111 protein-coding genes, 1 tRNA gene, 1 other RNA gene, 2 pseudogenes and 1 riboswitch (2 of these 116 running past the window's edge) are annotated in these 114,139 nt (G+C 62.5%); of the genes and pseudogenes, 60 read left to right on the top strand and 55 right to left on the bottom strand.

Going from position 1 to position 114,139, the window contains the following annotated elements:
• On the top strand, positions 1–829 hold the 3' portion of the coding sequence (locus ABH924_RS00845) for an ABC transporter permease (RefSeq protein WP_234748120.1). It extends 41 nt beyond the left edge of the window; only the last 829 of its 870 coding nucleotides appear in the window; its start codon lies beyond the left edge, outside the window; it ends in the stop codon at positions 827–829.
• Position 830: 1 nt separating this feature from the next.
• Complete coding sequence (locus ABH924_RS00840) at positions 831–1,592, top strand: ABC transporter ATP-binding protein (RefSeq protein WP_404496186.1); 762 nt, start codon at positions 831–833, stop codon at positions 1,590–1,592.
• A 75-nt stretch (positions 1,593–1,667) separates the two neighbouring features.
• On the opposite strand, the gene ABH924_RS00835 is transcribed toward ABH924_RS00840, so the two are convergent.
• The 8 genes from ABH924_RS00835 to ABH924_RS00800 all read right to left on the bottom strand — a co-directional run bounded on the left by ABH924_RS00835 (position 1,668) and on the right by ABH924_RS00800 (position 9,441).
• On the bottom strand, positions 1,668–3,590 hold the full coding sequence (locus tag ABH924_RS00835; protein ID WP_404496184.1) for a DUF6541 family protein: 1,923 nt from the start codon (positions 3,588–3,590) through the stop codon (positions 1,668–1,670).
• A 51-nt stretch (positions 3,591–3,641) separates the two neighbouring features.
• Positions 3,642–4,505, bottom strand: a complete 864-nt coding sequence (gene rfbA, locus ABH924_RS00830; protein WP_234748114.1) for a glucose-1-phosphate thymidylyltransferase RfbA — start codon at positions 4,503–4,505, stop codon at positions 3,642–3,644.
• A 71-nt stretch (positions 4,506–4,576) separates the two neighbouring features.
• Entirely contained in the window at positions 4,577–5,491 is a 915-nt protein-coding gene (locus ABH924_RS00825; RefSeq protein ID WP_404496182.1) for a glycosyltransferase, read from the bottom strand.
• A gap of 10 nt (positions 5,492–5,501) precedes the next feature.
• The gene (locus ABH924_RS00820) at positions 5,502–6,389 is read right to left on the bottom strand and encodes a glycosyltransferase (protein WP_234748110.1); all 888 of its coding nucleotides are present in this window, start codon (positions 6,387–6,389) and stop codon (positions 5,502–5,504) included.
• Between the two features lie 8 nt (positions 6,390–6,397).
• Complete coding sequence (locus ABH924_RS00815) at positions 6,398–6,781, bottom strand: DUF2304 domain-containing protein (RefSeq protein ID WP_234748108.1); 384 nt, start codon at positions 6,779–6,781, stop codon at positions 6,398–6,400.
• Positions 6,781–7,536 carry a glycosyltransferase family 2 protein gene (locus ABH924_RS00810; RefSeq protein WP_404496180.1) on the bottom strand — a complete coding sequence of 252 codons (756 nt, stop codon included), beginning with the start codon at positions 7,534–7,536 and terminating at the stop codon, positions 6,781–6,783. The genes ABH924_RS00815 and ABH924_RS00810 overlap by 1 nt, the downstream gene beginning before the upstream one ends.
• 14 nt (positions 7,537–7,550) lie before the next feature.
• Positions 7,551–8,483 carry a glycosyltransferase gene (locus tag ABH924_RS00805; RefSeq protein ID WP_234748105.1) on the bottom strand — a complete coding sequence of 311 codons (933 nt, stop codon included), beginning with the start codon at positions 8,481–8,483 and terminating at the stop codon, positions 7,551–7,553.
• A 10-nt stretch (positions 8,484–8,493) separates the two neighbouring features.
• Complete coding sequence (locus ABH924_RS00800; protein ID WP_404496179.1) at positions 8,494–9,441, bottom strand: polysaccharide biosynthesis protein; 948 nt, start codon at positions 9,439–9,441, stop codon at positions 8,494–8,496.
• 387 nt (positions 9,442–9,828) lie between these two features.
• On the opposite strand from ABH924_RS00800, the gene ABH924_RS00795 reads away from it, so the two are divergent.
• The 3 genes from ABH924_RS00795 to ABH924_RS00785 are packed head-to-tail and all read left to right on the top strand — an operon-like array spanning position 9,829 to position 13,030.
• Positions 9,829–10,584: a glycosyltransferase gene (locus ABH924_RS00795; protein ID WP_234748101.1), complete on the top strand. Its 756-nt coding sequence runs from the start codon at positions 9,829–9,831 to the stop codon at positions 10,582–10,584.
• Positions 10,585–10,618: 34 nt separating this feature from the next.
• The gene (gene rfbB / locus ABH924_RS00790; RefSeq protein ID WP_404496176.1) at positions 10,619–11,617 is read left to right on the top strand and encodes a dTDP-glucose 4,6-dehydratase; all 999 of its coding nucleotides are present in this window, start codon (positions 10,619–10,621) and stop codon (positions 11,615–11,617) included.
• Positions 11,618–11,620: 3 nt separating this feature from the next.
• Positions 11,621–13,030: a sugar nucleotide-binding protein gene (locus ABH924_RS00785; protein ID WP_404496174.1), complete on the top strand. Its 1,410-nt coding sequence runs from the start codon at positions 11,621–11,623 to the stop codon at positions 13,028–13,030.
• Between the two features lie 92 nt (positions 13,031–13,122).
• On the opposite strand, the gene ABH924_RS00780 is transcribed toward ABH924_RS00785, so the two are convergent.
• The 3 genes from ABH924_RS00780 to ABH924_RS00770 all read right to left on the bottom strand — a co-directional run bounded on the left by ABH924_RS00780 (position 13,123) and on the right by ABH924_RS00770 (position 18,148).
• Positions 13,123–14,850 (bottom strand): DUF2142 domain-containing protein, encoded by a 1,728-nt coding sequence (locus ABH924_RS00780; protein ID WP_404496172.1) that lies wholly within the window; start codon positions 14,848–14,850, stop codon positions 13,123–13,125.
• On the bottom strand, positions 14,847–15,911 hold the full coding sequence (locus ABH924_RS00775) for a substrate-binding domain-containing protein (RefSeq protein ID WP_404496170.1): 1,065 nt from the start codon (positions 15,909–15,911) through the stop codon (positions 14,847–14,849). Before ABH924_RS00775 ends, ABH924_RS00780 begins: the two co-directional genes overlap by 4 nt.
• 140 nt (positions 15,912–16,051) lie before the next feature.
• A complete protein-coding gene (locus ABH924_RS00770; RefSeq protein ID WP_404496168.1) occupies positions 16,052–18,148 on the bottom strand; it encodes a lysozyme in 2,097 nt (698 codons plus the stop codon).
• A 67-nt stretch (positions 18,149–18,215) separates the two neighbouring features.
• On the opposite strand from ABH924_RS00770, the gene ABH924_RS00765 reads away from it, so the two are divergent.
• The gene (locus ABH924_RS00765; protein WP_404496166.1) at positions 18,216–18,422 is read left to right on the top strand and encodes a hypothetical protein; all 207 of its coding nucleotides are present in this window, start codon (positions 18,216–18,218) and stop codon (positions 18,420–18,422) included.
• A 341-nt stretch (positions 18,423–18,763) separates the two neighbouring features.
• Here ABH924_RS00765 and ABH924_RS00760 read toward each other — a convergent pair whose 3' ends face one another.
• Entirely contained in the window at positions 18,764–21,193 is a 2,430-nt protein-coding gene (locus ABH924_RS00760) for a polysaccharide deacetylase family protein (RefSeq protein WP_404496164.1), read from the bottom strand.
• Between the two features lie 485 nt (positions 21,194–21,678).
• On the opposite strand from ABH924_RS00760, the pseudogene ABH924_RS00755 reads away from it, so the two are divergent.
• From ABH924_RS00755 to ABH924_RS00700, 12 genes and pseudogenes are all read left to right on the top strand, one after another.
• A pseudogene (locus ABH924_RS00755) lies at positions 21,679–22,674 on the top strand (CpaF family protein); the annotation flags it as partial.
• 85 nt (positions 22,675–22,759) lie between these two features.
• Positions 22,760–24,100, top strand: coding sequence for a recombinase family protein (locus tag ABH924_RS00750; protein ID WP_404496162.1), 1,341 nt, complete (start codon positions 22,760–22,762; stop codon positions 24,098–24,100).
• Positions 24,097–24,660, top strand: a complete 564-nt coding sequence (locus ABH924_RS00745; RefSeq protein ID WP_404496160.1) for a hypothetical protein — start codon at positions 24,097–24,099, stop codon at positions 24,658–24,660. Before ABH924_RS00750 ends, ABH924_RS00745 begins: the two co-directional genes overlap by 4 nt.
• A 194-nt stretch (positions 24,661–24,854) precedes the next feature.
• Entirely contained in the window at positions 24,855–25,073 is a 219-nt protein-coding gene (locus ABH924_RS00740) for a hypothetical protein (RefSeq protein ID WP_404496158.1), read from the top strand.
• Entirely contained in the window at positions 25,070–25,351 is a 282-nt protein-coding gene (locus tag ABH924_RS00735; RefSeq protein ID WP_404496156.1) for a hypothetical protein, read from the top strand. Before ABH924_RS00740 ends, ABH924_RS00735 begins: the two co-directional genes overlap by 4 nt.
• Positions 25,344–26,174 carry a hypothetical protein gene (locus ABH924_RS00730; RefSeq protein WP_404496154.1) on the top strand — a complete coding sequence of 277 codons (831 nt, stop codon included), beginning with the start codon at positions 25,344–25,346 and terminating at the stop codon, positions 26,172–26,174. The genes ABH924_RS00735 and ABH924_RS00730 overlap by 8 nt, the downstream gene beginning before the upstream one ends.
• Positions 26,171–27,475: a replicative DNA helicase gene (locus ABH924_RS00725; protein WP_404496152.1), complete on the top strand. Its 1,305-nt coding sequence runs from the start codon at positions 26,171–26,173 to the stop codon at positions 27,473–27,475. The genes ABH924_RS00730 and ABH924_RS00725 overlap by 4 nt, the downstream gene beginning before the upstream one ends.
• 158 nt (positions 27,476–27,633) lie before the next feature.
• Complete coding sequence (locus ABH924_RS00720; RefSeq protein ID WP_404496150.1) at positions 27,634–28,077, top strand: hypothetical protein; 444 nt, start codon at positions 27,634–27,636, stop codon at positions 28,075–28,077.
• Positions 28,078–28,318: 241 nt separating this feature from the next.
• Positions 28,319–29,269, top strand: coding sequence for a tail fiber domain-containing protein (locus ABH924_RS00715; protein ID WP_404496148.1), 951 nt, complete (start codon positions 28,319–28,321; stop codon positions 29,267–29,269).
• A gap of 13 nt (positions 29,270–29,282) precedes the next feature.
• Positions 29,283–29,570 carry a hypothetical protein gene (locus tag ABH924_RS00710; RefSeq protein ID WP_404496146.1) on the top strand — a complete coding sequence of 96 codons (288 nt, stop codon included), beginning with the start codon at positions 29,283–29,285 and terminating at the stop codon, positions 29,568–29,570.
• A 50-nt stretch (positions 29,571–29,620) separates the two neighbouring features.
• Complete coding sequence (locus ABH924_RS00705) at positions 29,621–29,809, top strand: hypothetical protein (protein WP_404496144.1); 189 nt, start codon at positions 29,621–29,623, stop codon at positions 29,807–29,809.
• Between the two features lie 108 nt (positions 29,810–29,917).
• Positions 29,918–30,592: a recombinase family protein gene (locus tag ABH924_RS00700; protein WP_404496142.1), complete on the top strand. Its 675-nt coding sequence runs from the start codon at positions 29,918–29,920 to the stop codon at positions 30,590–30,592.
• Between the two features lie 170 nt (positions 30,593–30,762).
• On the opposite strand, the gene ABH924_RS00695 is transcribed toward ABH924_RS00700, so the two are convergent.
• From ABH924_RS00695 to ABH924_RS00680, 4 genes are all read right to left on the bottom strand, one after another.
• Complete coding sequence (locus tag ABH924_RS00695) at positions 30,763–31,035, bottom strand: hypothetical protein (RefSeq protein ID WP_404496140.1); 273 nt, start codon at positions 31,033–31,035, stop codon at positions 30,763–30,765.
• Positions 31,036–31,202: 167 nt separating this feature from the next.
• Positions 31,203–31,520, bottom strand: a complete 318-nt coding sequence (locus tag ABH924_RS00690; protein ID WP_404496139.1) for a hypothetical protein — start codon at positions 31,518–31,520, stop codon at positions 31,203–31,205.
• 56 nt (positions 31,521–31,576) lie between these two features.
• Positions 31,577–31,951 carry a hypothetical protein gene (locus ABH924_RS00685; RefSeq protein WP_404496137.1) on the bottom strand — a complete coding sequence of 125 codons (375 nt, stop codon included), beginning with the start codon at positions 31,949–31,951 and terminating at the stop codon, positions 31,577–31,579.
• 301 nt (positions 31,952–32,252) lie between these two features.
• Entirely contained in the window at positions 32,253–32,861 is a 609-nt protein-coding gene (locus tag ABH924_RS00680) for a helix-turn-helix domain-containing protein (protein WP_404496135.1), read from the bottom strand.
• A gap of 107 nt (positions 32,862–32,968) precedes the next feature.
• Between ABH924_RS00680 and ABH924_RS00675 the strand changes: the two genes are divergently transcribed.
• The 5 genes from ABH924_RS00675 (at position 32,969) to ABH924_RS00655 (ending at position 36,555) form a co-directional block, all read left to right on the top strand.
• The gene (locus ABH924_RS00675) at positions 32,969–33,184 is read left to right on the top strand and encodes a helix-turn-helix transcriptional regulator (protein WP_404496133.1); all 216 of its coding nucleotides are present in this window, start codon (positions 32,969–32,971) and stop codon (positions 33,182–33,184) included.
• A gap of 41 nt (positions 33,185–33,225) precedes the next feature.
• Positions 33,226–33,453: a hypothetical protein gene (locus tag ABH924_RS00670; protein ID WP_404496131.1), complete on the top strand. Its 228-nt coding sequence runs from the start codon at positions 33,226–33,228 to the stop codon at positions 33,451–33,453.
• On the top strand, positions 33,450–34,952 hold the full coding sequence (locus tag ABH924_RS00665) for a GDSL-type esterase/lipase family protein (protein ID WP_404496129.1): 1,503 nt from the start codon (positions 33,450–33,452) through the stop codon (positions 34,950–34,952). Before ABH924_RS00670 ends, ABH924_RS00665 begins: the two co-directional genes overlap by 4 nt.
• Before the next feature lie 452 nt (positions 34,953–35,404).
• Positions 35,405–35,713, top strand: coding sequence for a hypothetical protein (locus tag ABH924_RS00660; protein WP_404496128.1), 309 nt, complete (start codon positions 35,405–35,407; stop codon positions 35,711–35,713).
• 416 nt (positions 35,714–36,129) lie between these two features.
• A complete protein-coding gene (locus tag ABH924_RS00655) occupies positions 36,130–36,555 on the top strand; it encodes an SHOCT domain-containing protein (RefSeq protein WP_404496126.1) in 426 nt (141 codons plus the stop codon).
• Between the two features lie 547 nt (positions 36,556–37,102).
• Here the strand turns inward: ABH924_RS00655 and ABH924_RS00650 are convergent.
• The 5 genes from ABH924_RS00650 to ABH924_RS00630 all read right to left on the bottom strand — a co-directional run bounded on the left by ABH924_RS00650 (position 37,103) and on the right by ABH924_RS00630 (position 39,649).
• The gene (locus ABH924_RS00650; RefSeq protein WP_404496124.1) at positions 37,103–37,975 is read right to left on the bottom strand and encodes a hypothetical protein; all 873 of its coding nucleotides are present in this window, start codon (positions 37,973–37,975) and stop codon (positions 37,103–37,105) included.
• A 285-nt stretch (positions 37,976–38,260) separates the two neighbouring features.
• Positions 38,261–38,506: a hypothetical protein gene (locus ABH924_RS00645; protein ID WP_404496122.1), complete on the bottom strand. Its 246-nt coding sequence runs from the start codon at positions 38,504–38,506 to the stop codon at positions 38,261–38,263.
• 315 nt (positions 38,507–38,821) lie between these two features.
• On the bottom strand, positions 38,822–38,986 hold the full coding sequence (locus ABH924_RS00640; protein ID WP_404496120.1) for a hypothetical protein: 165 nt from the start codon (positions 38,984–38,986) through the stop codon (positions 38,822–38,824).
• Entirely contained in the window at positions 38,983–39,372 is a 390-nt protein-coding gene (locus ABH924_RS00635) for a hypothetical protein (protein WP_404496118.1), read from the bottom strand. The genes ABH924_RS00640 and ABH924_RS00635 overlap by 4 nt, the downstream gene beginning before the upstream one ends.
• An 82-nt stretch (positions 39,373–39,454) precedes the next feature.
• Positions 39,455–39,649: a hypothetical protein gene (locus ABH924_RS00630; protein WP_404496116.1), complete on the bottom strand. Its 195-nt coding sequence runs from the start codon at positions 39,647–39,649 to the stop codon at positions 39,455–39,457.
• Here ABH924_RS00630 and ABH924_RS00625 point away from each other — a divergent pair.
• The 13 genes and pseudogenes from ABH924_RS00625 to ssrA all read left to right on the top strand — a co-directional run.
• A pseudogene (locus tag ABH924_RS00625) lies at positions 39,634–39,951 on the top strand (CpaF family protein); the annotation flags it as partial. The gene ABH924_RS00630 and the pseudogene ABH924_RS00625 sit on opposite strands and share 16 nt — an antisense overlap.
• Positions 39,951–40,805, top strand: a complete 855-nt coding sequence (locus ABH924_RS00620; RefSeq protein ID WP_404496114.1) for a type II secretion system F family protein — start codon at positions 39,951–39,953, stop codon at positions 40,803–40,805. The pseudogene ABH924_RS00625 and the gene ABH924_RS00620, both read left to right, overlap by 1 nt.
• A complete protein-coding gene (locus tag ABH924_RS00615) occupies positions 40,802–41,740 on the top strand; it encodes a type II secretion system F family protein (protein WP_404496112.1) in 939 nt (312 codons plus the stop codon). The genes ABH924_RS00620 and ABH924_RS00615 overlap by 4 nt, the downstream gene beginning before the upstream one ends.
• A 123-nt stretch (positions 41,741–41,863) precedes the next feature.
• Positions 41,864–42,127 carry a hypothetical protein gene (locus tag ABH924_RS00610; protein ID WP_404496110.1) on the top strand — a complete coding sequence of 88 codons (264 nt, stop codon included), beginning with the start codon at positions 41,864–41,866 and terminating at the stop codon, positions 42,125–42,127.
• A gap of 4 nt (positions 42,128–42,131) precedes the next feature.
• Positions 42,132–42,554 carry a TadE family protein gene (locus tag ABH924_RS00605; RefSeq protein ID WP_404496108.1) on the top strand — a complete coding sequence of 141 codons (423 nt, stop codon included), beginning with the start codon at positions 42,132–42,134 and terminating at the stop codon, positions 42,552–42,554.
• 106 nt (positions 42,555–42,660) lie between these two features.
• Positions 42,661–43,053 carry a hypothetical protein gene (locus tag ABH924_RS00600; RefSeq protein ID WP_404496106.1) on the top strand — a complete coding sequence of 131 codons (393 nt, stop codon included), beginning with the start codon at positions 42,661–42,663 and terminating at the stop codon, positions 43,051–43,053.
• A gap of 23 nt (positions 43,054–43,076) precedes the next feature.
• The gene (locus tag ABH924_RS00595; RefSeq protein ID WP_404496104.1) at positions 43,077–43,529 is read left to right on the top strand and encodes a pilus assembly protein TadG-related protein; all 453 of its coding nucleotides are present in this window, start codon (positions 43,077–43,079) and stop codon (positions 43,527–43,529) included.
• Positions 43,530–43,597: 68 nt separating this feature from the next.
• The gene (gene prfB, locus ABH924_RS00590) at positions 43,598–44,713 is read left to right on the top strand and encodes a peptide chain release factor 2 (protein ID WP_404496102.1); all 1,116 of its coding nucleotides are present in this window, start codon (positions 43,598–43,600) and stop codon (positions 44,711–44,713) included.
• Positions 44,714–44,884: 171 nt separating this feature from the next.
• Positions 44,885–45,649: a cell division ATP-binding protein FtsE gene (gene ftsE, locus ABH924_RS00585; RefSeq protein WP_059387583.1), complete on the top strand. Its 765-nt coding sequence runs from the start codon at positions 44,885–44,887 to the stop codon at positions 45,647–45,649.
• Positions 45,646–46,560: a permease-like cell division protein FtsX gene (gene ftsX / locus ABH924_RS00580; RefSeq protein ID WP_234748074.1), complete on the top strand. Its 915-nt coding sequence runs from the start codon at positions 45,646–45,648 to the stop codon at positions 46,558–46,560. The genes ftsE and ftsX overlap by 4 nt, the downstream gene beginning before the upstream one ends.
• A gap of 38 nt (positions 46,561–46,598) precedes the next feature.
• Positions 46,599–47,990 (top strand): M23 family metallopeptidase, encoded by a 1,392-nt coding sequence (locus ABH924_RS00575; RefSeq protein ID WP_234748073.1) that lies wholly within the window; start codon positions 46,599–46,601, stop codon positions 47,988–47,990.
• A 64-nt stretch (positions 47,991–48,054) separates the two neighbouring features.
• Entirely contained in the window at positions 48,055–48,525 is a 471-nt protein-coding gene (smpB, locus tag ABH924_RS00570) for an SsrA-binding protein SmpB (protein ID WP_028264808.1), read from the top strand.
• Between the two features lie 153 nt (positions 48,526–48,678).
• Positions 48,679–49,047: a transfer-messenger RNA gene (ssrA, locus tag ABH924_RS00565) on the top strand.
• Positions 49,048–49,180: 133 nt separating this feature from the next.
• Here ssrA and ABH924_RS00560 read toward each other — a convergent pair.
• Genes ABH924_RS00560 through ABH924_RS00550 form a run of 3 tightly spaced genes read right to left on the bottom strand, consistent with a single transcriptional unit; the run spans position 49,181 to position 52,239 of the window.
• Positions 49,181–50,434: a hypothetical protein gene (locus tag ABH924_RS00560; protein ID WP_404496099.1), complete on the bottom strand. Its 1,254-nt coding sequence runs from the start codon at positions 50,432–50,434 to the stop codon at positions 49,181–49,183.
• Positions 50,424–51,179, bottom strand: a complete 756-nt coding sequence (locus tag ABH924_RS00555) for a TIGR03943 family putative permease subunit (RefSeq protein WP_234747983.1) — start codon at positions 51,177–51,179, stop codon at positions 50,424–50,426. The genes ABH924_RS00560 and ABH924_RS00555 overlap by 11 nt, the downstream gene beginning before the upstream one ends.
• 7 nt (positions 51,180–51,186) lie before the next feature.
• Positions 51,187–52,239, bottom strand: coding sequence for a permease (locus ABH924_RS00550; protein ID WP_404496547.1), 1,053 nt, complete (start codon positions 52,237–52,239; stop codon positions 51,187–51,189).
• 495 nt (positions 52,240–52,734) lie between these two features.
• On the opposite strand from ABH924_RS00550, the gene ABH924_RS00545 reads away from it, so the two are divergent.
• Complete coding sequence (locus ABH924_RS00545; protein ID WP_404496097.1) at positions 52,735–55,125, top strand: polysaccharide deacetylase family protein; 2,391 nt, start codon at positions 52,735–52,737, stop codon at positions 55,123–55,125.
• Between the two features lie 790 nt (positions 55,126–55,915).
• Here the strand turns inward: ABH924_RS00545 and menE are convergent.
• From menE to ABH924_RS00515, 6 genes are read right to left on the bottom strand one after another with little or no spacing between them, the layout of a single operon-like run.
• Entirely contained in the window at positions 55,916–57,475 is a 1,560-nt protein-coding gene (gene menE, locus ABH924_RS00540) for an o-succinylbenzoate--CoA ligase (protein WP_404496095.1), read from the bottom strand.
• A 40-nt stretch (positions 57,476–57,515) separates the two neighbouring features.
• Entirely contained in the window at positions 57,516–58,883 is a 1,368-nt protein-coding gene (locus tag ABH924_RS00535; RefSeq protein ID WP_404496094.1) for an MFS transporter, read from the bottom strand.
• 44 nt (positions 58,884–58,927) lie between these two features.
• Entirely contained in the window at positions 58,928–59,383 is a 456-nt protein-coding gene (locus tag ABH924_RS00530) for a MaoC family dehydratase (protein ID WP_234747973.1), read from the bottom strand.
• Between the two features lie 42 nt (positions 59,384–59,425).
• Positions 59,426–60,652: an acyl-CoA dehydrogenase family protein gene (locus tag ABH924_RS00525; RefSeq protein WP_404496092.1), complete on the bottom strand. Its 1,227-nt coding sequence runs from the start codon at positions 60,650–60,652 to the stop codon at positions 59,426–59,428.
• Position 60,653: 1 nt separating this feature from the next.
• Positions 60,654–61,550: an amidohydrolase family protein gene (locus ABH924_RS00520; protein WP_404496090.1), complete on the bottom strand. Its 897-nt coding sequence runs from the start codon at positions 61,548–61,550 to the stop codon at positions 60,654–60,656.
• Position 61,551: 1 nt separating this feature from the next.
• Positions 61,552–62,493, bottom strand: coding sequence for an SDR family NAD(P)-dependent oxidoreductase (locus tag ABH924_RS00515; protein WP_404496088.1), 942 nt, complete (start codon positions 62,491–62,493; stop codon positions 61,552–61,554).
• 122 nt (positions 62,494–62,615) lie between these two features.
• On the opposite strand from ABH924_RS00515, the gene ABH924_RS00510 reads away from it, so the two are divergent.
• Together ABH924_RS00510 and ABH924_RS00505 are read left to right on the top strand one after the other, a co-directional pair.
• On the top strand, positions 62,616–63,086 hold the full coding sequence (locus ABH924_RS00510; RefSeq protein ID WP_404496086.1) for a MarR family winged helix-turn-helix transcriptional regulator: 471 nt from the start codon (positions 62,616–62,618) through the stop codon (positions 63,084–63,086).
• Between the two features lie 126 nt (positions 63,087–63,212).
• A complete protein-coding gene (locus tag ABH924_RS00505) occupies positions 63,213–64,211 on the top strand; it encodes a S1C family serine protease (protein ID WP_234747961.1) in 999 nt (332 codons plus the stop codon).
• A 64-nt stretch (positions 64,212–64,275) separates the two neighbouring features.
• Here the strand turns inward: ABH924_RS00505 and ABH924_RS00500 are convergent, their stop codons facing one another.
• Together ABH924_RS00500 and ABH924_RS00495 are read right to left on the bottom strand one after the other, a co-directional pair.
• Entirely contained in the window at positions 64,276–64,416 is a 141-nt protein-coding gene (locus tag ABH924_RS00500) for a hypothetical protein (protein ID WP_234747959.1), read from the bottom strand.
• A gap of 114 nt (positions 64,417–64,530) precedes the next feature.
• A complete protein-coding gene (locus ABH924_RS00495) occupies positions 64,531–64,905 on the bottom strand; it encodes a hypothetical protein (protein ID WP_234747956.1) in 375 nt (124 codons plus the stop codon).
• Between the two features lie 74 nt (positions 64,906–64,979).
• Here ABH924_RS00495 and ABH924_RS00490 point away from each other — a divergent pair, with 74 nt between their 5' ends.
• Entirely contained in the window at positions 64,980–66,431 is a 1,452-nt protein-coding gene (locus ABH924_RS00490; protein WP_404496083.1) for an MFS transporter, read from the top strand.
• 41 nt (positions 66,432–66,472) lie between these two features.
• Here the strand turns inward: ABH924_RS00490 and ABH924_RS00485 are convergent, their stop codons facing one another.
• From ABH924_RS00485 to ABH924_RS00455, 7 genes are all read right to left on the bottom strand, one after another.
• Positions 66,473–67,186: a metal-dependent transcriptional regulator gene (locus tag ABH924_RS00485; protein WP_404496081.1), complete on the bottom strand. Its 714-nt coding sequence runs from the start codon at positions 67,184–67,186 to the stop codon at positions 66,473–66,475.
• Positions 67,187–67,215: 29 nt separating this feature from the next.
• Positions 67,216–67,992, bottom strand: coding sequence for a class I SAM-dependent methyltransferase (locus ABH924_RS00480; RefSeq protein WP_404496079.1), 777 nt, complete (start codon positions 67,990–67,992; stop codon positions 67,216–67,218).
• Between the two features lie 50 nt (positions 67,993–68,042).
• Positions 68,043–69,467, bottom strand: a complete 1,425-nt coding sequence (locus ABH924_RS00475) for an aminotransferase class V-fold PLP-dependent enzyme (RefSeq protein WP_404496077.1) — start codon at positions 69,465–69,467, stop codon at positions 68,043–68,045.
• 35 nt (positions 69,468–69,502) lie between these two features.
• Positions 69,503–69,615: riboswitch (SAM riboswitch) on the bottom strand.
• A 161-nt stretch (positions 69,616–69,776) separates the two neighbouring features.
• Positions 69,777–70,589: a histidinol-phosphatase gene (gene hisN, locus ABH924_RS00470; RefSeq protein WP_234747948.1), complete on the bottom strand. Its 813-nt coding sequence runs from the start codon at positions 70,587–70,589 to the stop codon at positions 69,777–69,779.
• A 91-nt stretch (positions 70,590–70,680) separates the two neighbouring features.
• Positions 70,681–71,796: a ribosome small subunit-dependent GTPase A gene (gene rsgA / locus ABH924_RS00465; RefSeq protein WP_404496075.1), complete on the bottom strand. Its 1,116-nt coding sequence runs from the start codon at positions 71,794–71,796 to the stop codon at positions 70,681–70,683.
• Positions 71,797–71,798: 2 nt separating this feature from the next.
• On the bottom strand, positions 71,799–73,193 hold the full coding sequence (aroA, locus tag ABH924_RS00460; RefSeq protein ID WP_234747944.1) for a 3-phosphoshikimate 1-carboxyvinyltransferase: 1,395 nt from the start codon (positions 73,191–73,193) through the stop codon (positions 71,799–71,801).
• A gap of 6 nt (positions 73,194–73,199) precedes the next feature.
• Complete coding sequence (locus ABH924_RS00455; protein WP_234747942.1) at positions 73,200–73,715, bottom strand: DoxX family protein; 516 nt, start codon at positions 73,713–73,715, stop codon at positions 73,200–73,202.
• Positions 73,716–73,930: 215 nt separating this feature from the next.
• Between ABH924_RS00455 and ABH924_RS00450 the strand changes: the two genes are divergently transcribed.
• Complete coding sequence (locus tag ABH924_RS00450) at positions 73,931–74,770, top strand: sigma-70 family RNA polymerase sigma factor (protein ID WP_404496072.1); 840 nt, start codon at positions 73,931–73,933, stop codon at positions 74,768–74,770.
• Entirely contained in the window at positions 74,767–75,024 is a 258-nt protein-coding gene (gene rsrA / locus ABH924_RS00445) for a mycothiol system anti-sigma-R factor (protein WP_028264789.1), read from the top strand. The genes ABH924_RS00450 and rsrA overlap by 4 nt, the downstream gene beginning before the upstream one ends.
• A gap of 79 nt (positions 75,025–75,103) precedes the next feature.
• Here the strand turns inward: rsrA and ABH924_RS00440 are convergent, their stop codons facing one another.
• From ABH924_RS00440 to ABH924_RS00420, 5 genes are all read right to left on the bottom strand, one after another.
• A complete protein-coding gene (locus ABH924_RS00440; protein ID WP_369299106.1) occupies positions 75,104–75,178 on the bottom strand; it encodes a 50S ribosomal protein bL37 in 75 nt (24 codons plus the stop codon).
• Between the two features lie 108 nt (positions 75,179–75,286).
• A complete protein-coding gene (locus ABH924_RS00435; protein ID WP_234747938.1) occupies positions 75,287–75,901 on the bottom strand; it encodes a PadR family transcriptional regulator in 615 nt (204 codons plus the stop codon).
• Positions 75,901–76,749 (bottom strand): DUF4097 family beta strand repeat-containing protein, encoded by an 849-nt coding sequence (locus tag ABH924_RS00430; RefSeq protein WP_404496070.1) that lies wholly within the window; start codon positions 76,747–76,749, stop codon positions 75,901–75,903. Before ABH924_RS00430 ends, ABH924_RS00435 begins: the two co-directional genes overlap by 1 nt.
• Before the next feature lie 118 nt (positions 76,750–76,867).
• Positions 76,868–77,467, bottom strand: a complete 600-nt coding sequence (locus ABH924_RS00425) for a GDSL-type esterase/lipase family protein (RefSeq protein ID WP_404496068.1) — start codon at positions 77,465–77,467, stop codon at positions 76,868–76,870.
• Positions 77,468–77,602: 135 nt separating this feature from the next.
• Positions 77,603–81,421, bottom strand: a complete 3,819-nt coding sequence (locus ABH924_RS00420; protein ID WP_404496066.1) for a multifunctional oxoglutarate decarboxylase/oxoglutarate dehydrogenase thiamine pyrophosphate-binding subunit/dihydrolipoyllysine-residue succinyltransferase subunit — start codon at positions 81,419–81,421, stop codon at positions 77,603–77,605.
• A 542-nt stretch (positions 81,422–81,963) separates the two neighbouring features.
• Here ABH924_RS00420 and ABH924_RS00415 point away from each other — a divergent pair.
• The 5 genes from ABH924_RS00415 to ABH924_RS00395 all read left to right on the top strand — a co-directional run bounded on the left by ABH924_RS00415 (position 81,964) and on the right by ABH924_RS00395 (position 87,431).
• Positions 81,964–83,430, top strand: coding sequence for a hemolysin family protein (locus ABH924_RS00415; protein ID WP_234747929.1), 1,467 nt, complete (start codon positions 81,964–81,966; stop codon positions 83,428–83,430).
• Positions 83,427–84,497, top strand: a complete 1,071-nt coding sequence (locus ABH924_RS00410) for a hemolysin family protein (RefSeq protein WP_234747927.1) — start codon at positions 83,427–83,429, stop codon at positions 84,495–84,497. Before ABH924_RS00415 ends, ABH924_RS00410 begins: the two co-directional genes overlap by 4 nt.
• A gap of 122 nt (positions 84,498–84,619) precedes the next feature.
• The gene (locus ABH924_RS00405) at positions 84,620–85,564 is read left to right on the top strand and encodes a metal ABC transporter solute-binding protein, Zn/Mn family (RefSeq protein ID WP_404496064.1); all 945 of its coding nucleotides are present in this window, start codon (positions 84,620–84,622) and stop codon (positions 85,562–85,564) included.
• Positions 85,565–85,682: 118 nt separating this feature from the next.
• Positions 85,683–86,516, top strand: coding sequence for a metal ABC transporter ATP-binding protein (locus tag ABH924_RS00400; RefSeq protein ID WP_404496062.1), 834 nt, complete (start codon positions 85,683–85,685; stop codon positions 86,514–86,516).
• Positions 86,517–87,431 carry a metal ABC transporter permease gene (locus tag ABH924_RS00395; RefSeq protein WP_404496060.1) on the top strand — a complete coding sequence of 305 codons (915 nt, stop codon included), beginning with the start codon at positions 86,517–86,519 and terminating at the stop codon, positions 87,429–87,431.
• Here the strand turns inward: ABH924_RS00395 and ABH924_RS00390 are convergent.
• Positions 87,428–87,910, bottom strand: a complete 483-nt coding sequence (locus ABH924_RS00390; protein WP_234747918.1) for a Fur family transcriptional regulator — start codon at positions 87,908–87,910, stop codon at positions 87,428–87,430. The genes ABH924_RS00395 and ABH924_RS00390 overlap by 4 nt on opposite strands.
• Before the next feature lie 109 nt (positions 87,911–88,019).
• Between ABH924_RS00390 and ABH924_RS00385 the strand changes: the two genes are divergently transcribed.
• On the top strand, positions 88,020–88,676 hold the full coding sequence (locus tag ABH924_RS00385) for an MBL fold metallo-hydrolase (protein ID WP_404496057.1): 657 nt from the start codon (positions 88,020–88,022) through the stop codon (positions 88,674–88,676).
• Between the two features lie 18 nt (positions 88,677–88,694).
• Here ABH924_RS00385 and ABH924_RS00380 read toward each other — a convergent pair whose 3' ends face one another.
• The gene (locus ABH924_RS00380) at positions 88,695–89,783 is read right to left on the bottom strand and encodes a PLP-dependent cysteine synthase family protein (RefSeq protein WP_404496055.1); all 1,089 of its coding nucleotides are present in this window, start codon (positions 89,781–89,783) and stop codon (positions 88,695–88,697) included.
• A 114-nt stretch (positions 89,784–89,897) separates the two neighbouring features.
• Here ABH924_RS00380 and ABH924_RS00375 point away from each other — a divergent pair, with 114 nt between their 5' ends.
• The 3 genes from ABH924_RS00375 (at position 89,898) to ABH924_RS00365 (ending at position 92,433) form a co-directional block, all read left to right on the top strand.
• Positions 89,898–90,752 carry a sulfurtransferase gene (locus tag ABH924_RS00375; protein ID WP_404496053.1) on the top strand — a complete coding sequence of 285 codons (855 nt, stop codon included), beginning with the start codon at positions 89,898–89,900 and terminating at the stop codon, positions 90,750–90,752.
• Between the two features lie 77 nt (positions 90,753–90,829).
• On the top strand, positions 90,830–92,008 hold the full coding sequence (locus ABH924_RS00370) for an NAD(P)-dependent alcohol dehydrogenase (protein WP_404496051.1): 1,179 nt from the start codon (positions 90,830–90,832) through the stop codon (positions 92,006–92,008).
• Complete coding sequence (locus tag ABH924_RS00365) at positions 92,005–92,433, top strand: HIT family protein (RefSeq protein WP_234747911.1); 429 nt, start codon at positions 92,005–92,007, stop codon at positions 92,431–92,433. The genes ABH924_RS00370 and ABH924_RS00365 overlap by 4 nt, the downstream gene beginning before the upstream one ends.
• 108 nt (positions 92,434–92,541) lie before the next feature.
• On the opposite strand, the gene hrpA is transcribed toward ABH924_RS00365, so the two are convergent.
• From hrpA to ABH924_RS00350, 3 genes are all read right to left on the bottom strand, one after another.
• A complete protein-coding gene (gene hrpA, locus ABH924_RS00360) occupies positions 92,542–96,531 on the bottom strand; it encodes an ATP-dependent RNA helicase HrpA (RefSeq protein WP_404496049.1) in 3,990 nt (1,329 codons plus the stop codon).
• A 13-nt stretch (positions 96,532–96,544) separates the two neighbouring features.
• Positions 96,545–97,531, bottom strand: a complete 987-nt coding sequence (locus ABH924_RS00355) for a YafY family protein (protein WP_234747908.1) — start codon at positions 97,529–97,531, stop codon at positions 96,545–96,547.
• A 61-nt stretch (positions 97,532–97,592) separates the two neighbouring features.
• Positions 97,593–97,760, bottom strand: coding sequence for a hypothetical protein (locus ABH924_RS00350; protein ID WP_404496047.1), 168 nt, complete (start codon positions 97,758–97,760; stop codon positions 97,593–97,595).
• Between the two features lie 81 nt (positions 97,761–97,841).
• On the opposite strand from ABH924_RS00350, the gene ABH924_RS00345 reads away from it, so the two are divergent.
• Positions 97,842–98,810, top strand: coding sequence for a GlxA family transcriptional regulator (locus ABH924_RS00345; protein WP_404496045.1), 969 nt, complete (start codon positions 97,842–97,844; stop codon positions 98,808–98,810).
• On the opposite strand, the gene ABH924_RS00340 is transcribed toward ABH924_RS00345, so the two are convergent.
• From ABH924_RS00340 to ABH924_RS00315, 6 genes are all read right to left on the bottom strand, one after another.
• Positions 98,807–99,130, bottom strand: a complete 324-nt coding sequence (locus ABH924_RS00340) for a protealysin inhibitor emfourin (protein WP_404496043.1) — start codon at positions 99,128–99,130, stop codon at positions 98,807–98,809. The genes ABH924_RS00345 and ABH924_RS00340 overlap by 4 nt on opposite strands.
• A gap of 33 nt (positions 99,131–99,163) precedes the next feature.
• Positions 99,164–100,180, bottom strand: a complete 1,017-nt coding sequence (locus ABH924_RS00335; RefSeq protein ID WP_404496041.1) for a M4 family metallopeptidase — start codon at positions 100,178–100,180, stop codon at positions 99,164–99,166.
• Between the two features lie 306 nt (positions 100,181–100,486).
• Positions 100,487–100,559: transfer RNA gene (locus ABH924_RS00330), tRNA-Arg, on the bottom strand.
• Between the two features lie 87 nt (positions 100,560–100,646).
• Entirely contained in the window at positions 100,647–102,170 is a 1,524-nt protein-coding gene (locus ABH924_RS00325) for an FAD-dependent oxidoreductase (RefSeq protein WP_404496039.1), read from the bottom strand.
• Positions 102,167–103,039, bottom strand: a complete 873-nt coding sequence (locus ABH924_RS00320) for an FAD:protein FMN transferase (RefSeq protein ID WP_404496037.1) — start codon at positions 103,037–103,039, stop codon at positions 102,167–102,169. Before ABH924_RS00320 ends, ABH924_RS00325 begins: the two co-directional genes overlap by 4 nt.
• Positions 103,040–103,043: 4 nt before the next feature.
• Positions 103,044–103,463: an FMN-binding protein gene (locus ABH924_RS00315; RefSeq protein ID WP_284984702.1), complete on the bottom strand. Its 420-nt coding sequence runs from the start codon at positions 103,461–103,463 to the stop codon at positions 103,044–103,046.
• Between the two features lie 220 nt (positions 103,464–103,683).
• Here ABH924_RS00315 and argS point away from each other — a divergent pair, with 220 nt between their 5' ends.
• From argS to prmC, 8 genes are all read left to right on the top strand, one after another.
• Complete coding sequence (gene argS, locus ABH924_RS00310) at positions 103,684–105,333, top strand: arginine--tRNA ligase (protein ID WP_404496035.1); 1,650 nt, start codon at positions 103,684–103,686, stop codon at positions 105,331–105,333.
• A 5-nt stretch (positions 105,334–105,338) separates the two neighbouring features.
• Positions 105,339–106,817, top strand: a complete 1,479-nt coding sequence (gene lysA, locus ABH924_RS00305) for a diaminopimelate decarboxylase (RefSeq protein WP_404496034.1) — start codon at positions 105,339–105,341, stop codon at positions 106,815–106,817.
• Positions 106,810–108,126, top strand: coding sequence for a homoserine dehydrogenase (locus tag ABH924_RS00300; RefSeq protein ID WP_234747891.1), 1,317 nt, complete (start codon positions 106,810–106,812; stop codon positions 108,124–108,126). Before lysA ends, ABH924_RS00300 begins: the two co-directional genes overlap by 8 nt.
• Positions 108,127–109,233 (top strand): threonine synthase, encoded by a 1,107-nt coding sequence (gene thrC / locus ABH924_RS00295; RefSeq protein WP_234747889.1) that lies wholly within the window; start codon positions 108,127–108,129, stop codon positions 109,231–109,233. It abuts the gene before it with no gap.
• Positions 109,234–109,235: 2 nt separating this feature from the next.
• A complete protein-coding gene (thrB, locus tag ABH924_RS00290; protein ID WP_404496031.1) occupies positions 109,236–110,210 on the top strand; it encodes a homoserine kinase in 975 nt (324 codons plus the stop codon).
• 301 nt (positions 110,211–110,511) lie between these two features.
• Positions 110,512–112,665 (top strand): transcription termination factor Rho, encoded by a 2,154-nt coding sequence (gene rho / locus ABH924_RS00285; protein WP_404496029.1) that lies wholly within the window; start codon positions 110,512–110,514, stop codon positions 112,663–112,665.
• Between the two features lie 177 nt (positions 112,666–112,842).
• Complete coding sequence (gene prfA, locus ABH924_RS00280; RefSeq protein WP_234747883.1) at positions 112,843–113,916, top strand: peptide chain release factor 1; 1,074 nt, start codon at positions 112,843–112,845, stop codon at positions 113,914–113,916.
• Positions 113,917–113,934: 18 nt separating this feature from the next.
• On the top strand, positions 113,935–114,139 hold the 5' portion of the coding sequence (prmC, locus tag ABH924_RS00275; protein ID WP_404496026.1) for a peptide chain release factor N(5)-glutamine methyltransferase. 668 nt of this gene lie beyond the right edge of the window; only the first 205 of its 873 coding nucleotides appear in the window; its start codon is at positions 113,935–113,937; the stop codon falls past the right edge of the window.

Below are 114,139 nucleotides of genomic sequence, written 5' to 3'. Positions count from 1 at the left end.
CCGCGGCATCGTCGACGTCTACAAACACAAGTTCCTGCTGCAGTTACTGGTACGCAAGGAGATCAAGATCCGCTATCGCGGCTCCGTCTTGGGACTCCTCTGGTCCTATGTGAAGCCGCTGATGCAGTTCTTGATCTACTTCGTGGCTCTCGGAGTCTTCCTCGACATGCAGCGCGGAACCCCCAACTACGCGATTTATCTCTTCGCGGGAATCGTGCTGGTCAATTTCTTCACGGAGTCGCTGGGCAACGCGACGCGCTCCATAGTGGACAACAGGGACCTTATCCGTAAGATCTACTTGCCCCGGGAGCTGTTCCCCGTCTCTACCGTGTGGGTTTCCGCAGCCCATTTGCTTCCCCAGGTAGTGGTCCTGCTCGGAGCCTGCCTGTTGACCGGATGGAGTCCCTCGATCTGGCAACTGCTGGCCGTCGTCGGAGCGTTTGTGCTGACAGCGATTCTTTCCACCGGCCTCGGCCTGCTTTTCGGTGCGGCCAACGTCTACTTCCGCGACTCCGAGAACATCGTGGACATGATCCTCATGATCGTCACGTGGGCCTCACCGGTACTTTACGTGTGGCCGATGGTGCAACGCGTCATGGGTCCCTGGTTCTTCTTGTACCAGCTGAATCCGGTGACAGTCGCCGTCGAAATCTTCCACTGGGCATTTTGGTCCCCGACACTGAGCGCTGCGCAATCCGGATCGATTTCCATGCCGCCGGACCTGATCACCGTCTGGTTCCCCTCTGCCTTTGGCGTCGCTGTACTCGTCCTCGTGATTGGCCAGCTCGTCTTCATGAAGTTGTCTGTCCACTTTGCCCAGGAGCTCTGAAATGACTGTACCTGCGGGAGTGTCCGACAGGGTGGCCATCACCTGCCGGAATTTGCGGAAGAAGTTTGTGCTCCGGCACACCCGCAGTATGAAGGAAGCCATTGTCTGGTTGCTGACCGGGCGCAAAGGGGACCTTTCCAAGAAGTTCGATGCGCTGAAGGACGTTTCGCTGGATGTCGAGCAAGGCGAAACCGTGGCGCTGCTTGGGCTTAACGGCTCAGGCAAGTCAACCCTCTTGAAGCTCATCTCAGGCGTGCTCCAGCCGGACGAGGGTACCGTGCATACACGAGGACGAGTGGCCGGCCTGATCGAAGTCGGAGCCGGTTTCCACCACGACCTCAGCGGGCGCGACAACGTGTACCTCAATGGGGCCATCCTTGGGATGAGCCAAAACCAGATCGATGAAATGTTCGACTCGATTGTGGAGTTCTCCGAAATCGGAGAATTCATCGACACCGAGGTCAAGTTCTATTCCTCGGGCATGTACCTGAAGTTGGCTTTCTCGATCGCGGTCCACACGGACCCTGAGGTCTTCCTCATCGACGAGATTTTGGCTGTGGGCGACGAACCGTTCCAACGCAAATGCATCACCAAGATCAACGAATTGGCCGCGGCCGGCAAGACACTGTTCGTCGTGAGCCACGACCTGGATCTGGTCGCGTCTGTGTGCAAGCGTGGTGTCCTCTTGGAACACGGCGAGATCATCATGGACGGCGAAGTTCATGACGTCGTTCGGGAACTCCGGCGGAGGTCTGCAGACTAGCCACAGGGGGAGGTCGGCCGACTGGCTACGGCCCGGCCTGGACCAGCTGCGGACGTCCGCCGGCAGTGCGCCTTATCAGCCGGCTCCGCAGGCCGTTATTTTGTAGACCTTTGCATTTCCCTGGCTGTCTACGAGTTGAACTCCCGGGTTTTGGTCCAGGTGAGTGAGACCAGCCGGAGTGTGGTTGCCTCCATGGACTTCCAGCAATCCGAAGTCAAGGACGTAATAGGAATGCTGGCTCCTAACAGCCCTGCACACGGCGGGATCCTTTGAGACAGTGTCCAAGTGGTCGTATATCTCTTGGAGATCAGGGGAAACATAGCTGAGGATATGGAGCTGCGCGGACTTGCGATCACCGAGGGCATATGAAAGAGCCGCTCCGGTGTAGGGGTTCCCGATCAAGATCGCATCTTGGGGGACGTCGTTGTGCAATCTTTGGAAGATTGCCAGCTCGTCGCTCGAGACCAAAGGGGAGTCCGCTGACAAGGTGTACTTTGATGCGGCTTGCTCAACTTCCTTGTTCACTCCGCCCACTTGCCCGACGAGGACGGCTAGGACGACGAGAACGGCAGCCACGGCGCATTGAAGTGCATTCCGCAGACCGGACCGGTGGATCCCAAGGCCGCTTCCACGGAAAACCCGCTTGAACAGTTGCGATAGGTACGGATTATTGCAGATCCACTCGACGCCCACGGCAGAAAGCAAGACGGCGACAAGGGGCAACAGAGCTGCAATACGGTAGCTGTCGTTGTACCAGACCCCTGTCAAAACACTCCGTACCCTGGAAATGGGGAAACCGGAAACAACCACAAACAGCACCGTGAAAATCAGGAAGACTCCTGCGAGCCACTTGTACCGAATCCTCCCCACTGCAGTCCAAAGGCCCAGCAGCGCCACCGGTGCCACTAGCCAAGCGGCAGGCAAGTCCAACGGAGAGAAAACAATGGCTTCGCCGAGGGCCTGCGGGACCGTATGGTACGGGCCCCAGAATGAAGCGTCCGAAGGTGGCCTGAGGACGACCCAAAGAATAAGGAAAACCAGGCAATAGCTGACCAGGGGGACCATAAACCTGGCCCTCCCGACACGGAGCAAACCCCGTCTCCGGAGCTTGAAGGCCTTCCACGCAAGGACACCGACCATCGGGGCCGTCCATGTCAGCCAGGCCATGAAGGTGGTTGGATGCGCCACAACGAGCCCCGCAAGGCTCAACAAGAGTGCCAGGATCGCCGATAGGTCCCGCGGAACCCAGGCCGGGGAAACCCTGGAAATTGCCGCGGCAAGGGCGATCGAACCCGGCAGGATGCTGATCGACAGCAGATTGGGGTACAGGACGCCGAAGTCCATCATCAGGAGCGGGAATGCGCCAAGCGAGGCGGATGCTACGCCGGCTGCCAGGGCAACCGCGGACGAACGGCCAATGGTCCATCTGGCCGCCAAGAGGCAGCCCAGAGGCCAAAACACTGCCGCGAGGACTATGCTCGTGAGGTTCACGGCGACCGGTACGTCCAGCGCGAAGGTGGAGGCGACCAACGTCGCCACCGCGTTCCAGCCCGCGGGATAGAAGCCGCCGCCGGTCATGTCGCCGATCGTCAGGGACGAGGCATTCCCGGTATCAAGGGCGTACTTGACGGAGTTGAGATGAAAAACGGCGTCGTAGGTCTGCGAAAAATGCTCGGGCCCGCCGATGGCTTGCATGACCCTGGCGCCGATCACCACTAGTGCGAGAACACCGGCCACAAATGGTGCTGACCGCCGCCAAAGTCCCGGACTCGGCGTTTCCCCACGGCGGGGACGGGATCGGGAAACGAACCATGCCACCGCGCCGAGCGCGACGGCCACAATAGCGACCGGAAGCAGGGTGAACCGCACATGCAAAAAGGGGCTCAGCGTCGAAGCTATGACAATCACCCCTACCGACAGGGCAGGGGACAGCGCTAGCGCGTCAAATCCTCGATAGCGCAATCCCAGTGCCACAAGCAGTCCGGGTGAAATCAGCACTAAGGCAGCACCGACTAACTGCGGAAGGACAGACCACCACACGGGCGGCGACTAGTCTTCCAGCAGGCCGTGGAGGTACGCTCCGTAACCACTCTTGATCAGCGGCTCGGCACGTGCGCGCAGCTCGTCGTCCGAAAGAAAACCTTGGCGCCAGGCGATTTCCTCGGGAGCCCCGATCTTCAGGCCTTGGCGGTTCTCTACCGTGCGAATGAAATTCGACGCGTCGTTGAGGTCGTTGAAGGTACCGGTGTCGAGCCATGCCGTGCCCCGCGGAAGGATCTCGACATGGAGCTTTTCGTTCTGAAGATATGTCCTGTTGATGTCCGTGATTTCGAGCTCGCCACGGGGTGAAGGCTTGAGGTTCTTCGCGATCTCCACGACATCGTTGTCATAGAAATACAGGCCGGGAACGGCATAGTGAGATTTGGGGTGCTCCGGCTTTTCCTCCAAGGAAATGGCTTTGCCATCTTCGTTGAATTCGACCACGCCGTAGGCTTTGGGATCCTTCACCCAGTAACCAAAGACGGCACCGCCGTCGATGTTTGCATGTTTCCGAAGCTGCGTTCCCATGCCCTGTCCGTAGAAGATATTGTCTCCCAGGACGAGGGCAACAGTTTCATTTCCGATATGTTCCTCACCCAGGATAAATGCTTGGGCGAGTCCATCGGGCGACGGCTGCTGGACATAGGAAATGTTCACGCCGAATTGGGAACCGTCGCCAAGCAGCCGTTGGAACTGTTCGGCGTCGTGGGGAGTGGTGATGACGAGAATGTCGCGAATGCCCGCCAAAATGAGCGTCGAGAGGGGGTAGTAGATCATCGGCTTGTCATAAACCGGGACCAGCTGCTTGCTGATGCCGTGAGTAATCGGATGGAGACGAGATCCGGTGCCACCGGCAAGAATGATTCCACGCATGGTCCCCATCATCCCTTACCTTCGAGTCCGCGGCAAAACCAGCGACTGGCCAATGGCCCCCGGCTCAGCTCCTAGCCGCGGTGCGCTCTTCCGCTCCGGCCACGGATACCGTCGATGGTTCCCCTCAATGCGGACCGGAGCCGGGCAGCGCGGCCGGGTGCCAATACCGTCACGAAAAGGAGGTGCCTCATGTCGAGCAACAAGCCGCCGGCAACCCATCCTGGATGTACCTTCGCGTATCGCCGGCCAACGAGAATCCGGTTTCGGAAGATGTAGTAATAGCGCCAGGAAGCAGCAATGCGGATTTTCAATGGACGATCCTGAAGTTTGATGTCCCTGCCCAGAATATTCGCATCTACCAAGGTTCCCAGCGAATGGTCGAATTCTGCGTCCGCAAGTACGGTCGGAAGTCCGGCATCAAGGGCGCGGAAGTAGTATTCCGTGTCCACGAGGTCGATGAACAGGCCATCCCAGAAGTTGCCGATCGCGTCCAGGGTGGAAACCGGAATCAGCAGCCCGGATTGAATCGGTTCCCGTCCCAGCTGGATTCCGGATTTCGAACCGGCCTTCTTCACGGGATTGCCGTGGATGCGGGCCGGGGAAACGAGGCCCGGGGTTATACCTGCGGCCTCGGCGGACTTGGCAGCCTCCAGTAACCGGTGGACGTATTCGGCGGTCAGGAGTGAATCCTGGTCGACGGTGATGATGTAGTCAACCGGCGTGGTACGCGCCAAATCTATCCCCGCGTTCAGCGCGGATGCGATTCCGGAGTTTTCTTCGAGCCGCAGCACCATGGCGCCGGCCTTCGCCGCGTCCTCGAAGATCTGATCGAAACCGGGCCCGCCGCCGTCGTCGACTACTACTACGGTGGTCAGTTGCCGTAGCAAAGAGGTGACGTTGCGGACCAGGTGCGACGTCGGACGATAGGCGGTGACGACCGCGGCTACGTGGTTTAGCCGCTTCGACGGTTCAATCTCAGGTGGCACGTCGAATTTCCTAGTTTCCAAGAGTATGCCTAAGGAGGGACCCGACAGCTGCGGGGCTGCCATGCAACGCCGCGTTGGGCAGGAGCAAGAAAGCATGGGCCCGGGACGTCAGACGCAATGCCGCTGCCCTTGACGCATTTCGCCACCCCTTCTTCCTGCAGAGCTCGGCCGCAAGTTCGAAATAGCCGCGTTCCCCGGCAAAACGGGAGCCGTCCAGCAATTTGCTCGAAGAGGCACTGGCCGTGTGCCTGCGGTATGCGAAACATACCTCCGGCTCGATGAGCAGCTCAGCTCCTGCCAGGACCATGTCGATGATCAACCCAAGATCCTGGATGACGTGGAGGCCATCGCGAAAATCGAAGTTCTCGATCTTGTCCCGACGGAAAATCAGGGACGGCCAGTAGAGCCAGTCACCATGGAGCAGGCTGACTGCCAGTTTCTCGCCGCTGACCGCCCTGGGCCCGGATCCGCGAGGCTTGACCAGGTGTTGCTTGACAAGGTCCGCAATGGGCCGTGCGCTCTCCCCGGCCTCATTGATCACTTCCACGCCCGGCTGGATGATCCAGGCTTCTGGAAAATCCCGGTGCGCGCGAAGTGCGACATCAACGAAGTTCGGCAGGAGAATGTCGTCGCAACCCATGACCACAAGCGTGTCCTGCGTTGCGCGGGAGACACATGTGCGGAAGTTCGCCGTAATTCCTTCGTTGATTTCCTTGCGGACATAGGTAATGCGGGGATCGTTGATTTCTTCCAAGTATCGGCGGACCTCATCGCCTGGATAGGCGTCGTCCACTACGGTCAGGAGCCAATCGTCCGAATTCTGTGCCAGTACGCTGTCGACTGCCTGCCGCATGTAGTCAGGATCCCCCCAATAGGGGATGAAGATGTCAAGGGCCATTCGGTTCCTTACTTTGGGCCGGAAGGAGTGGATGCGTCGTCTTCCGGGGTCTCGGCAGCTTGGAGGCGCTCAAGGAGGGTGCGCATGATCGCAACTTCCTCGGCCAGTGTCCTGGTCTCATCCTCAACGACCGAGATTTCCCAGGAAAGGTGCAAACAGACTCCCAGTAGCAACAGGATGCTGATAATGAAAAGCAAGTTCGACGGAAGCTGCACGCCAACGAGTTCGGCAACGATTGTCAGCAAGCTCGGGAACGCGGCAAGGACCAAGGTTCCAATGCCTACCACGAGCCAAAGTGCCGCGTACTTCTCACGGAGCTTCTTGCGCCGCAGCATTTCGAACACGATCCCCACGATCGCCAAAGCGAGGAGGAAGGCCGCCAGATTTCCCATTAGGATGCCTCCTGGGCCCATGTTGTTGATGCGGATGGAATATCGGATCTCTTACGGGTAAGCGCGAAAAGGAGCGCGAAAGTGGAACGGCCGAGATAGATCGCTGCCTTGGCAGGATTGTGGCTCGGAGTTCCGCCCTGGCGCGGGCGCATCGCCACGGGGATCTGGGTTACTTTGCAACCGGAACGTATCGCCACGACAAGGGAGTCAATGGTGTCACCGAGGTACTCCGCGGGATAGTGGTCAAGATACTGGCTGATGGCGCGGTCATTGGCAGCACGAAATCCTGACGTCACATCCGTGAGACGCGTCTTTGCGAGGCCGGAGATGACTTTCGCGAGGAACTGCATTGCCCATTTCCGGGGGCCGCTCACCTTGTATTCGCCTTTGTCCGCGAATCGGGCGCCGATTGAGATGTCGGCGTGCTCCAGCCCGGCGAGCACCTCGCCGATGTTCCGTGGATCATGCTGCCCATCGGCGTCGACCTGGATCACACGGCCGTAGCCGAGGCGCTTCGCGTATTTGAAGCCGGCGCGCATAGCGCCACCGACGCCCAGGTTGAAGGGCAGGTTCAAGACTGTTGCTCCGGCTTCGGCTGCAACTTCCGCGGTGGCGTCGGTGGAGCCATCGTTGACGACCAGCACGTCGTAAGGGCATCCGACACCGAGGACTTCGCGGACGGTGTCGCCTACCGACTCGGCTTCATTCCACGCCGGCATGATGACCAGGACCCGCGTTGAGTCATGATTTTCCATCGTTCTCCTATAAGTCATCGTGGCTGGATGCGGTTGAGGAGGTCCTGGCTGATGCGACCCTGCCGTCCGCGGCATGAATCGATGAGCCCCTCCCAAGCGGCGATAGCCAGGTACCGTCGACCCGGGCTGAAGGCGAAGCGGAGAAGCTGTGCTTTCGCGTCTTCCAGCAGGCGCCGAATCACCCAAACCGGGTTCCGGCGCCAGTACCTGCGGGCGAGAGTAGTACCGTTTCGCATGATGTAGTACATCCGGAAAGGCGAGTAGTAGTTGAAAGACAAATCGTTGCCGCGGAGCCGTAATGGCCGCCCAAGCACCTTCGCAGGGAGGCGCGCTCCGAGCCTGTGCCCGACTTCGCAGCCTGCCCCGATGAGGATGCTGTAGCCGGCTGCCCGGACTCGCGCGGTGAACTCGGAATCCACGCAATCGATGAAAAAGCCCGACTCGAAGTTGCCGACGTCGGCCAAGGTGGTCATCGGGATGAAGAAACCCGATTGCATGGGATCGAATGCTTCTGAAAATCCGCGGGACATTCCGAGGACCGGTACCTGATGCCCGCTGAACGTCTCAGCGCTCACGAAGCCCACTTTCTGTCCTTCGGCCGTGGCGCTGTCATAAGTGGCCAGCGCATGTGAGACGTAATCCGGGACCGGCAGTGAGTCTTGGTCGAAAGTCAGCACGAAATCCGGGCGGCTGGTCGATTCCAGCTCTTCGAGTCCGCGGTTCAGGGCGGCCGCGATCCCGGAGTTGTTGTCCAGGCGCAGTATCTTCGTTCCGTTCCCGGCAAGGCGGTCGAAGATCAGCCCCGACGCCGGAGACGTACTGCAGTCATCGACAACAATGAGCTCGTCAACTTGCGTTGCGATGGCTTCAGCGTTGGTGAGCAGCTCGTCGTCGGGGTTGAAAGCGGCGATCACCGCTGCGGTTCGTCTTTGTGGACTTTCAATCACGGAGATGATCCTACCCGTCCACACTTACGGGGAGCGCCTTGGCAGGCAGCAGCCTTGACGCGGGGAGGAGAAGGCCGATGAAGAGCAACGCTTCGCTGATGGCCATTCCTAGTGCCACACCCGGAACATTTGAGCTTAAGCCGGCCACCACCATGAACGCGACTCCTGCAGCTGCCGAGAGTCCCGTCCACAGAAGGACAGTTCGTTGGCGTCCGGCCGGAATGAGGAGGTTCCTGATGAGGGGCGTTGAAGCCGAGAGGAAGAAAAAGGAAATCCCATAGAAGACGGACGTCGCGGTGTCGGCTTTGTTCGCCTCGCTGAACAAGATGGCAGAAGCCCATGGACCCAGCAGGCCCAGGCCAAGCGCGCCGGCGGCTCCGAGCGCAAGGTGCGTCATCAGCGCAACTGTGTGGCGCCGTCGGGAGTCCTCCGGGTTTCCTTCAAGCGTCCAGCTTTGAAAAGTGTTGCCGACGGCCACCACACTGAAAAGGCCAAAGCGGTAGATGCTGTCCGCGGAGGCAAATCCGGCTGTGGCCGTGGCCAATGGCACTGTCGCTGTGGCTATTGGGACCGGGGATGAGGCGTAGGCGCTTCCGGCAAAATTGATTGCCGCGGTTCCTGTTTCGGGAACGATCTCGCGGATGGCATTCCCCGGGCGCCTGGGGAACCACGTCCCGCCTTCTCCGAATCGAAGCTGGAATGCTATCGAGGCCACAACGGTGGCAAGGAGTGCGAGGACGCCGTAGATCCAAATCTGGCCGGTCGCAATAATGAATGGCACACTGAGCAGTGCCGCGCAAAAACGGGGAAGAGTGTCATAGACGGCCAAAATCCGCGGTTGTCCTGTGCCGATACCGAACCAGGCCGGGGAAAAGCCGGTGAGGGCAGTGGCCCACGCCATGGTGATCGCGTCAAGGCGGTAACCGTCGTGCGCTACGAGGGCCACGATGATGCTCATGAGCGGAAAGACAACAAGCGCAATGATGATGCGCGTTCGGATGCTTCTTGAATAAAGCGACGCGCGAGCCTGTGGTGAGGGGCTCCGGGCAATGGCCACAGGGCCTGAAATATTCCAACTCCACAGAATGATCGTGGCACCAAAAACTCCGATGGCCTGGCCGGATGTGATGCTTGACCAACCAGCCGGCCCTGCGACACGGGCAATGACAGGCAGCAGGAGGAAAGGCAGTACCAGTGCGAGAAGCGGAAGCAGCGTGAATCCAGCGAGTCGAAGCAACACGGGTTTCATTACTGGTAGGTCCTATTGCTCGACGGCGTGACCTTACGATGATACGCGATGATGCCTGCCCGCTAACGTTCCGGTACCTCGCCTAGAGTGGAGGTCATGAACGATTCGACGACGCCGGACGGACAGGCGATCCGGGTGAGTGTCTGCCTTGCGGCCTACAAGGGATCCCGCTTCATTGAGGAACAGATTGACTCGATTCTTCGGGATCTTGGTCCCGACGATGAACTGGTGGTCGTGGACGACGCGTCGCCCGATGACACCGCCGAGATCGTCAGGGGCATTCGGGACCCACGGATCCGCTTTGTGGGCGCATCAGTCAACAAGGGCTATGTCAGGACGTTTGAACACGCCGTGGGAATGAGCCGGGGCGAATTCATCATGCTTTCCGATCAGGATGACGTATGGATTCCCGGGCGAGTGGAAATCATGCTGGATGCGCTGGCCGACCACAAGATCGTCGCCGGAAACTTTGACGTCCTCGGAGGTGGACCGAGACCTTGGATTCCAAGGCTCCGTTCTTCCGACTCGGGGAGGCACCTGGCCAATCTGTTCGCGATTCTGATCGGGTACCGCGCCTACTACGGATGCGCCATGGGCATTCGCCGGGATGCGCTCAATTACTTCGTGCCGATTCCGTCTTATGTCAACGAATCGCATGACCTTTGGCTGGCCATTTGCGGAAATGTCGCACGGTCCATCCGCCATCTTGACGAATCGACTGTGCTCCGACGTCTGCACGACGACAACCAGACACCCGCCGGGTGGCGTTCGCTCGTGAAAATCATCAAAGCACGGTTGATGATCGCCCGCCTGATGTTCGAAGCGGTGCGCCGGGTGCGTCCGGGGTCTTGACGGCCCTGACGTTGGGGTTCGGTAGGCTGTTCCCATGCAGAAACTTCTGGTTACCGGCGGTGCCGGCTTCATCGGTTCGAATTTTGTCCACTACGTCCTGGAGCACACTGAGGACAGTGTCACCGTTCTCGACAAACTAACGTACGCCGGCAACTTGGACTCCTTGAAGGGGCTGCCGGATGAACGGTTCCAGTTCGTCCAGGGTGACATTTCGGACGCGGAGCTTGTGGATCGGCTGGTTGAAGACTGCGACGTCGTGGTCCACTATGCCGCCGAATCCCACAATGACAACTCGCTGCATGACCCGCGCCCGTTCCTGAATACAAACATCATCGGGACGTACACGCTCATTGAGGCTGCCCGGAAGCACGGCAAGCGGTTCCACCACATCTCCACCGATGAGGTGTACGGCGACCTGGAGTTGGACGACCCCGAGCGGTTCACGGAGGCGACGCCGTATAACCCGTCCAGCCCCTACTCTTCGACCAAAGCCGGATCCGACCTGTTGGTGCGTGCCTGGGTGCGATCGTTCGGGCTGCAGGCGACGATCAGCAACTGCTCCAACAACTACGGGCCGTACCAGCATGTGGAGAAGTTCATTCCACGCCAGATCACCAACGTGATCGACGGCATACGCCCCAAGCTCTACGGCAAGGGTGAAAACGTCCGCGACTGGATCCACGCGAACGACCACTCCTCCGCCGTGCTCGCCATCATCGAAAAGGGCCGGATCGGCGAAACCTACCTGATTGGTGCCGATGGCGAGAAGAACAACAAAGACGTTGTTGAGCTCATCCTCAAGCACATGGGTCAGTCGCACGATGCTTACGACCACGTCGTTGACCGGCCGGGCCACGACCTCCGGTACGCGATCGATTCCAGCAAGCTCCGCGATGAGCTCGGCTGGCAGCCGCAATACTCCAATTTCGACGCCGGAATCGAAGCCACCATCGATTGGTACCGGGACAACGAGTCCTGGTGGCGTCCGCAGAAGGCAGCCACTGAAGCCAAATACAAGGAACAGGGCCAGTAGACCATGACGATCGAGTTTTCGAAGCCGCTCGCGGCCCGCGAAACGCCGATTCCCGGCGTCGTTCTTTATGAGCTGCCGGTTCACGGCGACAACCGCGGCTGGTTCAAGGAGAACTGGCAGCGGGAGAAAATGGTCGCCCTTGGACTGCCGGACTTCCGTCCTGTCCAGAACAACATCTCGTTCAACGAGAAGGCCGGCACAACGCGCGGCATTCACGCAGAGCCTTGGGATAAGTTCATTTCGGTAGCGACGGGCCGGATTTTCGGGGCCTGGGTCGACCTGCGTGAGGGTCCTTCTTTCGGGGCGGTCTTCACCGCGGAGCTTGATCCGAGCCAGGCCATCTTCATTCCGCGTGGAGTGGGCAACGCCTTCCAGACCCTCGAGGACAATACGGCCTACACGTACCTTGTCAACGATCACTGGTCGGCGGACGCACAGAGCCAGTACACCTTCCTGAACCTGGCCGACGAGACGGCCGCCATCGACTGGCCCGTGCCGTTGGACCAGGCTGAGCTGTCCGACAAGGACAAAGCACACCCGCGCCTCGCCGAGGTCGAGCCGATGCCGTCCCGCAAGACCCTCGTGGTGGGTGCCGACGGCCAGCTCGGCAAGGCATTGCGTGGACTGTACGACGGCGACCCTTCGATTGAGTTCGCGGCAAGAGCCGACTTTGACTTGTCAAAGGAAAAGTCGTTCGACGGACGGAACTGGAAGAACTATTCCACGATCATTAATGCGGCCGCCTACACCGCGGTTGACGCAGCCGAGAGCCCCGAAGGCAGGGAAGCCGCCTGGCAGGTAAATGTCTCAGCCGTTGCACGCCTCGCCCGGACCGCGATCGAACACGACCTGACGCTCGTTCACGTCTCGTCCGACTATGTCTTCGACGGGTCGCGGGAATCGCACGACGAAAACGAGCCGTTCACCCCGCTTGGTGTATACGGTCAAACCAAAGCCGCCGGTGACGCCGTCGTCAGCGTGGTCCCGCGCCACTATATCGTGCGCACCAGTTGGGTGATTGGCGAAGGCAGCAACTTCGTCCGGACCATGGCTTCGCTCGCCGATCGCGGAATCAAGCCGAGCGTCGTCAACGACCAGATCGGGCGGCTCAGCTTCACGGAAGACATTGCTGCCGGGATCAGGCACCTGTTGGAGTCTCACGCGCCGTACGGCGCGTACAACCTCAGCAACGACGGTGAACCGCAGTCGTGGGCGGACATTGCAGGAGACGTCTACGAGCTCCGCGGTGCCTCGGGAGACGATGTCACCGGCGTGAGCACCGAGGAGTATTTTGCAGGCAAGGCCGCAGCCCCGCGGCCGCCGAAGAGCATCCTTGACTTGAGCAAGATCAAGGGCGCAGGGTTTGTTCCAGCGAGCAGTGGCGAGAGGCTGACGGCCTACCTTCGGGGCTAGCACTCGGAAGCGCAGCTCGTCAACGCAAAAGGTCTGGCCAGGCAATGCCTGGCCAGACCTTTTGCGTTGGGTTTTGCTACCGGGAGTTGTCTTTACTCGACGCGCTGGCGTTCCGCAGATTCCCGGGTTGCTTGCCGGCCTGGCTGCCCGGCGGCGGCCGTCGCCGGGCGGCGAGCCGCCCAACTCAGCGCGCGGATCACCGGGACCGGGAGGAACGGCAGACCGGGGTAGAGGAAACGGTACAGCTGGGCGGCCGCAACGACCAATGCACCGGCGAAGAGCAGTGTGAGGACTTCCCAGGAAAGCGGCGGCTGCCAATCCGGCTTGGTGAACATCACCAGCCAGTTCGCGAAGTCCGGTATTCCCACGACGTACCGTCGCAGGATATACACGAAGCCGTACACATGGGCAGCGCAGGTTGCCCAAAGAAGAATCTTGGTGACCCTGCGGCCGATGAGATTCGCGGGGAACTTGCGGAACCGGAGCGCCAACCCGGCCGAAATGACAGCGATCGCGAACAACGGGAGGCTGTACCGTCCTTGCCAGATAAAACCGCTGCTGGTGACCAGTGCAGCCTGGACCAGGGCGGGAACGACCGCAAGCATTCCGATGGCTGCCCAAAAGCCCAATTGCAATCGAGCCGGACGCATCAGGAAGACCATCAGCAGCAGGGCAATGAGAAGCATGTTCCAGAACATCAGGACGGCTTGCGGCACCGGAGCATCAAGCCAGCCCGCGACGCCGATGTACTGGTTGACGAAGTCGAACGACCTGTCCAGCATGGTGGCGAAGGCATTGGAGGGGCGGAGGCCTTCAACCGCATTGGAAATTCCGGCGGGTGCCTCGCCTGCCGAAGGAGGCGCCGTCAACATGATGAAGTTCCAAATGACACCCAGTGCCACTCCGATTGCGGACAATCCGGCGACAATGAGCAATAACCGATTGCGGAAGATTGCAACGATGTCGGCGCCCCGGAAGAAGAGGCAGGCCACAATCGCTCCGCAAAGGAGCCACAACAATGACACATTCCTGGTATTGGCCAAGGTCGCTGCCGATACTCCGACTGCCAGGATTCCCGGGCGGGCAAGATGAAGCTGGCTTGAGTTCTCAAGTACGGAGACCAGGCCGCAGAAGGCCGCCATCGACGCCGCGACTTCCAAGGAGTTCGGATTGACTCCGGTGGCCAGGAAGAAAACCATGGGCGTTGTTGCGACGGCGGCGGCAACCATGGGCCACTTGGGATGCCGCAGCCTGGATAATGCGGTGAATCCGGCCGCGTAGAAGGCGGCCGACATGAGACCGCTGACAATACGCATGGCAAAGATTGCGGGGGCCCCGGACATGAACAGGCTAGGGAGCCCGACGAACCAATAGTAGAAGGGGTTGTACAAGCCCGCCGAGGTCACGCCGATGGTGGTGTACGTGTCGCCAAGGGGGATATCAGGCGCACAGCCCGCGGGCATTTCTTTGAGGAAGGCAAAACACCGCTGGGAATCGACGTTGGCGATGTAGGAGGGAACCTGCACGTGGATCCCGTTGCCATAGGACTCGCCGGGACCCGGGAAGAACTGCCCCCTCGCCACGGCTGCTGCCTTGATCGTGTGGGCAGGCTCATCGGGATACGCCATCAGGGGCGTGGCCAGGATCCAGAGCGTGATCAGCACTGAGAGCAACGCGAAAACGCGGATGAAGAAACCGAATCCGGCCTTGGTGGCGGGCGACACATTGCGGGCCCGGGACCGCAGCCGTCCTGCCGGAGGGAGAGCCTGCCTTCGAACGTCGGGACGAGCAGGCCCTTGAGCAGCTGGTTGGTCGATCACTGGTCGCTCCCGATCTTCTTAATCAGGCGTGAAGCATCCTGCAGGGACTGTTCACTCGGGGAGGCCACCCCGGCGAAATAGGTCGATGCGACCTGCCCATCGGAACCGACCACGAAGTCTGCCCAGGATTTCACGAGGGACGCAACCTCCCCGTTCTTATAGCTCGTACAAAATGCCTGGTAGTTCACGTTCCCCAATGCGTAGCCGTGGTCGGTTTTGCCCGGAAGGTGAAACTCGACTCCCGTGGCCACCGTTGTTGTGGTGCCATCCTGGACGGCCGCTGCCACTGAGTCCTTGGACATTCTGACGAAGCTGCCGCCGAACGACAGCAACGCCGTGTCAAACCTGGACCCGATGGACGCTGAGTCCATGAAAGCTATTGCGCCGGCGGTGCCGTCGACTTTCTTGGCGATGTCGCTGAAGTTCTTTACCTCTTGGCCGCCAGGTACCTTGGGCCATTTGTTGGTTACCCCGGAGGACCAACTGGGGGAGGACGCCAGGTAGCCCGTACTGGCCGAGGTCAGTGCTGAAGTTGTGCTCGCTGTTACGGGGACGATTGGCGCGTCCGGGAGCGTGGTTCCCGGATTGATCGCTGCGATCGCCTTGTCATCCCAACGTTTGATATCTCCGGTGAAGATCCCAGCGAGCACGTCTGGCGTGAGCTTGAGGCTCCGGATGCTTGGCATGTTAAAGACGACGCCGATAGAGGTCACCGAGGTCGGGACGCTGAAAGCCCCGCCGGGACCGCACTCGGCCTTGGTCGCGTCTTGTTGTGGAGCCGTCAAGGGGGCGTCGAGGGCCGCATAATAGGCTTGGCCCGTGGCCAAGGCTGTCAGCCCGACGTCAGAGCCGTCCGGGGAGTAGCTCAATGACGTGGCCGTGAAGGTCTTTTTCCAAGCGCTGGACCAGGCTCCGATCGGATCGCTCTGAATGGGACTTCCAATCGCAGTGAGCGCGCCGCGGATGTTTTGCTGTTTGGCTGGGGGACTGGCACAGGCGGCCAAGCTGATACCGAGAAGCAGGAGGCATCCTGCCGCTCGGTGAATCGACCGATGATGCACCGGGGGTCCTTTCGATTACGGGTATAGCTGAGACTTGCGTCTTGATAACCCTAACCGTTCAACCTGAGCGCCGTAGCCCGTTTCGGCTCGACGCCCGCTGGTTGAGGCGCGGTACACAGGTCCTGCTCCTTGCAGGAGACTTAGTAATTCAGGGATTGGCAGCCTGCGAGCGAGTTGCCTGAGCTGTACTGTGCTATCCCGATGCCATAAGTACAAACTGTGTATCTGCCCCTTTGGGTGATGGGGACCAGGGTCGAGTAGCCGTGGTTTCCGGTAATGCCGAAAGCGTTGTTCACATCAGCCCTCGAAAGGTTCGCCGTGAAGGCGTACCCTTGGCGGGTCCCGTCAGGATACGTAATGTAGACGTGCACAGGATTGGACGAGCCCGGGACCGCCGGGTCGTATGTCCACCCCGTCGCCCTGATATTGGCCTGTCCTGACACCGATGCAACTCCGACGGAGTCGAGATAGCCGGCCGGGACTGGCGTACTGCCTACCTGAATGGACATGCATCCAAGCGCCGTGTTCCCGGTCGCGAGCGGGGCAACTGCGATGGCATAAGCGCAGGCGGTGTAGGTGCCGGTGCCCTTTGTCGCGAGCGAGGCGCTGAAGCCGTGGTTACCGCTTATGCCGAAGGCGTTGTTCAGATCGGGACGGGATTGATTTGCCGTGAACGCAGTGCCGACATTGCTTCCATCCGGTGCCTGGACGTAGACATGCACGGGGATGCTGGCCGCGGTGTTGGTGGGGTCGAACGCCCAGCCCGTCACAACGATGTTGGCCGCGCCAGGTGCCTGCGAGATTCGAATGGAGTCGTAATATCCCTTCGGCGGCGGGTTGGATCCGACAGTGATGTCTTTGCAGCCCAGCGCGGTGTTGTAGTACTGCCCAATGGCGTAGGTACATACGTGATAGGTGCCGGCTTTACTAAGGCTGATCGACTTGTCGAAGCCATGGTTCGAACCGTAGCCAGTAGCGCTTCCCACATCCGGCCTGGATGTGTTGGCCGTGATGCGGTAGCCCGTGGTCTGTCCGCTGGGGTCTGTGACGTATGCGTCGGCGAACGAGGCAGTTTGAGGGTTGGCGCGGTCTACGGCCCAGCCCGTCAGGCGAAGGGAAACGTCGTCCGGAGCACGAACCTGTCCGAGGGTGTCGAACGACCCGACGGGAGGTTCAACTCCATTTGCCTGAAAACTCTTGCAGCCAAGGTCAACATTGCCGTTGACGCTGACGGCGCTCGCGCAAACCTTGTATGTACCCGATGCGGTGATCTGGATGTTGTTGTCAAAACCGTGTGCCGGGCCATAACCGAAGGCTTGATCCACGTCTGGCCGATATGCGTTCGCCAGGAACGAGTACCCGGTGGTCACGTTGCCCGGATCGGTGACCGAAATATTGACGGGAGTCGATACCCAGGGTCTGGAAAGGTCTACGGACCAGCCCGTGACCCTCAGGTATGCCGAGGTGGTGTCCCGAACGAGGGACAGTGAATCGAATGAACCCCTGGCTGGACTTCCGGCGAACCTTTGGAGGGAAGCATAGTCGCCGTTCCAGACGTCCGAGTCGCCGCTGAAGGGACCGGTACTGCTGTACTGCCACATGCTGTAGTTAGCCCAACTGGACGGAAGAATTCCAGCGTCGTTCGACGGGCCGCCTGGGTATGCGGCGACCCAGAGGGGGTAGTCCCCGAATCCGGCAGGATCTCCGGTGCACTGCTTCCACCAACTCGTGTTGGTGTAGATCATCGGGAGCCGGCCGGTCAGGGAACGCATGGTGTTGCCGAAATTCTGTACCCACGACGTGAGTTGGGCGGGTGACATGTCGTAGCAGGTATTGCCCATGTAGACGCCGTTGATGGTCTGCCCTGCATACGGATTGAACTCAATGTCCAGGACGGGTGGCAAGGTTGCGCCGTCCGAACTCCATCCGCCGCCGTTTTGCACGAAGTAGTTGGCCTGGTCCGCGCCTGAGGACCAGTTGGGAATCGCGAAGTGGTAGGCGCCGCGAATCATTCCGACCGCCCGTGAACCTTGGTACTGCGAACTATAGGAGGGGCTGGTGTAATAGTTACCCTCGCTGGCCTTAACGTAGGCGAATCGCGCTCCCATGTTCCACTGCTGCTGCCAATCGACACCAGCCTGGTAGTAGCTGACATCAAGACCCTGAATGCCGAAGGTGGGCGTCCAGCTGCCCTGGGCAGTTAGCGCGCCCTGCACTCGTGGGGAGCGTTGGCCCATTTGCGCGCCCCCTGGTCCCGCAGCTGCGCGCATTCCGGCTTGGCGATCTGCGCTGCTTTGGGTCGTCGTGGTTGGCGACGGCGTTGCCGCCTGGCTTTTTGCCGCTGGCGGCGTTGGTGAAGGCGTGGAGCTTGCGGTCGGCAGCGGTGTCGGCGTCGTTTGGGGTGAAACCGCGGGAGACGACGTCGGGGAAGGAACCGGTGCGGCAACCGCCGTCGTTGCCGAGAGAAGCAAGACCGCCGCGCCGCACAAAGCTGTTAGCGCAAGGTCATGAACGCGGCGCACCCGGAAAGTGGAGGCAGGGGCTTTAAATTGAATGGTCTTCATTTCTTGGCTCCACACGAGATTGCCGGTTCCCGATGGAGCGGCACCCTGATTCATCCCACCGTTTCAAATCTGCGGCGGCAATTGGCTGTTGGCACTTCTAATTCGAAGGCAACCATAACACTGATGTGCAAGGTGGTGCTAATGTGGTCAATGGGATTTGAGTGAGTGGTTCAGTGCGGTTCAGATACTTCCTACCCGGCCGCAACTCTGCAAACACCGCCGCCCCGGCCTGCGTATTGCAGGCCGGGGCGGCGGTGTTTTCTACTTCGGTGCTGTGTATTCAGGAGTTCATGGCAGGAAGTACCCGGAGACGTCCGCGATGAGTTGTGCCGTGCCCGAGGATTGGCTGTAAAGCGTGACCTTTCCATCGGCACCCACCGGGACCGTGACCAGGTTGGGGACAATTTGATTAGTGGCGTAGTTCAAATTGGATGTGTTCGGCCGTGCGGTTCCGGAAGCGTATGCGGTGGCGAATCCGAACGACGTCGGATTGGCTACCGTGAGGTTGAAGGTGACTGCCGAGACCGTTGCGGGGATGCCGCTGACACCGCCGACCTGGAAGGACACTGTTCCGTTCGGTGCCACCGGTGTGCTGTTGCGGGTGTCGAGGAACCTGTTTGGTGCGATGGGTTGGAACGTTCCCGATGCCGTTGCGGTGCCGGCCAGGTAGTACCCGGAGACGTCCGCGATGAGTTGGGTGGTTCCCGATGACTGGTTGTAGAGGGTGACTTTTCCGTCCGACCCCACGGGAACCGTGACCAGATTAGGGACGATCTGTCCGGTGGCGTAGTTCAGGTTCGAGGCGTTCGGCCGTGCTGTTCCGGACGCGTACGCCGTGACGAATCCGAACGACGTCGGGTTGGCCACGGTGAGGTTGAAGGTCACCGCCGAGACCGTCGCCGGGATGCCATTGACCCCGCCGACCTGGAAGGAGACCGTGCCGCCCGGTGCCGCCGGTGTGCTGTTGCGGGTGTCAAGGAACCTGCTTGGCGCCAGCGCTTGGAAGTCCCCGGGCGCCGATGCGGCAGCCGGGAGGTAGTACCCGGAGACGTCCGCGATGAGTTGCGCGGTTCCCGATGACTGGTTGTAAAGGGTGACCTTCCCGTCCGACCCCACGGGAACCGTGACCAGGTTGGGGACGATTTGACCGGTGGCGTAGTTCACGTTGGAGGCATTCGGACGGGCGGTTCCCGATGGGTAGGCCGTGACGAATCCGAACGACGTCGGGTTGGCCACCGTGAGGTTGAAGGTCACCGCCGAGACCGTTGCCGGGATGCCGTTGACGCCGCCGACTTGGAAGGAGACAGTGCCCCCGGGCGGCACCGGGGTGCTGTTGCGGGTGTCGAGCAGCCTGCTCGGGGTGATCGACTTGAACACACTGGCCACCGCAACCGAGTCGTACAGCGCGTAGTCATCCGTTATCAGGGTTCCATTGCTCAGCAGATTCAAGCCCATGCTGATTGCGCTCGCACCTGCCGGAACCGGCGGTGAGGTCCAGGTGGCCTGGGTCCAGGCTGTTGCGGCGACAAAATTCGGACTTGCGGTCCAATAAGTCCACGTGCCCAGGCCCGTTCGGTAGTACAGCTCGAATTGGGTCGGCGCCGTCGCCGTATACCAAGCGGACATTTGATAGGAGTGACCGGGCGTAGCGCTCGGCGCACATTGGCCCAAGTCCAAAGTCGGCAGGAGCTTGGCATCGCCGTCAACGTAGCCGGAAATTACCATCTGTTCTGCGACGATTCCCGTGTGACCCGGGGACACGCTGGTAAAGGTGTGGGTGTTGGTGCCGAATGAGCCAATTGCCCAGCAATACGGGAGGCCAGTGGCCACCGGACCGGCCGTTTCCAAACTCGGGTTCTGGATCAGGTTTCCGACCGTGATGGGTGGCGGGGCAGCCGGTCCATTGACGAGTGGCTTATCCACATCGAGCGCCGGATTTGCCGGGTCCGGAAATTGGGCGGCCATCACCTGACGCACCGTCTTGACGACGATCCTGCCTGCCGTTTGTTCCGTCGCGAGCCAATTCACGTAGGCCTGGAAATTGGCTGTCGTGACGGTCAACGGATCGGAGGTGGAGTCGAAGTGATGGAAAGTCAACTGGACCCATCCGCCACCAGCCTCCGCTTGGGTCACGACGGCCTGCAGGTCAGTCAGGGCCCAAGTGTTGTCCACTTCGTCAGGCGCTTTGGTGAAGTAAAGGTCCGCGGTAGGAACCGGCAACGGTTCGGCCACTTCGGTCAACGTTGGAGCAGCTTTGCTCTTCAGGTCGCCGAGGCCGCGGGCGCTGTTGTAGCCGCAGGATGCGACTGTTTGTTCCACGGCTGGAGTAGCGGATGCAAAGGGGTAGGCGAAATTCGTGACCCGGAAGCCCATGTTGGTCAGGTTGACGCGGTCATTGCATACCTGGCGTGCCACCTCGTTCGCATCCATCTGGGCAAGATCGGGGTGCGTGACCGTATGCCCGGCAATTTCATTGCCTGCCGATTGGAGGGCGAGTGCCTGGGCGGTTGTCAGGTAAGTCGGCGCATTCAGATAGCCGGAGGGAAGGAAGAATGTTCCGAACATTCCTTTCGAGTTCAGATAAGCCGCAGCAGCCACCTGATCGGCATTTGCATCGTCAAACGTCAAAGTGACCGTAAGAGGACCAGCAGCCTGGGCTGGCTGGGTCAGAAGGGCCGCATTGAAGAGCGTCGCTAAAAGAAGCGCGGCAGCCGCCATGGCAAACGCTTTTCGGTGGTTTTTTTGAGCTTTAAAGGAGGGCCTCCGCCCAATGCGGGAAGCCACCATGCACCCGTCTTGCATCTCAAGTCCGTTCGTCGCGCCTGCAACATGACTGGTGCGACCTTCCGTGCAGTTTTCCCGCTAGCACAATTCGGGCGTTGCCAGTACTCATCGTGGGCATTCATTTGTTATTAACCCGGTGGCGCGTCGATGGCGTAACAGCAATAGGCGCTTGGCCCTTTTGGCCAATGGCGCGCGCCTGATTACTCGACGCTACGAGCGGCCAATCAGGGTGTCAACACTCGTATTTAGTCACCGTCAACACTCGAGTAGTGGCCAAGCTCCGTCCCGATTTCGTGCATCCTGTTGATGGTTATCCACAACCGCCCCGAATTGACTTGGCAGGGTGCTGCAACCTCCCCTAGCCTTAACCCTGTTGAAGGTTTCCGCAGCGCCTGGGCGCATGCTGCATTGGGGGGAACATGGAGGCTTTGCGCATCGTCGAGGACGAGGTCCGGGAGCTGATTCGTCGGCGCGGACTGGATCCTTTGAGCCAGGCAGCCGAAGTGCACCGCCTCGTCGAGGCCGCCGTGAATGACTACGATGAGCGGGCGCTTCTGGGCCCCTTGCCTCCTTTGGGGCATTTGGACACAGCGCGCAAGTACGTGTTCGACGCCGTTGCTGGCTTCGGGCAGCTCCAGCCGCTTCTGGACGACCCCACCATCGAAGAGGTCTGGCTCAACGCGCCCAACGAGGTCTACGTTGCCCGGAATGGCGAATCCGAACTTACCTCGATCAGCCTCACCGAGCAGCAGGTTCGCGACCTCGTTGAGCGGATGCTCAAGAGTTCCGGGCGCAGGCTGGACCTCTCCTCACCCTTTGTGGACGCCGCCCTGTCCGATGGCTCTCGGCTCCATGTCGTCATTCCCGACGTCACCCGCCGCCATTGGGCCGTGAATATCCGCAAATTCGTGGTCAAGGCGACCCGGCTCGAGCATCTAGTGGAGCTGGGGACGCTGACGGCCGGGTCGGCCGGATTCCTGGGAGCTGCGGTGGCCAGTGGATTGAACATTCTCGTCTCAGGAGCCACCCAGGCAGGAAAGACCACAATGCTCAACTGCCTGGCGGCCAACATCGGCTCCCGGGAGCGGGTCATCACCGTCGAAGAGATCTTTGAACTCCATTTCCCGCTGCGTGACGTCGTTGGCCTCCAGTGCCGCCAGCCAAACCTCGAGGGTCAAGGCGAAATTCCCTTACGCCGGCTCGTCAAAGAGGCTCTTCGCATGCGGCCGGATCGTCTCGTGGTGGGCGAAGTCCGGGAAGCCGAAAGCCTGGACATGCTTATTGCGTTGAATTCGGGGTTGCCGGGCATGTGTACCGTCCATGCGAACTCTGCCCATGATGCCGTGACCAAGATTTGCACCCTGCCGCTGCTGGCCGGCGGGAACATCTCAAGCGCGTTCTATGTCAATACACTACGGATGCACTATGGTTTGGAGTATGAAGCAACACATCCGCGCAGCAATCTACTGCCGCATCTCGAAAGACCGCGAAGGCGCGGGCTTGGGCGTTCAGCGCCAAGAACAGGACTGCCGCGAAATTGCGCACAAGCTCGGGTGGGAAGTTGCCCACGTATTTGTCGACAACGACATCAGCGCCTACGGCGGCAAGGTTCGGCCGCGGTACCGGGAAATGCTGGAAGCAATGAAGGCCGGCACGGTTCAAGGCGTCGTTGCGTGGCACACCGACCGTTTGCACCGATCTCCGCGTGAGCTGGAGGAATACATCGACGTATCGGAGGCCCAGGGGATCACCACGCAAACAGTCAAGGCCGGTGAAATTGACCTGAGCACACCCTCGGGCCGGGCCGTTGCCCGAACGCTCGGAGCGTGGGCGCGGTACGAATCTGAACACAAATCTGAGCGCATAACCCGCAAGAAGCTACAACTAGCCCAGACGGGGGCGTTCACGGGCGGTCCTGTGCCCTTCGGATGGAAGATGCCGGACGGCACGCCGCTCATCATCGAGGATGACGCAGCGGAAATCCGGCAAGCCATCTCTGCGACAATCAGCGGAGCCAGCATCGGATCCATAGTGAAGGACTTGAATGCACGCGGGATCGCAACGAGGCGGGGCCAGCAATGGACGTCAACGAGCGTGCGAAACCTCTTGCTCAGGCCCACCAATGCCGGCCTGTCGGCCTATCGAGGGGAGATCGTGGGGAAGTCTACGTTTCCTCCCATCATCACTGAGGACGAATGGCGTACGGTCTCTGCCATCATTTCCAACCCGGCGCGCCGCACCCAGACTGACTCGAGGGTTCGGCACCTGCTCGCTGGGTTGCTGCAATGCGGAACGTGCGGGGGCGCCATGAAAACGTCATCCCGGGCAGGCGGCGATTCCCGCACGAAGTTCTACTACAAGTGCCCAACAAAAGGCGTTGGCCACGCCTTCCAAACAGCGGAGCCAGTGGAACATCTGGTCACTGAGACCGTACTGCTGCGATTGGATCAGCCGGGGGTCATTGCCCGCCTCGCCGGACCTCAGGACCAAGGGCGACAACACCGACTGCAGAGCGAAGCGCTCACTCTGCGTGCACGCATGGACGAAGCCGCTGACAGTTTCGCGGACGGCCTGATTACCGGGAAGCAGTTGGAGGCCATTACTACCCGTGTACAGGCCAAGCTCGACACGATTGACAAGGACATCGCTGCAGCAGCTCGGTCAGCGGTGGTGCCCGCGTCTGCGGCCCAAAATGTAAGGGCATGGTGGGAGTCGGCAGGCATCGAGCGGCAGCGCGCCGTCATTGACGCTCTTCTAGTGCCTATCGTTGATCCAATAGGGAAGAGTGCGCCGAGGACGTTCGACCCAAACAGGATCCGCATCGAATGGAGGACGGTATGACTGGCGTGGAGGCTACGGACGCAAAAGGATCTGCTGCAATTGATTGGAATGCTCTGCCGCACGTCCAACCCCACCCCTATTACCCGTCAGACTCACCCGTCGACAAACATGGCCGAGCTTTGCACGAGGAGTGGGACAGGATTGCAAAAGAGGTAATCAACCTCGCTCCACTCCAACAGTGGGTGGCAGAGGCCCGCAGACATGCTCGGAACCCGAGGATGGTTGGGGTGCCGGTTCGGATGCCTTGGGTGACGTTCACCTGTCCCAAGAAGCGCCACGCAATCGCACGGGTCAGAGGCTTGCTCCGGATCCAGGTCGGCCCTGATGGAAATGAGATTGTGCGGCTCGAGCTTGACCGTCGAGACATGTCCGCCGAGTATCTCGAGGCTATGCCGGTAGAACCCGGCAGTTGGATCAAGCTGAACCCGAGAATTCCAGACTGCGGTAAGTGCGAGTGGAAGGGTGGGGGAATGCGTTTCACCACCATGGGGAAGCGGTATCTGGAAACGGTGTTCAGCGGGCGGGACAAGTGCAGCATCGAGGGTGGGATTGCGAAGTAACAGCCGCAGCGGACGATACTGCGTTGCGGAAGCCCATGCGCATGTGTATGATCGAGCTAGGCGAATCTAAGCGTTGTAATTACACCAACGAGATTCGGTGCCGCCCCGGGAGGAAAGCGGCAAATACCACCTCCCGTACGCGCTAAGCGCCCTGATCCGTTTCGGACTGGAACTCTACTTGGAGTCCGTCCGAAATGAAGTCTGTTACCCACTACAACGCCCGTGTTGGCGCTCTGTCCCGCTCCCGTTGCGAAGACGATTCCGAATTGCTGGCGGCGCGACGCGACCTGCGCGCCGCCAAGCTCGCGGCCTACGTCTCTAAGGTTGTCGCGGAAGCTCCGCCCCTCACAAATGAACAGATAGACCGCATCGCGGTTCTGCTCCGCCCGAATTCACGCGGGGCCGCCGCGTGATCATCTCTCAAGTCATCCTCATTGACCTCTACGAGTACCGTTCCGGCCGGTTTTACGATGCGGCCCAATTAGATCGCTACGCAGACGAGAAGCTCGGCCGTGCCCGGCCGGGGGATGTCATCCGGCTCCTAGTCCGTGACCTGGCTCCCGCGCCTGTTCCCGAGTCGCTTAGTTGGGCCCGTCCGGACTTGTGCTTCATGGTCGAGGCGGACACTATCGCGAACGGACTTGCCTGGGAGGCTGCCCTCGAAGAGGCCGAGGTGGTCAATCATGGCTGATAAACGACTCTGGGCAAAGGTGGATCGGAACTACTTTTCCAACCCGAAGACCGGCGAGGTACTCCTCGAATCTCCCGCGGCCGTCCTGCTGCACCTCTGGTCGATCCTCTACTCGGCCCAAATGCTCACAGACGGAGTTGTCCCCGAGCGAGTCGGGCTCCACGCGGTTAATGCCGGTAGGGAAGATGCCGACATGCTCGTCGCGGCGGACATGTGGCACCGTGCTGGACATGATTGCCCGGACTGCCCGGAAGTGCCCGAGGGCAAGGCCTACGTGCACGACTACCTCGAGCATCAGGATCCTGCACAAGTGATAGCTGAACGGTCCCGGCGGATGTCGGCGGGTGGGGCGAAGGGTGGCAAGCGTGCAGCCGAAGCCAAGGCTCAAGCCAAGGCTGTAGCCCACCCTGTAGCTACCCCTAAAGCCCAGGCTAAAGCCACCCCTCAAGGCCAGGATCAAGCCTCTTCCAAGCCCTCGGCAAGCCTTGTTCAAGCAGAGAGAGAGATAGAGCGAGAGAATACTTCTTCATCAAATTCTTCGACGGAGTTTGATGCTTTCTGGTCCAGCTACCCGCGCAGGGTCGGAAAGGTGGCTGCGCAAAAGGCCTTCGTCAAGGCGCTGAAGTCTGCCGATGTCGAAACGATCATGTCCGGCGTTGAATCACTTCGAATTGAGGTGGCCGGGAAGGATCCCAAGTTCACGCCTCACCCGGCAACCTGGCTGAACGAGGGTCGCTGGGAAGACGAGCCTTCGGGACAGTTGCAGATCCCGACAGGTAGCCCTTGGGACCCGAGCTTCCACCGGACGCAGGGTGCAGCATGAGCGAGGCAACAACGCCGCCACAGGACATCGAGGCGGAACGATCTATTCTCGGGGCGATGATGCTGTCCCGGGATGCTGTTCAGGACGTCACAGAGATCATCAATGGCCCGGACTTCTACAGGCCCGCGCACGAAACCATCTTCCGGACGATCGTGGCAATGCTTGGCCGCGGAGAACCCGTGGACGTCGTTACCGTTAGCGATGCGTTGACTCGTGAAGGCGAGGTAACGAAGGTCGGCGGCTATGCCTACCTGCACGAGCTAGCAGGGAACGTGCCTACCGCGGCGAACGCAGGGTATTACGCGGAGATCGTAGCGAAGCAGGCCATCCGCCGCCGTCTCGCCACCGCAGGGCAGCAGATCGCGTCCATGGCACATCAACCGGGCGACGAGTCCGAACTTGTGGAACTAGCCCGGAAAGCGGTTGATTCGACATCGACGGCCACTACATCGACCGTGCAGCACTTCGGGGAAACCATCGATGCCATGCTCGGGCAACTGGACGAGAAGCCGAACTATGCGCCAACGCCCTGGTCTGCCCTAAACGACATCATCGGTGGTCTACGTCCAGGCGGCTTGTATGTGGTGGGGGCGCGGCCATCGGTCGGTAAATCCGTGATTGCCCTGCAGCTTGCCAAGGCGCTGACAGCAAAAGGCTCAGTGGCCTTTTCCTCGCTTGAAATGTCGGAGTCAGATGTGCAGATGCGGGCCGTATCCGCGGACCTGCGCATCGACCTGCGGCGACTCATCGAACGGGACCTCACCCCGGGCGACTGGGAGAAGATCCGGACCCGACGTGCCGCATGGCAGAACGTCCCCCTCTTTGTCGATGACAACTCGGGGGTGTCAATCACGGACATCAAGCGCTTTGCCCGCTCCGTAAACCGACGCCAGCCGCTCGCCGGGCTCGTCGTGGATTATCTGCAGCTCATGTCCCAACCGGCCGGCGATAAACGGCCCCGGCATGAATTCGTCGCGGACATGTCGCGGCAACTCAAAATCCTCGCTATGGACATGGAGATCCCAGTAGTTGCCCTCTCCCAGCTCAACCGAGGATCCACGCAACGGGATGACCAAATGCCGAAAATCTCCGACCTCCGCGAATCCGGCGCGGTGGAGCAAGACGCAGACGTAGTGATCCTGCTCCACCGGGAAATCATGGGCGAAAAACGAGGCGACCTCGCCATGCTCGTGGCGAAGAACCGCAACGGCTCCACCAACGTCGCACAGCTTGACTTCTTGGGCCACTACTCAATGGCGCTCGACAAAGGCACCCCACCCACGCCGAGGACCGCCGCATGAATGACGCAGACGAATACACCCGACCTATGGAAGCCCCGAAAGAAGCCCGACCTATGAAATCGAAGTGTTCCGCTCACCGTTCAAGTGGTGGGCCATGCCAGCGCTCGCCGATTGCGGGTGGCACTGTTTGCGCGACACATGGCGGATCCGCTGGCCACGTGAAGGCCGCAGCGGCCCGCAGGCTGGAGGTGGCAGCGGTAGAAGCGGACGTCCGTGCGGTGATTGCCTCCGAGGGTTTGGAAGCCGTCACAAACCCGCTGGAGGCCTTAGCGCTACTGGCCACCGAGTCACTTGCGATGAAGGCTGCGTTGGCTGCAAGGGTGAACGCGCTGCAGGAGATCTCCACGACGTCGAAGCTCGGAGTTGAATCCTTGAAGGTCGAAGTCGGCCTGTACGAACGGGCGCTTGAGAGGACTGCGAAGTTCCTGGATCTCCTGGCCAAGTCGAACTTTGAGGAACGTAGGTTACGGATCGACGAGCAGACGGCGGGGATGTTCGTCGCTGTCATGAAGAACGTCCTGAACCGGCTGGACCTGACACCGGCGCAACAGATACTCGTTGGCACCGTCGTACCGGAAGAACTGCGAGCGCTCGATGCCTGAGCCGCTGAACGCCCCTGAATCGCTCGCACTTGGCTATACCGCACTGAGTGCCACCACTCCCGCCAAAGGCCGGGGTACGCCCCGCGGGGCGTACCCCACCCCGCCGAGAAAGTGCGAGCTTTGCGTCCCGGTTGTCCGGATCGTAGAGGACAGCTACTACCTAAACATCTCCGAAGCCAGCCATGAGGCCGGCTGCCCCAATCATCCTCGCAACACCCAATCAGCAAAGGAACTCTAAAACATGGTCAATGCGGTTCTAGGCGATCAGTACTACCTCGTAAATCGCCTCAACGAGATTGAGCGGGTGCTCCGGGACCTGTCCACTCAACCGATCCTTTTGAACGCCTCCACGGGGCAGGGCGGCGGTGTCCCCGGCATCACGATCGATGCCAAAGGCGTGCACGCCTTCGACGCCAACAGCAAGAATATCGTCGGGATGCTCACCAATGACGGGTCGATCACCGCCTACGACACGGCAGGGAATCCGGTAGCCAGGTTCGGGCCGCTTACCAATTCAAGTCCCGGCAACTACGGCATCGAAGTGAAATACAACGGCATGTGGGCTCAGGTCGGTTCCGGGAATGTTGACTGGCCAAACATCACCAACAAACCGGCCACCTACGCCCCGTCAGCACACACGCACGCCGGTGGCGACATCACAAGCCGCGTAGCTTCGGCAACGGACGCTATCGGCTCACAATCCGGGTGGACCAACAACGTCGGCGGAACGTCCTTCTACCAAGTCTGGGTAGGGAACGACGCCAACTACTCATTCGGCCGCAACGTCTCGAGCATCCGGTACAAGGAAAACGTACGGAGCCACTACACCGACCCCGCAAACGTCCTCGCGCTCACGCCGGTCCTGTACGACAAGATCCCCAAAGCCCCGGCCACGGCGCCGACAAACGAATACGGACTCATTGCCGAACAGGTTGCTCAATACTGCCCCGAACTCGTCCAGTGGTTTGAAGGCCAGATCGACTCTGTCCGGTACGACCTGCTCAGCGTCGCGCTTCTGTCAGTCGTCAAACACCAGGACGCGCAGATCACAGCCCTGAACAACGCGATGGCAACCCTTATCCCATCCTTCACACCCCCGGCGGCGTCCCCGGTTGCAGCGAACGTCCCTGCATCCGCGGCCCCGTCACCGCAGCCGGCGCCGCTGGCATACACCATCCAGCCTCAGCAATAGGAGACCCGACGACATGTCGAACATAGAGAACCCGAGCCTCAATGATGTGATGCCCGCGAACGAGCAGGTAGCGGTATGGAATGCCGCGATCGTCGCGCATTTTGAAACGCAGTGGGCCGAGCTGCAGGCCATCATCGCTGAACTAAAGGAACGGCCTGATCTCGTCACCCCGGAGCATGTCATCCTTGTGACGGAAGCCATTCAAGGACTCATGAAGTGGCTGCGCGCCCATGGCATCGACGCGCACTTCGACGTCACCGAGGCGAATGGGCTCGACGTCCACGCGGGTGATCACCTGTGAACGGGAGCGAAAACACCTTGAATACACCGGAGAAGCTGGAGAATTGGACCATGAGCACCAACCTCGACCCGGAAGGCGCGGCCGAGCAGCTTCCCGCCGAGATTGCGGGCAAGTCGGCCGGACAGATCGAAGGCATCCTTGAGCTCATTGACTCGGGGGCCCTCGAGGCCACCAAAGCGCAAAGGGCATACCTCGCCGGCGCTGCCTTCGCCCTAAGGCAGGCCCAGATTCAAGGCTGACACCACCCAAACGAAAAGACGCCGCTTCCCTTCGCCGGGAGCGGCGTCTTTTCTGTTTCACGCATGGACTATTTACACCAATGGAACCTTTGGTGTAAATTCAGGGACATGGCAACGAAGAAATCCATCCGCATCAAGCCTCTCGCCCTCGCGTACGTCAGGGTGAGTACGTCTGATCAGGTGGAACACGGCGCATCGCTTGACGCGCAGCGGGTAACGCTTCTCGCGGAAGCGGAACGCCGCGGCTGGGATGTCGAGATCGTTGCGGACGAAGGTCTTTCCGCCAAGAACATGAAGCGCCCGGGCCTCACGTCGGCTCTGGATCGTTTGGACGCAGGAGATGCCAACTTCCTGTTGGCTGTGCGTCTCGACCGCGTCAGCCGCTCTGTGGCCGACTTTGCCGGCATGCAGGACCGTGCCGCCCGTAAGGGATGGGGCATAGTCGTTCCAGGCTCGAACATTGACACGTCGGATCCGGCAAGCCGCTTTACCGGCAACATCCTGGCGGCGGCCGCACAGTATGAGCGGGAGTTGATCGGCGCCCGTACCCGCGAAGGCATGGCAGAAAAGAAGCGCCAGGCCATGGACAGCGGCATTCCGACGAACTTTGGCCGCCCCCGCACGATGTCCGCAGATGTCGTGCGCGAGATCAAGACTGCTCACGCATCCGGCCGGTCGATGCTGGCCATTGCCAACAGCCTCACAGAACGCCAAGTTCCGACGGCTCAGGGTGGCGCCCGCTGGTACGCCTCCACCATCAAGAAGGTGCTCCAAAGCGCATAAACCGGGTCAACGGTGACTGACCCACCTCCCGATCACCAAAGAGCCCTGCCCCGTGGTTGCTAATCACGATGGCGGGGCTCTTTTGTTAGGTCTTGCAAATCAATGCGATCACATGAGGTGACGCCTGACCGTCGAACCCTCAGGACTCTCAGTAGCGGGGGGCGATTCAACTACCTGCGCCACTCCTGCTCAACAGCCCTCGGCACGGGCACACGTAGTGCGTCAATCTTCACGAGCGCTCGGTACGCAGCCACCACCAGTTGAATGAACCCCAGAAGTACCAAGCCAAGGGCACAAAACGCCAAGATCACAAATAGCTGGGGGTCGGAATTGCGCGTAACCGCCACGCCAGCAATAAATCCGAAGAACCAGGAAAGAGCGGAACCCCCAACGATAAAAATGATGCCGGAAAGAAACACACTAGCCGACTTGCTGAACTCCACGATGCCCCCATGGTTTCGATTGGACCGCTGCGGCAATACTAAGGCTTAGGTCGCGATCCTTTGGCAGACTCACTGTCCGCCCGAGAGGTCACACTGGCGCGCGTCTGAGGCGCACTGGACGGATCCGGATACCAGCCAGCGGGATTAGTCATTGCAGTCCCCTTCTATCAGGACGGTTCTAGACCGTCTTTGGCAGCTTGCGCCGAGGCAACTTGTGCTTGCTCGAGCCTCGCTACTGGCTCGGGGGCCAAGCTAACAAGGTAGTCGATCCCAGCACTGGCACGGCTTATGCCGACCAGAAGTGATATCCAACCGAGCAGGGCCAGCAACCCGCCGATTGCCATTCCGCTGTTCGAACCGCTGGTATCGCTGAAAATAGACGCTTTCAACGAATTGGCCAGCCCCCCTAAATAAAGGGCGCTGCCAATTCCCTGCAGTATCAGTCCAGCGATGATCCACTTCCGCGACTTACCTGGTTTCATCATTTACCCCTTCGCTATATCGTTGATGTCGCAACCCTGCCGACGCGGCTTCCTGCCGCTCACGGGACCACCAGCGATCCGCCAAGCTTGTCCTTGATCTTGGCCAGCACGGACGCGTCATGAGCTTCCACGATCCAACGAGGCCCCTGCAGGGACGTCGTCTTCGTGAAAGACATCAGGGTCTTGCCCAGGCTCATCTCACTGTCTGTCGTGAACACGTGCAACCCCATGTCACTGGAACATTTGATGAAGTCCTCGGTCCCATCCTTGGACGGATCAGGCGCATCCCCCGGACAGTCCACCCCGGACGCGATCACGGCCTCCCGTAGCTTCGTGGCGTTCTCATAGGTGGCATCCTTTTGCGGGCCGCCGCAACCTGTCAGGACAGCCGCCGCGACTATTGCGCCGACAAGGACCGGAAAGTTTCTATTCACTCATTCCCCCAAAATGAACGTTGAAACCCTGCCTCCCAGAGGCGGATTTGTTCGGACAGTATCATTCGATGAACGCGCGGGCGCGTTTCGAAATCAAAACGTGACCTGTTGGCTCCTGACCACCCCGCCCGACTGCAAAGCCCCGCGGGTTTGAGGTCATGAACCCGCGCATTACTGGTGGTGGGTTACGTGGTATTCCTTCGGGATGAGCGACATGACGGCGGTATGCAGTCATTGGCCATCGTTCCGTAGGTACCCCCCCATTTCGCTGTCCGGTTCGCCACTTCCGACGTGGGCAAGGCTATTTTGTTTTGGAGACTGGCCGCGGAGACGTCTTCAAGTGAGCCAGCACATACTCATCTTCCGGGCCGGGGTTCTCTCCGTAGGCGCCCAACGCGACAAACCGTGGGTCCTGGCCGGCCAAGGGAGTGTTGTCCATGCCTTGGCTAGCAAGCCAATCCACGCCCCGGTTCTCAGAAACAATTGCCAGGGTCTTGTCGTAGAGACTGACGCTGCTCACGAGAAGTGCCCGTTTGATGTCAATCCCCTCAGAGATATGTCGGCTCTGCTCTATTAGGTCTTCGAGCGCATTGGCGACTTGCACCGCGCTCCTCCTCATCTCTAGCAGGACCGTGACATCGCTTGGAATCATCTCGTCAGTCGATAGGAGAGTCGCCGCAGGAACCGCGAGAGCCGTGCTTAGGACGCTTATCTCACCTACGGAGGTTGGCCTGGCCCCCCGTTCGAGTTTGGCAATCATTGACTGCCTCATTTGCAGACCCAAGCTGGTCAATCTTTCGGCAAGTTCTGCCTGTGTCAGCCCAGCGGCGACGCGGTTACTGCGGACATTGCGTCCGAAAGCTTGTTCGGCGAGCTCGCTGATACTCGGTCTCGAGCGAATATTCTCCATGCGAATACATTACGCAGTCCCACCGAGCTTGACAAGGCGACCAACGATGAACAATGATATTCATATCAGGACTATTAATGTAAGTACCAGTGAGAATATGAGGAGCGATGACACCTGACATTGCCAAGTTGCTAACGCTGGCGGAAGCTGCCGAGCGGCTGCGCAAGTCGCCTGCCCAGCTCCGTTGGATGATCCACTCCGGCACCGCACCCAAGTCGGCCCTGATAGGCGGACGCAGGATGTTCCGGGAAGAGGACGTTCAAAACTACATCAAACAGGCCTTTGAAGGGCCGGATGACCGCAAAGACTGGCAGCCTCATTAGGCCCCAATACACCGAATTCAAGAATCTGCAGAAAGACCCCCATGCCATTCAGCAACGAAGATCCAGGCCCGACGCTGGTTCCCACCCCAGTAAGCCCATATTTGGTTCGCCTGTGGGAAATCATGCCCGAACTGGAGTGGATCACGGTCGCCGTCGAGGACGGCCAGATCATGCCAACCCCGGACGAAATCAAGAGGCTATTCAGTTACGCCGGACGGATGAAAGCCGTCGCTGAGGCAGCCGGATTCGTATTTGAGGGTGAACGATGAGCTATATCTTCACGGCGGCCGTCGCCTATGACCCGGCATCCAACAAGCCGGTAAAGAACGCGTCGTTCCAGGTGTACGCCACCGCGGACACCGCATTCACCACGCCTCTTGCGATCACTGACACCTTTGGGACGCCTCTTCCCGGCAACATCCTGAACAGTGGTACGCAGGGCGTGTTCCCGCAGTTCATGCAGGCCACGCAGGCGACAGTCACCATTGCAGACTCCACAAAGACGTACGCGTGGACCATCATCGCAATCCAACCGCCGACTCAAGATTCTGCAGTGGCCGGGTTTGTGAGCGGCGCGGGATCCACTCCGGGCGCCATTGACACGCTTGTGGGCCAGAAAGTCAACGCCACTGCTTCCACTACTCGAGGGGCATTGGATGGGAATTACTCCAAATTGTCGGCCTCCATCTCAACGGCCGTCACCCGCAAGAATCCATTTGACCCTAAAGCATCCGCCTACAACGCGACTGCTCAGAACATGCTCAAAGCGCGGGCGAAACTCGGCGCGGCTTTGTCGGGAACCGGCACGTGCTCCGTCCTGTGCGGCCCTGGCGACTCCTTGACGGAAGGGTACAAGGGGCTCCCGGCATCCCAGTCGTACCCAGTTACGCTTCGGAAGATTCTCTCGAACCGCGGCTACCCGCTGGCCGGGTCCGGGATGGTGTTCACTGCCCAGAATGACGCGATCAGCCCGGACGCAAGATGGGCCTTTACTAACTTCACCCAATTCTCGGCGCAGGACCTTTTCGTACAGGCGTCGGTCTCCGGCGCCGTGGCCACCTATACGCCGCTAGCAGGGGACCCGGCAGGGACCAGCGTTGACGTGTGGTTCCTCACCGGCTCAGGTGCGGTGACGATCAGCATTGACGGCGGTGCTGCGGTGGCCTTCACGCCACCTGCGGGCGCGGCTGGTCCCACAGTTCGTACCTTCTCCGGGCTCGCCAACACCACGCACATGGTTGCGGTCACCACCACTACGGCGACAGCTACGTACTTTTGCGGCGTCCGCACGTATGGAGGGAACGGCGTCGAAGTCACTAATGCAGGGATAGCAGGCTCCCAGACCTCGAACTGGCTCAACAATGCCGCCTACAACCCCAAAAATCTCGTACCGGGTATCCTCGCCCCTGACATCGTGTTCTTGTGTCTGCTCCAAAATGACGCAGCAGCCAGTGTCGCACTGGCCACCTACCGGGCGAACATCAATAGCCTCATCAGCCAATACCAGACGCTCGGCTCAACCGTAATTCTCGTTATCCCGCCGGCGTGCAACACCGGCACGGTCTCCACGACCGCGTGGAAGGGCTATGCGGACTCGATGTTCGACTCCGCGGAAGCCTCTAACTGTCCTGTCCTCGATGTCAACGACAGGATCGGCGCCTATGCAGGTGGAAACCCCAACGGCCTTTACAACGGGGACGGAGTACACCAGACCCCAGCAGGCATGGCGCTATGGGCTAGCCAGGCAGCGGCCCTACTCACTTCGTAAACCTGGATTTGGTTGTGCCGACCACAAATGCCCCCGCGGGGCCGGAGGCCTGGGCCTGTGGCCTTGGCAAAGCGCGCAGGCCCGCGAACTGGCGGGCGCATAGCCACTACGTCGCAGGCGTGCGTCTGCGCGTGATGCCAGTTCGTCAGAACGCAACACCACCGGCCAGGGAGAACTCGCGGACACTCCTGAAGTCCAAGACCGTCCCGGACGTCTACATCAACGCCCGAGGCCTCCGAACTTAAGTGTTTCGTTGCGCCGTTCATCTTGCGCGCCGGAACCACGTCATCGCCAAGAGAGCGAGAAGCCCGCCGCCGGAGCCGCCAATTACCCACCACAGTAGTGTCTGGTCCGTCCTGGGATTTTCGACCTGCGTGCTCCGAACAGGGGAAAGAGTCGTTGGCGGTACCGTTCCGGACACCGACGACGGTGAAGGCCCGGAGGTGTGATCGGTGGGCCCTGTCGTCGTTGCCGATGGCTCCGGTTGCGGCACGGTTGTCGCATCGGCCGGCGATGGCGGGTCCTCGGCAGTGGGCGGGGCTGTCACTGGTGCGGGACGGGCCGGCAACGGCTCGGGGACAGGCGCAATGCGCCGCGCCGGGACCGGAACCCTGATGGGCTGGAGGGAAGGGCTCTGGGCCGGTGGTACAGGGCCAGGGTTGGTTGGAACAACGGTGGGGACGATAACGGGTGGAGTAGACGGTGCAGGACGGTTCGGCTGTGCGTTGTCTGCGGCAGGCTTGGGGGAATTCGCGGTTTGACACTGCTGCGGATCACCCGACGCTTCACGGCACGTGGGTGCAGCCTGAGCCGCCGCACCGATATCGGATACAACAAAGACCATCAAGGCAAGTGTGAGGGCGGCGCCGCGGGCTCTCGCCCCGGAACCCCTTGAACAACACGTTTGCTTCGGAGGCCCAGCACTGATTTCTAGGAAAGACTTCATATGCAATATTCCCCATCGGTCGATCAACTTGACCGGCTGGTGCCAGCATATTGAGAATCACAGATAAGGGACAGCATCAAGGCGGCGCGTCACTGGCAGGGATTGCCCAGGGCCTCAAGAGGGACCAGCCCTAGCGCAACTGCCCGGCAACGCCCTAGAGTCTGCTTCAGGCTGTAGTCGGCAGGAGCATTGGGACAGCCATCTCCGATGTGAAGCTACCCTTCACTCGCTATGATTACGACCAAGTTGGGTTTTGGGGACGGCACAATGATCGATAATGGTGACGGAACTGCATCCTATAAAAAGCCCATCGAATTCACGCAGGCTTTCCGCGTCCGAATTTCCGATGTTACAGGATTCTCTGTAACGCGAGGGAATAAGGCGCTTGAGCGTACCATCAAGATTCTCGGTAACGGGACTGAGCTTGCGTCCGTCAGCGTGAATCATGGAACCTCTGAAAAGATTGAGGAATGGTTCCGCGCACATCCAAGTTTCCACGACAATCAGCGCTCCCATGAAGCTGCGGACGCCTCGCCGGTCCCAAGCCTGGACGGGCGGCTTATCGCTGACGAACTGACGAAGCTCGCAACTCTTCGGGACTCTGGAGTGCTAACTGATGAGGAGTTTTCGAACCAAAAGGCCAAGCTTCTGAGTTAACTCTTCCGCACTGCCAGACGGGATGCGCCGGCGCCCTGGCCGATGGATTACTACGAGGGCCGCAAAGAGGTCTGGGTGGAAGCGTCCAGGGTGCGACGCCGGACCATCGACCCGCGGGTGCGTTAGGCACGGACTCGGTCCAGTTGCTCCGCAATTTCCACCATAACCCGAATCATTTCCAACACTGCTTCCTTAGCCCTGGGGGACAGCTTCTCTGTCCCTGAAGGCATGCGGAGCGGTTCTCTCCGGTGCCCTGTTTGTATTTCGTACAGGTCCGAGATGGCGACCCCCAGAGCGTCGGCAAGGTTCGCCATCGATCCATCAGATCCACGGGCACCTCGAAGGATGATGTCACCAGCGGCCTTTGGCGAGGGCTGGCCTCCGCACGCTGCGCTGAGGCTCCGCAGCGACGTAACGCCTGCTCTGTCCATTAGTTCTTGCCAGGGGGCGGGGATTCCACTCATGTTGTTACTTTCCGTCCTATTCAATGCCACGGCCTTCCATAGAAAGCGGCGGTCTCATCTCTCTGGCCCCGGGCGAGACGCAGTTAGTCGATCTTTTTCCAGGTTCCGCAGCTCTGGCTTACGAATCCCTCGCCGGCGTACACGGTCACGACTGGACCTTGGGGTGCAAACGTAATCAAGTCATTGGCAATCGTTCCGCCTTGAGCACTTGTTCGTTCCCAATAGCAGTTGTGGACGCTGTTCGACTGGACTTGGTACGTTCCCGCGGCGATGTCCTTGCCTACTACGTAGGTGCCATCGCGCATTTGGGTGTCGGGATCCCCACTTCCGACGTGCTGCAGTTGGGCCGCGAATGGCGCATCCGGGCACATGGCCGCAGCCGATTTGGCAATAGCCCGGATCTCTTGCCGATAGATGTCTACGCCCGTCCTGCCCCAGTCGGCCTTAGGTGGGAGCATGCATGCCTCCAGGACGCCACTGAAGGCATACGATGGGGCACTGATGTCTCCACCGTCGGCCCCGATCTGGTTGACTACTGCTTGTTCGTCCGGCTCCAGGGTGTATTTGTCATGCCACCATTTGCCACCGATTTGTCCATCACAGCTTTCGAACGCCTTGAAGTCCGGGTCTGCCCATACGGCTTTGACGGTGTGGAAGTGTTGCTTGGCAGTCGTCGACGAGACACCGACGATCCCGGCCTTTGTACAGTTGAAGTCATATCGCACGGCTCGTGCCGAGGCGGCTGCAGCGGCCTTCAGACTGGCATCGGTGCCTTGCAGGTGCAAAGTAATCAGCGCCCCTGGTCCGACTTCCACGCCGCCTTTGGGCTCCGTGCTGTCGATAATCGCAGTCGAGGGAGGGTTGGCGAAGGCCTTTCCGTCATCGCCCAGGGCGTCGTAGCGGAGTCCATTTGGCTGGATGAACTGGTAAGCCTGTTGAAATGTTTTCCCGGACAAGTCGGGCAAGGTGATTGGCGCCGGTGTGGGAGATATCGAAGCTGTTGGTGAATCGGCGGCCGCTCCAGATTGTCCGCCGCATCCAGTCAACACCAAGGATAGAACCAACCAACCTACGCCGATGACTTGTCCCGACCCCATCGTGTGCGAATTCCGAGACCGATTCGGCTTGTCTGAATTACTCATCTCCTGTACCCCCAAATTGTGAAGTGAACTCCCGTGCCGATGCTAAGGCAGGCTTGCGGGAATCCGGGTCAGCTCGCCGCGCTTGTCAAGCAATCGGGTTTACAACGAAGGCCGTCGCGTCCTTCGGCGCGTGGTCCGTGGAAGGGGCGGTGTTGCCTCGGCCGCGGTGAGGATCGTCGCCAGATGCGCCTCGGTGAATCGCATGGTGCGTTCCCCGAATTTGAGGTAGGGCCATGCACCTGATCGGGCGTTGGCTCGGACGGTTGCGGGCCGGAGTTGCAGGATTTTGGCGAGCTCTTCGACCTTGTAGGTGCGGGGACCGGTCTCGTCAGCAGGGGAAGTCATTAGTGCTCTTTCGATGGTTCTGTTGGTGTCTAAGGACGAAGATACCCGCTCTAGAAGGACAAAAGACCAGCATAATAACTAGCGCTCACAAAAACCGCAGTACGGGCACCACTTATCACTATCTGAAACACGACATTGGGGGCTTTTCTCCCTGAAAATCGCGGCTAACGTGGTGCTTCAAGTGCGAAATAATTTCTTGAAGAAATGCCGAATGCCTGGGCGTAACAGTTTGATGACATCCAATCGGCAAGGTTTGAATTACGGCTCGGTTCAATCCCGAGGGCGGGCGAACCGGGGCCGAGTCTAGACCGACTCCTACCGGCTGTGGTGGGTTACGTGGTATTCCTTCGGGATGAGCGACATGACGGCGGTGCGGGTTTCGTGGGCCGTCAGATCTGTGTCGATGATCTCGTAAACCGCGTGGCGGAATACCTCAGCAGAGGTCATCTCCGTTTGGCGCGCGACGGCCATGCTGGTCACGCCCTCAGAAATGCTTGGAGGGCCGCAGCAGCATTCGCGAGGTACGCCGCCGCGGCTTCGATCTGCGCTCGAGATCCGACCATCTCGAACACGCCGTCGTCTGCCGGGCCGTCATATTCAAGCCCGATCCACTCGAGGCCCTCATACGGGATCTGCACGGCAAAACCGATGTGCTGGCCTTCGCGGATCACGTCGGTAACGAGCGCGGTGGATTCACCGAAAGTGTCATCCGATCCAAGCCAGTGGGGATTCTCTCTAGGCAGCTCATCAGTCGAGCCGGTGCGCTCCCGGATGTCAGCGGCAAGCTGTGCCGCTGACCCATGCCGAACTCCCCAGTCATCGAGTGACGGCCTGGTAGCTGTGATTGTGTCGGTTGCGATGCTCATGATGTTTCCCCCTGAGGAATAGTGGTTTGGTTTGTGGTGGTGCAACCGAGCGGGAGACCTTTGATGCTCGGTGCTGTGGACGCTAATCTCCGGCTACGACAATTTGCAGGTCTTCCGGGTGGAATAGCTCCCGGTGTCCGTCCGCAAAGGTGACCCAGACGCCGCGTGCGGTGACTCGCCAGACTTTCCCGGTCGGCCCGTCAGCATTGCCGAACGTGCCGACGAACTGGACGCGCCGGCCGGTGAACATGGCCTTGAAGTCCTCCGTGCTGCTCATGTTTGGCCTCTAATCTCAGCGACTTATGCTGTGCCTTGAGACTAAGCGTCAGCGCGTTCGTCGTTCCTACCGTGGCATCCTGCATCGACCTCGTGGTCCATTGCAGCCGCCACGCGGATGGACGCCGGCAAGTCACGGAGATCCTTTCGCTGGGGCGACGCGTGGAGAACGGCATCATTGAGTCGTCCAAGGTATTCGCGATGCAGGACGGTAAACTCCAACCCACTTCGAATTCCATGCCGGCCGCCGAGAAATTCGCCCGGGCGGGTTTTGACGTCGCCGCGCTCCTGGAGCACTTCTGATGGCGCCGCTGCTGGGCGTTCTCTGCGGGTTGGGTGTTTTTCTCATCTGGTGGTCGGCCTGGGAACCACAACCGCTTGCTGTCAAGGAGCCCAAACCGAAACGCCTTGAGTCTTTGTTGCTCACGGCCGGGATCGAAAAGGTGAGCGGCGGGGGATTCATCGCATCGTGCCTCGGATTGGGCCTTTTCGCCACACTGGTGATCTACATCATGACAGCGTCCTTTTCGATCGCGGCGTGCTTCGGCCTGTTCGGTGCCTGGCTTCCGTTGGCCGTTGTCAGCTGGCGGGCGCGGAAGCGGACCGCCATGCTCCGGGAGCTCTGGCCCGATGTGGTCGACCATTTGCGCTCGGCAATCCGCGCGGGACTTTCGTTGCCCGAGGCGCTTATCCAGCTCGGGGACAAGGGCCCCGAAGAGCTGCGGGCACTCTTCCGGGAGTTTGGTGCGGATTACCGTTCCGGCGGCCATTTCGATTCGGCGTTGAGCAAGCTAAAGGAGCGCTTGGCCGACCCCGTTGCCGACCGGATCATTGAGGCGCTCAGGCTGACCCGCGACGTGGGCGGATCCGATCTCGGTCGGCTTCTGGGAACTCTCGCCGAGTTCCTTCGTGAGAGTGCGAGGACCCGCAGCGAACTCGAGGCACGGCAATCATGGACCATCAATGGGGCGCGCCTGGCCGTTGCCGCCCCATGGATCGTCCTGATGCTGCTGGCCAGCAGGCCGGAGGCTGTTGCCGCGTACAACTCGGCGGCCGGAGTCAGCGTTCTTGGAGGCGGATTGTTGGTCTCGGGCTTCTGTTACTGGGTCATGCTGCGCATCGCCGCCCTTCCTGAAGATGAAAGAGTGCTTCGATGACGGCGTTGACTGCACTGGCCGTGTTCTGCGGGCTTCTTTTGGGAGCCGGATTGTGGCTCATCTTTATTCGCATGCCATTTATGCGGGCCACCCCGTTCGTGGAGCGCATCGAGCCGCAACTCAGGTCCCAGAACCTCGAATCGCGCCTGCTGTCCACAACCCCGGACATCGCACCGTTCGGCCCCTTGGAGCGCATTCTGCGGCCGGTGTTACGGGACGCGCTCCGCTATCTGGCGAAATTCAACCTCGGTACCACCTCCCTCAACAAGAGGCTGGCAAAGGCCGGTTCTGGAAAGTCCGCGCTGGACTTCCGCGCGGAACAGTTGCTATGGGCGGCGGCGGGCTTTGCCACGGCGGTTGTCGTCGTGGTCGTGAGCGCGACCGGGGGACGGTTCAGTCCGGGGCCTGCGGTTGCCTCGGTCCTGGTTTGTGCACTGGGAGGGTTTCTTTTCCGCGACTACATGCTGGGGGTGCGGATCAAACGAAGGCAAAGGCGGATGCTGGCGGAATTCCCCAGCCTTGCCGAGTTGATGGCCCTTGCGGTGGGTGCGGGGGAGAGCGCCAGCGGTGCCCTCGATCGGGTGTGCCGCACAGCCCGCGGCGAATTGGCGAAGGAATTTGCGTTGGTATTGGCCGCCACCCGGGCCGGGACGCCCCTGGTTGAAGCCCTGCACGAGTTTTCGGGACGAACCGAGCTCGGCCCGCTTGTTCGCTTCGGGGATGGAATTGTCGTCGCCGTCGAACGCGGTACTCCTTTGGCCGATGTTTTACGGGCCCAAGCTGGGGATGTGCGCGATTCAGCCAAACGGGAGCTGATGGAAGCGGCGGGCCGCAAGGAAATCGCCATGATGGTTCCGCTGGTTTTCGGCGTCCTGCCCCTCACCGTAATCTTCGCCGTCTATCCGGGCTTGGCCGCGCTGGAACTTGGCTTCTGATGGCGGTCTCCGACAAGCCTTTCCACATCCATCGCATGGGCATCCGCCCTGCCAAAACAAAAAACTGCACGGATCACAACGGATTCCGGCACAACGAAATGGGGAAAAATGAAATGGGGAAAAATGAAGAAGCCCGGACGCCGAAGCCTGCCCGCTTCAGGACTTTTGCTGTGGCAGCTGTGGACACTCCCTCCGTCCAGATCATCGCTGGGAACCGCCCCGAACGAAAGTTTGGTCCCCGACGACGATCATCCCGAACGCGGCGATGTACCCGGGTGGGTCATGATCACGCTGATGTCCGCCTTCCTCGTCGCGGGCCTGCTGGCGCTGGCCGGCCCGGCTCTTGAGGGACTCTTCAACCAGGCCATGAGCAAGGTCGGAAAGTAAGTCCATGCCGTTCCGCAGCCGGGGCGCGGAAGATGGCAGGAGCGTCAGTGCCAGCCGCGGCGATGAACAGGGCTCCGCCGTCGTGGATTTTGTGCTGGTCGGCGGTCTGTTGACGGTGTTCTTCCTCGCCATCATTCAACTCACCCTGGTGCTGCATGTGCGCAATACCCTCATTGATGCGGCCTCGTCGGGAGCCCGTTACGGCACTCTTGCCGACCGGACACCGGCCGATGCACGTGAGCGCACCGCAGAGCTGATCGGAACGGCGCTGAACGCGGACTTTGCCCGGGACGTGTCGACGTCGGAGGCTAGTTTCCAGGGAATCCGCACCTTGGAAGTGACAGTCCGGGCACCGTTGCCCGTCATCGGGCTGATAGGACCCGGAGCGGCGCTGGAGGTGAGGGGGCATGCTGCGACTCCCGGCTGATCTTGGCCGTGCCGCGCTTGCCCGCTTCCGGGAGGCGGTCTGCCTGCCACCCGCCGAGGGTCGGAATTCCGCCGGCCCGCGGTGTGTCTCTGAGCGGGGAAGCGCAGTGGTCGAGTTCATCCTTCTGTCCCTCCTGCTCATGGTTCCCGTGGTCTATTTCATCGTCACTATTGGACAGATCCAGGGCGGTTCCTTCGCCGTCGTGGGGGCAGCGGACCAAGCTGCCAAGGTCTATGTCATGCAGCAGGACACCTCCCAGGGGCGTGTCGCCGCTGAACAGGCTGCCCTTCTGACCCTTGCCGACTATGGCCATTCCGCGGAGCGGGCCTTTGTCGACGTCGCGTGCGACCGCGGCGATTGCCTGTCGGCCGGCGCTGCGGTCACAGTGACGGTCAAGCTCACGGTGCCGTTGCCCATGCTGCCCTTTGGAGACACCCTGAATCTGGACGCCGCGAATCTAAGTGCGTCGGCCACTCAAATCGTCGGGCGGTTCCGGTGAAGGACTTTCCCGCGAAGAGGGACATGCTGCAGTCCCGTAAATCGGAGGGGGAAGACGGCCATTTGATGGTCTTGACCATCGGTTATGTCGTGATCGCGTTGTTGCTGGCAACGGTCGTTGCTGCGGCCTCCGCCATCTACATCGAACATAAGAAGCTCCTCTCCGTGGCGGACGGAGCTTCGGTGGCAGCCGCGGACAGCTATGCCCTCGGCCAAGTAGACAACGGCGCTGAAACGCCATCGGCCGTCCTCAACAGCGAGCGGGTACGGAGCGTTACCGAGTCATACCTCAGCCAAAGCGGCGCCCATTCACGGTTCGATCAACTTGCCGTCGCACGGGGTACTGGAAGTCCGGACAGCACCACGGCCGAAGTGGTGCTCAGCGCGGTTGCCCATCCGCCCGTGGTCAGCTTTCTGCTCCCCGAAGGTGTTCCGATCGAAGCCCGTTCCACTGCGCGTTCCCGGCTGACCCGCTGAGTTCCAAGCGTCATACGTCCAGCGCCCCGTGCCAAGGCCGCCAATGGATGGCGTACTCTGGAACAACCATGGCTCAGATTGACTTTCCCGCAGAAATCCGCGCGCTTCGCTCCACCTACCGCTCCATCGAACAGGTTTCCGATGTCGAGAAGCTCAAAGAAGAGATCGCAGAACTGAGCGAGCGGGCCGGCGAACCGAACCTCTGGGACGATCCAGCTGCCGCACAGGTGATCACGTCCAAGTTGTCCCACCGGCAGTCGGAACTTGAACGGTTGAACAGGTTGACGGGCCGCATCGACGACCTTGAGGTTCTTGTCGAGCTCGGCCAGGACGAGGACGACGACGCCTCCATGGTCGAAGCCGCCACGGAACTCGACTCAATTCGCAAGGCCCTCAAGGAACTTGAAGTGGTAACCCTGCTCTCGGGCGAATACGACGAACGCGAAGCGGTCGTCACGATTCGTGCGGGCGCCGGCGGTGTTGATGCGGCGGACTTCGCCGAAATGCTCATGCGCATGTACCTTCGCTGGGCGGAACGCCACGGCTACCCGACTACCGTGATGGACACCTCGTACGCCGAAGAGGCCGGCCTCAAATCAGCCACTTTCGAGGTCAAAGCGCCGTACGCGTTCGGTACCCTCAGTGTCGAAGCCGGGACGCACCGACTTGTCCGCATCAGCCCCTTCGACAACCAGGGCCGCCGGCAAACATCCTTTGCCGCGGTCGAAGTCATCCCGCTCATCGAGCAGACCGACTCGATCGACATTCCGGACAATGAGATCCGCGTCGATGTCTTCCGCTCTTCCGGTCCTGGAGGGCAGTCCGTCAACACGACGGACTCCGCAGTACGGTTGACCCATATCCCCTCAGGGATTGTCGTCTCCATGCAGAACGAGAAGTCCCAGCTGCAGAACCGTGCAGCCGCAATGCGCGTGCTCCAATCCAGGCTCCTCCTCCTGAAAAAGGAGCAGGAAGATGCTGAGAAGAAGGCATTCGTAGGTGACGTGAAGGCATCATGGGGGGACCAGATGCGTTCGTATGTGCTCAATCCGTACCAGATGGTCAAGGACTTGCGGACCGAACACGAAGTGGGCAACACGTCGGCGGTGTTCGACGGCGACATCGACGACTTCATCGACGCCGGCATTCGCTGGCGCACGGGCAACCGTAACGCCGAAGGATAACGGCGACCGCGTTGATTGCCTGATTGGGCGACACACCGCTCCAAGCCCGCGATTCCATCGCGGAGCGTGCGTATAGTCGAAGAGCCGGCGCTCAACTTCCCCCAATGAAAGCCCGTGCGCTGGCGGTTGGACTGGTCGAACGTGGCATGTCCGGCGGGGTTCTGAAGAGTCATGATCCGATTTGAGAATGTCACCAAGGTCTACGACCCCAATGCCCGTCCGGCGCTGGATGCTGTCAACCTTGAGATTGACCGTGGAGAATTCACCTTCCTCGTCGGGGCCTCGGGCTCCGGCAAGTCGACGTTTCTTCGGCTCATTCTGAAGGAAGACCGGGCAACATCCGGTTCGGTCTACGTCGCAGGCCAGAACGTAGCCAACATTTCAAGCTGGCGGGTCCCCAAGCTGCGCCGCGGAATCGGCGTCGTTTTCCAGGACTTCCGCTTGTTGCCGCAGAAGAATGTCTTCGCCAACGTGGCCTTCGCCATGCAGGTGATCGGCAAGAGCCGCAGCATCATCCGCGAGACAGTTCCGGAAGTACTGAAGACTGTTGGGCTTGAAGGCAAGGAACGCCGCATGCCCCACGAGCTGTCCGGTGGCGAGCAACAGCGCGTGGCCATCGCCCGCGCCGTCGTCAACCGCCCCGGCATCCTGCTGGCGGACGAACCCACCGGAAACCTGGACCCCATCACCTCGATGGGCATCATGGGCGTGCTCGACAAGATCAACCAGAACGGCACCACTGTGGTCATGGCAACGCACGACGACGACATTGTGAACGAGATGCGCAAACGCGTGGTGGAGCTCCGGAACGGAGTCGTGGTCCGTGATGAGGCAAGGGCCCTCTACACCTCGATGATTCCGGTGGTGGGGGAGTCCCGGCGGATGAAGGACGCGAGCGATGCGGAAATCGACCGCGCACAGGGGGTCCAGCAGTGAGGCTCGCTTTTATCCTGGGCGAGATCGGCAGCGGCCTGCGCCGGAACTTGTCCATGGTGATTTCCGTCGTCCTGGTGACCTTTGTCTCCCTCACCTTTGTTGGCGCCGCCGGCATGCTGCAGATGCAGATCAACCAGATGAAGGGTTACTGGTACGACAAAGTCCAGGTCGCCATCTTCCTCTGCAACGATTCCTCGACGTCGACGGGATGTGCTTCGGGCGCGGTCACCAAAGAGCAGCAGGCCAACCTGGCCAAAATGCTCGATTCGCCGGCAGTCAAGCAGTACATCACCGATTACCAATTCGAATCACAGGCCGATGCGTTCAAGCACTTCAAGGAACAGTTCTCCAACTCTCCGATCGTTGATTCGGTAACCCAGGACCAGCTTCCTTCGTCTTTCCGAATCAATATGAAGGACCCCCAGAAGTACCAGATCATCAGCGAGACATTCTCGTCCCAGGCCGGGGTGGAGACCGTAAGCGATCAACGTCAGGTCCTTGAACGGATCTTTGAGTGGATGAACGGCGCCTCTGTGGCGGCAATGGTGGTCGCGGGAGTCATGATCTTCTGTGCAGTCCTGCTCATCACCACAACCATCAGGTTGTCCGCGTTCAGCAGGCGGCGGGAGACAGGCATCATGCGTCTCGTTGGAGCGTCGAAGACCGTCATCCAACTGCCGTTCATCCTCGAAGGCGTCATCGCCGCCGTGGTGGGTGCTGTACTGGCGTCCGGCACGCTCTGGTTGGTGGCCCAGTTCTGGCTTAATGGTGACTTGTCGAAGCAGTTCCTGAACACTCCGTTTATTTCCTCGGCCCAGGTACTCGTGATTGCTCCGGTCCTGATAGCGTTGGGCGGCGGCCTGGCCGGGATATCTTCACTCCTGACCCTCCGTCGATATCTCAAGGTCTAGCCATGAAGAGCACTGATCCCGGGCGAACAGGACAGCCGATGACACGGAAGTACCAGGCTGCGCTGCAGCTGCGCAAAGTTAGTGGCCGTGCGAAGTTTGCCGGCTCCGTGCTGGCCATTGCACTCGCGGCGAGCCTTGGCACCGCGCCCGTGGCACACGCTGACAACCTCGATGACCAGCAGGCCGCCCTCAACGCCGAATCGGCGCGCGTGCAGCAGTCGTTGGAATTCGTTGACGCCAACATCGCCAAGGCGGCCGGCGACCTGGTGGTCTACCAGGGACAGCTTCCCGGAGCGCAACAGGCACTACTCGAAGCCCAGGGCAAGGTTGCCACAGCGGTGAAGGAAGCTGATGCCCTGGCGGCCCGCGTGGACCTCGCGCAGCAGAGTAAAGCCCAGATTACCCAGCAGCTGGAAAACGACAAGCAAAAGATCACCGACACCAAGAAGCTCATCGGCCAGATCGCGGCGCAGGCATATAAATCCGGTGGCGTTCCCACGAACGTTGCTTTGCTGTTCGGGGCGAACGACGGCGGCAACCTCACGGAAACCATGGACCTCGCCAACCAGGCGATGCGCAGCCAGAACGCCACGATGACGAAGTTGACGCAGCAGAGCGCCACGAACGTGAACTCCCAAGCCCGGCTCACCGCCGTCGAACAGGAAATCCGCGATCTCAAGGCGAAAGCGGACGCGGCACTTGAGCGTGAGAAGGCAGCCCGCGATGATGCCGCTGCCAAGAAGGCTGAGGTCGACAAGCTCATCTCCGACACCACCCGTCTCAACAGCCAGCTTCAAGCAGCCAAGCCCGGGATCCAAGCCCAGCTCCAACAAGTGAAGGCGAATCAGGACGCGGTCGCTGCGGAAATCTCGGAGCGCGACCGCAAACTGCGCGAAGCATGGTTGGCCGAACAGCAACGACTCGCCGCAGCCGCTGCGGCAGCCGCCCAGGCGCAAAACCAGGCAGCCCCGCAACCTTTTGTCCCACCAGCGAGCAACCCGCGCTCCAACTTCGGCCTGATCCACCCGGTACCTGCGAACATTCCGATCACGTCGGGCTTCGGTTGGCGTGCGACGCCGCCTGGAACCATCGATTTCTACGGCCAGGGCGGCTACATGCACACGGGCATCGACTTCGGTGCCCCCTGTGGAACGCCCGTATACGCAGCCGCTGCCGGCACGGTATTTTCAGCGGGCTGGGGCAACGATGGCGGTGGCAACCGTGTCAAGATATCGCACGGAGTCATCAACGGTGATTCCCTGACCACGGTTTACTACCACAACACCAGCGTGGTGGTTTCTTCCGGACAGCAGGTGAGTCAAGGTCAGCTCATTGCATATTCAGGTACCACGGGTAACTCCACGGGTTGCCACGTGCATTTTGAAACCTGGGTGAATGGGCAGGCTGTTGACCCGATGAACCTTTTGTAGCCCACACGACAGGGTTCTGCTGGCGTAGACTAGTGTGATTCTTCGACAACCAAGGAGTTCTACCGTGCCCAAGGAAAGTGGCCGTAAGGTAGTGGCCACCAATCGCAAGGCTCGGCACGACTACCACATATTGGATACCTATGAGGCTGGCATTGCGCTCATGGGAACCGAAGTAAAGTCCCTGCGTGAAGGCCATGCATCGATGGTCGATGGTTTCTGTACTTTCTACAATGACGAGTTGTGGATGGAGGGGATCCACATCCCTGAATACAACCAGGGGAGCTGGACCAACCACGCTGCGCGCCGCCGTCGGAAGCTCTTGCTTCACCGCGAGGAACTCAACAAAATCTCCGGTAAGATACGCGAGACCGGGCTGACCGTAGTCCCGCTGCAGCTGTACTTCCTGGACGGACGCGCCAAGGTCGAGATTGCTTTGGCTCGAGGCAAGAAGGATTACGACAAGCGGCAGACCTTGCGCGAGCAACAGGACAAGCGTGAATCGCTGCGTGAACTGCGTGAGCGCAACCGCCGCTGACTTCCGCGGAAGGGGCCGCCAAGTGGGTCGCCAGCCAAAGCGTGTCCCGGAATGTTCGGGTGCCGCGATGCGTTATGATGATTAACCCGGCAGGTTTTTTTGGGTGATCGCTTTCGAGCGATCGTTGTGCCGCGGGGATTGATAACAAAATACGGGGATGATCGGTTTCGACGATGTTAGTCGCGACAGGTGAAGCGGGCCGAGGATGCAGAATTATCTCGTAAACGCTGTCTGCAAACCAATAAGTGCCAATTCTAAGCGCACTGACTTCGCTCTTGCTGCCTAAGCAGTAAGACAGTCCGTCAGCCCGAGGTTGCTATTGCCCCGGATCCTGGCGTCATTTAGATAGCCACTGCTGCTTGCCTTCGTCATCGAGGCAAACGGGACTCTTAGATGACTGGGCCCGGATCAGCTACTTGTTCGCAGGATAGCTGGGGCCGAGAAAATCCGACGCGAACTGCGCCCGGAGAAGCCCTGACAACACGACATCGGACGGGGGTTCAATTCCCCCCATCTCCACTTTTTGTGATGAGTCGAGACATCCTTCATGGATGAGTCGACTTATCGGTTACACCCCGGTCTTCGGACCGGGGTGTTTTTCTTTATCCGGGTAGGGAGTACCAGACCTCCGGAGCCAGCTGTTGCACGGGTTCGCTCAACCGCACCAGCTGGGGAGGAAACCGGGAACGCTTTTCAGGACGGTGCCCGATTTCAAGTCCACGAGGTCGGTCCGCATGGGGGTCGGTTCGGGGAGGACGGGGTATTGGTCGCCGGCATATTGCGGTGCCGCTGTTTCGACGGCGAGGTAGTCGCTGGCCGGAGAGACACAGGTATCCAGGATGCGCGACCAGGCAGCGTCAGGCCGGTAAAGCACGCGCGAGCCGTTCTTGTCGGTGAGATTGACCAAAGAGGTCTCCTTCCCGGCGTCGAACTTTCTCACCACCTGCGCGTACTGGCCGGAACCGCCGAGGACCGAGGGCTGGCCCACGGTGGTAGTGGCGCTTTGGTTGTTCTCCGGGGGGACACCTCCCGCGAGGGTCGTCGGCGTGAGTGCACCGTTGGAGAGATTGAGGGTCGAATACCGTGGCGGGTCTATGCCCACCTTCAACCCCGGGTCGCTCACGGCAAGTTCGTTCGTGCTGGGGAATCCGAGGATTCCGGCATGCGTGCCCAAAGGCGAGACCTTGCCGGAGTCCAGCGGGTCAATGAGGAACATGGACTGGTCGTCTGCCTGTGCCACCAAGGTGGCCGCGCCGGGTACAAAGCGCCAGTCCGTCGCTGTGACCGGACCGTGGATGCCCTGGACGGCCCACGGAGCCGAGGACGGTTTGTCGACGTCGTAGACGAAGAGTGTTTTCCAGTACTGGCCAGTGGCCGAAGAAGCGGTGAAAGTGAAGCCTATGAGGTGTTCGGCCCCTGCCGCATGAACGTTGGCCACCGTCCCCAGGCTTGGCAATGGAACAAGCGTTGGCGGGCCGCCGGTGAGGGGGACCATCTCAAGGGAGCTGGTGTTGTCCTCGTTGAGGGTGACGACGGCGAGGGCGGAGGGCAGGGCGGCATACTCCTGGATGCGGGGGGCGCTGACAATGACAGTGCCCTGATCGCTGCCGGAGAGGCTTGTGCCGAGGATGGTGTCCGGCTTCTTCAGCCCTGAGTTGTCTTTGCCGGTGTCCCTCTGCAGGGTGTACAGCGCAAAGGCGGCAGGAGTGGCGGAGCGGGCGAGGGCCGAGGTGGAATTTGCGTGCGGCAGCTTCGAAAGGTTCGCTACCGTCAACCCGCCCGCGAGCACGGCAAGAATCGCGATGGTGCCGTAGAGGCGCCGGGCAAAACGGCGTCCAGCCAGCAGTTCTGCTGCGGCAGCAATCGCTGCAGCCCGTTTGGCTGAGACGGGACGGCCCTTAGTAGACATAGGGCTGTGCCGGCTGTGTGGTGGGCTTGATGGAGTCCGGAATCAGAACGATTGCCTCGCGACTGGCCGCGTTGGGGTTGGCGCGGAAGCTGCTGGTGACCGTGACCCAGCTATCGGTTTTGTATTCGTTTTGCCACCCGGGGTGATAAACGGGAACGCCAATCGGCTGGGCATCAACAGCACAGCAGGTCACCACAAAACGGGTCACGAAAAAAACGTTTGGATCTGTCTTGTCCGCACTGACGAACCCGGTCACGGTGGCAGTCTTGTCGGCAAAAAAGTCCTGCCCTGCGCCGGACCGAAGCAACGATGCCCAGTCCCTCACCGTGAACGCGGAATAGTCTCCCTTGCCGGGCAGTGCGGGTGCTTTCAGGGTGAGGGCGGATGCTGAGCCGTTGAGGTCCCGCTGTGCAACAGTGGCAGTGGTAAGGGTCGACGGCGGCAGGATCAGCAAGGCGACGACGGCGGCGATGATGGTCAGCACGCTCCCGACAGGCCACAGCCAGCCCCATCGCGAACCGGGCTCATCGCCATGCTCGTGCTCGTCGCCGTGCTCGTGCCCGTCTTGGGCAGTTGGAGCAAAGGCGAAGGCCGCCAGGGCGAGCACTCCTGCGATCACCGCCATGATGACCGTGAACACGAAATACCGTGGATGGATATACAAGGCAAGCTGCCCTGACAGGCCCAGCCAGATCGTCGCTGTGAGGCCGATCAGGCTGAGGACCACGCCCTGCCACCGGCTCACGAGCCGCCTAATGACCATAGTTGACCGCCAATCCGAGGACCGCCGCGCAAAGCGCCACCAGCAGGCTGAGCTGAAGGAGGGTTTTCGCGGTAAACGTGGTGCGCATCAGGGCGAGCATTTTCACGTCGATCATGGGCCCGAAGACGAGGAAAGCCACGATGCCTCCGGGCATGAAGGTTGCCCCGAACGACAGGATAAAGAAGGCATCCACGTTTGAGCAGATCGCAACGACGAAGGCCAGCAACATCAACGCCAGGACAGACCAGACGGGATTGCTGCCCAGGGCGACCAGCACTTCGCGGGAAACGGCAACCTGGATCAGCCCTGCCATACCTGCACCAACAAACAGGGCAGGCATCATTGCGCGCGTCTCCTGGGAGAACATCTGCACGCTGCGCCGCACCCTGCCGGCACCGCCGTCGTGGTGGTCTGCCAGCGAACATGTCTCCTGGAACCGGGCGGTCAGCAGCTCCCCGGGCCGCGGATGCCGGCTGTAGATCCAACCGACAAGGTTGGCGATGAAAAAACCGCCCAGGACACGGGAGACCAGGATGCCGTTGTCCCAGCCAAACGCCTGCGCGGTGGTGACGATGGTTACGGGGTTCAGGATCGGTGCCGCAAACAGGAAAGTCATCGATTCCGCAACCGTGAGGCCCTTGACCACCAGACCGCGGGCCAGCGGAACATTGCCGCACTCGCAAACCGGCAGCAGCATTCCCAAGAGCGAGAGGACCAGCCTCCGCAGAACGGGGCTCCGGGGAAGGCGGCGGAGCAGCATGCCCTCCGGCAGCCAGACCTGGACGGCGATCGAGAGGACAATCCCGAGGAAAACGAACGGCAGGGACTCGACGACGACACTGATCGACAGCGTGGCAAAGTCGCGGGCGGCGTTGGGAAGCCCAAAGACCTCCGGCGTCGATGGTGCCAGCACCCGCACGACCGCGAACAGTGCAATGAGGGCGAGGCCGACGATGAGACCGGCGGCAGACTTCGACGTGAAAGCACGGGACGGGCTTCCGTGCTCGCGTTCCGGCTGTTCGCGTTTGTCGACTGCAGGCAACGTCACAGTCACTCCTTACTCCTCGGACCCGGTCGGGGACACCGGAAGGGGCTGCGAAAACCGACTGTACACGCCGGTCACGTTCGCGACTAGCCTGTCAGCCCTACCGGTTTTCACGCCTGGCGTCGCTCCGCTACCCGATGCGCGGGACACCGGGAAGAAACCGAGTGGCGGGTGCGAAAGACAGGTAGCCGACACTCAAGCCGCTGTGTGGGAACGACAGTATTTTGGGGAGGGTCGACCACCTGCGGGTGTGGGTGGCCGTCAGAGAATGCCCGTTCCGGTTTCGTTCGGGCCATATCCAGGCAGGACATGGGGGACGAACCGCATTTGTGAAACGAGTTCGGTCTTATGAAACGATCCAGGCAGGGTGGCGCGCAATCCCAACAAACTTCTGCGGGGGCAGACCGGTGGACGGTTCCCTCGCTGCCCGAACGGGGCCGGAAGTGGAAAATCCTGAAGTCTCACTGGACCGCCGCTACGGCTATCGGCACCGTGGTACTTGTTCTGGCGGCATTCTTCAACGCGATCCTCTTGGCACCGGCAGCCCGGGCGGCCAGCCTCGTCACCGTGACCCTTACGTTCGATGACGCCCACCTCGATCAGATGGCGGCCGCGGCTTACATGAACTCCAAAGGCCTGCACGGAACATTCTTCACTCCGTCAGGCTTTCTCAACTCTGACTCTCTGCACATGACAACTGCTCAGGCGCTCGCACTTCAGTCAGCGGGAAACGAGATTGGGGGGCACACCGTTACCCACCCCGACCTCGCCCAGGCTGACACAGGCGAGGTTACCCGGCAGGTTTGCGATGACCGCACAAACCTGACAAACATGGGGTTGCGCGTAACGAACTTTGCGTACCCCTACGCCTCGTCAACCCCCGCCATCGAGACCATTGTTCAAAGTTGCGGCTACAACAGCGCCCGTGGATTGGGTGACATTGCCAGCCAGATTCCCGCTTCAGCCGGCATGCCCCTCTCCGAAACCATGCCGCCCGCTGACCCATATCTTACGAAGGCGCCGGACCAAATCGACACCACGTGGACACTGCAGAACCTGAAGGACCTGACCCTCAAAGCCGAGCCCGGCGGCGGCTGGATGCAATACACTTTCCACCACATCAACGTCGCGAACAACCCGCTCAACGTGAGTACTGCAAACTTCAATGCCCTCATTGACTTCCTGGTGGCCGAGCAGGCCGCGGGACGGATCATTGTCAAAACCGTCGACCAGGTGATCGGCGGCACTGTCAAGACCAATCCGGCCGGCCCGCCGCCACCTGCGCCCATCACCTCCGGAAACCTTCTCCGTAATCCCGGTTTTGAGACCGCCGGCCCTGTCGCCGGAGGGGCGCCTTCGTGTTGGGTTCCGGGGGGCTACGGCAACAACACCTACACCTACAGCACGGTGACCGGGGCCCACACCGGGACTGCCGCCGAACAACTGGTGATGACCACCTACCTGGACGGTGACGCCAAAATACTGCCACCGCTTGATACAGGCCAATGCTCTCCGACGGTGACGCCGGGCAAGAGATACACGATGTCCGCCTGGTACAACTCGACGGCGAATACCCAATTCGAGCTCTACTACAGGCTGGGTCAGGGCAACTGGCAGTATTGGACGTCGAGTCCGCTCTATCCTCCTTCCGCGGCCTACACCCAAGTCACCTATACCTCTCCACCCGCGCCTGCCGGTGCCACCGCCATGACCATGGCCCTGACCCTTACCAGCTTGGGAACGCTGGTTACGGACGACTACAGCCTGACGGAAGCGGTGCTACCGCCCGGCGCGTTCCAGCCCTTGACGCCGATGCGCTTGCTCGACACGAGGACGAGCAGCGGGCCGGTGGCTCCCAACGGGACCGTCTCATTCCAGGTCGGTGGAGTGAACGGAATACCGGCAAGCGTCTCAGCGGTGACGTTCAACCTGACGGTCGCGAACTCAACTTCATTCGGGTTCGTCACGGCCTACGCCTCCGGCACCGCGAGACCTAACGCATCCAACCTGAACTATGACACGGGACAAATTGTCCCGAACAGCGTCACGGTTCCAGTCGGCGCAGACGGCAAGGTCACGCTGTACAACCAGTCCACCGGCACGGCACAACTGATCGCCGACGTTTCCGGGTACTACGTCGCAGGAACAGCGGCCGCCGCGGGGGCCTTCCAGCCGATCGCCCCAACCAGGTTCCTCGATACAAGGAACACCCCCACGCCCGTGGCTCCCAACGGGACCATTTCGGTCCAGGTTGGCGGCGTCAGCGGAATACCGGCAAACGTGTCGGCGGTGACCTTCAACCTGACGGTCGCTAACTCGACTTCATTCGGGTTTGTCGCCGCCTACGCTTCCGGAACCCTGAGGCCAAACGCATCCAACCTGAACTACGCCACCGGGCAAATCGTCCCGAACAGGGTGACGGTTCCGGTTGGGTCAGACGGCAAGGTCACGCTGTACAACCAGTCCACCGGCACTGCGCAATTGATCGTGGACGTCTCGGGATACTATCTGACAGGCGTTGCGACGCTCCCGGGTACGTTCGAGCCGATCGCCCCAACGAGGTTCCTTGATACAAGGAACACCACGGCGGTGCCAGGGGACGGAACAATCTCGTTCCAGGTAGGTGGTGTCGGCGGAGTCCCAGCTACCGCCGCTGCGACGATTTTCAACCTCACGGTCGCCAATTCGACGTCCTTCGGTTTTGTCACAGCCTATCCGTCCGGAGCACCACTCCCGAATGCCTCGAACCTGAACTACGCCACCGGACAGATTGTCCCTAATAGCGTCACTATCCCAATTGGACCAGATGGAAAGGTCAAGCTATACAACCGTTCCGGCGGCACCGCGCAGCTCATTGCGGATGTCTCGGGTTATTTCCTCTAACCAGGCGTGAAAACACCCCGGTCTTCGGGCCGGGGTGTTTTTTCTTCCTTGTGTTTGTTTGCCTGGGCTGGTGGTCCCGGGCCGGAGATTCGCTATTCCATTCCCGAGGTCTTAGTGGTTCGGACTCCGGGCTGCAGGCTCGTCATCCGAGCTGTCGACGTTGTCCGCGGGACTTCCGGGTTCCCCGTCGCGATGTTTTGCGGCGCGTTTGGGATCAACCAGCCTCCGCCGCTGGTGTCCGAAGACCATCACAACGGCTACCAATGCGGCTCCGACAAGGACCATCACGACCCATATCCATTGTTGCCCGTCCACGTTCTCCCCAATCTCAGCCCGTCGGCTGGGTCCGGCATTGTGCTGCGAAAGGCCCTCGCCCCGTCTGCCTAGGCTGGGAGGGCGGGCCCGGTAAGGAGCCAGTCTTTCTCCTGATGGTTTGCGTAGGCGATGCACCGACCCCGGTTCTTGAAAAGCGGGTAGTCCATTCAGCAAGCCCCCTTGCTTTTTTGGCTGCGGCCCCTCGCCAGTCCGGGCCCAGTCGTTGCAATCCGCCCATCTGTTGTCGCATGGACGCTGTCCGACACCCTAGGACTGCGGGGAATTGCTGTCTTGAGTAGTCCCTACTTGTTTTCGGGGATTCCTACGCGACCGCTGTTCCGGTCCGTCGAGTGTTGTTGTTAACCAGTTCAAAGAAAGGTCACGACGGCGGAATTCACCTTCGCGGTTCAGCCGCTCGATGTCCTCTTCCGTGCCGTGGCGGCGCTGATACGCCAGCACCTTAGAAGCGGATCCTTCAGGCTACGGTGCTCCGGCGAAGCTCGCTCTTGCGGATCTTTCCGCTGGCCGTACGCGGCATGTCGTCCACGAACACCACAGTCTTCGGGATCTTGTAGCGGGCCAGCCTGCCGGCCAGGTGCTCCTTGAGTTCGTCCTCGGTCAAAAGGGCTCCCTCGCGTAGCACCACCACGGCGCGTGGCACCTCGCCCCATTTCTCGTCCGGCACGCCGATGACCGCTACGCTGCCCACGGCGTCGAGTTCACCGATCGCTTGTTCCACCTCTGCCGGGTAAATGTTCTCGCCGCCCGAGATGATCATGTCCTTGAGCCTGTCCGAGACGAAGACGAATCCGTCTGCGTCCTTGTAGCCCATGTCTCCGGACTTGAACCAGCCGCCGTCCTCATACGATTCGGCAGTGGCGTCAGGCCGGTTCCAGTATTCGTGGATGACGTTGGGACCCTTGATCTGGATTTCCCCCACGCCGCCCTGCTCGGCAAGGCCTCCTGCGACGTCGGCGATCCGGACGTCGCTGAAGAAGTGCGGGAGCCCGGAAGAGCCCGCCTTGTCCCGGGACCTGGCGGCGGGCAGCGTGGTGGCGCCCGGCGCCGTCTCGGTCATTCCGTAGCCGTTGGAGAAGTGCAGTCCGCGCGCCTCGTACGCTTCGAGGACGCGCATGGGAACTGCCGATCCGCCGCAGGTCAGCTTGCTGAGGGAGCCAAGGTCCGACGTCGGCCAGGCCGGATGCTCGCAGAGCATCTGGTAGGTGGTGGGCACCCCGCTGATGGTGGTGGCTCTGTGTTGCTCGATGAGCTCAAGGGTGCGTTGGGGATCGAACCTCGACTCCAGGACCACGGTCCCGCCCTTGAGAAGCGTAGGCAACACTCCCATGTCGAGCGACGCTACGTGGAACATCGGCGAGATCATGAGCGCTACATCGCTGGAAGAGAAATCGAAGTCGACAATCACGTTGATGCAGTTCCAAGTGATGTTGCCGTGGGTCAGCAATGCACCCTTGGGGCGTCCCGTGGTTCCGGATGTGTAAAGGATCATGGCCCCGTCATCGAGCCCGATTTCCTCGTCCAGATGCCGGGGTGCTCCCGAGGCGACGACGTCCTCATAGTCCTCCGCCGCCGTCGGGGTTTCGCTTCCGGAAGCGGCGATACTGTCGCCCGGGAGGGAATCGCCGACGACGACGCGCCGGCTCACGAGGGTGCCTTCCGCGCCGCTGGCCGCAAGACCGTTGAGGCTCGCGGAGTGGATCAGCGCAACGGCACCGCAGTCCTCAAGCTGGAAATTGATCTCCGGCGGCGCCAATCGGGTGTTGAGGGGCACGAAGATCGCGCCGAGCTGCCCACAGGCAAAAAGCGTTTCCAGGAAAGCGGGATGGTTTTCCCCGAGATAGGCCACCCTGTCGCCCTTGGCAACGCCCCCGGCTTTGAGGGCGTTGGCGAGCCTGTCCGATCGTTCCGCAAATTCCTCATAGCTGAGTCGGCGGTCTCCGGAGATCAGTGCAACCTTGCTTCCGGACTTCGGGCGGCGGCGCTGCAGCCACGAACCGATGCCAAAATTCTCCATGACGATCCTTTCTGATTCCCAAGCTAGACCCTTCCCGGCCTCAAGGCCGGACGGTCTGCAAATCGTTGTTCTTCGGTTCCCGGGTCAACAGGATGAAGATGATGGAGACGACGGACATCTCAGCCAGATAGAAGACCACCGAGCCGGTGTTCTGGCCCGAATCCTTGAAGATCTGGGCCACGATTCCCGGCGTGAAGCCCGCACCGAGGAGCGTCGCGAGCTGGTAACCGAGCGAGGCTCCCGTATAGCGGGAGGTGGTGCCGAACTGCTCGGACACGAAGGCGGCCAGTGGCCCGAAGAGCGTTGAGTGGATCATCAGGCCGACCGTGAAGGCGACGAAGACAAGGAGGATGTTGTTTGAGGACAACAGCTGGAACATCGGGACCAGATAGGCGATGAAGAGTACGAGACCGCCGATCATCACAGGCCTCCGGCCGAACTTGTCCGAGAGCCTGCCGCCAAGGATCACGAAGGCGATGGAGATGAAAGAAGCGGCCGCGAAGGCATACAGCACGCCCTGGCGGTCGGCGCCTTTGGAGACCGCGAAGGTGACCGCGAACGTTGCCAGCACCACCTGGAGCGCAAAACCGGCGGCACCTGCGAGCATGGTGAAGATCAGGGTCTTGGGCCGGCGCAGCACCTGGAGGAGCGGGATGACGGGCTTCGTGGCGGCGCGGTTGTCCGCGGTCCTGGCCACTCTTTCCTGCTCTGCCGCCCTTTCCTGTTCGATGGCGGCTTTGAAGATGGGGCTCTCGGATACTTTCAGCCGGACGAACATGCCCACTGCGAGCAAGACAAACGAGAGCAGGAAGGGAACGCGCCAGCCCCAGGCAAGGAACTGGGAGTTTGGCAGGGCCGAGAAAGCGCCCATGATGAGGGTGCCGAGCACGGCGCCCGACGGCGCTCCCGCATTGACGAACGATGCCGCGAAGCCGCGTTTCCCCGATTCCGAATGCTCCAGCGCCATCAAGGCGGCTCCGCCCCACTCGCCGCCCACGGCGATGCCCTGGAAGACCCGGAGCACAACAAGCATCACGGCTCCCCACGGACCGGCCACCGAGGCGCCCGGGACCAGGCCGATCAGCGCGGAAGCCAAGCCCATGACCAACATGGAGACGATGAGCATTCCCTTTCGACCCAGTTTGTCGCCGAAATGCCCGAAGATGACCCCGCCCAGCGGACGGGCCACGTATCCTGCGGCGAAAGTTCCGTAGGCGGCCACGACGCCCACCCAGTCGTCCATTCCCGAGAAGAAGACCTTGGGGAAGACGACTGCTGCGGCTGTGGCATAGAGAAGGAAGTCGTAGTACTCGATGGTGCTGCCCAGGTAGCTGGAAGCAATGACGGTGCGTGCTTCCTTGCGCTTGGTAGCCGCGTCCATGGATTGAAGCTGCGATATTTGGGACATCGTTGTTCCTTAAAGCAGGGGTGGGGGAGTGCCGCAGAAGCGGGCTATTTGTAGAAACGGGCGAGGAATTCGGCCACGACTGCGGGGCGTTCCTGGCCTTCGATTTCGATGGTGTTGGACACCTTGATCTGGGCGCCGCCCTTGACCTCGGTGACTTCGGCGATGGTGGCTTGCATACGGATACGCGCGCCCACCTTGACCGGGGAGGTGAAACGGACCTTGTCCAGGCCATAGTTCACTTTCGTGGTCACGCCTTCGACGTCGAACAGCTCGCCCCAGAACGGGATGATGAGCGAGAGCGTGAGGAAGCCGTGAGCGATCGGGGCGCCGAACGGGCCGTCCTTGGCGCGTTCCGGATCGACGTGGATCCACTGCTCGTCTCCGGTCGCGTCCGCGAACTTGTTGATCTGTTCCTGGGTGATTTCGCGGTATTCGGTGACGCCGAGGTCTGTTCCGGCGAGGGTGAGCAATTTGTCGAAGTCGACGACGAGATTGGGCATTGTTGCCTCCTGGTGGTTGTGGTGGGTGAAGAGAGTGTGGGGTTATCGGGTGAAGGCGCTCTCGCCCGTGAGTGCGCGCCCGACGATCAGGGCGTTGATTTCGTGTGTTCCTTCGTAGGAGTAGACGGCTTCGGCGTCGGCGTGGAACCGGGCAACATCACTCTCGAGCGTGATTCCGTTGCCGCCTGCCAGCTCGCGGGCCAGGGCGACTGTTTCCCGCATGGCCAGGCAGCTTTGCATCTTGGCGAGCGCGGAGTCCTGGTCTCGGTAGACGCCGCGTGCCTGCTGTTCGGTCAGCCTGACCACGAGGGACAGGCTTGCCGTGAGGTTGCCAAGCATGCGGGCCAGCTTTTCCTGGACCAGCTGGAAGGAACCCAGCGGGCGGCCGAACTGTTGGCGCCCGCGGACGTAGCGGAGGGCTGCTTCGAAGGCGCCGGCCTGGATGCCGGTCGCGATCCAGGCGACATCACAGCGCATGGCCCGGAGCATCGCCGCCACGTCCTTGAAGGAGTTCACGTTGTGCAGGCGCATGGATTCGGGGACCCGGACGCCGTCGAGCGTGATGTGGGCGTTTTGCATCATCCGCAAGGAGGTCTTCCGGTGGATCTTCTCCAAGTTCACCCCGGCTGCCTGGCGGTCCACGAGGAACGCCTTGACCTGTCCGTCCGCGACATCGCGGGCGAACACGGCCAGGACATCCGCCGTGGAGGCGCCCCCGATCCAGCGCTTCGCACCATGGAGCACCCAGTCATCGCCGTCGCGATCCGCGGTGGTGGAGAGTCCGCCGGCAATGTCCGAGCCGGATTCCGGTTCAGTCAGCGAGAAGACGCCCTTGAGCGAGAAATCGATTACACGCGGCATCCACTCGCGCTGCTGCTCCTCCGAGGCGCCCACCCGTATGGCGGTGCGGAAGAGGCCGGCTTGCGCCGTATACCACGTGGCCAGCGAAGCATCCGTGCGGGCGAGTTCGAAGATCCTGAAGCCTTGGTAGATGCCCCGGGCAGGAGCATTGTTTGTGCCCGAGGTACCCGTCAGTTCCGCCGGTTCCATCAGGTCCAGATCGATGAGCGGCCGGGCCAACTGGGCAGGGAACTCGCCGCGCTCCCAGTAGTCCGCCAACAGTGGCTTCGCTTCGCGGTCCAGAAAATCGCGCAAGCGGCCCAGGACCCTGCGCTCGTCCCCGGTGAGGAGGGACTCGGCGTCGTAGTAGTCGCAGATGTCGTAGAGGCGCTCCGCCGCCGCTGTCTCCACGTGGGTTTCCAGGTTCATGTCAGCCGTCCAATCCGAGTAGGCGCACGGCGTTGTCCTTGAGGATCTTGGGCCGGACTTCGTCCTTGAGCGGGAGGTCGGCGAAGGCGGCCAGCCACTTCTGCGGTGTGATAAGCGGGAAGTCCGTGCCGAAAAGGACCTTGTCCTGCAGCACGGAATTGGACATGCGCACCAGTGACTCGGGGAAGTATTTGGGGGACCAGCCGGAGAGATCGATGAACATGTTGGATTTGTGCGTGGCGATGGAGTTGGCTTCATCCTGCCAGGGGACCGAGGGGTGGGCCATGATGATCTGCAGCCCGGGGAAGTCCGCGGCCACGGCGTCGAGCAGCAGCGGGTTGGAGTAGGCCAGCTTGATGCCGTAGCCTCCGGGCAGGCCGGCGCCCATGCCGTTCTGGCCGGTGTGGAAGATGGCCGGGAGGCCCAGCTCCTGCAGTGTTTCCCAGAGCGGATAGAACTGCTCGTTGGAGGGATCGAAGCCTTGCAGGCTCGGATGGAACTTGAAGCCCCGGGCGCCCAGGTCGATCGCCTGGTGCTTGGCGCCTTGGATGGCCTCGGCGCCGGTGCGTGGATCCACGCTGCCGAAGGGGATCAGAACGTCGTTGTTCCTGGCGGCTCCCGCGATCAGTTCGGGGATGCTGTTGGGCTCGTGCTTGAGCTGGGTGCGGGCGTCCACGGTGAAGACGACGGCGGCCATGTTCAGTTGCCGGTAGACCTCGGCGATCCGGTCCAGCGAGGGCGTGCGGTCCTCGGCCTTGAAGTACTTCGCGGAAGCTTCCGTCAGGGCCGGCGGCAGGGATTCGTGGCCGTGGCCGTCCACTTCGAGATGGACGTGCATGTCGATAGCGTCAAGTTTCGAGGCGTCGATGCCGAGTTCGTAGCGCTGGGGTGCGGCCATGTCAGCGGACCTGAGCCGCGGCGGCTTCGGGCTGCAGTTCCTCCGGGAGCGGCAGGAATTCCTCGCCGACGCTCTGGAGCTTGTCTCCGAACAACGGGCCGAAGTTCTCCACGAGGTCCTGGTAACCCCAACCGCCTTCACGGTATTCGGTGGCGGCGGCTTCGGGGTGGGTCCATAGCTGGAGGCGGTCTCCGCCGGCGCCGATGGCCTGGCCGGTAATGCCGGCCGCTTCGTCGGAGGCGAGGAAGGCAATGAGCCCGGAAACGTCGTCGGCCGTTCCAAAGCCAAGCTCGTGGCGGAAGAAGTGCGGCATGGCCTCGCCGCGCTCGTCGGCCTCCACCGCTTTCCGGAAGTACGGGATGGTCTTGGTCATTGCCGTCGCGGCCACGGGAATGACGGCGTTGGCAGTGACGCCGGCCTTCTTCATCTCCAGTGCCCAGGTCCGGACCATGCCCACGATTCCCGCCTTCGCTGCAGCGTAGTTTGTCTGGCCGAAGTTGCCGCGCTGCCCGGTCGGGGAGCCGATGGCGATGATGCGGCCGCCGATCCCGTTCTCCTTGAAGTAGCCGAATGCCTCACGGGCGCACGTAAAGGTGCCGCGGAGGTGGACGTTGATGACCAGGTCGAAGTCTTCGTCTGTCATCTTCAGCAGGCTCTTGTCCCGCAGGATGCCGGCGTTGGTGACCAGGATGTCCAGGCGGCCAAATTCCGTGACGGCCGCCTCCACCAGCTGCTTCGCCGCTTCTGTGCTGCCTACGGGAGCGACGGCGGCGACTGCCCGGCCGCCGTCGGCCTCGATGGTCCGGACCGCTTCGCCGGCCACCTCGGCGTCGACGTCGTTGATGACCACTGCCGCGCCCTGACGGGCGAGTTCCCGGGCGTAAGCCAGCCCCAGTCCCCGACCGCTTCCTGTGACAATCGCTACTTTTCCTGTCAGGCTCATCGCTGCTCCTTTGCTCGATACCCGTGCATCCAAGCCCTCGGCGTGGGATGCTGTCTGTATCCATGAAAATACTTATAGTTGAAAATGTCAACGATTGATTTTGAAGATTATTGGAGTTTGTTATGACGATCGAGGCGCAGGACGAGCAACAGGCTGCCACGAAGGACCGGCTGGTCGCCGCTCCGATCAGCCAGGACGTGGGTTTCCTGCTGGCCAAGCTCCATGCAGGCGGATCGCTCGTGAACAACCGGGCGCTTGCTGAGTTCGACCTCAAGGAGCGCTCGTACTCAGTGCTGATCCTGGCCAACAGCGGCCTGGAGCCCACCCAGCGGGAGTTGGCGGACTTCCTCAGCCTTGACCCCAGCCAGATCGTCGCCTTGGTGGACGAGCTTGAAAAGCGGAAGCTCGTGGCCAGGGCGCCAGGCAAGCAGGACCGCCGGGCCAAGACGGTGACTGCGACGTCGAAGGGGAGCCGGTTGCTTGCCCAAGCAGCCATTGCGGCCCGCCACGCGGAATCCGAAGTGCTGGCGGCGCTGGACGAGGGGGAAGTCGCCCAGCTCAAGGCACTGCTGCGGAAAGCGTTATGGGGCTAGGCATTGTGGGGTTAATTTCCCCATCATCAGCGGCGTGACAGAGTTCACCCACGGCGTAGGACAGAACGGACTAACCGAAGCAGCGTATTCGTTGATATAGACACCACCGGTTACAGGAGGTGCACGATGAGTACGTTGCCGGAACAAGTATTTCCCGAGGACATCCCTGACGCCCCGTCGGATGACGAAGCCTTGGACGCCTACTCGCGGACAGTGATGCACGTCGCAGAGACAGTCACGCCGCATGTTGCAGCATTGGAGATGAGCAGCGCCCGCAGAAACGGCCAGGTCAGGATCGGAAGTGGATCGGCCGTCGTGTTCACGGGGGACGGCTATATGCTGACCAACGCCCACGTAGTCTCGGGGCTCCGCTCCGGGCGGGCAATCTTCGCCGACGGAACCCATAGCGACGTCGAACTCGTCGGTGCGGATCCCTTGTCCGATCTCGCAATCGTCCGCGGGCACCACACACCGCCGCCGGCCACCTTGGGCAACGCGGAGTCGCTGCACGTCGGCCAATTGGTGATCGCCGTGGGTAACCCGCTGGGACTGGCAGGATCAGTGACCGCGGGCGTCGTCAGCGGCCTCGGACGCTCCATCCCGGTCAGGTCCGGCCGGCACAGCAGGGTCATCGAGGACGTCATCCAGACCGACGCAGCGTTGAACCCGGGCAATTCCGGGGGAGCCCTTGCCGACACCAAAGGGCGGATTGTGGGGATCAACACCGCCGTGGCCGGTTTGGGCCTCGGACTTGCAGTACCCATCAACACCACCACCCAACGGATCATCGCCGCCCTGCTGAAGGACGGCCGGGTCCGCCGGGCATACCTTGGCTTGGTGAGCACCCCTATTCCGTTGGACGCGAGTGCGGTGATCCGGACAGGCCAGAAGGAAGCGCTGCGGGTGGTGGAAGTCATCGCCGGATCTCCGGCGGAGCGGGCAGGCCTGCTCGCGGGCGATCTGGTCCTCAGCGCACAGTCGCGGGCCGTATCCAGTGCTGAGAGCCTTCAAAAACTCTTGTTTTCGCAGGCCATCGGGGAGCCGTTCTTCCTGACGGTCCTCCGGGACGGCAAGATCCACGCGATTGTCGCCGTGCCCAGCGAAATGACTGACGCGGATTCATGAGGAGCCGGGGTCACGACGGAACCATTCAGCTAAAAAGCCGGGCCACGATGGCTCCGGCTTTTTGCTATTTCTTCCGCATCCTCAAATGGGCCACCGGATCCACGGCGGCGTCGGATTCGTGCTTGGCACGCTTCACTGCCCGTTTCTCCTTGATGGTCTTGATACTCTTTTTCGTCTCGTGCTGGTGCGGCGCTTTGTCAGGCATGTCATGCTCCCTAACTACGGATCTTCCCTGAAGATCCTGCAAAGAGGGTCCTGAAAGGCCCTCTCCTTGTAAGTTACGCCTGTTTCGGTTGAAAGCAACCGAACGCCCGAGCAACTAGGCTTCGGAAGCCGGGACGTCCACAATGCCCACGAATCGTGAGCCGATTCCTTCGTACTCGCTGCGGACCTCTCCGGGCAGGATTCCGGGAACCTCGCTGTTCCGGTGGTGGCCGCAGAAAACGTAGGTGAACTCCGGCCACCATTTCTTGGGACGGGCGGCCTCGGTGTAGCCGCAGACGACGCAGCTCAGGTGCACCCACACAGGACGCTTGCCGGTGCGGTTGGCGCGGGATTGGACGAGCCACTGCGGTGGATTGTCTTGCAGCTCGCTCAGCTCGGCTTTTGAAAGCCTGGCGGGGATGCCGTGGCGTTGGGCCATTTCCATCGAAATATCAAGGGCCAGTGCGGCGTCACGTCTGCTAATCACCATTCAACGATACGGGAATTTCGCCGTGGCAGGATCGGGCAGGAATCCGGACGGGAGCGGACGAGCAGGCGTAGGCTGTGCTCATGACCGACGCAGCGGCCCTGCTGCCAAGCACTCCGCTCCAAAAGCGGGTCCTTGTTGTGGCTATTGTGGCTTCCTTCATCGCCATTTTGGATGGCTTCGTGGTGAACCTCGCGCTCCCCGCGATTGGCCGCGAACTGGGTGGTGGACTTGTTATCCAGCAATGGGTGGTGGATGCCTACCTTTTGACCTTGGGCGCGCTGATCCTGGTCGCCGGATCCCTCTCCGACCACTTCGGCCGCGCCCGCATCCTCGAATGGGGACTCGCCGGCTTCACCCTCACCTCCGTCACGTGCGGTCTCGCCTGGAACGGGGAGGTGCTGGTGGTATCGCGGGCCCTGCAGGGGATCGCCGGTGCCCTGCTTGTCCCGAGTTCGCTGGCCATGATCGTCACGTTCTTCTCCGGGCCCGCGCAGTCCAAAGCCATCGGCCAATGGTCCGGCTGGACCAGCGCGGCTGCCATCGTCGCCCCGCTGATCGGCGGCGCATCGGTCGACCTGCTGTCCTGGCGCGTCATCTTCTTTATCAATGTGATTCCGGCCGTCGCCGTCTGGCCGATCCTTGCGGGGCTGCGGAAGTCCGATGCCGCCACGGATACAAGCAAGAAGATCGACTACCTTGGCGCGTTCCTGGCCATGGTGGGACTCGGTGGCCCGGTCTACGCCTTCATCGAACAAGGGCGCATGGGCTGGAGCAACATGGTGGTCTGGATGCCGCTCGCCGTCGGAGCCGTTGGCCTGGTCCTCTTCCTGATCCACGAAGCCAGGACCCCGGAACCAATGCTGCCCCTTCGGCTCTTCGGCATCCGTAATTTCGGTTGGGGAAACATCGCGACGCTCGCCATTTACGGCGCCCTGTCCCTCGGCTTCTTCGCCGTAGGCATCTACTTGCAGCAAATGGGAGGGATGAAAGCGACTACTGCGGGCATCGCGTTGCTCCCCGCGACGGTCCTCCTGATGCTCACGGCCTCATTCTTCGGCGGACTCGCGGGCAAGTACGGTCCGCGGTGGTTCATGACGGCCGGGCCGTTCATCTGCGGAATCGGTTTTCTCATGACCTTGGCCGTCCAGGAGCCCTTGAACTACTGGACGCAAGTGCTGCCCGGGCAGATCGTCTTCGGGATCGGCCTCAGCACCTTGGTGGCGCCCCTCACCGCCGCTATCCTCGGCGCGGTGCCCACCGAAGAGGCAGGGATCGGCTCCGCAGTGAACAACGCCGTGGCCCGCATCGCGGGCTTGATCTGCATCGCATTTGCCGGACTCATCATCGGCCCGGTCTTCAGCCGCCAGGGTCTCATGAATGCCGTGGTGGTCACCGCCGTGCTGTTCTTCCTCGGGGCGGCGGCATCCGCCGTCGGGATCCGGAACCCGGTGCTGGGCGCTGCGGTGATGGACTCTCCGGAAGGTCCAGCCGCCGACGACGGCGGGACGGCTGCCCAGCGCGCCTGAACAGTACTTTCCAAGACACCGGCTTTCCAGTCACAGCTTCGTCAGCGTTCCGCGAGGACGCAGCCTTCGTGGATGGTGTCCGTGGCTACCCACAACGCCGAAGTGACCTCATCAGCGAGATCGTAGTCGCGGCTGCCCGGACCTTTTCCGATCCGGACCACCAGCGCACCGCCGAACGGTTTGCGGCCAATCACCTGGACGCGGGCATCAAGGTCGATTTCCTCGGCGGACAGGTAGCGCAGCAGCTCCGGGTTTTCGTCGCTGATCCGGGTGATCTTCCCGGAATGGCCGTCGTCGAGCTCGATCATCCGGTGCGCATGCGGCAGGCTCACCGAACCGTCCGCAGCCGGGATGGGATCACCATGGGGATCGCGTCCGGGGTTGCCCAGCTTGGTTGCCATGCGATCGATGAACGTGTCCGAGACAGCGTGCTCGAGCATCTCGGCCTCGTCGTGGACTTCATCCCAGCTGTAGCCCAACTCCCTCACGAGGTAGGTCTCGATCAGGCGGTGCCGGCGGACCATGCCCAGGGCGAGCTGCATTCCCTGGGGGGTCAAGGTAATGGCGCTGTAGGGCTGGTGGTCCACCAAGCCTTGGTCCTTGAGCTTGCGGACCATCTCCGAGACGGAGGAATTGGCGACACCGAGCCGCTGCGCGAGCTGTGAGGACGTGATGGGTTTGTCCTGCCACTCCGTGAAGGAGTAGATGACCTTGACGTAGTCCTCGATCGAGGAGGAGGGCGCACTGGTCTTCACGGTTCCAAGCCTATCGTGAACCGGCCGAATCAGACTTTCCGAGCCCGCCAGCTCTGGGTGAGATAGGGCAACGGGATGACCTCGCCCTCAGCGTGCCCCAGATGTTCGAAGAGGTACCACTGAAGATTGCCCATGACCTTGGCCCGGTTGGCGTCATTCGCCCTCAGATAGTAGCTGCGCGACTTCACGAGTTCGAGGATGTCGGCCGCAGTCACGGGATCCTCCCAGCGCGTCAGGTGACTTTCGAGGCCCGCAAACTCCGGGCCCACCACCGGCCGGAAGTCCGGTTTGTGGACATCGCCGGCATGCATGATGCGGGACAAGCGATGGACCCAGGGCACTGAAGTGTCCAATTGGTTCCAGATCAAGCCGATGACGCCCTGGGGTCGAAGGATCCGGGCGATCTCGGTGCTGGCGGCGAGGGGATCGCACCAGTGCCAGGCCTGGGCAACGCTGACGACGTCGAATGCTGAGTCCGCCAGTCCAGTTGCCTCGGCCGTGCCCTCCAGGGCGACCACTTGTGGATGCGTTTTGCGCAGTTGGGTGAGCATGTCCGTGGAAGGGTCCACCGCGGATACAGCCAGCCCGCGCTCGACGAGGAGCGAGGTGAACTTTCCGGTGCCGGCGCCGATGTCTGCCGCGTCCCGCGCACCTTCAGGCAGCAGCCAGTCAGCCGAATCCGCAGGGTAGCCGGGCCGGACACGGTCATAGTGTTCTCCGCCGTCCTGGAAACTCCGGCCGAGTTCAAGGCGCCGCTCCTCATAGAGCTTGGGGCCGGCTGAGGTGCCTTTGGGTCGCGGGGCCACGCAGGAACTCCTTCGTAGGACAGGAAAAATACCCTACGAATCTACCGCAATCAGTCGGTGCTGCAGGGAGCGGCGCCCGCGGTCCCGGGAGTGTTGGGAGCCCACTCCGGGTAGCTTCGGTGGTCGTTCGCCGGGACCCACCGGCCGGCATCCACCACGTAGTCCCAGCCGAGGCCATTGCTCTTGAGCGCTTGGATGCCCGCGATGAGCCGGGTGGCGTCTTCCAAGCGCGAGCCCACGCCGAAACTGGCTCGAAGGGATCCGGAGGGAAGGCCGAGGCGCTTGAGCAGCGGGTGGGCGCAAAAGCGTCCGTCGCGCAGGCCAATGCCGTGCTCGGCCGCAAGGTAGGCCGCCACCAGTCCTGCGTCGTAGCCCTGGAGCGAGAAGTTCACGACGCCGATGGTGTCCTGGGGATCGGTGTCGCTGAAGATCTGGTGCACGGTCACGCCGTCGATTTGGTTGAGGCCCTCGACCAGATGCGAGCGGATGGCTGCCTCGTGGGCGTGCCATTCATCGTGGTCGAGGCTGGCAATGACCTGCGTGGCCCGGGCGAGGGTGGCCGCGCCGAGCACGTTCGGCGAGCCGCCTTCGTGCCTGGCCGGTCCCGTGGCCCAACTGACGGAATCGAGGCGCGCCTCGCGGACGGCGCCGCCTCCTGCCAGGTGCGGCGTGCCGGCGTCGAGCCAATCGGGGCGGCCCACCAGGACACCGGCGCCGAACGGTGCATAGAGCTTGTGCCCCGAGAAAACCAAGTAGTCGACATCCGCGGCGGCGATATCGATGCGGCGGTGCGGGGCGAGCTGGGCCGCGTCCACCACAATCCGCGCCCCGAATTCGTGGGCCAAGGCAGCGAGGTCCTTGATGGGCAGGATTTCGCCGGTCACGTTCGACGCGCCGGTGACAGCCAGGAGGCTGACGCCCCCGTGGGAGAGCGCCGTGCGGACATTGGACACGGTCTCGGACAACGTTCCCGCCGCAACGATGCTGCGGTGGGGGACGCCTTGCCACGGCAGGAGATTGGCGTGGTGCTCGATGTCCAGGTAAAGGACTTCGCCAAGGTGCCGACCGTCCTCGACCGGCAAGCAGCCGGCCAGCAGATTGAGCGAATCTGTGGTGTTGCGAGTGAAAATGACCGAATCGTCCGGCCGCCCGCCAACGAAGTCACGGACGATGTTGCGGGCGTTTTCGTAGACCGAGGTGCTGATCTGGGAGGCGTAGCCTGCGCCGCGGTGGACGCTCGCGTAGTACGGCAGGATCTCGTTGAGGTACGCGGAAACCACGGTCAGGGCAGGTGCGGACGCGCCGTAGTCGAGGTTGGCGTAGCGGATGTGGCCACCCTGGATCAAGGGTGCCTGCAACTCCGCGCCGGTGACCGCGGCAAGTGGGCGGGATGCCCGGGGCAGCGATTCACCGCGCTGCTGTGCGGATTCGTTGTGCTGCGAAAGAGCCGGGGAAGTAAATGTGGCTGTGCTCATTGGACCTCACTCAAGAGGGACCCCTGCGTACAGGGGGTCCGCGCTTGCCGCATCCGTTCCGGACCGGCCGGGTCGTCACCCGGGGCACCCCGCCGCGATGGAGGGTTGCCGGCCAGCAAACCGGGGTTTCGCGCTGGCACTCGTGACCTGTAAAGAGCCTAGGACACCGGCAAGGCTGGTTCCAAGGTGACCGGCGATTGTTAAGCGGATTATTACACCGCCGGAAAACTGTGCGTTCTGCCGAAGAAAAAGCAGCGGACGCCCCCAAAAGGGGGCGTCCGCCGTCGTTTGTTCAGTGAAGAGAGAGGACTAGAGCAGGTCGTCGAGCTCGGGGTTGAGCCTCTTGAGGACCTCCGAGTGCAGGATCGAGTTGGTAGCGACGGCGTTTCCGCCGAAGGGACCATCCGCGCCGTCGAGGGACGTGAAGCGTCCGCCGGCTTCCGTCACGATCGGCACCAAGGCCGCCATGTCGTAGACCTGGAGTTCCGGCTCCGCGGCGATGTCCACGGCGCCCTCGGCCACCAGGCAGTAGGACCAGAAATCACCGTACGCACGGCTGCGCCAGACATCGTTCTCGAGGCCCAGGAAGCTGTCCAGCGAACCATGCTGCTTCCACTCGGACAGCTCGGAGTAGGAAAGCGAGGCGTCTTCAAGCCGCGACACGTTGGAAACCTTCAGCCGGGTGGCTGCGGCCAGGGATCGGCCCATGTAGGCGCCCGAGCCCTTGGCCGCCCACCAACGCTTGCCGAGCGCCGGAGCGCTCACGAGCCCCACTACTACCTCGCCCTCGTCCACGAGGGCGATCAACGTAGCCCAGACGGGCACGCCGCGCACGAAGTTCTTGGTCCCGTCGATGGGATCGATGATCCAACGCCTCGAGCCGTGGCCCGTGCTGCCGAATTCTTCCCCGAGGACGGCGTCGCGGGGGCGGGAACGGGAGAGCTGCCCGCGGATAGCTTCCTCGGCGGCTTTGTCGGCATCGGTGACGGGGCTCAGGTCGGGTTTGGTCTCGACCTGGAGGTCCAGTGCCTTGAACCGCTCCATTGTCAGGGAATCGACGGAGTCGGCCAGGACGTGTGCCAGCCGCAGGTCGTCGTTGTAGCTCGAATCGGGTTGGGTCATGGTTCCAAACTACCGTCTATTCGCCGGTGAGCCGGGGAGGTAGGACGGCAAGCGCGCAGGTCGTTGACCGTGCTGTTAATTGACCGGGCTGTTAATTGACAGTGCCCAGTTCCTTCGCCTCTTGGGCTTCCATGCGCGGGTCCGCGCCAAGGAGCCGGCGCAACGACGCCAAGCGGGCCGGGCCTGCCTCGCCGGCGTGGCCGTCAGCGACCCAGGAATCCAGTCCGCAGCGAACCGCGGAGGCATCGTGCTTGCAGCCTCGCTCGCACATTTCCGTTCCAGGTTCCAGATCCGGGAAGGCATGCAGGATGCGGTCCGGGTTCACGTGGGCGAGGCCGAAGGAACGGATGCCGGGCGTATCGATGATCCAGCTGCCGCCGGGGGCGTCACTGAGCTTTAGTGCAAGCGCTGAGGACGAGGTATGGCGGCCCCGGCCCGTCACGGCGTTGACCCCGCCCGTGGCGCGTTCGGCGCCGGTGAGGGCATTCACCATGGTGGACTTCCCGACGCCGGAATGGCCCAGGAGCACGGTGACCTTGCCGTCGAGGTAGTCCCGCAATTGGCCGACGGCGTCGCCGTCGAGGCGGGCGGACAAGCCGTCGTCGGAACGGGCGTCGATGCCGGAAGCCCCTGCGTCGGCCGTCCGGCTGATGATGATGGGGAAACCCAGGCTCACATAGTTGGCAAGGAGTTCCGTCGGATCCTTGACGTCCGCTTTGGTAACGAGCAGCAGCGGCTCGATTCCGGCGTCGTACGCTGCCACCAAGGCGCGGTCGATGAATCCGGTGCGCGGCTCCGGGTTGGCGGCCGCAACCACCACCACGAGCTGGTCGGCGTTGGCGACGACGGCCCGTTCGATCGGATCCGTGTCATCGGCACTCCGCCGCAGGAGGGTCTTGCGCTCCTCGACGCGCACGAGGCGGGCGAGGGTGTCCGGGGCTCCGGACACATCGCCGACGAGGGCCACGAAGTCTCCGGGAACCACGGGGGAGCGTCTCAGCTCCCGGGCACGGGCGGCAATGACGATGCGCTCATTGTCCGAGCTTTCGCCCACTATCGCGGTGTAGCGGCCGCGGTCGACTGTGATGATGCGCCCGATCACGGCGTCGTCGTGGCTGGGGCGGTCCTTCGTGCGGGGGCGTGTGCCCTTCTTGTTGGGGCGGACCCGGACATCGGATTCGTCCCAGGAGCTTGCGTCGCGGGCCATCGTTAGTTGCTTGTCTCCGTTGAGCCGGTGCCCGCGACCGCTTGGCCGGCACTGAGCATCGATGCCCAGATTTGCGGAAATTCGGGCATGGTCTTGGAAGTCGTCGCGATGTCTTCAACCTGGACACCCTCGACGGCGAGCCCCAGGATGGCGCCCGCGGTAGCCATGCGGTGGTCGGCGTAGCTGTGCACGACGCCGGCGTGCAGCACCGCGGGCCGGATCACCAGGCCGTCGCTGGTTTCCTCGGCGTCGCCGCCGAGCCGGTTGATTTCCGCGACCAGCGCAGCAAGCCTGTCCGTTTCGTGTCCACGTAAATGCGCGATGCCAGTGAGGCGGGAAGGGCTGGTTGCCAGGGCGCACAATGCCGCCACCGTAGGGGCGAGTTCGCTGGTTTCGTCGAAGTCGGCGCCCAGGATCTCCGGTCCGCCGGTGACTGTCAGTGTGCCATTGTCCAGCGTGACAGTGGCACCCATGGTGGCGAGGATGTCCCGCCAGAGATCCCCGACTTGCGTGGTGTTGGCCGGCCAGTTGGGGATCCGGATAGTTCCCTTCGTCGCCAGCGCCGCGGCGAGGAAGGGACCCGCGTTGGAGAGATCCTGCTCGATCCTCTCGTCGAATGCCTGGATGGTACCGGGGGCGACGCGCCAATGGTTCGGCACGGAGTCATCCACCTGCACCCCGACGCCCCGGAGGACCGAGACGGTCATGTTGATGTGGTCGAGGCTCGGCACGGGCTTGCCGACATGCTCCAGGTGAAGGCCCTCATCGAAGCGTGCACCGACCAGCAACAGGGCGGAGACGAACTGCGACGAAGCGCTCGCATCGATCACCAAGTGGCCACCGCGGACAGAGCCGGTGCCGGAAACCTTGAACGGCAGGGAGCTCGCCGTGTGCCCGTCCAATGCGCTGACTTCCACTCCGAGTGTCCGGAGGGCTTCGATGATCGTGCCCATGGGACGTTGGCGTGCGTGCGGATCGCCGTCGAACACGGACGCGCCGTTGCGGAGGGCCGCGAGCGGCGGCACAAACCGCATGACCGTGCCGGCCAGGCCACAGTCGATGGCGGTCTCCGATGCGGCAGCCGCCGGGTCGATAGGGGTGACTTCGAGATCCGGGCCGTAGTGTCCATCACCGGGAACCTCGGTAATGCTGGCGCCAAGCCGGCGCAGGGCCTCGACCATCAGGGCGGAATCGCGCGAATGCAAGGGTGCCCGGAGCCTGCTTGGGCCGTTGGCCAGTGCCGCCAGGACCAGATAGCGGTTGGTCAGGGACTTCGAACCAGGAACCGTGACCGTGGCATCCACAGGGTGGCTGGCGAAGGGTGCCGGCCACAGGGGGAGTGCGGAGGTGGTGGTGCTCCCTGAATCGTCTGTCTGCGTGGCGGGGGTTCCTGGCATGCTTCCTTATGCTCCAACTGCGTTGTCTACGGCCTTGCGGACGGCCCGGTCTGTCTTCTTGAACTGCTTGCCCGTGGCCTTCTTCGCGTCCATGGCGAGGTGTTCGGCACGCCAAGCGAGGCTCGGTTTGCCCGCGGTATCGACGGCGGCAAGGAAAACGCCACCCGTCAGCGAAATGTTCTTAAGCAACTGGGCGCGGCGGGCGAGCCGGCCTTCCTTGGTGCTGATGTCGGCAGAACGCCACTCAACAAAGGTATTCAGGATCGAGATGCCGGCAAGCAGGCTTGCCGAGAACCGGGAACATTTGCCGAGGGCCAGCAAGGCGCCGGCCCCCACTTGCGCGCCGCCGATGACTCGCGCCAGCACCTTCTCGTCCGCCGGGAAAGGCAGTGACTCCGAAGCGCGGCGGAGCAGCGGAGAGAGCTGTTTGGCAGTGTCATCCGCGTTCTTGAGCTTGTCCAGCCCTGCGACGACAAAACTGGAAGCCAACATTGGCCTGGCGAGAAAACGGACGAGGGACATGTTTTGCCTCCTGGATGGCTTGCCACGGTGTTCAGGTGGTGCTGCGTTCAAGTGGTGCGGTGTTCACGGGGTGCAGTCGGATCTAGTCTTGCATCTTTGCGGAATATTTGCCCGGAGCCTGCCGTTGTCACAAGAAGGTGCGGTATGGGCTGGACCTTGGATTGTGGCGCGTGCGTTGTGCCGCGCGGTCATGTCGTGTGAGTGGAGATGGTTTTTTGGCCTTGGTTAAGGACCGCGAGGGACACTTGGCGCTTGGGCGGGAGCTGCCAGGGGACTCCCGGAGGGTGACAGTAGACTTGGATGCAATGAGCACCATGGATCCGGCCGCAGCGGCCATGTACAAAGCAGCGACCGAAGTCACGGACGCAACGTCCGACGGCGGCGCAACTGTTGATGCCGACGTCGAGATTGCAGTGGACTTCGCAACCGAGACCCCCGAGCAACGGAGGGCGCGCTTCGAACGCGACGCCATGCAGTATGTCGACCAGCTCTATTCGGCCGCCATGCGCATGGCCAGGAATCCGTCCGACGCCGAGGACCTGGTCCAGGAGGCCTACACCAAGGCCTTCTCCGCCTTCCACCAGTACAAACCGGGTACCAACCTCAAGGCGTGGCTGTACCGCATCCTGACCAACACGTACATCAACCTTTACCGGAAGCGGCAGCGCGAACCGTTGCAGTCGAATTCGGACACCATCGAAGACTGGCAGCTGGCGCGGGCGGAATCCCATACGTCCGCGGGGCTGCGCTCTGCGGAGGCGGAGGCACTGGATCATTTGCCGGACTCGGACGTGAAGAGCGCCCTGCAGTCCATTCCGGAGGAATTCCGGCTCGCGGTGTACTTCGCTGACGTCGAAGGCTTCGCATACAAAGAAATATCAGACATCATGAATACCCCGATCGGGACGGTCATGTCCCGGCTTCATCGCGGCAGGAAAATGTTGCGCGATCTGCTGGCGGACTATGCCGCAGAACGGGGAATCAGCGCCGGCGCGGAAGAAAAGGTCTTGGCCGTGGGCGCGGCCACAAGCAAAAAACAGGAGAAAAGGAAATGAGCTGCCAAGGATTGGGTGACTGCGACGATGCTCGGATGCAGCGTATCTACGAGTACCTCGACGGTGCGTTGACCCGCGAAGACATCGCAGAGATCAAAGTGCATCTGGAAGACTGCCCGGAGTGCACCGAGCAATACGACCTTGAGTGCGTCATTCGCACCGTGGTCAAGCGCTCCTGTACGGAAGCGGCTCCTGAGAATCTCAAGAACTCGATCCTGGACAGGATCCACGCTATGAAGTCCGTGGACGTCTAAGAGCCTGAAACGGCAAGGGCCCCGGAAACCTGATGGTTTCCGGGGCCCTCCGCATTAAGTCTTACGCTAAGCCGCTGGCTTAGGTGTTGGGACGCTTGCCGTGGTTTGCGCCGCCGCGCTTACGGTCACGACGCTTACGTGCACGCTTGCTCATAGCTGGCCTCCTTAGATTCTTGATACTCAATAAAGCTGCCCTCCAGTCTCCCACATCCCGGGGCCGCCCCGCGAACCGTGCCGGCCAGCCCCGCGGGGAATTGTGGAGTCAGCCCCGCAGGGAATTCCGGATGGAGATCCTGGCCTGGTCCAGGACCGTTCGCACGGTTTCAAGGGCGATCGGAGTCAGGGCCTTCGAGCCGGCGTGCTGTCGCAGCTCCACGCGGATGTCATCGCGGAAGGACTGGACCATCATCTCGGCTTCCTTCAGGATGCGGTGTCCCTCCGGCGAGTAGCTTCCGGCCCACGACTGGAATTCCGCGGACTTCGCATTGGCTCGTGCGGCTTCGGCGGTTGCGGCCAGGTCTGCGCGCAAGCCACGCATGTTGCTGCGGATGTCGTCGCGGAGATTGTCGGCCAACCGCCGCACGGAGGCGGAGATGTTGTCTTCGACGTCGGCCAGTTCCTGCCGCCGGCTGTTGAGCTCCGCCAGTCCGGCCGCGGTGATGGAGTAGTTGGTGCGGCGCCCGTCGCTGCTGGTGGCTACCAGTCCTTCTTCCTCGAGTTTGCCAAGGCGCGGGTAGATGGTTCCGGCACTGGGGGAGTAGGTCCCGCCGAAGCGTTCGCCGAGGGCCTTGATGAGCTCGTACCCGTGCTTGGGGCCCGATTCCAGGAGGGCCAGCAGATAGAGCCGGAGGGCTCCGTGGGCAAAGACGGGCGGCATCAGACTTCCTCTTCTCCGGGGACTGAGTGCGTTGTTCCGGTTGTTGGCGCACTGCCATGGATGATGGAGGTCTTTCCGGACACGGAATTGGTACGCGCCACCATGAGCCGCTCGTCGGGGCCAACGATGGTCTGGACCCTGCCGCCGGACTGGGCGTAGAGCTGGTCATCGATCATCACGGTGCCACTGGCCGTTTTGGCCACGATGTCCACGCCCACATCATGCGGCAGGCGGATGGTGAGGTCGCCTGAAACGGAATTGGCTCCGAAATCCTGGGTGTAGCCGTGAAGGTCGAAGCTGAGGTCCCCGCTGACAGTATTGGCCCGGATGTTCTTGAAGCGGCCCGAAGCCGTGACTTCGCCCGAGACGCTCTTGGCGGTCATGACGCCGTCGTGGTTGCGGGCGATGACTTCGCCGCTGACGGTGTTGACGTGAAGCTCGCCCCGCGTGCCGTCCGCGAGGACCGACCCGGACACCGTGTTGAGGCGGATATGACCAGTGACGCCCGACACCATGCCGTCACCGCCCACGGTTCCTGCTTCGACGTCGACGCCGGCAGGCAACGCAATGCTGATGACGATCGTGTTGGTACTGGTGTTGTTGACGGTCCCCATGAGGTTGCGGAACCAACCTTGTGGGCCGTGCAACTGGTGGCGGACTTCGAGCCGGCCATCAACGAGGCTGACGCTCAGTGGATCGCCGCCGATTTCCGAGACTTCGATCCTGGTGATTGCTTCGTCGTGCGTGACGACGTCGAAGCGGCCCTTGACGATCCCCAGCTTGAGAGAGCGGACGCCGTCGACGTCGATGGTCTGCGGACCGGTAACGGTCCAGTTTTCTTCTGACATGACCCCTCCATTGCTGCGTTACTTCAATTGCGATATATCGCGTTGATGTATTCACGATATATCGCGACATTGACGTTGGCAATGGGTCTCGCAGGGGGAAGGGCCGTCTCTTGCCCGGCTATTCCGGCTGGGCGATCCTCAGCCACTGGAACCAGCCGCGGTGCAACACGAGCCAGGCCATGAGCCCATAGCCCGCCTGGCCCGGGGTGCCGCCATTCGCAGCGAGGTCCGTGCGCCATTGTTCGTGGTTGAGCAAGGGTGAGAACGTGTCGACGTACTGGTGGTTGCGGCGGGTGGTGACATCTGCAAATGCGGCGTTGAGATCCGCGATCCGGCGGTTCTTGGCCGGGTCCAGCGTGGGCGGAGGACCGACGACGAAAACTTCGATGTTGCTTTGGGACGCCCCGTCCAGGATATTGGCCAGATTGAGGCGGCTGCGTGCTGTGGAGACACCGAATTCAATGTCGCGGCCGGACAGGCCGATCACCAGGCGGTTTTCGTGGACGTTGCTGAAGCGTCTCCCGGCTTCGTCGAGCCAGCGCGCCGCAAGGCCTTCTGTGCCCTCCATGGGGCAGGGAAGAGAGTAGCTCTCCACAAGAACGGAGTCCTGGGGAGTCCGCGCAAGAACCCTTCCGAGCCAGCCCAAGGCCCTGGGGTCACCGAGCCCGGCGAGTAGTTCATCACCAACAGCTGCGATGCGCAGCTTCCTGTCTTCCACAGTTACCTCTTCACCAAACGTTGCGGTCCTTGCATTGTGCCCGGCCGGGCGGACTGATCACCGGGCACGTGTTCCATTAAACAGAACTGCCCGGCTGGAAGCGGGTATTGAACCTCCAGCCGGGCAGCCGCCGTCTTACTTGCGTTCGAATGCCTGCTTGAGCAACGTGGCCTGTTCGGCGCTGTGGCGCTTCATGGAACCGGCTGCCGTGGAAGCCGATGCCGGACGCGAAACGAGGCGGACCTTGCGGTCCAGTGCCTGCGGCAGGTTCAAGCCGATGAACGGCCACGGACCCTGGTTGGCGGGTTCGTCCTGCGCCCAGACGATGTCGGCGTTCGGGTACTTGGCCAGTTCCGCCTCGATCTGGGCCTGGGGCAGCGGGTACAGCTGCTCCAGGCGGATGATTGCCGTCGAGGTGTCGCCGGTCTTCTGGCGGTTCGACAGGAGATCGTAGTAGAGGCGGCCGGAAACCAGGATCACGCGGTCAACGCTCTGGGCCTGAAGGGGCTCGTGTTCGCCGATGACCGGCTTGAAGCCGCCCGTGGTGAAGTCCTCCACCGCGGAAGCCGCACCCTTGAGGCGCAAAAGCTGCTTCGGGGTGAAGACGATGAGCGGCTTGCGCGGACGGCTGTAGGCCTGACGGCGCAACAAGTGGAAGTGCGAGGCAGCCGTGGTGGGGTTCGCCACGATCATGTTGTCTTCGGCACAAAGCTGCAGGAAGCGCTCGATGCGTGCGGACGAGTGGTCCGGTCCCTGGCCTTCGTAGCCGTGAGGCAGCATGAGCACGAGCGAGGAACGCTGGCCCCACTTCTGTTCAGCCGAGGAGATGAATTCGTCGATGATGGTCTGTGCGCCGTTGACGAAGTCACCGAACTGCGCTTCCCACAAGACCAAGGCGTCAGGGCGTTCCACGGAGTAGCCGTACTCGAAGCCCATTGCCGCGTATTCGGACAACAAGGAGTCGTAGATCCACAGCTTGGCCTGCTCGTCGCTCAGGTTGCCCAGCGGCATCCATTCGCTGCCGTTCGCGCGGTCGTGGAAGACGGCGTGACGCTGCACGAACGTGCCACGACGGGAGTCCTGGCCGGCGAGGCGGACCGGGACGCCTTCCATGACGAGCGAACCAAAGGCCGCGATCTCGCCGAAGCCCCAGTCGATGCCGCCTTCGCGGGACATCTGCTCGCGCTTCTCGAGGAGCTGCTTGAGCTTGGAGTGGACCGTGAAGCCTTCCGGAATATCGAGGTGCGCCTGGCCGATTCTCTGCAGCATTTCGGCTGAAATGGCGGTGGTGGCGGGCGCGTTGGTGCCGGAGTCCGCCTGCTGGGCGATGGGACGCTCGATGTCCGAAACCGCGGCGGAGTCCGCCGTGATGATCGGGATAGGCGAAGTCTGTGCGGCGTGGGTCTCCGCGAAGACGCGCTCGAGGCGTTCCTGGTAGTCGCGCAGCAATTGTTCGGCTTCGTCCTCGGTGATGTCGCCACGGCCGATGAGGGATTCCGTGTAGAGCTTGCGGACGGAGCGCTTGGCTTCGATCAGGTTGTACATGAGCGGCTGCGTCATCGATGGGTCGTCGCCCTCATTGTGTCCACGGCGGCGGTAGCACACCATGTCCACGATGACGTCCTTGTGGAAGCGCTGACGGAACTCGTAGGCCAACTGTGCGATGCGCACCACGGCCTCGGGGTCGTCACCGTTCACGTGGAAGACCGGGGCCTGGATCATCTTGGCCACGTCGGTGGAGTAGGTCGAGGAACGCGACGACGACGGTGCGGTGGTGAAACCGACCTGGTTGTTCACGATGATGTGGATGGTTCCACCGGTACGGTAACCACGCAGCTGGGACAGGTTGAGCGTTTCCGCCACAACGCCCTGGCCGGCAAAGGCGGCGTCGCCGTGGACCATGATGGGCAACACGGGGAACGCCTCGCCCTGGTCCAGCCGGTCCTGCTTGGCCCGGACAATGCCTTCAAGCACGGAGTCAACCGCTTCAAGGTGGGACGGGTTGGCAGCGAGGTAGACCTTGGTCTCATTGCCGTTGTCCGAGGTGAACGTGCCTTCAGTGCCGAGGTGGTACTTGACGTCCCCCGAGCCCTGCACGGAGCGGGGGTCCTGCGTGCCTTCGAACTCGCGGAACACCTGTGCGTACGTCTTGCCCGCGATGTTGGTGAGCACGTTGAGGCGGCCGCGGTGGGCCATACCGATCGCGACTTCGTCGAGTCCGTCGTCGGCGGCGTCGGAAATGATGGTGTCCAGCAGCGGAATCAGGGATTCCCCGCCTTCGAGGGAGAAGCGCTTCTGGCCCACGAACTTGGTCTGCAGGAAGGTCTCGAAGGCCTCTGCTGCGTTGAGCTTGGAAACGATGCGCAGCTGCTCTTCGCGGCTCGGCTTGGAGTACGGGTGCTCCACCTGGTCCTGGAACCACTTGCGTTCTTCAGGCTCCTGGATGTGCATGTACTCAATGCCCGTGGTGCGGCAGTAAGCGTCGCGGAGGACGCCCAGGATGTCGCGGAACTTGAGCATCGGCTTGCCGCCGAATCCGCCGGTGGGCCACTCGCGGTCCAGGTCCCACAGGGTGAGGCCATACGTCAGCACGTCGAGGTCCGGGTGCTTGCGCTGGACATATTCGAGGGGGTTCGTGTCTGCCATGAGGTGGCCGCGGACCCGGTAGGAGTGGATCAACTGCTGGATGCGGGCAACCTTGTTGATCTCGTCAGCGGGGTCGACCTGGAGGTCGGGGCTCCAACGGACGGGCTCGTAGGGAATGCGGAGCGCTTCGAAGATCTCGTCGTAGAAGTTCTGGGCACCGAGGAGGAGTTGGTGGACGAGCTTGAGGAACTCGCCGCTTCCTGCGCCTTGGATGACGCGGTGGTCGTACGTGGACGTCAGCGTGAGGATCTTGCTGATGGCGTTCTGGGCGATGATCTTCTCGCTGGCGCCCTGCCACTCGGCCGGGTAGTCGAGGGCTCCGACGCCGATGATGGCGGCCTGGCCCTTGGAGAGCCGGGGCACGGAGTGCACAGTACCGATGCCACCCGGGTTTGTCAGGGACACGGTGGTGCCCGCGTGGTCGTCCGCCGTGAGCTTGCCGTTGCGCGCACGCTTGATGAGGTCTTCGTAGGTGTGCCAGAACTCCGCGAAGTTCATGGTCTCGGCCTTCTTGATGTTGGGAACCATCAGGAGGCGCGTGCCATCGGGCTTGGGCATGTCAATGGCGATGCCGAAGTTGACGTGTGCGGGCTGCACGGCAACGGGCTTGCCATCTACTTCGTCGTAGTACACGTTCATCGACGGGAACTGGGACAGGGCGCGGACCACCGCGTAGCCGATGAGGTGGGTGAAGGAGACCTTGCCGCCACGGGCGCGGGCAAGGTTGGAATTGATGACAACCCGGTTGTCGATCAGGAGTTTGGCGGGAACGGCCCTGACGCTCGTGGCGGTAGGAACCTCAAGGCTCAAGACCATGTTGGACGCAATGGCCTTGGCCGGACCACGGAGGACGGAGACGACGTCCTCTTCCGGGGGAGTGGGAGCCTTGGTGCTCTTGGGAAGCTGGGCCGGGATCGGCTGGGACTGGCTGCCGTCGGATGGCTTCTGCGCGCCGTCCTTGGCGACAGTGGCCGGAGCCTTCTTGACCGGTGCTGCAGGAGCAGCCGGAGCAGGTGCGGGGGTTGGGGCGGCAGGGGTAGCGGCCGGGGCAACCACGGGCGCGACCGGCGTCATTGCCGTTGCTGCGGCCGGTGCCACGACAGGAATTTCTCGAGTGGGAGGGTTTGCAGGGGCTGCGGATGTTCCGTTGGAAGAAGTGCCGTCAGCGGTGTCGAAGGACTCGAAAAGCGGCCACCACTTGGCGTCGACCGAATTCTTGTCCTGCTGGTACCGCTCGTACAGTTCGTCAACGAGCCACTCGTTTCCGCCAAATTCCTCGGGTAGACGGTGGCTTGGCTGCTCTGGCACTTGAAATACGCCTCTTCCATGAGTGTTGATTTCCAGCTGGCCCGGGGAACTGCAGGGGGTGCAAAGGCGAGCCAGGGTCTGGGTCCCGCGAACTCAGACCCTAGCCAGTCTAGTGACGAGCGGCGGCTATCTGCCAATAGTGGTGATCTAAATCATGCCAATCGCTATATGCCTCGGCTTCCGCGCACTGAGGGGCTATTCTTTCCCGGGATTTTCCTGCCGTTTTTAGCGTCGCATACCTCGACCCCGGCCGGTGAAGTCGCGTGAAGCCGCCCGGCGGCCGGACTGTAGACTTGAATTCTTATGGACAGTAATTCTAGGTGCCGGCCTGGGAGCTGCGGGGGAAGCCGTTCGGCAATCTCCGCGCAACGCACCCGCAGAGCCGGCAATGCCCGTACACATGCCCATCGCACCCCGGAGCTCCAGGCCGGCCGGTCGGCGGATTCTTCATCCGCTGCGTCCGACCAACCCCCGCCGGGTCAATCAGCCCTTAGTCTTCCTGGCGCCCTTTTCCAGCCGTTCGCACCATCCGGCGGCCTTTAATGGAGTGGCTTTTCCTTCTCGCCGGCGTACTCCTGATTCTGGGCACTGGCTTCTTTGTCGCGGTCGAGTTCTCGCTCGTCGCGCTCGACCAGTCAACAGTCCAAAGAGCGGTCGACGGCGGCGACCACGCTGCCGCGGCTTTGCTCAAATGCCTGAAGTCCCTTTCCACCCAGCTCTCAAGCTGCCAATTGGGGATCACCCTCACCACCTTGCTGACCGGCTTCGTCATGGAGCCATCCGTTGGCTCTCTCTTGCACGGACCGCTGCTCTGGGCAGGGCTGCCTGAGGCTGCTGCGCAGTCCTTGTCGCTCATCCTGGCCATGACCTTCGCCACCGTCTTGTCGATGCTGATCGGCGAACTCGTCCCGAAAAACATGGCCTTGGCCTTGGCATTTCCGTTGGGCCGGGCGTTGGCCCGGCCGCAACTGATGTTCACGGCCGTGTTCAAGCCCGCGATCGTTGTACTCAATGGCTTCTCGAACAAGGTGCTCAACCTTGTGGGACTCGAGGCCAAGGAAGAGATCTCGGGTGCCCGCTCGCCTTCTGAGCTGGCCTCCCTGGTGCGCCGTTCGGCGGAGCTGGGAACCCTCGACGCCGGGACAGCCAACTTTGTTGCCCGGACCCTGAACTTCTCGGCCCGCACGGCGGCCGACGTCATGACCCCGCGCATCCGCATGGAAACCATCGACGCCGATCAGCCGGTATCGGACATCATCGAAGCGGCCCGGCGGACCGGATATTCGCGCTTCCCGGTCATCGGCGAATCGGCCGATGACATCCGGGGCGTGGTGCACATCAAGAAAGCCGTGTCCGTCCCATCGGAACGCAGGAGCCGGCTGGAAGCCGGAGCCATTATGTCCGAGGTCCTGAGCGTTCCCGAGACCATCCACCTCGACGCCCTGCTTTTGGAACTCCGCGAGGGCAACCTGCAACTCGCCGTCGTGCTTGATGAGTACGGCGGAACCGCGGGTATCGCGACCCTTGAGGACTTGGTGGAGGAAATCGTCGGCGAAGTGGCGGATGAGCACGACAAGGTCCGGCCCGGATTGCTGCAGAGCGCCTCGGGGGACTGGTATTTCCCCGGGCTGTTGCGCCCGGACGAGGTCAGCGAACAGATCCCGGGCCTGACGGTTCCCGACGACCCCGCGTACGAAACGGTGGGCGGTTACGTCATGAGCCAACTTGGACGGATCGCGATGGTCGGCGACATCGTCGAGGCCGGCGGCGGCACTCTGGCCGTCACCCGAATGGACGGCCGCCGGATCGACCGCATTTGCTTCCGCCCCACGGCGCCCGACACCCACGATGACGGCGACGACGATAAAGGCGCTGCGGAAAGCGATTCGAGCGGATGGCAAAGCAGGAAGCAGGCCAGCAAGCGGTTGAATAAGGGCTCCGGCGGTTCGGCAGGCGATGCCGTTGGCAACCCCGTGGCCAAAACCAGCCGCAAAGGACGTGCCGCATGAGCGACTGGGCAGGAATCCTGTGGCTCGTGGTCCTGCTGATCGGCAACGCCTTCTTTGTCGGCGCCGAGTTTGCGGTGATGTCCGCGCGCCGCAGCCAGATTGAGCCTTTGGCCCAACGCGGGTCCAAGCGCGCGCAGACCACCCTGTATGCGATGGAACACGTCTCGCTGATGCTGGCGTGTGCCCAGCTTGGCATCACCGTGTGTTCCTTGCTGATTCTCCTCGTGGCCGAGCCTGCCATCCACCATTTGCTGGGGGCGCCGCTGGAGTCCGTAGGTGTCCCTGTTGAATTGGCAGACGTTATCGCGTTTGCGGTTGCCTTGCTGGCCGTCACGTTCCTGCACGTGACCTTTGGTGAGATGGTCCCCAAGAACATCTCTGTTTCGGTCGCAGACAAGGCGGCCTTGCTGCTGGCGCCGCCGTTGGTCCACGTCGCCCGTTTCGTGAAGCCTGTTATCTGGACCCTGAACTGGCTGGCCAACCGCATCCTTCGCCTGATGAAGATCGAGCCCAAGGACGAGGTGACCTCCTCCTTCACGCTCGAAGAAGTGCAGTCTATCGTGCAGGAATCGACCCGCCACGGGCTCGTGGACGACGACGCCGGCCTGTTGAGCGGCGCTCTGGAGTTTTCCGAGCACACCGCGGCGCACATCATGGTGCCGCTGGACAAACTCGTAACGCTCAAGCCCGGCTCCACGCCGCGGCAACTCGAGAAAGCGGTGAGCCGGACCGGTTTCTCCCGCTTCCCCGTGTTGGACGACGACGGCGAGTTGACCGGCTACCTGCACATCAAGGATGTGCTTTCCATCCCCGAGGAAGGACGCCGCTATCCGATCGCGGAAAGCCGGATCCGGTCCCTCGTGAACCTCGCACCCGAGGACGAGGTTGAAGATGCCATGGCCGTGATGCAGCGGACCGGCTCGCACCTGGGCCGCGTTGTGGGGACAGGTGGCGCGACCCTGGGCGTGTTGTTCCTGGAGGACGTTATCGAGCAGCTTGTGGGCGAGATCCGTGACGCCACCCAGGCCAGGGGAATCCGGCGGCTGGGCGGACCCGAGTCAGCGTAACCTCCTGCTGGCCCAAGGGGCCGGCAGGAGCCGCCCGGAATTCTAAATAGGAATCATTCCCATTTGTGGGTACACTCATTGAGTCCCCTGTTGTGTTTGATTCGGTAGATCCGAGGTTTCCCGTGCGCCGTACCGCCGCCCGTCTTTCCCTTGCCGCCTCCGTCGGCCTTGCCGTCCTGCTTGCCGCATGCGCGGCACCCGCCGCGACGGCGCCGTCGTCGTCCTCCGGAGTGATCGACGTGGTCGCTTCCACCAGCGTGTACGGCGACATCGCCAAGAGCGTCGGAGGTGACAAGGTGTCCGTCACGTCCATCATCAGCAAGACCAGCCAGGATCCGCACTCCTACGAGGCAAGCACCCAGGACAAGCTGGTCGTCTCCAAGGCCCAACTGGTGATCGCCAATGGCGCGGGCTACGACGACTTCTTCAGCAAGCTGGCCGATGACAGCAAGGTGGCTGCGGACAAGACGATCACCGCCGTCAACGTATCGGGGCTCCTCCCCGCGGCGACGAGCAGCGCATCTCCCGCAGCGGTGCCGGAAGGGTTCAACGAGCACGTCTGGTACAACTTCGACGCCATGGCGAAAGTGGCCGATGCTGTCGCTGCGAAGCTCGGAAGCCTGGACCCGGCCGATGCCAAGACCTTTACCGCCAACGCCGACAAGTTCAAGTCCTCGCTGACCGGACTCAGCGCCAAAGTCGCTGAAATCAAGTCATCCAAGGGTTCCGCTCCGGTCGCCATCACCGAGCCCGTCCCGGGCTACTTGCTTGAAGCTGCAGGCTTGGAGAACAAGACGCCCGAGGAATTCAGCCACGCCATTGAGGTCGGCTCGGACGTTCCGCCGGCAGCTGTCAAGGAAACGAGCGATCTGATTAGCTCGAAGTCCGTTCGCTTCCTGGCGTACAACGAGCAGACCGCCAGCGCCGAGACGGAAAAGCTGAAGGCCGAGGCAACCGCTGCCGGTGTTCCGGTTATCGGCTTCACCGAGACACTTCCCGAGGGCAAGGACTACGTCGCCTGGATGACGGACAATGTGGACAACGTTGCTGCTGCCCTGAACAAGTAAACGGCGCCGGCAGTAGAACAGACGGGCCCTGCAATCGTCCTAAGATGTACAGGGCGGCTGCGGGGCCCTCTCTGTTCATCCAAGAGCAGGCCACCAGCGACGTCGCTTCGCGAACCCCATGGATCGAGGAATCTTTTTGACACCGGTAGTGAGCCTTCGCGGCGCGGGCCTCCAGTTTGGCCAACGGGCCCTCTGGAAGGACCTCGACCTGGACGTCCAGGCGGGTGAGTTCTTCGCTGTGCTCGGCCCCAACGGCAGCGGCAAGACCAGCTTCCTCAAAGTCCTCCTCGGTTTGCAGCAGCTTCACTCGGGGACGGTGGCTGTGGCTGGAAACCCCGTGCAACGTGGCAGCCGGAAGATTGGCTACATCCCGCAGCAGAAGTCCTTTGCGCCGGATACGCCCTTGCGAGCCAGGGACTTGGTTGCCCTCGGCGTCGACGGCCACCGCTGGGGCCTGCGGATCAAGGCCAAAGCCGTCAATGAGCGCGTCGACGCCCTGCTGGACTTGGTGGGGGCGAGTGACTATGCCCGCGTACCGCTTGGTCAATTGTCCGGCGGTGAGCAACAGCGGCTCCGTGTTGCGCAAGCCCTTGCCGCGGAGCCTGAACTCCTGCTCTGTGACGAACCGCTGCTGTCCTTGGACCTGCACCACCAGCAGGCCGTGAGTTCCCTCATCAACCGGCAATGCCACGAGCGGAAGAGCGCCGTGGTGTTCGTGACCCACGAGATCAACCCGGTCATCGACTACGTAGACCGCGTCCTCTACCTTGCCGGCGGCAGGTTCCGGGTGGGAACACCGGAGGAGGTCATGACCACCGAGGTCCTGTCCGAGCTGTACAACAGCCGCGTTGATGTCATCCGCGCGAACGGCAGGATCGTCGTCGTCGGCCTTCCGGACGCGACTACCCACTACCACGATGACGCCCACGTGGGTGTGGAGGAAGGTCACTAAATGGATCTCGGCAGCATCCTGCACACCATCTTCAACTTTGAAAACTATGGCGAACTGTTGGCGCTGGTCCAGAATTCCATCTGGGCCGGTGCAGTCCTCGGCCTGCTCGGCGGACTCATTGGCACCTTTGTCATGAAGCGGGACCTCGCTTTCGCCGTGCACGGCATTTCGGAGTTGTCCTTCGCCGGTGCCTCTTTCGCCCTGCTCATCGGGGCGGACATCATTTTCGGTTCGCTCGCGGGATCCGTCGCGGCTGCGCTGCTTCTGGGACTTATGGGCGTCCGGGCGCGGGACAAGAATTCGATCATTGGCGTCATCATGCCGTTCGGGCTGGGCCTTGGCATCTTGTTCCTGGCCCTCTACCAAGGCCGGGCGGCCAACAAGTTCGGGCTCCTGACCGGCCAGATCGTTTCGGTGGACACTGTCCAGCTCCAGGTCCTGGCCGGCACGGCCGTGGTGGTCATGCTCGCGCTGGCCGCAATTTGGCGCCCGCTTAGCTTCGCCAGCGTGGACTCCGAGATGGCGGAAGCCAGGGGAGTTCCTGTCCGTGGCTTGGCGATTGCCTTCATGGTGTTGCTCGGCGTCAGCGTTGCCTTGTCCATCCAGATAGTCGGAGCGCTTCTGGTGCTGGCCTTGCTGATCACACCCGCGGCCGCGGCACTCCGCGTGACCACTTCGCCGCGCCTCGTGGTCTTGTTGAGCGTGGTCTTTGCGATCACTGCCACCGTGGGCGGCATCCTCCTGGCGCTCGGCAGCAGGATTCCCATCAGCCCGTATGTCACCACGTTGTCGTTCTTGATCTATGTGGTGTGCCGGATCATGGGCAACGTACGCGCCAAACGGGGTATCAACGGCAGGATAGTCCGTCCCCACGCTGTGGGCCAAGCAGTGGAAGACCAGACGGTAGCCGGCTAGAGCCGGCCCTCAGCCTTCTTTGCGGTGCACTCGGGGCAGAGCCCGAAAATCTCCACTGTGTGCGCCACTTCGGTGTAGCCGTTTTCCGCAGCCACCCGGGCTGCCCACGTCTCTACGGCCGGAGCCTCCACTTCGACGGCCTTGCCGCAATTGCGGCACAGCAAATGGTGATGGTGGCCCGTGACCGCACAGCGGCGGTAGACGGCTTCGCCATCGGCATTTCTCAGCACATCGATAAGGCCGTCGTCGGCAAGCGACTGCAGAATGCGGTACGCCGTGGCCAGGGACACCGAGACGCCCTGGTTCTGGAGCAGCCGGTACAGTTCCTGGGTGCTCACGAAATCGTCGAGTTCGTCCAGGGCGGCGCTGACGGCCAGGCGCTGCTTTGTGACGCGCTGCTCCTTGACGGCGGGATCCTTCGCATCCGGAAGCGACTGGGCTGCGGGCCCGGACGTGGCGGCATGGGCGCCCTGTGACATTCGTGGACTCATTTCGATGTGGATGTTCGCAAGTACCAAGGTTACCAGCCGGCCACCCTTGGACGCCGTTTCGTGGACACCATTGGAGGCCCGCCCCTAGGCTGGCTGCATGAAGCTCACCAAGTTCACCCACGCTTGTGTCCGCCTGCAAAAGGATAACCAGGTCCTCGTGATCGACCCAGGGACTTTTTCCGAGTCCGAGGAAGCCCTCGCAGGCGCCCACGCGGTGCTGATCACGCATGAGCACGCCGACCACGTGGACGCGGACGCCGTCGTCGGGGCCCTGAAGGGAAACCCCGGACTGCAGGTGCACGCACCCGCGGGGGTCGCTTCCCAGCTGGCCGCCAAGGCGGGCGACGACGGCGGGCGGGTACACGCCGTCGAGCCCGGCACGTCCTTTGAAGCCGGAGGCTTCGCGATACGTTCTTTCGGAGGGCAGCATGCACTCATCCACCCGCAGATTCCTGTAGTGGCCAACATCGGCTACCTCGTGGACGAAAACGTCTTCCACCCGGGGGACTCGTTCGTTGTCCCTGATGGCATTGCCGTGCAAACCCTGCTGGTGCCCATCCACGCGCCGTGGTCAAAGGTGGGCGAGGTGGTCGACTTCGTGATCGCGGTCCGCGCACCCAAGGCCTACCCGGTTCACGATGGCCTGCTCAACGAACTAGGACGCGGATTGGTGGAAGGCCACGTGACCCGGATCGGAGCAAAGTACGGTACCAGCTATGCGAGGTTGTCGCCGCGGGAATCGGTGGAGGTCTAGCTCAGCCGGCCGCGCCGCCTAAATGCTGCGTGGCCACCTGCCTGTCTCGAAGAAGTCAGCCAGCACGGCCTCGTACGGGGCCGGATCCAGGCCTCGCTCGGCGATCCAGTCCGGGTTGTAGTAGCTCCCCGCGTAGCGATCGCCGGCGTCGCACATGAGTGACACAATGCTGCCGCGCTTTCCCTGGGCCACCATCTCGGCAATCAGTTGGCAAACACCCCAAAGGTTGGTTCCCGTGGAAGGCCCGGCGTGCAGCCCGGCAAGCCGGCGGAGGTGCCGCATGGCGGCTACCGAGGCCGCATCGGGAACCTGGATCATGGTGTCGATGACGGCCGGGACAAAGCTGGGCTCCATGCGCGGCCGTCCGATGCCTTCGATCCTTGACGGCATGCCCGTGGAGTAGTCCGGGATGCCGTCGCGCCAGCCCGGATAGAACGCGGAGTTTTCGGGATCGACCACGGCCAACCGGGTCGAGTGGCAGTGGTACCGCAGGTACCGGCCGATGGTGGCGCTGGTTCCGCCGGTGCCGGCTCCTACTACGATCCACTCGGGCACCGGATGTTCTTCGAGGGCGAGCTGTCCGAAGATCGATTCCGCGATGTTGTTATTGCCCCGCCAGTCCGTGGCGCGCTCAGCAAAAGTGAATTGGTCCATGTAGTAGCCCCCGGACGTCCGGGCGACCTCCTCGGCCATTGCATAGACCTCCGAGGCGTGGTCCACGAGGAGGCATGCGCCACCGAACTCTTCGATGAGGGCGATCTTTTCCGGGCTGGTGGTCCGGGTCATCACGGCGATGAACGGAAGCCCGATCAGCCTGGCGAAGTAGGCCTCGGACACCGCGGTGCTCCCGCTGGAAGCCTCCACGATGGTGGTCCCCTCCGTGATCCATCCGTTGACCAGGCCGTAAAGGAAGAGCGATCGGGCCAAGCGATGCTTGAGGCTGCCCGAACGGTGCGTGGACTCATCCTTGAGGTAGAGCTGGACACCCCAGTGTTCGGGGAGCGGCACCGCGTAGAGGTGCGTATCCGCCGAGCGGTTGTTCTCGGCTTCGATGCGTCGGATTGCCTCGCTGGCCCATGCCCGGTCCTGGTTGCGTAGAGTGCTCACCGATCCAGCCTACCGGCGGCGGCGGCCGCCCAAGGATAGGCTGGTTCCGGTCGGCAGCTGCACGGCGGCAGCTTCGACGTCGTTTGGTAGACACAGCAAAACGAAGGAGATTTGATGGCCACGATCATGAACGTCACCGCACTCAAGGACCGCATGGATGCGGGCCAGCGGACTGTATTGCTCGACGTTCGGTGGGTGTTGGGCGATCCGCACGGCCATTCGCACTTCCGCCAGGCCCACATTCCAGGCGCAGTCTATGTGGACTTGCATAACGAACTCGCCGATCCCTCGGCCGAGGGCCAGGGCAGGCACCCGTTGCCGACCACCGCTGCGCTGCAGCGGAGCGCCCGTGCCTGGGGCATTAACGACGGCGACACCGTGGTTGCGTACGACGACAGCGGCAGCACCGCCGCGGCGCGGTTGTGGTGGCTGCTCCGGGACGCCGGTTTCCATTCCGTCTTCCTGCTCGACGGCGGATTGGGTGCCTGGCGCGCGGCCGGCTACCCGTTGGCGCAGGACGAGCAACCGCCGGTCCCGGGCGATGTGGTGCTGGGACACGGCCACATGGATGTGATCACCATGGACGAGGCAGCGGAGTGGCACAACCACGGAATTCTTCTCGATGCCCGGGCCGGGGAGCGCTACCGCGGCGAAATCGAACCCATTGATCCCCGCGCGGGACACATTCCCGGCGCGCTGAGCGCCCCCACAGCCGGAAACCTCGGACCGGACGGTACGTTCCTCCGCGCAGCCCAGCTCCGCAATAGATTTGCGTCCCTCGGCATCGACGAGGGCAGCAAGGTAGCGGTTTACTGCGGCTCCGGGGTAACGGCGGCGCACGAGATCGCTGCCCTCGAACTCGCAGGATTCAGGGCGGCGCTCTTCCCGGGCTCCTTTTCACAGTGGTCCTCGCTCGACTCGAACCGGGTGCTCACTGGAGCAGCGCCGCTGGGATCTCCGGGTCAGTGAGCCTCGGCCGCAGCGAAGCCGGAGGGCGTGGCAGCCCAGAGTGGCAAAGAATCAGCCCGCAGGGGTAGCGTCGAGGCATGACTCCCGGACGCCCCGTTCCTCCGCCCCTTGGCAAGCCGCTCGTCGTGGCTGACGAGACAGCGGAGGCCGCCCCATCAACACCCGGCGCGCAGGGCACGCCGACCCTCGCGGCTGCATACGGCGCCACTTCTGCTGACAGCGGTCTTGTCCCGCTGACAGTGGCCCGCCGCGTTCCCAAGGAAGACGACGTCGAGATCGAGATCGATTTCTGCGGCCTCTGCCACTCCGATGTCCATGCGACACGGGGCGAATGGGGGGCCCAGAGCTATCCGCTGGTCCCAGGCCACGAAATCGTGGGCCGGGTCCGCAGCGTGGGCTCCGCCGTCGACGACTTGGCGCCGGGAGACCTGGTGGGTGTCGGCTGTCTGGTGGATTCCTGCCGCGAGTGCGATAGCTGCCTCGAAGGCCTGGAGCAGTATTGCGAACGCGGAAACGTTGGCACTTATGGGGTGAAGGACGCGCGGAACGGCAACTCCGTCACCCAGGGCGGTTACTCGACCTCGGTGGTGGTTGACCGCCGCTTCGTGCTGCGCGTGCCGGAGGGCCTTGACCCGGCCGCGGCGGCGCCGTTGCTGTGCGCGGGCATCACCACCTACTCGCCGCTGCGCTACTTCGACGTCGAGGAGGGGGACGTGGTGGGCGTCGTCGGTCTCGGCGGACTGGGCCACATGGCGGTCAAGATTGCGAAGGCCATGGGGGCGCACGTAGTGGTCTTCACCACCTCGGAGGCCAAGTTCGAGGCGGCAATTGAACTTGGTGCCGACGACGTGATCCTCTCGAAGGATCCCGAAGCCATGGAAGGCGCCAACCGCACCATCGACGTCATTATCGACACCGTTGCGGCGCCGCATGACCTGAACCCGTACTTCCGCACCTTGCGGCTGAACGGTGCCCTCTTCCAATTGGGGCTCCCGCCCACCGACATGCCTCCGGTCAGTCCCGGCGCGCTGATCCGGCGCCGCCTCTCCTACGCAGGCTCGTTGATCGGCGGCATTGCCGAGACCCAGGAAATGCTGGACTTCTGTGCCGAGCACGGCGTGGTCAGCGATGTCGAAGTCGTCACTGCCCGGCAACTCAATGAAGCCTACGACCGCATGGTTGCAGGCGACGTCAAATACCGTTTCGTCCTCGATACCAAGACCCTTCAGCCCGCTTCGGAAAAGGCAGACGTATGAGCACCCTGTTCACCAAAATCATCAACGGCGATATTCCCGGACGTTTTGTCTGGAAGGACGACGACGTGGTGGCCTTCCTGACCATCGCCCCGCTCACCGACGGCCACACGCTCGTGGTGCCGCGCAAAGAGGTGGACCGCTGGACCGACGTCCCCCCTGAGCTCCTCAACAAGGTCATGTCTGTCGCGCAGACAATCGGCAAGGTACAAGTGAAGGCGTTTGGCGCACCACGGGCAGGACTGTCCGTGGTGGGCTTCGAAGTGGAGCACTTCCACGTGCACGTCTTCCCGGCAACGTCCCTGGCCGATTTCGACTTCGGAACCGTAGAGCACAACCCGGACCCTGCCCGGCTCGACGCGAATGCGGCGAAACTCCGCGCCGGCCTCGTCGCCGCCGGACACGGCGACTCTGTTCCGGCGGACTGAGGTCTACGGATACGAGGGCTTGTTTCCGGTTCCGCAGCCTGTTGGCCCGGAGCTGGAAACAAGCTCCTGTTTTGTGCCGGGACGCCCCGGCGAAACCGCTGGCACCCCTTACGCGGGTGCCAGCGCCTGGTTGAGTACCGTCCGGATGCGCTTTTCCGAGACCGAGTAGGCTGTGCCAAGCTCGACGGCGAAAAGGCTCACGCGCAGCTCCTCGATCATCCAGCGCACCCGTGTTAACTCAGCTCCTGCCCGTCGGCCGGGCAACAGGGCGGAGGCGGCGTCGTCGTAGTCGTCCTCCAATGCCTGGACGACCGACATGTTCAGCCCGTCACGCTGGACATTGTTCGGAAGCTTTTCGAGGCGCTTCTCGATTCCGGCCAGATACCGCGGCAACTGGCTCAATTGGGCGTAGCCCGTCCGTGCTACAAAACCGGGGAACACGAGCTGCTCCAGTTGGCTCTTCATGTCGTTGAGCGCACTGATCAAGGCGAGGCTCGTGCTGCCCTTGAGTTGCTTCTCGATCCGCCGGGTGCTCCCCAAGATGCGTTCGACGACGGCGGTCACCGTGAAGACGGTGTCGATCAGTTCCGCACGGACCAGCTCGTACAGGGCATCGAACGCCGCCTTGTCCCAAGGAAGTTCGGCCGGAGTCAGCTTGTCGATGGCCGCCAGGACGCAGTCCGCGATCAAGGCGCTCACCGAACCATGGGGGTTCTGGCTGAACGTCAACTTCTCCGTGTTGTTCAAATGTTCCAGGACGTAACGGTCCGGGGCGGGAACCCGCAGGGCGAGCAGCCGGATCACGCCGCCGCGCATTGCCGACTCCTGCTCCGCCCGGGTCTGGAACACGCGGAACGCAACGGATTTGCCCTCATCCACGAGGGCGGGAAAACCCGTGACATCGTGCCCCTTCACAGTGCGCGTCACTTGGCGTTCGATAGCTCCGAAAGTCCACTCGGTGAGCCCGGTTTGCTCGGACAGGAAACCAGCGGCCTGCGGGGTTGCCCCGCCGCCGCCGTTTCCGCCGGGGGATCCGGCACCTCCGGCACCCGGGGCGCCCTTGGGACCGTTGGCGCGTGCCGTCGTCGCGGGTGTTGCCCCGAGGGATTCGGCTATGGCCCGGCGGGTAGCCGGGGCCAGCTGCTCCTGGAGCGCCGCCAGGTCCTTGCCTTCGTCGAGCACCTTGCCGCGGCTGTCCACTATCTTGAAGCTGACGCGCAGGTGCGCCGGAACGGCGTCCCAATTCCACGATCCCGGAGGAATGATGTGTCCCCGGATACGGCGCAGCACCAGCTCAAGGGAGGCCTCAAGATCGTCCGAGGCGGGATCGAAGTCGGTTTCCAAGGCAGCAGCGGCTTGCCGGGCCACATCCGGCGCCGGCACGAAGTTCTTACGGATGTGTTTGGGCAGCGACTTGATCAGCGCCGTGACGAGCTCCACCCGCTGGCCGGGTATCTGCCATCGGAAGGCGGCGTCGTCGAGCTGGTTGAGGAACAGCACGGGGACCTCGGCTGTGACACCGTCCGAGGGATTGGGCGGCGAGCCGGGAGCCACGGGATGGAACTCGTAGCTCAGGGGCAGCTCAAAGCCCTTGTGCAGCCAGGTTTTCGGGTAGGCGGAATCATCCAGGGCTTCGGCGTCCTCGCTGATGAGCAGCGATTGGTCGAAGTCGAGCAGGGTGGGGTCCTGCTGGCGGACTTCCTTCCACCATTTGTCGAAGTGGCGTTCGGAGACTACGTCCTTGCCGATCCTGGCGTCGTAGAACTCGAAAAGGGTGTGGTCGTCCACCAGGATGTCCCTCCGGCGCATCCGCGTCTCGAGTTCCTCGATCTCGAGGAGCAAGCTGCGGTTGCGGTGGAAGAATTTGTGGTGGGTCTTCCAGTCGCCTTCTACGAGGGCATGCCGGATGAAGAGTTCGCGGCAGAGCTCGGGGTCGATCCTGCCGTAGTTGATGCGGCGGTTCGGGATGATGGGAACTCCGTAGAGCATGACCTTCTCGTGCGCCATGACCGAGCCCGTCCGGGTGGACCAGTGGGGCTCGCTGTAGGAGCGCTTCACGAGATCCGGTGCAACTTGCTCAGCCCACAAGGGATCGAACTTCGCCGCGACCCGGGCCCAGAGCCGGCTTGTTTCAACCAACTCCGCGGCCATCACAAAAGCGGGCGACTTCTTGAACAGTGCCGAACCCGGGAAGATGGCGAAACGGCTGCCGCGTGCTCCGGCGTATTCGCGCTTGCGTTCATCCAGCATGCCGATGTGGCTCAGCAGTCCCGAGAGCAGGCTGATGTGGATTCCCTCGTTGTTGCCAACGGGGTCGGCCTCGCGCTTGTTGTCGATAGCGATGCCCAGCGGCTTGGCGAGCTGGCGCAATTGCTGGAAGAGGTCCTGCCATTCGCGGACGCGCAGGTAGTTGATGAACTCGTTCCTGCACAGCCGGCGGAACTGCGTGGAGGAGAGCTCCTGCTGCTTTTCCTGGATGTAGTTCCACAGGTTAAGGAATCCGGTGAAGTCCGAGTTCTCGTCCCGGAAGCGTGCGTGCTTCTCCGCTGCAAGCTGCTGCTTGTCGCTCGGGCGCTCTCGCGGATCCTGGATAGTCAAAGCAGCCGCCAGGATCATGACTTCCTTGACGCAGCCGCGCTTTCCGGCCTCCACAATCATTCTGCCGAGCCGGGGGTCGACCGGGAGCTGGGCCAACTTCTGCCCGACGGCGGTCAGGCCGCCGCTGGTACGCGCGTTGCCGCCGTCGATGGCTGGGGGAGCGCCGCCGTCGCCCATGCGCGCCGCGCTTAGGGCGCCGAGTTCGCGCAGCAGCGTGACGCCGTCGTTGATGGCACGGGAGTCCGGCGGCTCAACAAAGGGGAAGTTCTCGACGTCTCTGGGGCCGCGGGCAACACCCATGGCCGTCATCTGCAGGATGACCGCGGCAAGGTTGGTCCTCAGGATCTCCGGATCAGTGAACGGGGGGCGGGACTCGAAGTCTTCTTCGGAATAGAGCCGGATGGCGATACCTTCGGAGACACGCCCGCAGCGGCCGGAACGCTGGCTTGCCGATGCCTGCGAAACACGTTCAATCGGCAGCCGTTGCACCTTGGTGCGGTGCGAGTAGCGCGAGATGCGGGCCGTGCCGGTGTCGATGACGTACTTGATGCCGGGCACCGTCAGCGAAGTTTCCGCGACGTTCGTGGCAAGGATGATCCGCCGCTTGCCGCCCGGGTTGAAAACCCTGTGCTGCTCCTGCAGGCTCAAACGGGCAAACAATGGCAGGACTTCCGTGCCCGCCAACCTGCGGTTGGCTTGGATCCGGCCGTTCAGGGCTTCCGCGGCGTCGCGGATTTCGCGCTCGCCGGAGAAGAACACCAGGATGTCTCCCGGAGCCTCAAGCGCGAGCTCGTCGACGGCGTCGCACACTGCGTCGAGGGGGTCGCGGTCCTCCTCAAGCTCGTCGTCGGACGCGTCCTCATCTTCACCGGAGGCACTGCCGCCGGCCGGCTGGGACAGTGGACGATAGCGGATTTCCACCGGGTAGGTCCGGCCCGAGACTTCGATGATCGGCGCAGGTTCTTCTTCGCTGCCGAAATGCTTCGCGAAACGCTGGGGGTCGATGGTCGCGGAGGTGATAATGACCTTCAGGTCCGGCCTTTGTGGCAGGATCCGCTTGAGGTAGCCCAGGATGAAGTCGATGTTGAGGCTGCGCTCGTGTGCCTCGTCGATGATGATGGCGCTGTACTTGCGCAGCAGCTTGTCCCGCTGGATCTCGGCCAGCAGGATGCCGTCGGTCATCAGCTTGATTTTGGTAGCCCTGCTCACTTCGCCGGTGAAACGGACCTGGAAGCCCACTTCCTGCCCGATCTCCACGCCCATCTCGAAGGCGATGCGTTCGGCAACGGTACGCGCGGCAAGGCGGCGCGGCTGGGTGTGGCCGATCAGGCCCTTGTCCCCGAGGCCGAGTTCCAGGCACATTTTGGGGATCTGGGTGGTCTTGCCGGAACCGGTTTCGCCGGCGATGATGGTCACCTGGTTTGCGGCAATGGCCGCCATCAAGTCCTCGCGACGCTCGGAGACGGGCAGCTCTGCGGGGTAGGAAATATGAAGTGTCATGGCTGCTGACAGTCTACTGTGGCGGGGCGTCGCCTTGCATTGCGTGGTTCCCTGCGGCCTTTTCCAATCGCCCGGCCATGGTGCGGGCATACTCCTTGAATTCTTCCGGAGAGATGATCTCAAAGTCCATGTCCAGCGCCGCGAGGTGCGCCGCCGGTTGCGCCAGGCTGTCCCAGCCGGCGCGTAGCAGGGTGGCGTTCCCGCCGTCGTCGCTCAAGCTCGCGAGCTGCGGGCCGACGACGGCGGCCACTTCGCCGATGGGAGCATGGAGGCGCACGACGACGTCGTAGCGGTAAGGCGAGCGGGTCACGGAGCGCTGGACGTAGTCCGCGAGGTCCTTGGCCGGCAGGGGGCGCGGTACATACTTTTTCCGTTCAGCCGGTAGTGAGGCGATGCGGTCGGCACGGAACGTGCGCCAGTCTTCCCGGTCCACATCCCAAGCGACCAGGTACCAGCGCCGCCCGGTGTCCACCAGTCGGTATGGCTCCACCAAGCGTCGGCCGGAGTCGCCGTCGGCCTTGACGTAGTCGAAACTGAGTTGTCGCTTGTCCGCAATCGCAGCAGACACCACCGTGAGCTGCTGGGGGTCTACGGACGCCGCGTTGCTGGGCAGCGTGGTGACCGCGGCCTTGAGCATCGCGAACTTCGGGCGGAGACGTGCGGGCAGCACCTGCTCGAGCTTGGCCAGGGCGCGCACCGATGCTTCGCCGATGCCGGCTACGGGACCCGCCGCCACGGAGTTGAGCCCCAAGGCGACCGCGAGTGCTTCATTGTCGTCGAGCAGCAACGGCGGGAGCTGGGCCCCGGCGCCCAGCTGGTAGCCGCCGGCAATGCCCGGCGAAGCATGGATGGGGTAGCCAAGGTTCCGGAGCTTGTCGATATCGCGGCGGACGGTGCGCTCCGTGACACCCATCCGCTTGGCCAATGCCGGGCCAGTCCACTCGCGCCGGACCTGCAGCAAGGACAGCAATTGCAGCAGCCTGGCGGACGTCTGGATCATGGCATTGAATCTAGCCCACCATGCGGACAAAAGTCGTCCGTGTTGGGGGGACAGACTGTGTTTAGAAGGCGCGCAGTGTCCAGCACGAGTTGTCAGGCAGATCCCGCGAGGTCCAAGGCTCGGAACGGTCGGGGGGAAGGTGGCCGCGGCCGTCCCGAAGGACCGCTGAGATGGAAGCGGCGGCAGTGATGATGAAGACGATGAATAGCAAAACTCCGATGAACTCCATGACTCCATCGTGTTCCTGATGCACTTCAAGAAACAGTGGCAGAAACGACCCATTTAGGCAATTTCCTGCCACACTGGATCTATGTTGAAAACGGTGGCAATCATTGTTGTTCCCAACTTCTCGATCTTCGAATTCGGGACCGCCTGCGAAGTCTTTGGCATTGACCGCGCGGACCGGGGGAGTGGCGTTCCCGGTTTTGACTTCAGGGTCTGCACTCCCGTCCCTGGAGACGTGAAGATGAAGTCCGGCCTGTCGATGCATGTCGGCCTGGGACTGGAAGCTACGGCCGATGCCGACCTGGTCATCATGGCCCCGTACGGACGGGATGAGGACGTCCCGGAGTCCGTATTGGATGCGCTGCGGGCGGCGCACGCGCGCGGGGCCTGGGTCATGTCGATCTGCTCCGGGGCGTACGCGCTTGCGCGTGCTGGCCTCCTTGACGGGCGCCGCTGCACCACGCACTGGCACTATTCACAGGACTTGGCCAGCAGGTATCCGAAGATTCACGTGGACGAAAATGTGCTCTACGTCCAGGACGGAACGATCATCTCAAGTGCCGGCACTGCGGCCGGTATTGACGCCTGCCTGCATTTGGTCCGGGTGGAGTTGGGCGCCAGTGTCGCAGCAGCCATTGCCCGCGACATGGTGGTTCCGCCGCACCGCGACGGCGGCCAGGCCCAGTTCATCGACCGGCCCATGCCCACGTGCGGCTCCGTGCCCATGGAGGCATTGCTGCGCTGGATGGTGGAGAACCTCGATCGGGACCACAGTGTCAACGAACTGGCGGCCCGGCTGCACATGTCCGCCCGGACCTTCGCACGCCGGTTCCGGGCCGAAACGGGTGCCACACCGGCGGCCTGGCTCAACTCGCAACGGGTGCTCCGGGCGCAGGAACTCCTGGAAACCACGGAGCTGAACATCGACGAGGTTGCGCGCGAAGCCGGGTTCGGGCATTCCGTGCTGCTGCGGCACCACTTCGCCAAGGTCCTGGCGACGAGCCCGCAGTCGTACCGCAGGGCTTTCCGTGGCCAGTTGGCGGAGGTTGGCTAGCGGCGGAGGGTCTCCCGGCCCTCTACCTTGGCGTTCTCCACGAGGGTGTGCCATGGCCCGGTGACATCGGTCTCCGGAAGCGTGGCCCGGTGTTGACCGGCGCGGATCGAATACATGAACCGGTCGGCTTGCCCCGCAGCTTTCCCGGCTGTCTGCGCGGCCGTTTGTGCGCGGGCTTGACCGCGGGATGGCACCTGGTCCCAAGGGCAGGCCTCCACGATCGGCATCCATCGTCGCTTGTCTTCGGAAGTGGCGGCATCCACGGTCCAGACGCGTGTGATCGCGGCAACGCCACCGCTGCGCTGGACAGTGATTTTCATGTTCTGCGGCTTCCACTGCTCTGGAGGGTGCTGCTAGAGCTTTACCTTCACAGTTTCCCACGCCTTATGGACTGCGTCATGCTCGTTTGAACCGGCGCCGAAGAGCTCTTCTGCCGACGCCACTGTGGCCTTCGCGAAGCGTCCGAAGGTGCACGTGGCAGGCAGTGAGCCGCTGGTCAGCGTGTTGTACCAGATCTGTCCCGGCGCCTCCCAGGCATTGCCGCCCAGCTCCAGAGCAACAAGGGAGAACGCCCGGTTGGGGATGCCTGAGTTGATGTGGACACCACCGTTGTCGGCGGTGGTGCGGACGTACTTGTCCATGGAGTCCGGTTGCGGATCCTTGCCGAGCACGTCGTCGTCGTAGGCAGTCCCTGGTGCTTTCATGGAACGGAGCGCGGTGCCTTGGACGGCGTCGGTGAACAAGCCCTCACCGATCAGCCAGCTGGCCTCGGCAGCAGATTGCTTTTTGGCATACTGCTCCACAAGCGCACCGAAAACGTCCGACATGGACTCGTTGAGGGCTCCGGCCTGGTTCCGGTAGGCGAGGGCTGCCGTGTACTGGGTGACGCCATGGGCGAGCTCGTGCCCTATCACGCTGAGCGACTTCGTGAACCTTTGGAAGATCTCGCCGTCGCCGTCACCGAAGACCATTTGGCTGCCGTTCCAGAATGCATTGTCGTACAGCTCGCCGTAGTGGACAGTGGCATCGAGTTTCAGCCCGGCGCCGTCGATCGAATTGCGGCTGAACGCCCCTGCGTAAAGCGCGTGGGTTTCGCCCAGTCCGTCGTAGGCTTCATCGGCGGCTGCGTCGCCCGTCGCCGGACCTTTCTCCTTGCGGACGAGCTTGCCGGGCAAGGCCTCGGTGGAGCCTGCGTCGTAGATGGTCCGCTTGGGCGGACCGGGTTTCGCCTGGCGCGCCGTGGGCACAGGGACCGGCACCGGAAGCGCCCGGACCGCCTGGAGGTTCTTGATGTGCAGCAGGGATTCCTTGGCCGCGCGTGCAATCACCCGCAGGCGGGGCTCGTGCTGTGCCGCCAGCCTTCGCAGCATGTAGGGAGGAATGATGGAACAAATCACGGCTAACCCTTTCGTACCTGTTGGACGGGTACGAACAGCTTAGGAGCGGCCGCCGACTTTATCGCCGGCCCTGTGCGGCATGTCTGCGAACTACCACCGCGAGGCCTGGACGCCGTCGGATTCTGCTGGTTCATTCTCTTCGCCGAAGTTGCCGGTCCCGTGATTCCGCGGGCCCGGAATTTATCCATTCGAATGATTGAGCAGAATCCGACATCCCGGCAACGCGGCGAGCCAAAGAAAAACCCCGCCGGTTCCTTGAACTGGCGGGGTTTTCTGTTGTGCCCTCGATAGGATTCGAACCTACGGCCTTCTGCTCCGGAGGCAGACGCTCTATCCCCTGAGCTACGAGGGCATCCGGGGCTCCCGTCCGTTGCCGGAGGGACGTCCACGAGCTTAGCAGGTCACCGCGCCGCAATGGAAAACGGGTGGGGGCGGGCCGTCAGTAGCCGGCGAAAGCGTCGACATGGATTCGTCGGGCTCCGGCATGGCGGGCGGCGGAGCGAAGGGTGTCCACGTTTGCCGGGGACCCGGAGACGTACACGTCCCGCTCGGCGACATCAGGGACGAGCTCCCGCAGGGAGTCGCCGTCGATACGGCTCCGCCCGGCGTCGTGCATGAACGACGGCGGTGACGAACCGTCCGAAAGGCGGGCGATGACCCGTGCGCCGGAGGCCGCCAGGACATCGCTCCCGGCTAGTTCGGCGGCGCTGGGGGCGAGATACAACACGACAATGTCCCTTTGCTCGGAGTCGCCGGACGCGAGCTGGGAAAGGAAAGGGGCGATCCCGATTCCCGCCGCGATGAGCAGCACGGGTTTGCCGGCGTCGGGCGGTAAGACAAAGTCGCCGCCCACCGCGGTTCCACGGACGCACTCTCCAGGCTCAAGTGCGAGCAACGCGCGCTTCGCGGCCGAGACGGGTTCCGCCGTGCCGACGCCGAATGTCATCTCGGGCGAGTCCGGCGGGCTGGTGATGCTGAAGACCCGTCGCCGTCCTTTTCCGTCCGAGCGCGAGTGTGGAAGGTTGAGTTCCATGAACTGCCCCGGCAGGAAACGGACGGGCCGTCGTGGCTCAAAACGGAATTCGGTAGTGAAGGGCGTCAGGGGAAGCGAACCCTTGAACGTCAGCATGATTCCGCCCCGCTGTCCGGCCAGGAATGCGAGGAAGTTCCCGATGAGCAGCGCGAGTTCCGGCGAATTGGCGACGACGCCCGCCAGGTTGTAAGGAACCGCAAACAACAAGGCCACGACGACGGCCAGCGCCACTTGCTGCCAACGGCGGGGAGGCAGGGTGAGGGGCTCGGTGAGCATGAAGCCGACGAAAAACAGCAGCGGCTGCTGCGAGATCGGCTGCCACAAGGCCGGGCCGAAGGTCATGCCGCCCCGCAGGAGCACGGCGCACACCACCGACACCGCCACCACGAGGAAAGCGCAGGCCATGAGCACCTTCAGCGTCCGGTACAGCACCAGCAGCACGCCGGGGACCAGGAGCCACAGCATGGCCGGAGTTGCCGCCCACCACGTAGCGATATTCAAGCCCGTAAGCCCGGCGATGAAGGCGCCCGCCGCGGCGGGATTGAAAATATGCCGGCCGCGGAAGGCCAGGACGTATTTGGATGCCGAGGCGAGGACACATGCCACGGCGACTCCGGCGAGATCGAGGATCTGGACCGAGGGAATCAGCTCAGTGGGCCAGAACAGGAAGTACAACAGAAGGCCCGTAATGAGCGAGGACTCCGAATGCGGTTGGACCTTGAAGAGCATCGCCACGAGGCGGTTGGATGCGTACGTCAGACCCAGGCACAGCACGAGGTGGACCAGCATTTCAGGCAGCCCGAAGCTTATCCAGCCCAAGGCGTTCAACACCATGCTGTACGCCGCGAGCACGGCAAGCACCCAGAGGATCAGCCGGTACATCGTGAAATGGCCGAGCCAGGCATCCACACGCGCTTTGATGGCAATCATGAGAACAGTGTCCCTTCGAAGCCGGCCGAATAGGCGGCGTGTCCGTCCGAATAAACCTTGAGCCAGGAGAAATCGAATTCTCCCTCAAGCACCGTCGGGTCCACCATGAAAAGTGCCGTGGCCAGGGCGTCGGCTTCCATTGCGGTGGCGGCCATGGTCCACGTGGCCACGACCGTCTCTATCGGGCGCCCGGTCGCGCCGTCGAGGACATGATGCAGTCCGTCGCCCCACGCTCGGCGGTTGGCCGCGGAAGCGCACAGCGCCCCGTCGTGGAGTTCGACGACGCCGATCGCCTGGGTGGGGTCGTATGGGTGTTCGAGGGCCACGCCCAATGGTTCCGCTCCGGAATGGAGCATGTCGCCGCTGGCATCGACAAGGAACTCGGTGATTCCCGCTGAGTGCAGGACCGCCGCCGCAAGGTCCACCAATTGGCCCTTCCCGGCGGCACCGATGTCCAGGACCACCGGAGCGGAAGCGGAGATCTCTGTGCCGTTCCAGTCCAGGACGTCTTCCCAGCGCGGCGCCGGTATTGGATTTCCGAGCGGCGTCAGGGAATAGTCCGCCCCGTAGCCCAGGCGCTCGAGGCTGCCGCCGATGAGCGGCGTCATGGCACCGTCGCTGAGGCGGTAGAGCTTCCTGAACAGCACTCCCAGTTCGTTGGCCCCGGCCGGGAGGGTGACGGTGCCGGCTTCACGAGCAAGCGTGGCAAGCAGGGAGTCGCCCCGGAAACGCGAGTAGCTTCGGTCGTAGTCCTCCACGACGCCGAGCAGGCTGGCGCGCACCCCCTCGGGGAGTTCCTCCGGCGTCGAGATTTCCCATCCGGTCCCGATACCGTCGAAGCTGAAAACGCTCCAGCCCGTGTGCGTCATGCGGCTATTTGGCCTCGGACTTGATGGTTTCCACGGCTTTGTTGAATCCTTCGCTGGTCAGGGAGGAGCCGGCTACTTTTGAGACATTGATCTCGTCCAGTTTCTTGCCGACGACCTGCGCGGCGATGCCGTTCTTGAACTGCCCCTGGAATTCCTTGGTATTGGGGTTGTTGGCATGGACGGTGATGTCCACCGCGGAAATAGTGCCACCGGCCAAGGTCAGCTGGACGCCCACGGTCTCACCGCCGTTGGGTGAAATGTAGTCACCGTCCGCGCTGTAGGTACCGTCCTTGTACGGGCCGGAAATCGTGGAGGTCTTTTGCGGGGTGCTGCCTTGGGCCGAGGGGGCGCAAGCTGCCACCGAACTGGCCAGGGAGAGGCCGGCGGCGCCCACCAGAAGGCCCTTGCGGAGCGGCGTAGTCATGGTTCTGCTCGTTTCAACTGGACTCGAAAAGGGTCAATGCAAATTGCTACCGGGCCGTGGGCCGATCACACCTTTGACGTTGATTTCAGCCTATCCGTTCAGTCTGGGAGCTCCACTGGCCGAAGCTGAACGCCGGCTGGGTGCGCGCTGGTGCCCGCATGTGCGCATTGCTAAGCATAAGAATTCCACCAGTTGCAAGCCCCACCGGTAGGCTAGACGGGTGACTCCCGAAGAACTCTCAGCCGCCATATCCGCCTGCCTGAAAGACGCTGTCGCCGCCGGCGAGCTTGCGCTTTCCGAATCTGCCCTCCCCGAGGACGTGCGCGTGGAGCGACCCAAGAACCGGGAGCACGGCGACTGGGCCACGAACATTGCCTTGCAGCTTGCCAAGCATGCCGGGACCAACCCGCGTGAATTCGCCGCGATCCTGAGCAAGCGGCTGGAAGCGATCGACGGCGTCACCGCCGTAGAGATCGCGGGCCCGGGCTTCCTCAACATCACCGTGGATGCAGCCGCAGCCGGTGCACTGGCCAAGGTCATCGTCGAGGCGGGAAGCTCCTACGGAACCAACCAGGCGCTCGCAGGCCATGTGGTCAACATGGAATTCGTCTCGGCCAACCCCACGGGACCGCTGCACATTGGCCACACGCGTTGGGCCGCCCTGGGCGACTCCATTGCCCGCGTCCTTCGCGCCTCCGGTGCGGACGTCACCGCTGAGTACTACATCAATGACGCCGGATCGCAGATGAATGTTTTTGCGAACTCGGTACTGTCCCGCCTGCACGGACGGGGCGTTCCTGAGGGCGGCTACCCGGGTGAGTACATCCGGGAACTCGGCGACGAGGTCCTCAAGGCCCATCCGGCAATCCGCGAGCTGACCGACGAGGCAGCGCTGCCTGTGATCCGTTCCGCGGCCTACAAGGCCCAGATGAAGGACATCAAGGACACCCTGGCCGGGTTCGGTGTGGCTTTCGATGTCTTCTTCTCCGAACAGGAACTGCACGACGGCGGTGCGATCGAGTCCGCCGTTGCCCGCCTCCGGGAGCAGGGCCACGTGTTCGACGACGGCGGGGCAGTCTGGCTGCGCACCACGGACTTCGGCGATGACAAGGACCGCGTGATGATCCGTGCGAACGGCGAACCCACGTATTTCGCCGCCGACGCCGCCTATTACCTGTCGAAGAAGGACCGCGGCTTCACGGAGAAGATCTACCTGCTCGGGGCCGACCACCACGGCTACATCAACCGGCTCAAGGCGATTGCCGCCTGTGCGGGCGATGACCCCGAGGTCAACATCGAGGTCCTGATTGGACAGCTGGTCTCCGTCAACGGCGCCAAGCTGTCCAAGCGTGCCGGCAATATCATCGAGCTCAAGGACCTTATCGAGTGGCTCGGGAAGGACGCCGTGCGTTACTCGCTCGCGCGCTTCCCCGCTGATTCGCCGCTGACACTGGATCCGGAACTGCTGAAGAAGAACAGCAACGAAAACCCTGTGTTCTACGTGCAGTACGCGCATGCCCGCTCCCGGGGAACGGCACGCAACGCGATCGAGGCCGGCGTGGACCACAGCGCCTTCGACGCGTCCCTGCTGGACCACGCCACCGAGAACGAGTTGCTGTCCTACCTCGGCAGCTACCCGTCCATCGTGGCCAAGGCCGCGGAGCTTCGCGAACCGCACCGGGTGGCCCGCCACCTCGAGGTCATCGCCGGCGCCTACCACCGCTGGTACGACGCCTGCCGCGTTTCGCCGCTCGGCGACGAAGCCGTCCAGGACGTCAACCGCACGCGGCTGTGGCTCAACGACGCCACCAGCCAGGTGCTGGCCAACGGCCTTGAACTCCTCGGCGTTTCAGCTCCGGAACGGATGTGATCGGCGTGCAGCAAAGCCCCAACAACGCCGCAGCTTCACCCCTTGCCCCCGAATGGCTCGCCGTGCCGGAGGACGTGAACGCGCTTCACTCGCCGATGTGGGCCGAAGGCGTCCAGAGGAACGACGACGGCGAACTCGCCATCGACGGGGTTCCCGTCAGTGAGCTCAAGGCGCAGTTCGGTACCCCGCTCTTCGTCATGAGCGAGGGCGACTTCCGTGCCCGGGCCCGCTCCTTCAAGGATGCCTTTGATACAGCCTTCGACGACATCTGCGGGGGAGTGGACGTCTACTACGCCGGAAAGTCCTTCTTGTGCACTGCCGTGGCCAGCTGGGTGGCCGAGGAAGGCCTGCGCCTGGACACGTGCTCAGGAGGCGAGCTCGCCGTCGCGGCCCGCGCCGGCATCGACGGCGCCAATTTGGGGCTGCACGGCAACAACAAGTCCGACGCCGAGATCAACCGGGCGCTGGACATGAAGCTTGGACGCATCGTGGTGGATAGCCTCGATGAGCTTGAGCGGCTTGCCAAGATTGCCTCCGGCCGCGGCGAGACGGCGAAGGTCATGCTGCGGCTGACTCCCGGCGTCCACGCCCACACCCACGAATTCATCGCCACGGCCCACGAGGACCAAAAATTCGGTCTCTCAATGGCTGGGGATACCACTGAGTCAGCCGGTCTCTCGGCCGCCGAAGAAGCCGTCGCTGCGGCCACCTCGTACCCCAATGTGGAACTCCTGGGCCTGCACTGCCACATCGGTTCCCAGATCTTCGAGCCCGACGGCTTCGCCCTGGCAGCCGAGAAGCTGTTGGGATTCCTCGCCGCGATGCAGGCGAAGTACTCCATCGTCTTGCCGGAACTGGACCTGGGAGGCGGCTACGGCATTGCCTACACGCCCGTGGACACCCCCCGCCCGCCGGCCGAAATCGCGCAGGCGATGGCCGCCGTCGTACGCTCCAAGTGCGCTGAGCTGGGCATCACCTCGCCGCGCATTTCGATTGAACCGGGCCGCGCAATCGTGGGCACCAGCACCTTCACCTTGTACGAGGTCGGCACGCTGAAAACCGTTCGAGTGGATGCGCCTGTCGATGCCGAGGGCAAGGAAAACGTTACGTTCCCCCGCCGCTATGTGTCGGTGGACGGCGGCATGAGCGACAACGCCCGTCCGGTGCTGTACGACGCGGATTATTCGGCCATTCTCGCCTCGCGGACGTCGGACGCTGCCCCGCAACTGTCCCGAGTAGTGGGCAAACATTGCGAGAGCGGCGACATAGTTGTTAGAGATGTATATCTGCCCGAAGACGTGGCAGCCGGTGATCTGCTCGCTGTACCGGGAACCGGCGCTTACTGCTGGGCCCTCTCAAGCAACTACAACTATCTGGCCAGGCCTGGCGTTGTCGCTGTGCGCAATGGATCCGCCCGGCTGATCGTCCGCGGGGAAACCGAAGAAGATCTCTTGAACCGCGACATGGGAGTGGCGAATGTCTGAAGTGCGAACCCTGAAGGTGGCCCTGCTGGGCTGTGGCAACGTGGGAGCCCAGGTAGCGCGGATTCTCCTTGACGACGCCGACGCACTTGCGGCCCGCACCGGCGCACGCTTGCAGCTGTCCGGCATCGCCGTGCGGAACATTGATTCAGAGCGCGACGTCGAACTGCCGCGCGAACTGTTCACCACCGACGCCGATACCTTGGTCAAGGACGCCGACCTGGTGATCGAACTTATGGGCGGCATCGAGCCCGCCCGTTCGCTCATCCTGACCGCCATGCAGAACGGCGCTTGCGTCGTGACCGGCAACAAGGCACTCCTGGCACAGGATGGTCCAACGCTCTACGAAGAGGCCGACAAGGCCGGCGTCCAGCTCTCCTATGAGGCCGCCGTCGCCGGAGCCATTCCGATCCTGCGCCCCATCCGCGACAGCCTCTCCGGCGACCGCATCACCCGGGTCCTGGGCATCGTCAACGGCACCACCAACTTCATCCTCGACCAAATGGACAGCACTGGTGCACAGTTCGCCGACGCGCTGGCCGAAGCCCAAAGGCTCGGATACGCGGAGGCCGACCCGACGGCCGACGTCGAAGGCCATGACGCCGCGGCCAAGGCCGCCATCCTCGCGTCGTTGTCCTTCCACACGCGCTTCGCCCTCGAAGACGTCTACTGCGAAGGCATCACCAAGGTGAGCGCAGCGGACATCGCTGCCGCGAAAGAAGCAGGCTTCGTCATCAAGCTGCTGGCGATCGCTGAGAAGATCGACAACCCGAACGGCGAGGGCGGCATTTCAGTCCGCGTCCATCCCACCCTCCTGCCTCGCGAACACCCTCTTGCAGCCGTTCGCGGTGCGTTCAATGCAGTCTTCATCGAAGCCGAAAATGCCGGGCAGCTCATGTTCTACGGCCAGGGCGCCGGCGGAACCCCGACGGCGTCGGCTGTCCTGGGCGACCTCGTCTCGGCGGCCCGCCGGGTGGTGCTTGGCGGTCCCGGTCGTACCGAGACCACAACGGGCTACGTGCCCGCGCTGTCTATCGATGCCTCGACCACGAGCTACTACATCGGCCTCGACGTTGCCGACCAGGCCGGCGTGCTGGCCCGGATCACCCACATCTTTGCCGAGCACGGCGTATCGATTGAAATCATGCGCCAGACGATCCACCGCGACGCCGCCTCCAAGGTCGAGTCTGCCGAGCTGAAGATCGTCACCCACCGCGCATCCGAAGCCGCACTCGCGGCAACCGTCGAGGCCGTCAAGGGCCTGGACGTCATCAATTCTGTGACATCCGTCCTGCGGGTAGAAGGGGTCTAAGTGGCTCACCAATGGCGCGGAGTAATCCGCGAATACGCTGATCGTTTGCCTGTAACGGAAGCCACGAAGGTCATTACCCTCGGCGAGGGCGGAACCCCGCTCGTCCTCGCGCAGAAGCTCTCCGAACTCACCGGATCCACTGTGTACCTGAAGGTGGAGGGCATGAACCCCACCGGGTCCTTCAAGGACCGCGGCATGACGATGGCCATGACTGCGGCAGTCGAAGCAGGCGCCAAGGCGGTTGTCTGCGCTTCCACCGGCAACACCTCGGCCTCCGCCGCCGCCTACGCCACGGCCGCCGGGCTGAAGTGCGCCGTGCTGGTCCCCGAAGGCAAGATCTCCATGGGCAAGCTCAGCCAGGCGATCGCGCACGGCGCTACGCTCCTGCAGGTGGACGGCAACTTCGACAACTGCCTGGACATCGCCCGCAAACTCGGCGAGTCCTACCCGGTGTTCCTCGTGAACTCCGTCAACCCGGCGCGCATCCAGGGCCAGAAGACCGGTGCCTTCGAAATCGTCGACGCCCTCGGAGACGCTCCGGACATCCACGTCCTTCCGGTGGGCAACGCGGGCAACATCAGCGCGTACTGGAAGGGCTACAAGGAGTACTCCGCGCCCTTCGAGTCCGCAACCGCCGGCACCCTTCCCGCCGTCTCCACCAAGACGCCGGCCATGTGGGGATTCCAGGCAGCAGGCGCGGCACCGTTCGTGGCGGGCCACCCCATCACCGAACCGGACACGATCGCCACGGCTATCCGCATCGGCAACCCTGCATCCTGGGACACGGCCATCGCTGCACGCGATGAATCCGGCGGCTTCATTGACGCGGTGACCGACGAGGAGATCCTCGACGCCCACCGCTGGCTCTCCGCCAAAGAAGGCGTCTTCGTGGAACCCGGTTCCGCGGCAGGCGTTGCCGGCCTCATCAAGAAGCACGCTGCGGGCGAGGTTCCCACCGGCAAGACGATTGTCATCACCGTCACCGGACACGGACTCAAAGACCCGCAGTGGGCCCTCCGCACCGAAGACGGCAGCGAGGTCCAGCCGGTCAAGGTGCCGAACGACGTCGTGACCGTGGCATCCGAACTGGGACTGGAAGAAAACTAAGAGTGGAAACCACGCAGCCCACCGCGACGGGCCTAAAGCTTGTCGCGGCAGGCCAGCAGCTGACCGTCAGGGTCCCGGGTACCAGCGCCAACCTGGGCCCCGGCTATGACAGCCTCGGCCTGGCATTGTCGATCTACGACACCCTGACTGTCGAAACACTCACCACCGGAGAGCTCGAGTTCGAGCTCTCCGGTGAGGGAGCCGACACCCTCCCGCGCGATGCCAGCCACCTCGTCGTGCGCGCCCTCAACACGGCCTTGGAACGACTCGGTTTCCGGCACAGCGGTCTCAAGATCACCGCGGACAACGTCAACCCGCACGGCCGCGGACTTGGCTCCTCGGCCTCGGCAGTGGTCGCCGCCGTTACCGCGGCCAACGCCTTGGTGCCCGAATCCGCCCGGCGTGACCGCGAATGGATCCTGCAACTCACCAGCGAGATGGAAGGGCACCCGGACAACGTCGCACCCGCGATTTTCGGCGGACTGGCCCTGTCATGGCAGGACAGCGAGCAGTACAGCAGCACCCGTGTAGAGGTGGTCCCGTCCGTTATCCCGATCGTGGCCGTGCCTGACTACGAACTGTCCACCGAGACTGCCCGCGGTTTGCTACCTGCTTCCATCGGCCACCATGCAGCAGCCATGAACTCAGGACGCGCTGCGCTCCTGATCCACGCATTGACGGCCGACCCGCGTTTCCTGCTTCCCGGAACTGAGGACTACCTGCACCAGAGCTACCGTGCAGAGGCAATGCGGCCAAGTGCGGCGCTGATCAAGGCATTGCGGTCTTCGGGCCATGCAGCTGTCGTTTCGGGAGCGGGACCCACAGTTCTGGCATTGGCCAACGGCGCGGACGAAGCCGGGGCGATTGCCGAAATGATCACCACGTTCACCGCGGACAACACTCCGGACGTTGCCTGGCGCGTGATGACACTGGCAGTGGACGTTGAAGGTGCTAGAGTGGACTTGCACCGGCGGTAGAACCGCGGGCAGTTCCCTGACATTGGATCCCGGCTTAACGCCGTTCCCGTCTCCTACTGTGTCGAAGTCTGCCGGTGTCGTCTCCTTATCGGCCTGTCGCAGGTGCCACAGAACCCTTTCTGTTACCCGAACCGTCAGCCCGCGCCCCGCCCGCCGGAGCATCGAAGACGTATTAGTATCCGGCCCTGCTGAAACTAAACCGGCAAGACCGAAATCACGGCTGCAGATCTGAACTGCAGTCCAGAACAAATCATCGCGTCCAGCTCTAGGTCTGGACGCCGTCGAGGGGGAAGGATCCTTCGTGACAGAAACCACTGAGCTGGCTTCAGCTGTGGACACAACATCTTCTGCAGCTGAATCAACGGCCGCAACCGCTAAGAGCAGCGGCCTTGCAGGCCTCAAGCTCGCGCAGCTCCAGGCTCTCGCCAGTCAGCTGGGCATTTCGGGCGGATCCCGGATGCGCAAGGGGGACTTGGTCTCGGCTATCTCAGCCCACCGCGCTGGTGCAACCACGAGCAAGGCTCCTACCGCGGCCAAGGCCGTGGCAGCAAAAGCCGCGCCTGCAGCGCCGGAAGCTGAGACCGCTGCCGCACCTGCCGCAGCATCCACCGAAGCTCCTGCGCAGGATGGCACCCGGGCACGTGGCCGTGGCCGAAGCCGTCGCGCCACGAGCGATGGTGTAGTTGCCGCCGCGGAAACCGCGGAGGCTCCCGTCGTCGCCGTCGAGGCTCCTGCCGCTCCCGTCGCCGAAGCAAGCGAGGCCGCCGGCGAACGCCGCCAGCCGCGCACGCGGAACCGTCGTCGTGGCGAGGCCGCTCCTGCGGAGGCCGGTGAAGCCGGTGAAACCCGCGCTGCCGAGCAGCCCCAGGCAGAACAGCCCCGTGTAGAACAGCGCCAGGCAGAACAGCCCCGTGTAGAGCAGCGTCAGCCCGAGCAGCGCCAGGCCGAGCAGCGCCAGGCCGAGCAGCGCCAGGCCGAGCAGCGCCAGGCCGAGCAGCGTCAGTCACAGCCGCGCCAGGGCGAGCAGGCCTCGGTCGAAGCCGGCGAACCCGGTCAGCGCGAACGCCGCGACAACACCCGTACGCGTCGCGAAGACACGAACGAGGGCGATGACACCGGCAACCGCCGTAATCGTCGCAACCGCCGCGACCGCAACGACCGCCAGGGTCCGCAGGACAACCGTGACAACCGCGATGGAAACACCCGCAGCGACCGTTTCCGCGACCGCAACGAACGCCGTCGCGGCCGCGGCCAGGGTCCGGACGTCGACGACGTCGAGGTCACCGAGGACGACGTCCTGCTGCCGGTTGCCGGCATCCTGGATGTACTCGAGAACTACGCGTTCATCCGCACCTCGGGTTACCTGCCCGGTGCCAACGACGTGTACGTGTCCCTCGCCCAGGTCAAGAAATACAACCTGCGCAAGGGTGACGCCGTCGTCGGCGCAATCCGCGCCCCGCGTGACGGCGAGGACCGCAGCCAGCAGACCGCGCGCCAGAAGTTCAACGCGCTCGTCCGCGTCACGTCGGTCAACGGCAAGACGCCGGAAGAGCTCAAGGACCGCGTCGAATTCGCCAAGCTCGTCCCGCTGTACCCGTCCGAGCGCCTGCGCCTCGAAACGGATCCCAAGAAGATCGGCCCGCGCGTCATCGACCTCGTGGCCCCGATCGGCAAGGGCCAGCGCGGCTTGATCGTCTCCCCGCCCAAGGCCGGCAAGACGCTCATCCTGCAGTCCATCGCCAACGCGATCACCACCAACAACCCTGAGGTCCACCTCATGATGGTGCTGGTCGACGAACGTCCCGAAGAAGTCACGGACATGCAGCGCACCGTCAAGGGCGAGGTCATTGCCTCCACCTTCGACCGTCCCGCCGATGACCACACCACGGTTGCCGAGCTTTCCATCGAGCGCGCCAAGCGCCTCGTGGAAATGGGCATGGACGTGGTGGTCCTCCTGGACTCCATGACCCGCCTGGGCCGCGCCTACAACCTGGCAGCGCCGGCCTCCGGCCGCATCCTGTCCGGTGGCGTCGACTCCGCCGCGCTCTACCCGCCGAAGCGCTTCTTCGGTGCTGCGCGCAACATCGAAAACGGCGGCTCGCTGACCATCCTGGCAACCGCGCTCGTGGAGACCGGTTCCAAGATGGACGAAGTCATCTTCGAAGAGTTCAAGGGCACGGGCAACATGGAGCTCCGCCTGTCCCGCCAGCTGGCGGACAAGCGCATCTTCCCGGCCGTGGACGTCAACGCTTCGGGTACCCGTCGCGAAGAGAACCTGCTTTCGGCCGAAGAGGTCAAGATCATGTGGAAGCTGCGCCGCGTCCTTTCCGGACTCGAGACCCAGCAGAGCCTTGAACTCCTGACCAACAAGATCCGGGAGACCGGGAGCAACGTCGAGTTCCTCATGCAGGTTCAGAAGACGACTCTTGGAGCCAAGTCGGATAACGACAAATAGCTGTTTTAGGGGCGGGTGCTGGTTCGTTCGTGCGGTTTGTGCCGCGCGGATGTTCCGCCCCCGCCCCTTCTCGTTGCAACGCGGGGTCAGATACGGCCCATCCGGACCCTCGGAATGGGCCGCAAGTGACCCCGCGTTGCAGTTATTAGACTTGTAGAAGTCGAAAGAGGTTTTGAAATGTTTGAGTCCGTACAGGGATTGCTTGATGAGCATGCTGCTATCCAGGCGCAGTTGAGTGATCCTGCTGTTTATGCCGACCAGGCCATGGCCCGCAAGTTGGGGCGGCGGTCTGCCCAGTTGCAGGGCATCGTGGAGGCGTACAACCGTTGGCACGGGCTCATGGACGATCTTGAGGCGGCCAAGGAAATGGCTTCCGAGGACGCCGAATTTGCTGCCGAGGTAGACGAAATCGAGGCGAAGCTTCCGGCAGCCCAGGAGAAATTGCGCCGGTTGCTGATTCCGCGCGATCCCGACGACGCCCGCAACGTCATTCTTGAGGTCAAAGGCGGCGAAGGCGGCGACGAAGCTGCGCTCTTCGCCGGAGACCTGCTGCGCATGTACATGCGTTATGCGGAGTCGCGCGGCTGGAAGACCGAGCTCATCTCGGCCACGGAATCGGACCTGGGCGGCTACAAGGACGTCCAGATGGCGGTCAAGGGCAACTCGAACGATCCCGCGGAGGGCGTCTATGCCCGCTTGAAGTTCGAAGGCGGCGTGCACCGCGTCCAGCGTGTTCCCGTCACCGAGTCGCAGGGCCGCATCCACACGTCCGCGGCCGGTGTGCTCGTGCTCCCGGAAGTGGATGAGCCCGAAGAGCTCGAAATCAACCAGAACGACCTCAAGATCGACGTCTACAGGTCCTCTGGTCCTGGCGGCCAGTCCGTCAACACCACGGACTCGGCAGTCCGCATCACCCACCTGCCTACGGGCATCGTGGTGGCCATGCAGAACGAAAAATCCCAGCTCCAGAACCGTGAAGCCGGCATGCGCGTCCTCCGTGCCCGTATCCTGGCCCACCAGCAGGAGCAGATCGACGCCGAGAACTCGGCCCAGCGCAAGTCGCAGATCCGCACCATGGACCGTTCCGAGCGCATCCGCACGTACAATTTCCCGGAAAACCGGATTGCCGACCACCGTACCGGCTACAAGGCCTACAACCTCGACGCCGTCATGAACGGCGACCTGGAACCGGTCATCCAATCGGCCATCGAGATGGATGAACAGTCGCGCCTGGATGCCCTGGGCGAGTAACAGCCTGCAAGGATCTTCATGACGCTCTTTCCGGGCCAAAGCCTCGCCGACGCCGTCCGCGAGGCAACAGCCATCCTGTCCGACGCCGGAGTCCCCACTCCGCGCGTGGACGCGGAACTCCTCGCGGAACATCTCCTGGGTGTCGGCCTCGGCCGCCTGCGAGCCATGCTGCTTGGTGATTCCGCCGCCCCGGATGGCTACGCGGACCTGGTGGCCGAGCGGG

Origin of the sequence: Arthrobacter sp. GAS37, from assembly GCF_044908325.1 — a bacterium.
Taxonomy (GTDB): Bacteria; Actinomycetota; Actinomycetes; order Actinomycetales; family Micrococcaceae; genus Arthrobacter; species Arthrobacter ramosus.
The sequence above is the reverse complement of the archived record's forward strand: the minus strand, read 5'-3'. Positions and strand labels throughout refer to the sequence as shown.

Coding starts and splice junctions, on each gene's coding strand:
- ABH924_RS00840 (WP_404496186.1), top strand. CDS start 831: ATGACTGTACCTGCGGGAGTGTCCGACAGGGTGGCCATCACCTGCCGG.
- rfbA (WP_234748114.1), bottom strand. CDS start 4,505: ATGCGTGGAATCATTCTTGCCGGTGGCACCGGATCTCGTCTCCATCCG.
- ABH924_RS00820 (WP_234748110.1), bottom strand. CDS start 6,389: ATGGCCCTTGACATCTTCATCCCCTATTGGGGGGATCCTGACTACATG.
- ABH924_RS00815 (WP_234748108.1), bottom strand. CDS start 6,781: ATGGGAAATCTGGCGGCCTTCCTCCTCGCTTTGGCGATCGTGGGGATC.
- ABH924_RS00810 (WP_404496180.1), bottom strand. CDS start 7,536: ATGGAAAATCATGACTCAACGCGGGTCCTGGTCATCATGCCGGCGTGG.
- ABH924_RS00800 (WP_404496179.1), bottom strand. CDS start 9,441: ATGAGCATCATCGTGGCCCTCGTAGCGCACGACGGTTACCGCCTTGAC.
- ABH924_RS00795 (WP_234748101.1), top strand. CDS start 9,829: ATGAACGATTCGACGACGCCGGACGGACAGGCGATCCGGGTGAGTGTC.
- rfbB (WP_404496176.1), top strand. CDS start 10,619: ATGCAGAAACTTCTGGTTACCGGCGGTGCCGGCTTCATCGGTTCGAAT.
- ABH924_RS00785 (WP_404496174.1), top strand. CDS start 11,621: ATGACGATCGAGTTTTCGAAGCCGCTCGCGGCCCGCGAAACGCCGATT.
- ABH924_RS00770 (WP_404496168.1), bottom strand. CDS start 18,148: ATGGGCCAACGCTCCCCACGAGTGCAGGGCGCGCTAACTGCCCAGGGC.
- ABH924_RS00760 (WP_404496164.1), bottom strand. CDS start 21,193: ATGGCGGCTGCCGCGCTTCTTTTAGCGACGCTCTTCAATGCGGCCCTT.
- ABH924_RS00745 (WP_404496160.1), top strand. CDS start 24,097: ATGACTGGCGTGGAGGCTACGGACGCAAAAGGATCTGCTGCAATTGAT.
- ABH924_RS00740 (WP_404496158.1), top strand. CDS start 24,855: ATGAAGTCTGTTACCCACTACAACGCCCGTGTTGGCGCTCTGTCCCGC.
- ABH924_RS00730 (WP_404496154.1), top strand. CDS start 25,344: ATGGCTGATAAACGACTCTGGGCAAAGGTGGATCGGAACTACTTTTCC.
- ABH924_RS00725 (WP_404496152.1), top strand. CDS start 26,171: ATGAGCGAGGCAACAACGCCGCCACAGGACATCGAGGCGGAACGATCT.
- ABH924_RS00715 (WP_404496148.1), top strand. CDS start 28,319: ATGGTCAATGCGGTTCTAGGCGATCAGTACTACCTCGTAAATCGCCTC.
- ABH924_RS00710 (WP_404496146.1), top strand. CDS start 29,283: ATGTCGAACATAGAGAACCCGAGCCTCAATGATGTGATGCCCGCGAAC.
- ABH924_RS00705 (WP_404496144.1), top strand. CDS start 29,621: ATGAGCACCAACCTCGACCCGGAAGGCGCGGCCGAGCAGCTTCCCGCC.
- ABH924_RS00700 (WP_404496142.1), top strand. CDS start 29,918: ATGGCAACGAAGAAATCCATCCGCATCAAGCCTCTCGCCCTCGCGTAC.
- ABH924_RS00690 (WP_404496139.1), bottom strand. CDS start 31,520: ATGATGAAACCAGGTAAGTCGCGGAAGTGGATCATCGCTGGACTGATA.
- ABH924_RS00680 (WP_404496135.1), bottom strand. CDS start 32,861: ATGGAGAATATTCGCTCGAGACCGAGTATCAGCGAGCTCGCCGAACAA.
- ABH924_RS00675 (WP_404496133.1), top strand. CDS start 32,969: ATGACACCTGACATTGCCAAGTTGCTAACGCTGGCGGAAGCTGCCGAG.
- ABH924_RS00670 (WP_404496131.1), top strand. CDS start 33,226: ATGCCATTCAGCAACGAAGATCCAGGCCCGACGCTGGTTCCCACCCCA.
- ABH924_RS00665 (WP_404496129.1), top strand. CDS start 33,450: ATGAGCTATATCTTCACGGCGGCCGTCGCCTATGACCCGGCATCCAAC.
- ABH924_RS00655 (WP_404496126.1), top strand. CDS start 36,130: ATGATTACGACCAAGTTGGGTTTTGGGGACGGCACAATGATCGATAAT.
- ABH924_RS00645 (WP_404496122.1), bottom strand. CDS start 38,506: ATGACTTCCCCTGCTGACGAGACCGGTCCCCGCACCTACAAGGTCGAA.
- ABH924_RS00635 (WP_404496118.1), bottom strand. CDS start 39,372: ATGAGCATCGCAACCGACACAATCACAGCTACCAGGCCGTCACTCGAT.
- ABH924_RS00630 (WP_404496116.1), bottom strand. CDS start 39,649: ATGAGCAGCACGGAGGACTTCAAGGCCATGTTCACCGGCCGGCGCGTC.
- ABH924_RS00620 (WP_404496114.1), top strand. CDS start 39,951: ATGGCGCCGCTGCTGGGCGTTCTCTGCGGGTTGGGTGTTTTTCTCATC.
- ABH924_RS00615 (WP_404496112.1), top strand. CDS start 40,802: ATGACGGCGTTGACTGCACTGGCCGTGTTCTGCGGGCTTCTTTTGGGA.
- ABH924_RS00610 (WP_404496110.1), top strand. CDS start 41,864: ATGAAGAAGCCCGGACGCCGAAGCCTGCCCGCTTCAGGACTTTTGCTG.
- ABH924_RS00605 (WP_404496108.1), top strand. CDS start 42,132: ATGCCGTTCCGCAGCCGGGGCGCGGAAGATGGCAGGAGCGTCAGTGCC.
- ABH924_RS00595 (WP_404496104.1), top strand. CDS start 43,077: ATGCTGCAGTCCCGTAAATCGGAGGGGGAAGACGGCCATTTGATGGTC.
- prfB (WP_404496102.1), top strand. CDS start 43,598: ATGGCTCAGATTGACTTTCCCGCAGAAATCCGCGCGCTTCGCTCCACC.
- ftsE (WP_059387583.1), top strand. CDS start 44,885: ATGATCCGATTTGAGAATGTCACCAAGGTCTACGACCCCAATGCCCGT.
- ABH924_RS00575 (WP_234748073.1), top strand. CDS start 46,599: ATGACACGGAAGTACCAGGCTGCGCTGCAGCTGCGCAAAGTTAGTGGC.
- ABH924_RS00560 (WP_404496099.1), bottom strand. CDS start 50,434: ATGTCTACTAAGGGCCGTCCCGTCTCAGCCAAACGGGCTGCAGCGATT.
- menE (WP_404496095.1), bottom strand. CDS start 57,475: ATGGAGAATTTTGGCATCGGTTCGTGGCTGCAGCGCCGCCGCCCGAAG.
- ABH924_RS00535 (WP_404496094.1), bottom strand. CDS start 58,883: ATGTCCCAAATATCGCAGCTTCAATCCATGGACGCGGCTACCAAGCGC.
- ABH924_RS00530 (WP_234747973.1), bottom strand. CDS start 59,383: ATGCCCAATCTCGTCGTCGACTTCGACAAATTGCTCACCCTCGCCGGA.
- ABH924_RS00525 (WP_404496092.1), bottom strand. CDS start 60,652: ATGAACCTGGAAACCCACGTGGAGACAGCGGCGGCGGAGCGCCTCTAC.
- ABH924_RS00520 (WP_404496090.1), bottom strand. CDS start 61,550: ATGGCCGCACCCCAGCGCTACGAACTCGGCATCGACGCCTCGAAACTT.
- ABH924_RS00515 (WP_404496088.1), bottom strand. CDS start 62,493: ATGAGCCTGACAGGAAAAGTAGCGATTGTCACAGGAAGCGGTCGGGGA.
- ABH924_RS00510 (WP_404496086.1), top strand. CDS start 62,616: ATGACGATCGAGGCGCAGGACGAGCAACAGGCTGCCACGAAGGACCGG.
- ABH924_RS00505 (WP_234747961.1), top strand. CDS start 63,213: ATGAGTACGTTGCCGGAACAAGTATTTCCCGAGGACATCCCTGACGCC.
- ABH924_RS00500 (WP_234747959.1), bottom strand. CDS start 64,416: ATGCCTGACAAAGCGCCGCACCAGCACGAGACGAAAAAGAGTATCAAG.
- ABH924_RS00495 (WP_234747956.1), bottom strand. CDS start 64,905: ATGGTGATTAGCAGACGTGACGCCGCACTGGCCCTTGATATTTCGATG.
- ABH924_RS00475 (WP_404496077.1), bottom strand. CDS start 69,467: ATGAGCACAGCCACATTTACTTCCCCGGCTCTTTCGCAGCACAACGAA.
- hisN (WP_234747948.1), bottom strand. CDS start 70,589: ATGACCCAACCCGATTCGAGCTACAACGACGACCTGCGGCTGGCACAC.
- rsgA (WP_404496075.1), bottom strand. CDS start 71,796: ATGGCCCGCGACGCAAGCTCCTGGGACGAATCCGATGTCCGGGTCCGC.
- aroA (WP_234747944.1), bottom strand. CDS start 73,193: ATGCCAGGAACCCCCGCCACGCAGACAGACGATTCAGGGAGCACCACC.
- ABH924_RS00455 (WP_234747942.1), bottom strand. CDS start 73,715: ATGTCCCTCGTCCGTTTTCTCGCCAGGCCAATGTTGGCTTCCAGTTTT.
- rsrA (WP_028264789.1), top strand. CDS start 74,767: ATGAGCTGCCAAGGATTGGGTGACTGCGACGATGCTCGGATGCAGCGT.
- ABH924_RS00435 (WP_234747938.1), bottom strand. CDS start 75,901: ATGCCGCCCGTCTTTGCCCACGGAGCCCTCCGGCTCTATCTGCTGGCC.
- ABH924_RS00430 (WP_404496070.1), bottom strand. CDS start 76,749: ATGTCAGAAGAAAACTGGACCGTTACCGGTCCGCAGACCATCGACGTC.
- ABH924_RS00415 (WP_234747929.1), top strand. CDS start 81,964: ATGGAGTGGCTTTTCCTTCTCGCCGGCGTACTCCTGATTCTGGGCACT.
- ABH924_RS00410 (WP_234747927.1), top strand. CDS start 83,427: ATGAGCGACTGGGCAGGAATCCTGTGGCTCGTGGTCCTGCTGATCGGC.
- ABH924_RS00400 (WP_404496062.1), top strand. CDS start 85,683: ATGGATCGAGGAATCTTTTTGACACCGGTAGTGAGCCTTCGCGGCGCG.
- ABH924_RS00395 (WP_404496060.1), top strand. CDS start 86,517: ATGGATCTCGGCAGCATCCTGCACACCATCTTCAACTTTGAAAACTAT.
- ABH924_RS00390 (WP_234747918.1), bottom strand. CDS start 87,910: ATGTCACAGGGCGCCCATGCCGCCACGTCCGGGCCCGCAGCCCAGTCG.
- ABH924_RS00385 (WP_404496057.1), top strand. CDS start 88,020: ATGAAGCTCACCAAGTTCACCCACGCTTGTGTCCGCCTGCAAAAGGAT.
- ABH924_RS00375 (WP_404496053.1), top strand. CDS start 89,898: ATGGCCACGATCATGAACGTCACCGCACTCAAGGACCGCATGGATGCG.
- ABH924_RS00370 (WP_404496051.1), top strand. CDS start 90,830: ATGACTCCCGGACGCCCCGTTCCTCCGCCCCTTGGCAAGCCGCTCGTC.
- ABH924_RS00365 (WP_234747911.1), top strand. CDS start 92,005: ATGAGCACCCTGTTCACCAAAATCATCAACGGCGATATTCCCGGACGT.
- hrpA (WP_404496049.1), bottom strand. CDS start 96,531: ATGACACTTCATATTTCCTACCCCGCAGAGCTGCCCGTCTCCGAGCGT.
- ABH924_RS00355 (WP_234747908.1), bottom strand. CDS start 97,531: ATGATCCAGACGTCCGCCAGGCTGCTGCAATTGCTGTCCTTGCTGCAG.
- ABH924_RS00350 (WP_404496047.1), bottom strand. CDS start 97,760: ATGGAGTTCATCGGAGTTTTGCTATTCATCGTCTTCATCATCACTGCC.
- ABH924_RS00345 (WP_404496045.1), top strand. CDS start 97,842: ATGTTGAAAACGGTGGCAATCATTGTTGTTCCCAACTTCTCGATCTTC.
- ABH924_RS00340 (WP_404496043.1), bottom strand. CDS start 99,130: ATGAAAATCACTGTCCAGCGCAGCGGTGGCGTTGCCGCGATCACACGC.
- ABH924_RS00335 (WP_404496041.1), bottom strand. CDS start 100,180: ATGCTGCGAAGGCTGGCGGCACAGCACGAGCCCCGCCTGCGGGTGATT.
- ABH924_RS00325 (WP_404496039.1), bottom strand. CDS start 102,170: ATGATTGCCATCAAAGCGCGTGTGGATGCCTGGCTCGGCCATTTCACG.
- ABH924_RS00320 (WP_404496037.1), bottom strand. CDS start 103,039: ATGACGCACACGGGCTGGAGCGTTTTCAGCTTCGACGGTATCGGGACC.
- ABH924_RS00315 (WP_284984702.1), bottom strand. CDS start 103,463: ATGACTACGCCGCTCCGCAAGGGCCTTCTGGTGGGCGCCGCCGGCCTC.
- ABH924_RS00300 (WP_234747891.1), top strand. CDS start 106,810: ATGTCTGAAGTGCGAACCCTGAAGGTGGCCCTGCTGGGCTGTGGCAAC.
- prfA (WP_234747883.1), top strand. CDS start 112,843: ATGTTTGAGTCCGTACAGGGATTGCTTGATGAGCATGCTGCTATCCAG.